The sequence below is a fragment of the Pseudomonas sp. FFUP_PS_473 genome, from assembly GCF_002858665.1.
GTDB lineage: Bacteria > Pseudomonadota > Gammaproteobacteria > Pseudomonadales > Pseudomonadaceae > Aquipseudomonas > Aquipseudomonas defluvii.
Window position 1 is genome coordinate 1 of record NZ_PJQQ01000020.1, and the last position, 111,559, is coordinate 111,559.

Here is a 111,559-nt window from a genome sequence, read left to right on the forward strand (position 1 = left end):
CCACTTGACTCGCTTCGATCTCTCGTTAGCGGGAGGCGAATTCTACAGCGTTTCAACTCGCTGTCAACCACCTTTTTCACCGCTGCCGATCTATTCGACCGAAGCACTTCCAGCACCCTCCTTAAACATCTAACTCGTTGATTACCAAGGAGTTTTCCGTTTCGACTGCGCCGGAAGAGGTGCGCATTATAGAGAGATGAAACGGGACGTCAAGGGTTAATTCCAACCTTTCTCAAAACAACCCAAAACGCCCCTCTATATAGAAGGGCGCAAACACTACAACACGCCAGCAGTGCGCAAGCGCTGGATCTCATCCGCTGTCAACGCCAATACCTCAGAGAGAATCTGATCAGTATGCTCACCCAGCAATGGCGGCGCATTGCGATACTCGACTGGCGTCTCCGACAGCCGAATAGGGCTCGCCACTTGCGGCACACGCCCAGCCAAGGGGTGGGCCAACTCAATGGCAAGGCCCCGAGCCTTCACCTGAGGGTCCTCGAACATCTTTGCCAGGTCATTGATTGGCCCACAAGGAACACTGGCCTGCTCCAGCAAGCTGATCCATTCAGCTGTGGTCTTGAATACCGTTACCTGACGAATCAAAGGAATCAACTCGGCGCGATTCGCCACTCTTTGCTTGTTAGTCGCAAATCGTGGGTCATCCGCCCACTGAGGCTGCCCAGCCACTTCAGCGAACTTGCGAAACTGACCATCATTACCAACCGTAAGGATGAAGTCGCCATCCGCCGTGGGGAAGTCCTGATAAGGCACGATATTCGGATGCGCATTACCCAGCCGACGGGGCGCCACCCCAGTAGTCAGGTAATTCATTGCCTGATTGGCCAGGCAGGCGACCTGTACATCAAGCAACGCCATATCAATGCGCTGCCCACCGCCACCGTGCTCACGGTGGGCGAGGGCGGCCAGTATCGCAACAGTCGAATAAAGCCCGGTGAGGATGTCGGTGAGGGCGACCCCAACCTTCATCGGACCAGCTCCTTCTTCACCTTCAGGACGGCCGGTCAGGCTCATGAGCCCACCCAACCCCTGAATCATGAAGTCGTAACCCGCACGCTTGGCGTAAGGGCCGGTTTGCCCGAAGCCAGTAATAGAACAATAGATAAGGCTAGGATTGATCGCCTTCAGGCTTTCATAGTCGAGGCCATAGGACGCCAGCCCGCCCACCTTGAAGTTCTCGATGAGAATGTCCGATTTAGCTGCCAGCTCACGCACCAAGCGCTGACCTTCAGGCTGAGTGAAGTCGATGGTCAGCGAGCGCTTGTTGCGGTTGGCAGACAGGTAATAGGCCGCCTCACTGGTATTCTCACCCCGCGCATCCTTGAGGAAGGGCGGCCCCCAGGCGCGGGTGTCATCACCCACACCGGGGCGCTCCACCTTGATCACCTCGGCCCCCAGGTCCGCAAGGATTTGCCCAGACCACGGCCCAGCCAATACTCGCGACAGATCCAGCACCCGCAGATGAGATAGCGCGCCCATGGTCTGGCTCCCTGATTAGTAGAACGCCTGAATGCCGGTTTGCGCACGCCCTAGGATCAAGGCATGCACGTCATGGGTCCCTTCATAGGTGTTGACCACTTCAAGGTTGACCAGATGCCGCGCAACACCGAACTCGTCGGAGATGCCATTGCCGCCCAGCATGTCGCGCGCCATACGGGCGATGTCCAAGGCCTTGCCGCAGGAGTTACGCTTCATGATCGAGGTAATCTCAACCGCGGCAGTACCTTCATCCTTCATCCGCCCCAGACGCAGGCAACCTTGCAAGGCGAGGGTGATCTCGGTCTGCATGTCGGCCAGTTTTTTCTGGATCAGCTGGTTTGCGGCCAACGGACGACCGAACTGCTGACGGTCGAGGGTATATTGCCGCGCGGTGTGCCAGCAGGCTTCAGCGGCGCCCAGTGCACCCCAAGAGATCCCATAACGCGCCGAGTTCAAGCAGGTGAAGGGGCCCTTCAGGCCACGCACGTCGGGGAAGATGTTCTCTTCGGGAACGAACACATTGTCCATCACGATTTCGCCAGTGATCGACGCGCGCAGACCCACCTTACCGTGAATGGCCGGCGCACTCAGGCCTTTCCAGCCTTTTTCCAGGACGAAGCCTCGGATATCACCGGCATCATCCTTGGCCCAAACCACAAACACATCAGCGATAGGGCTGTTGGTGATCCACATCTTGCTGCCAGTCAGGCTGTAGCCACCCTCGACCTTGCGGGCACGGGTGATCATCGAGCCTGGGTCAGAGCCATAGTTGGGCTCAGTCAGGCCAAAACAACCAATCCATTCACCACTGGCCAGCTTGGGCAGGTACTTCTGCTTCTGGGCTTCAGTACCAAACTCGTTGATCGGCACCATCACCAGTGACGACTGCACACTCATCATCGAACGATAGCCGGAGTCGATTCGCTCCACTTCACGGGCGATCAAGCCGTAGCACACGTAGTTGAGGCCACTACCACCGTACTGCTCAGGAATGGTCGCACCGAGCAGGCCGATTTCTCCCATCTCACGGAAGATCGCAGGATCCGTCTGTTCGTGACGAAAGGCTTCCAGTACACGCGGTGCCAACTTGTCCTGAGCAAACTGGAAAGCACTGTCACGCACCATGCGCTCTTCTTCAGTGAGCTGCTGATCGAGCAACAGGGGGTCGATCCAGTTGAAGCTTGCTTTGCCAGCCATGGGCGAATCCTCAAGAAATGGGTTCAGGTTTTTTGTCCTTTGATCCTAGGCCGGAAAGCCCAGAGGGACAAACGAGGATTGCGCATAAACTTGTGATAATTTTTCACTCCGTAATGGAAAAAAGCCCATTCCTGCGTTCTATTAGTGAGATCAACGTATATGAGGCGCAAGATACCCAGCACCACGGCCCTGGTTTGCTTTGAAGCAGCCGCGCGCCACGAGAGCTTTACAAAGGCGGCCCAAGAGCTGTCCCTGACGCAGGGTGCCGTCTGTCGACAGATAGCGGGGCTGGAAGACTTCCTCAATGTCGAACTGTTTCGCCGTTCACGCCGCGGGGTAAAACTGACCGAAGCAGGGCTTTCCTATAGCCGTCGGGTAGCGACACAGTTGGATGCCGTAGAGCGCGACACGTTGTCGGTCATGGGCCAACAGGGGGCCAATGTCATTGAACTGGCCGTGGTGCCAACCTTTGGCACCCAGTGGTTGCTGCCTCGCCTGAAGGAGTTTCAGCACCGCCATCCAGAAGTCACCGTCAACTTGACCAACCGCACGCGGCCCTTTCTGTTCGCCGATACGCATTTCGACGCGGCGATCTATTTCGGCGATGCCGACTGGCCAGGTACACAGTTCCACCGCCTGATGGGCGAGAACCCGGTCCCGGTATGCAGCCCGGCACTGCTCGGCGCCCAGCAACAGCTCACGGCGAAGACCATCGCCAGCCTGCCTCTGCTGCAGCAAACCACCCGACCATATGCTTGGCGACAGTGGTTTGACAGCCTGAACATGAATGTTGCTCGCGACATGACGGGGCCACGCTATGAGCTATTCTCGATGCTTGCCCAGGCTGCGATACATGAAATGGGCATAGCACTGATACCGCCATTTCTGATTCAGCGCGAGCTGGCAGAAGGGCGCCTGGTTATCGCCAACCCCCATGCACTGTCGAGCATCAAGGCCTATTACCTGATGATTCCCGAGCGCAAAGTGGAGTCTGCGTCATTGCGCGCCTTCCGCGACTGGCTGGTAGAACAAGCCCGCAACTACATCGCCAACCACAGCGAGAGTGTTCGAAATTAACTACGTAGTGCAATATTCTGAACACCTACAAATATACGTAAATGTCGCAATTAGTTAAAACCTACCAACACCCTCGTAAACACCCCTTAACCCTGCTGTTTACGTGGCTTTGACGCTATAAATAGGGTGCAATTTCTCTCCCACAGTGATTTCAACGGAAAATTTTCAAATTTTGCCGTAATCTCCCTGAAGCCCACGGCTGGCGGGCTGAAGGCCGATTGTTGCGACATACGGTCACAGGGTGACTTGTAGTTTGTTTATCGTCACCCTTCAAAATCTGTTGAAGCGATTCAGGATCGCCAGCAAAATGCCCAGCCCCGCCTGAATTCACGCGGGATCGTGCTGATCGGCCGCCCCAGACGCACCATCCGTAGTGCACTGGTTTACTAACAAAAGATCACGCAGGAGAAATTGACGTGCACATTGGTGTTCCTCTCGAAACGCAGACGGGCGAGACACGCGTCGCTGCAACCCCGGAAACCATCAAAAAACTGATTGGCCAGGGTCACCAGGTCACCGTTCAAAGCGGCGCTGGGGTTAACGCCAGCGTACCGGACAGTGCCTACGAAGCAGCAGGCGCCACTATTGGCAGCGCTTCCGATGCGTTTGGCGCACAACTGATTCTGAAAGTTGTGGCGCCCAACGATAGTGAACTGGGTCAGATCAAGAGCGGTTCCGTGCTGTTGGGTATGCTCAATCCCTTCAACAACGATGTCATCGCCAAGATGGCCGAGTGCGGCATTACAGCCTTTGCCCTGGAGGCGGCCCCGCGCACTTCCCGTGCGCAAAGCCTGGATGTGTTGTCGTCACAGGCCAACATCGCCGGTTACAAGGCTGTCCTGCTGGCAGCGCACTATTACCCACGCTTCATGCCGATGCTGATGACCGCTGCCGGTACGGTAAAAGCCGCACGCGTGCTGATTCTCGGCGCAGGTGTGGCCGGGCTGCAGGCAATCGCCACAGCCAAACGCCTGGGTGCGGTGATTGAGGCTTCGGATGTACGGCCTGCCGTTAAAGAGCAGATCGAATCGCTCGGCGCCAAGTTCATTGATGTGCCGTATGAAACCGACGAGGAGCGCGAATGCGCCGAAGGCGTTGGCGGCTATGCCCGACCAATGCCGGCGAGCTGGATGCAACGCCAGGCCCTGGCCGTGCATGAGCGCGCCAAACAGGCCGATATCGTCATCACCACCGCACTGATCCCCGGCCGTAAGGCACCCACGCTGCTCAGCGCCGAAACCGTTGCGCAGATGAAGCCGGGGTCGGTGGTCATCGACTTGGCGGCGGCTCAAGGCGGTAACTGCCCGCTCACGGTTGCCGATCAAGTGGTTGTTGAAAACGGTGTGACTATCGTCGGGCCAACCAACCTGCCAGCAATGGTCGGCGCCGATGCCTCGGCGCTCTATGCACGCAACCTGCTGGACTTCATGAAACTGCTGTTCGACAAGGATGGCCAGTTCACGATCAACCTCGAAGACGACATTGTCGCCGCGTGCCTGATGTGCCGCGACGGTCAGGTCATCCGCAAGAACGGATAAGGAGCACGACAATGGAAGACATGCTGATTTCCCATGGCGTCTACAACCTGATCATCTTCGTGCTGGCCATCTATGTCGGTTACCACGTGGTCTGGAACGTCACCCCGGCGCTGCATACCCCATTGATGGCGGTTACCAACGCCATTTCCGCCATCGTCATCGTTGGCGCAATGCTCGCCGCAGCCCTGACGGTAACCCCGCTGGGCAAGATCATGGGCACCCTCGCGGTCGCCCTGGCAGCGGTCAACGTGTTCGGCGGTTTCCTGGTCACCCGGCGCATGCTGGAGATGTTCAAGAAGAAAGCAGCGAAGGCAGAGGGGCAGAAGTAAACATGAGCATGAACCTGGTAACACTTCTCTACCTTGTCGCCTCGGTATGTTTCATCCAGGCCCTCAAAGGCCTGTCGCACCCGACCACGTCGCGCCGCGGTAATCTGTTCGGCATGCTCGGCATGGCGCTGGCCGTGGTCACCACCATTGGCCTCATCTACAAGTTGGGCGCGGAACTGGCGACTGCCGGTATTGGCTACGTGATCGTAGGCCTGCTGATTGGCGGTACTGCGGGTTCGATCATGGCCAAACGAGTAGAAATGACCAAGATGCCCGAGCTGGTCGCGTTCATGCACAGCATGATCGGCCTGGCTGCGGTATTCATTGCCATTGCGGCAGTGGTTGAACCGCAATCGCTGGGCATCGTCAGCAGCATCAGCGAGCCGATCCCTACCGGTAACCGCCTGGAGCTGTTCCTCGGTGCAGCCATCGGTGCAATTACGTTTTCCGGTTCGGTCATCGCCTTCGGCAAGCTCTCCGGCAAGTACAAGTTCCGCCTGTTCCAGGGCGCACCTGTGCAGTTCAGCGGTCAACACAAGCTGAACCTGATACTGGGCCTGACCACCATTGGCCTGGGCCTGGTCTTCACCTTCACCGGCAACTACAGCGCATTCGCCCTGATGTTGATCCTGGCGTTCGTAATGGGCGTGCTGATCATCATCCCGATCGGCGGTGCCGACATGCCGGTAGTGGTGTCGATGCTCAACAGCTACTCGGGCTGGGCGGCAGCGGGCATAGGCTTCTCGCTGAACAACTCGATGCTGATCATCGCAGGTTCGCTGGTAGGGTCTTCGGGTGCGATCCTCTCGTACATCATGTGCAAAGCGATGAACCGCTCGTTCTTCAACGTAATCCTCGGCGGCTTCGGCGGGGCAACGGACGCTGCTGGTCCGGCTGGAGCGAAGGAGGCCCGCCCAGTGAAGTCCGGTTCGGCAGACGACGCCACCTTCCTGCTGAGCAACGCCGACACGGTCATCATTGTGCCTGGCTACGGCCTGGCTGTTGCGCGTGCCCAGCATGCCCTCAAGGAACTGACCGAAAAGCTGACCCATAATGGCGTTACCGTTAAGTACGCGATCCACCCGGTAGCCGGTCGGATGCCTGGACACATGAACGTACTGCTGGCCGAAGCCGAAGTGCCTTACGACCAGGTCTTTGAGATGGAGGATATCAACTCCGAATTCGGCCAGGCCGACGTGGTGCTGGTGCTGGGTGCCAACGACGTGGTCAACCCGGCGGCGAAGAACGATCCAAAGTCACCCATTGCTGGCATGCCGATCCTCGAAGCCTTCAAGGCCAAGACCATCATCGTCAACAAGCGCTCCATGGCCAGTGGTTATGCAGGCCTGGACAATGAACTGTTCTACCTCGACAAGACCATGATGGTCTTCGGCGACGCCAAGAAAGTCATTGAAGACATGGTCAAAGCCGTCGACTGACCCCGAGGCAAAACCACAGAAGCCCCAGCGCGGTTCGGCTGGGGCTTTTTGCTGCCCGATATCACCGACAAAAGGCCCTGTTTATAGCCCGGGCATTCGACCTTGGTCGTGGGACGAACCCTTTCTAAATCACTAGACTGGAGGCCTAGCTTTAGTAGCCCGAGATCGAGATAACAATCCATGTACCGTGATCGAATTCGCTTATCCTCCCTGCACAGCAAAGTAATGAGTGCGGCTGATGCCGCTGGCCTGATTCAGGACGGCATGACCGTCGGCATGAGCGGTTTCACCCGTGCCGGTGAAGCCAAAGCCGTTCCTCAAGCGCTGGCCGAACGCGCCAAGAATTCGCCGCTGAAGATCAGCCTGATGACCGGCGCCAGCCTGGGCAATGATCTCGACAAGCAGCTCACCGAAGCTGGCGTACTCGCTCGACGCATGCCGTTCCAAGTTGATAACACATTGCGCAAGGCCATCAACGAAGGCCAGGTGATGTTCATCGACCAACACCTGTCGGAAACGGTTGAGCAACTGCGTAACCAGCAGCTCAAGCTGCCAGACATCGCGGTTATCGAGGCCGTGGCGATCACCGAGCAAGGCCATATCGTTCCGACCACGTCCGTGGGTAACTCGGCCAGCTTCGCGATTTTCGCCAAACATGTGATCGTCGAGATCAACCTGGCGCACAATCCGAACCTGGAAGGTCTGCACGACATCTATATCCCGACCTATCGTCCAACCCGTACACCGATCCCGCTGGTTAAGGTTGACGACCGTATCGGTAGCACCGCGATCCCGATCGACCCGGCAAAAATTGTCGCCATCGTTATCACTGACAAGCCAGACTCCCCGTCCACGGTACTGCCGCCGGACAGCGAAACTCAGGGCATCGCCAACCACCTGATCAACTTCCTCAAGCAGGAAGTTGATGCCGGGCGCATGACCAACAAGCTTGGCCCGCTGCAGGCCGGTATCGGCAGCATCGCCAACGCAGTAATGTGCGGTCTGATCGACTCGCCGTTCGAAGACCTGACCATGTACTCCGAAGTACTGCAGGACTCGACCTTCGACCTGATCGACGCAGGCAAGTTGAACTTCGCGTCGGGCAGCTCGATCACCCTGTCGAGCCGCCGCAATGCCGACGTGTTTGGCCACCTGGAGAAGTACAAGGACAAGCTGGTACTGCGTCCACAGGAAATCTCCAACCACCCTGAAGTGGTTCGCCGCCTGGGCATCATCGGTATCAACACTGCACTGGAGTTCGACCTGTACGGCAACGTCAACTCGACTCACGTCTGTGGCACCCGCATGATGAACGGTATCGGTGGCTCCGGCGACTTCGCACGTAACGCCCACCTGGCGATCTTCGTGACCAAGTCCATTGCCAAAGGCGGCGCGATTTCCAGCGTTGTTCCAATGGTCAGCCACGTCGACCACACCGAGCATGACGTCGACATTCTGGTCACTGAGCAGGGTCTGGCCGACCTGCGCGGCCTCGCGCCACGTGAGCGCGCCCGCGTGATCATCGACAACTGTGTGCATCCGGACTACCGCGAAGCGCTGAATGACTACTTCACACGCGCCTGCGAGCGCGGTGGTCATACCCCGCATATCCTGCGTGAAGCCCTGTCTTGGCACGAAAACCTGGAAGAAACCGGTCGCATGCTCGTCGGTTAATCCCTAGCGCAGCTGTTCAGTTGGTGTGGCGCAATGCACGCCAGCTGAACAGCTACAGCGCACTAATCAATAAAACTGTTCTACTGTACCGGTTATTTTCCGGGAATTTCCTCGCTTTTACCCCCCTCCCCAAGATCAATCGCACCATACCAGTGCAGACCGGTACAGTTGCGTCAATTTCGAGTGCAACAGTCCTCTAAAACAGTTAACTGGACCATCACAATCCATATGAACTGTATCTAGAGGAATCGACCGAAGAGGAGGATCATTGGCATCAGTTAAATCACTACCTAATGCCGCCATAAGCGGAAGGATGACATCATGGAACGTACCCTCAGTTCCGATCTGGTTTTTGAAAACAGCGCCGAAAAATCCAACGCTTCCTTGCCGCTGCGTTTGCTGTCGAACCTGTTGCTGTGGCAACGCCGTATCTCCAGCCGCCACCAGTTGGCTCGCCTGGATTCGCGCCTTCTGGCCGATGCTGGCATCAGCGAAGCACAACGCTACGAAGAGCTGAGCAAGCCTTTCTGGCGCTAATGCAGGGCTCGCCGGCCACGCCGGCACCTCGAATTTATCAAAACCCGTCGCAGGAGACTGCTGACGGGTTTTTTCGTTCTGAGGCCCGGGCTAGAGCGCCTGCAGCGCAGACATGCACAGTTATAAAAATATTAAAAACGACAGATACAGTTTCATCTAGGAGTTCGAGATACAGATACCGCGCAACGAAATGGCACGGTAACGGTCCTATTGCTAAGAACGCTGGTTCCCCACGTACGCCTCGCAGGTTGCGTCGTCGTGGTACGCTTAAACAGCTACCCAATACTGCTCTCTAAAGGAGATAGACCTCATGTTCCGTTCACGCATGCTTGGCACCGCGCTGATGCTGGCCCTGGCTTCGACAGCCAATGCAACCAGTTTCGTCGTCACCACCGATACCGTGGTTCGGGGCTTAGGGGCCTCCACCGACGCCACCTCCGATGTCACCTCATCCTTCCGTGACGATAAAATCGTTCGTGCTGCCCGTGACGACGCTGCCAGCTTCGTTGCCAGCCAAGGCGAAATCCGCGGTGTAAAACTGGAAAGCGCACTGGCGCATATCCGCCAACAAACACCGGCACTTCAAGCCAGCGACGCAGAGTTGGCACAAGCCATTCTGGCCATTTGACCGTGATTGGAGTCCGGCACAGTTATGTAACAACATGCAAAACAGCCGGACTCTTCAGGCTGGTTCAGACCGACGCATTGGGATAGCCTTTGCCGCCTGATTCACCAGCCCCTAGAGAACCATGCGTTATCCATTATTGCTGTTGCTTGCGTTGTGCTGGGCCGGCACCGTCCAAGCCCTTGACCTGACCACCCAGAGTCTCGTCGCCAGCGGCTATGCCACCAGCAAGGTCACCTCGGCACCCTTCGACCGTAAATTGATACTGGCAGCCAAGGACGATGCGGCAGCATTCGTCGCCAGCGCCGGCATGTTGCGCGGTGCTCACCTGCAGGCTGCGCTGGACCGACTGCGTGAAACTCACCCCAAACTTCATGCCAGCGACCTTGAACTGGCGCAGGCAATTCTCGTCCAATGACCACACCTGTATTACCGGAGATGTTCCATGCGTAACCCGCTGATTGCCGCCACCCTCGGCCTAATGCTGATGGCCGACCTGGCCCAGGCACACACCCTGGTGGCCACCAGCAACATTATCGTTCGTGCATTTGGCCGCTCGATCGACTTCACCTCCGACACGACAACGTCTATCCGCGACGCCAAAGTAGTCCGCGAAGCCCATGACGATGCCGCCAGCTACGTCGCCAGCAACGGTGAAATCCGCGGTGCACAGCTCGAAGCAGCGTTCGATACCCTACGCCAGCGTGTTCCTGAGGCACGTGACGCCAGCGACCAAGCCCTGGCCGAAGCTATCCTGGCCCTGTGAACCCCATGCGTGCCTGGCTGCTGGGCTGCGCACTGACGCTGCTCGCTCCCCCCGTGTTAGCGGATCTGCAACTGGTCCTCGAACACGATGGCCTTGATCCGCAACAACAAAGGGCCAGCCAGGCATTGTTGGATGAGGCGCTGCAAGCGCTTCCACCACAGTTCAAATCCCGGCTGGATCGACGTATCGACGTCAGCTGGAGCACAAAGATGCCAGACGAGGCTTATGGGCAGGCCTCGCTGGTGTCCAGCCTCGAACTCAATCGTCGCTTGCTGCCAAGCCTTGTGGACGGCACCGCTGCGACTACGAAGACGGATCGACCACACGGCACGGTACGTCAGGAGCTGCTGGCGACCGTACTGCATGAACTGACCCATCTGTATGATCGTGCCCGCCTATGGCCCACAGCCGAGCGCAAAGAGATCCAGGCCTGTACCCGGTATGCGTCCAGCAAAGGCGAGGTTGGCCTTCCAGACGGCTGCCGCGGACAAACCAAACGCCGCTTTACCCTCAGCGATGACCCTCGTCTGCTGGACCTTGCCGGCTGGCCGCAGTACGTCGGCCGACGCGGAGAGCGCGAACAACACAATCGGCAAATCGCCCGCAGCCCAGATAGCTACGAGCTGAGCAGCCCGAAAGAATTCATTGCGGTCAACATGGAGTACTTTCTCCTTGACCCAAGCTATGCCTGTAGACGGCCCGCACTGCACGCCTACCTGCAAGCGCACTTTGACTGGGCCCCGGCACATCCGACTTGCCAACAGACATTACCGTTCCTGAATGCAGGAAACGATTTTGCCCGCCAACCGCTGGGCCAGATCGACCCGGAGCGGGTCTATGCGGTCGATTACCTGCTGGCCGAGGCCAACCAGAACTGGGTCAGCCGCTGGGGGCACAGCATGCTGCGCCTGGTAATCTGCGCCCCTGGCAGGCCACGTGGCCCTGACTGCCGGCTGGACCTCGACCAGCATCTAGTGCTGTCTTACCGAGCCTTCGTCAATGATGTGCAACTCTCCAGTTGGGGCGGCCTGACGGGTGCCTATCCCTCCCGCTTGTTCATCCTGCCCTTGGGCCAGGTGATCGATGAGTACACCAAGACCGAACTGCGCAGCCTGGCTTCAGTACCGCTCAAGCTGGATCGATCCGAGCTGGAGAGCCTGGTGCGCCAGGCCGCGGAAATGCACTGGAGCTACGACGGCAACTACTATTTCCTTTCCAACAACTGTGCAGTCGAAACACTCAAACTGCTGCGCAGCGGCACGGGCAAGCAACAGCTGGCGGGACTGGACAGCATCATGCCCAATGGCTTGCTGGAAGTGCTCAACGGACGTGGCCTGGCGGATGTCAGCGTCCTCGACGATCCGCGTGAAGCCCTGCGCCTGGGCTACCGTTTCGACTCCTATCGAGACCGATATGAAGCCATGTTTCAGGTATTGAAGAAGCACCTGCCCGTTGCCCAGGACAGCGTTGAGACCTGGCTCGAACAACCCGCGCAACAGCGCCAGCAATGGTTCGACCGAGCGGACCTGCGCACCAGTGCCGCCCTGTTGCTGTTGGAGCAGGCGAGCCTGCGGCGCCAACTGCTGCTGGCTCAGGATGAGGTCAAGCAGCGCTATCTCAGCGGTCGCGCATTAAATGATGCAAGTGTGGCCAGAGCGAACGGCACGTTGCAGCAGATACTTGCCAACAGTGGCTTTCTCAGTCGCCCGGCCGAGTTGATCGACAGCAAGGGTTATGGCGTGCCACAGGCAGCCGAACGCCAACAACTGGAACAGACCAGCGGCCAGCGCCAGCAACAGCTGCAACACCTTACCGCAGCCCTCGATAAAGAGGTCAGGGCGTTGCTCGAGCCGTCACGCGCCGCCGAGATTGCAGCGGTTGAAGCCAACATCGATCAGATTGGCAAACACCTGCGCGAGCTACACAAGGCTGCCGGCGGCTTGCAGCTCCCCTGAGACCAGCGCAGAGCCCCAGCGTGGCAGGCACCTTCATGGCCCATGGGTCATTCAACCCACGCCGTTGGTCGTCTTTCAGCCTGCGAAAGCTGGCTGAAAGCTTTCGCTTTTAGCATCAGCCCACCGCCGGCATTAGACCGGTCAGCCGGTGTACCTGAGATTCAGCGTACATCAGGCCAATTTAACAACAACAATGGTGATTCTGATGTCCTTCTACGCCCGCCTTGCGACTCCACGCCCGCCGAAAGTCCGAACGCTGCTGACCGCACGCTGATTCGTCCGACTCGATTTTCCCACGACGCGCCACGCCTGGAGTACTCCCATGCTGACCTTCCTCGGCTTTGCCATGGTCATCACCTTCATGTACCTGATCATGACCAAACGCCTGTCGGCGTTGATTGCATTGATTCTGGTTCCAATCCTGTTCGCACTGTTTGGAGGCTTCTCCAGCAAAATCGGCCCGATGATGCTGGAAGGCATCAGCAAACTGGCGCCAACCGGCGTCATGCTGATGTTCGCCATTCTCTACTTCGCCCTGATGATCGACTCCGGCCTGTTCGACCCGGCCGTACGCAAGATCCTCAAGCTGGTCAAAGGCGACCCACTGAAAGTCTCCGTTGGCACCGCCGCGCTGGCCTTGGTTGTTTCGCTCGATGGTGACGGTGCCACCACTTACATGATCTGTGTTGCCGCAATGCTGCCGCTGTACAGCCGTCTGGGCATGAACCCGCGAATCATGGCTGGCTTGATCATCCTGGCGGGCGGGGTCATGAACATGACGCCATGGGGTAGCCCAACGGCCCGTGCTGCCAGTGCATTGCACGTAGACCCTTCGGATATTTTCGTGCCCATGATCCCGGCCATGCTGTTCGGCGTCTTGGCGATCCTCGCCATCGCCTACCTGTATGGCAAGCGCGAACGGGCTCGCCTCGGTGAACTGCACTTGCCGGGGGACGAGATCAATCACAGCGAGATCAGTGTTTCGCAATTCCCCGATGCACGTCGGCCCAAGCTGCTTTGGTTCAACGGGGCCCTGACCTTTGCCCTGATGGTCGCCCTGATCGCCGGCATACTGCCGTTGCCGGTGTTGTTCATGATCGCGTTCAGTATTGCCATGGTGGTCAATTACCCATGCCTGCAACAACAGAAAGAGCGTGTCGCCGCACATGCCGGCAGCGTGCTGGCCGTGGTCGGGCTGATTTTTGCGGCAGGTATTTTCACCGGTATTCTCTCTGGCACCGGTATGGTTGAAGCCATGTCAAAGAGCCTGCTGGCCGTGATCCCGGAGGCCATGGGCCCTTACCTGGCGGTGATCACAGCAGTCGTTAGCATGCCATTCACCTTTTTCATGTCCAACGACGCCTTCTACTATGGCGTACTGCCGGTACTGTCGGAGGCTGCCAGCCACTACGGTATCTCGCCGGTGGAGATGGCCCGCGCGTCGATCGTCGGGCAGCCCGTACACCTGCTAAGTCCACTGGTACCCTCAACGTACCTGCTAGTGGCACTGGCCGGCATTGAATTTGGCGACCACCAGCGATTCACCTTGAAATGGGCAGTACTGGTTTGCCTGTGCATAATGTTGGCTGCGTTGCTGATGGGAATTTTCCCACTGTTCAGCAACCTTTAAGACTACAGATCCAACCACTGCGATCACGCTCTTTGCCCGGGTGCATCGCATTCAACGATTGAAGGAATACACATGGAATGGCTGACCAACCCAGAGATCTGGGTTGCCTTTTTTACTCTGACGGCCCTTGAGATCGTTCTCGGCATCGACAACATCATCATGATCTCGATCCTGGTCAGCCGCATGCCCAAACACATGCAGCCACGTACCCGGATCTTCGGTCTGGCACTGGCCATGGTTACTCGGATCATGTTGCTGCTGTCGATCACCTGGGTCATGCGCCTGACCAATGACTTGTTCGAAGTATTCGGGCAAGGGATCTCTGGACGCGACCTGATTCTGTTCTTCGGTGGCCTGTTCCTGCTCTGGAAAAGCTCTCAGGAGATCTTCCACGGCCTGGAAGGCGAGGATGAAACACACGAAGAACCTGCTGGCAAAGGTGGCCAGTTCCTCTACACCATCATCCAGATCGCGATCATCGACATTGTCTTCTCTCTGGATTCGGTGATTACAGCCGTCGGCATGGTTTCCCATGTGCCGGTAATGATCGCGGCAATCATTGTCGCCGTGCTGGTGATGATGCTCTGCGCTGGCGCCATCAGCGAATTTATCGACAAGCACCCATCACTGAAGATGTTGGCGCTGTCGTTCCTGATCGTGGTGGGTACCGTGCTGATCGCCGAGTCGTTCGATGTGCATGTACCAAAAGGCTATGTCTACTTCGCCATGGCGTTCTCGCTGGCGGTAGAAGCCATCAACATCCGTATGCGTACGGCGATAGCAAAAAAGAAACAGCAACAGAACGATCCCGTGAAACTTCGCAAGGACATTCCGGGTCAGTAATCCTGGTGCGGTTATGAAAGGGCCCCACGCGGGCCCTTTTTCATGCTCCAGCCTGAGGGTTTAGTTTCAAGCCTGTGCAGGCTATGCGATGCTGGCGCCAGGGCTTCTAGCCGACTAACGCTTAAGTGAGTACTGGAAAAGAACCGCCTGCAACCAGGCCAGGCTCACGGCATCATCCACTTGCCTCCTTTGGGGCACATTCAACAGGGGGCCTTTTCACATGCTGACCCTGCTCAATTTGCTGTCGGCCGTGGCCTTGCTGATTTGGGGCACACACATCGTGCGTACCGGCATTCTGCGCGTGTACGGCTCCAACCTGCGCCGGGTGCTGAGCCAGAACATGGCCAGACGCCCGTTAGCTTTCATTGCCGGTATTCTGGTCACCGCCCTGGTGCAAAGCAGCAACGCCACGGCCATGCTGGTGACATCATTCGTTGGGCAAGGCCTGATGACACTGACCCCGGCACTGGCGATCATGCTGGGTGCCGACGTCGGCACAGCCCTGATGGCCCGCGTACTGACATTCGACCTGTCCTGGCTGTCACCCCTGCTGATCTTTCTTGGCGTGATTTTCTTCCTGTCGCGCAAACAGACCCGAGCCGGCCAGTTGGGACGCGTCGGCATTGGCCTTGGGCTGATCATCCTGGCCCTTCAACTGATTGTCGAAGCAGCGGCGCCGATCACTCATGCCCAAGGCGTAAAGGTGCTGTTTGCCTCGCTGACCGGCGATATCTTGCTCGACGCTCTGGTCGGGGCCCTGTTTGCCCTGGTGTCTTACTCCAGCCTGGCGGCCGTACTGTTGACGGCAACCCTGGCGGGTGCAGAACTGATCAGCCTGCCTGTCGCCATCGGCCTGGTGATTGGCGCCAACATCGGTAGTGGCCTGCTGGCCTTTCTCAGCACCAGTATGCAGAACGCTGCAGGTCGCCAGGTTGCTCTGGGCAGCCTGCTGTACAAGCTGATCGGGCTGCTTCTGATCATTCCAGCATTAGGCCCGCTGGTGAAATGGATGGACAGTCTGAATTTCAGTCCTCAGGAACTGGTGATCGGTTTCCACCTGCTCTACAACAGCGTGCGGTGCCTGTTGATGCTGCCGACTGTGAAGCCCATGGCAAGCGTGTGTAGCTGGCTGTTGCCACTTCGCGAGGAAACTAACGGCCATGCCCAGCCCCGTCACCTGGATCCCACCGCACTCGCCACCCCCAGCCTGGCACTGGCCAACGCGGTACGCGAAACCCTGCGCATGGGTGATCTGGTCGACAGCATGCTTGATGCCATGCTCGGCGTTCTGCGCGGTACCCAAACGGCAATGACCCAACAGATGCGCAGCCTGGGCGAAGATGTTGAGGGGCTCTACAACGCCATTAAACTGTACCTGGCGCAAATGCCCCGCGAAGACCTGGGCGAACAAGACAGTCGACGCTGGGCGGAAATCATCGAATTGGCAATCAACCTCAAGCTGGCCAGCGATCTGATCGAGCGCATGCTGCGCAAGGTGCAGCAACAAAAGACCGCGCAGCGCCGTGAATTTTCCGAGGTTGGCCTGGAAGAATTGACGGGGCTACACACTCAGTTGCTGGCCAACTTGCGCTTGGGCCTGTCGGTGTTTCTCAGCGCCGACCCGGAAAGTGCGCGCCAGTTGTTACGGGAAAAACGTCGATTCCGCGCCCAGGAGCGCCGCCTCGCACACGCCCATGTCAGCCGACTGCAACGTAAAGTGGTGCAAAGTATCGAAACCAGTTCGTTGCACCTGGAACTGATCGCCGACATGAAGCGCCTGAACTCGCTGTTCTGCAGTAGTGCCTATGTGGTATTGGGTGGCTCAGACACTGATGCCCTGTTGATCGATAGCGTACCTGACGACGCCCATTCGCCTTGAACGATCCAAGAACTCCCGCAAGGAAGCTCGCCATGCGTTGCCTGTTGTTTGTTTGCCTACTGTTGGGTTGCATGCCCAGTTTCGCCCTTGATCGCTCCCAGGTAGAAGGTTACCTGCTGCCCAATGGCCTGCAGGTCATACTCAAGCCGGGTTATGAACGCGACCATGTGTCGATCCGCCTGGTCGTGGGCGTCGGCTTCGACGATTTCCCATGCGACCGCCGGGAACTGCCGCACCTGCTGGAACACCTGTTGTTCAGCGGTATCGACGACAGCGGCGAGGGTGGTCTCGAGGAACGCATGCAAGCGCTTGGTGGCGAGTGGAATGCTTACACCAGCAGCGCCGACACGACCTTCGTAATCGAGGCGCCGGCCCGCAATCAACGCAAGGTCCTTGATCTGTTGCTGGCGATTCTCAGCCAGACTCAGCTCGACGAGAATGCACTTGAACTGTCGAAAAAAATCGTCGAACGCGAAGATGGCGGGCATTACTCGCACCTGCAACGCTGGCTCGACCGTCAGGACCTCGGCCACGGTCCCAGCGAACAATTGGCAGTTGAACTGGGGCTTACCTGCGCTGAGCGCTCCGCTATAGACGACCTGACACTGGAAGAGGTCGATGACGTGCGTGCGCACTGGTATGCGCCCAACAACATGACCCTGATCATGGTCGGTGGCCTCGACCGCCTGCTGCCGGCCTATCTGGAACGGACCTATGGCCAGCTCGACCCGGTCGACCCCAGCGAGCGACGGGGCCTGGAGACCGTTGTACACAAGGCCGAAGCAAAGCGCGTGCTGACCAGCGGGTGGCTCGGTAACAGCGCCAAACTGCACTGGATGTTCCTTGAGCCAGTACTTGAGGGTGACAGCGAGCAGACGTTCAACCTGCTACAACGCTACCTGGACTGGGCGCTGTACAGCGAACTACGCCTCAAACACAGCCTGTCCTATGGACCCTTCAGCCAGCGTGAAATGCTCGGCAATAGCAGTGTAATGAGCCTGAATGCCGACCTTGATCGCGAGAGCGTCGATGAAGCAGAGGTGCTGCTCCAAAAATTGATCGAGCGACTGCGTCAGAATGGGCTGGATCCTGCAACGTTTGAACGCATCAAACAGGCAGCCATCGACCGTGAAGCCTGGACCACTCAGGGTAATGCAGCCTTGGCCGACTACTACTGGAGTGCATTGAGCGCTTATGCCGATGGGCGCTTTGCAGACCCGGTAAGCAAGTTGCGCCAGGTCAGCCTGGAGGATACCAACCAGGCCATGCGCCAACTGTTTGCCGACCCTGGGTACCTGCGCATTGAAAAGCCGGCGTTGGGTTACGAAAGCATTTACCGCCTGTTGGCCGGGTTGCTCGGGCTGATCCTGCTGGCTGGGTTTGTCTGGCATAAACGCCGCCGCGGCCAATAGGCGCGACAAAGGCCCTCTCAAGGGGGATGACAACAAGCCATTACGGATAAACAGCGTTATCCTGTGCGGGTTTTTACCTGACTTCAGCGAATACCCGCATGCCTCACGTCATCCAGCGCCTGATCGAACTGTTCAAGCGCTACCCAGGGGTTATTGCCCTTGGCGGTTTCATTTCCGGTATTGCCAGTTTCATTCTGGTCGACCGCCAAGCAGGCCTGGCCAGCTGGATTGCCATTCTGATGCTGGTCAGCTGGGTCTGGCTGATGCTGGAGAACACCTTCACCCAGCTGTTCGCCAAGGTCTTCAAGCGCGAAATTCCGCAGCCACTGCTGCGCTATGCCACGCAGATGATCCACCAGGAAAGCCTGTTCTTCGTACTGCCGTTCTTTTTCATCACCACAACCTGGAACAGCGGCCAACTGGTATTCACCGGGCTACTGACCGCAGCCGGGCTGATTTCGATCATTGATCCGTTGTACTACAAGTGGCTGGCGCCACGGCGCTCACTGTTTCTTGCTCTGCACACCCTGACCTTGTTCGCGGCGCTGCTTACTGCGCTGCCCATCATCCTGCACCTCACCACAGCACAGAGCTTCAAGCTGGCACTGGGTGCGGCCATGCTGCTGTCGTTCCCCAGCCTGGCCAGCAGTTTTCCGATCAACCACTGGCGCCGCGCGGTCATGCTGGTAGCCGTGACCCTGGCCGTAGGTGGCAGCGGTTGGCTACTGCGCTCGTGGGTGCCGCCTGCCACGCTATGGCTGAACGATGTCGCGATAAGCACCGAGGTGCAAAACCGCACCCCCGGCGCCAGCCTCAAGCAAGTGAGTGCCAGTCAGATCCGCAGCAGCGGTCTGTATGCCTACACAGCGATCAATGCCCCACGAGGCTTGAATGAGCGGATCTACCATGTCTGGCAGTTCAACGGCAACGAGGTCGACCGCATCGCGCTGGACATTCATGGCGGGCGCAAGGAAGGCTACCGCGCCTGGACCCACAAGCAGAACTTCCCGAGCAACCCCATCGGGCGCTGGCAGGTGAGGGTGTTGACCGAAGATGGTCAGGTCATCGGCGTGCTGCGCTTCCGGGTAGTTGACGACGGTCAAGCGAGCACCGCTCAGTAGCGCTATGCTCTGAGGCTGCGCATTGGAGCGCCTCTCGGATCACATGGAGCTTATGACCAGTACTGCCAATGCCACCTTGGACACCACCAGCAGCCCAGCTTGTCTGCGGATCACGGGTGACTGGACGCTGGCCAACTACGCCAGCCTGAAGCAGCACACTGCAAGCCTGGCAGGGCAGTACGACAGCACAACGCGGATCGAGCTTGATCAACTCGGCAAGCTGGACACCGCAGGTGCCGCACTACTGGTCGAGTTGCTGGGCACCCAGCGCCTGGCCCAACTGACCGAAACCGCCACACACTTGCCAGCGGCCAACCGCGCCCTGCTGAAAACGGTCTACTGCTCGCTGCAAGACTACTGCATACCGGTGAAAACACCCGAGCGGAACGTGCTGATGCAACTGCTTGAACGCATCGGTCGTGCCGTCGATACCCTCAAACAAGATACCCTGCACCTGCTCGGGTTCGTTGGCCTTATTCTCGCCACCTTCGGACGCCTGCTGTTACAGCCAAAACGCTGGCGGCTCACCTCGGTGGTCGCACACATTGAGCAAACCGGCCTTAACGCCGCGCCGATCGTCGCACTGTTGACCTTTCTGGTTGGCGCCGTGGTGGCCTTTCTTGGGGCAACAGTGCTGGTCAAGTTCGGCGCCAGCATTTTTACCGTCGACCTGGTGGCGTTCTCTTTCCTGCGAGAGTTCGGTGTGTTGTTGACCGCCATCCTGATGGCGGGGCGTACCGCGAGTGCGTTCACTGCTCAGATTGGCTCGATGAAGGCCAACGAAGAAATCGATGCCATTCGCACGCTGGGGCTGGACCCCATCGAGATTCTGGTCATCCCACGGGTGCTGGCCTTGTTGATTGCACTGCCACTACTCACTTTTCTTGCAATGCTCTGCGGCATCGTCGGCGGCGGGCTGGTTTGCGCCTTGTCCCTGGACATCTCGCCGGCCATGTTCCTTTCGATGATGCAAAACGACATCGATGCAAGACACTTTCTGGTCGGGTTGGCCAAGGCCCCGTTTTTTGCCTTCCTGATCGCTGCAATTGGTTGCCTGGAAGGCCTCAAGGTCTCCGGCAGTGCCGAATCGGTAGGTGCGCACACAACCTCCAGCGTGGTTCAGTCGATCTTTGTAGTCATTGTGCTCGATGCCATTGCGGCCCTGTTTTACATGGAGATGGGCTGGTGAGTACGCCACCACGCGAAACCGTGATTGAAGCCCGAGGCCTGTGCAATCGCTTTGGCAGCCAGAGCGTGCATGAACACCTCGACCTCGATTTGTATCGTGGTGAAATCCTTGCGGTGGTCGGTGGCTCAGGCAGTGGCAAATCCGTCCTGCTGCGCAGCATCATCGGCCTGCGGCGTCCCGACGAAGGCGATGTAAGGGTGTTCGGGCAGCACCTGAACCAGTTGGACGAAGCGCAGCGCTCCCAGGTCGAACGACGGTTTGGCGTACTGTTCCAGAAAGGGGCCTTGTTCTCCTCGCTGACGGTCACTGAGAACGTCGCCTTGCCGCTGATCGAACATGCCGGCCTGTGCCGCGCAGATGCCGAACAGCTCGCGGGCGTCAAGCTGGCTCTGGCCGGGCTGCCCTTGTCGGCCGCAGACAAGTACCCGGCCTCTCTTTCTGGCGGCATGATCAAGCGCGCAGCACTGGCACGGGCACTGGCCCTGGATCCCGATATCCTTTTTCTCGACGAACCTACCGCAGGGCTCGACCCTATTGGTGCGGCGGCCTTCGACCAATTGATCCTGACCTTGCGTGACGCCTTGGGCTTGAGCGTGTTTCTGATCACTCACGACCTGGACACCCTCTACACCATCACCGATCGCGTCGCGGTGCTGGCACAGAAAAAAGTACTGGTTGCCGCGCCAATCGCTCAAGTTGCCGATACCGAGGACGCCTGGGTTCAAGACTACTTCCATGGCCCCCGTGGCCGTGCGGCCTACCAGGCCGCCACAGCGCTCAAGGAGGATTGAGATGGAAACCCGTGCACACCATGTATTGATCGGGCTGGTCACCGTGCTGGTCGTGGCTGGCGCCATGCTGTTCGGCCTGTGGCTGGCCAAATCCAGTGTCGATAACACCTTCAAGGACTATGAAGTGGTGTTCAACGAGACCGTTTCCGGCTTGTCCAAAGGCAGTTCGGTGCAATACAGCGGGATCAAGGTTGGCGATGTCATCAACCTGCGCCTCGACCCAAAGGATCCTCGCCGTGTACTGGCTCGCATCCGGCTGAGCGCCGACACACCGATCAAGGAAGACACCCAGGCCAAGCTGGCCCTGACCGGTATCACCGGTACCTCGATCATCCAGCTCAGTGGCGGTACGCCACAGAGCCCAGCATTGGAAGGGGTAGGGCACAAACTCCCGGTGATCATTGCCTCGCCATCACCGATTGCACGTCTTATGAGCAACAGCAATGACCTGATGAGCAGCATCAACCAACTGCTGCACAATGCTAACCAGCTGTTCTCCGAAGAGAACGCTGCACGGTTGAGCAATACCTTGGCGCATCTGGAGCAAACCACCGGCTCGGTTGCCGAGCAGCGCGACGACATTCGCCTCGCCATCCAGCAATTGGCACAGGTAAGCAAGCAGGCCAGCGCCACGCTGGAACAAACCAGCCAACTGATGCGCAACGCCAATGGCCTGCTCAGCAGCCAGGGCACACAAATCGTCGGTAATGCCCAACAAGCAATGCAGTCGCTGGCCAGCAGTACCACAACCCTCAACGCCATGCTCAACGACAATCGCGAAGCCATCAATGAGGGGGCGCAGGGCCTGCATGAACTGGCACCAGCCATTCGAGAACTGCGAGACACCCTGACCGCGTTGAAGGCAATCTCCCGGCGCCTGGAAGCCAACCCCAGTGGCTATCTGTTGGGCCGTGACAAAAACAAGGAGTTCGAGCCATGAAGCGTAACCGCCTGGTACTGGCATTAGCGCTAAGCCTGAGCAGTGCCTGCTCGATTCTGCCCCAGGCCGACCCATCAGATGTCTACCGCCTGCCGACCCACCAGGTCCAGCACGGCACCAGCGACGTTGCGCCACTAGACTGGTCGCTGCGTATGAACAAACCGCTCACCAGTGAAGTGCTGAACAGCCCGCGTATTGCCGTGGTGCCTCAAGGTGATCTGATCAGCAGCTACAAGGGCGCCCGCTGGAGTGACCCGGCGCCCACGTTGCTGCGCAACCGCATGCTCGATGCTTTCCAGCGCGATGGTCGGGTACAGCGGCTCAGCGCTGACGATAGCAACCTGCAAGCCGACTACGAGCTGGCCGGCGAGCTGCAATCGTTCCAGAGCGAGTATGGCGCGCAGGGCCTCAACGTAGTGATCCGTTTTGATGCGCGCCTGGTACAAGGGCGCACCCAGCGAATTTTGGCCAGCCAACGCTTCGAGGTGCGTCAACCGCTAAGCGATAAACAGATACCCGCTGTCGTCGAAGGCTTTGGCCAGGCCAGCGACCGGCTGATGGAGCAACTGGTTGATTGGACCGTGCGCCAAGCCGCACAAGCTCAGGCAAAGAACCAGTAGCAGACGCCAATGGCCGCCAGCACGCCGGCCAATTCGGCGAGCAGCGCACAGCCCACAGCATGTCGGGCCCGCTGGATACCCACTGCGCCAAAATACACGGCCAGTACATAGAATGTGGTTTCGGTGCTGCCCTGAACCGTGGCAGCCACCAACGCAGGGAAACTGTCTACCCCATGGCTTTGCATGGTCTCGATCAACATCGCGCGGGCAGCACTGCCAGAGAATGGCTTGACCAGCGCGGTCGGCAACGCATCGACAAAGCGGGTATCCCAGCCAAACCAGTCAACCGCATAGCGAATACCGTCCAGACCGAACTCAAGGGCTCCAGAGGCACGCAACACGCCAACGGCGCAGAGCATTGCCACCAGATAGGGCAACAGGCTTTTGGCGACGTCAAACCCTTCTTTGGCGCCCTCAACGAAGGTTTCATACACCTTGACCCGCTTGAACCCGCCAATCAGCAAAAAGAGCATGATCAGTCCGAACAGGGTCAAGTTGCCCATGATTGACGAGAGGGTCGCCAGGGCTGTAGCCGAAAGCCCAGCCAGCAGCGCCATGAACCCACCGAGCAGCAGCGCGCCAGGCACCAGGTAGGCCAGGACCACCGGGTCCCATAGCCGCAGGCGTTGCATGACCGCCACAGAAAGCAGGCCGACCAGCGTTGATGCACTGGTCGCCAGCAGGATCGGCAGGAACACCAGCGTCGGGTCCAGCGCCCCCTGCTGTGCGCGGTACATGAAGATGGTGACGGGCAACAACGTCAGCGAAGAGGCGTTGAGTACCAAAAAGAGAATCTGCGCATTACTGGCGGTAGTTGAGCTGGGATTGAGCTCCTGTAGCGCCCGCATGGCCTTGAGCCCGATCGGCGTGGCTGCGTTATCCAGGCCCAAGCCGTTGGCGGCAAAGTTCAGGGTGATCAAACCCAATGCCGGGTGGCCGGGGGGAACCTCCGGCATCAGGCGCTGGAACAATGGGCCTAGTACTTTGGCCAGCCATTCGACCACACCGGCTTTCTCGGCAATTTTCAGAAAGCCCAGCCAGAGGGTGAGGGTACCAAACAGCAACACCATGACCTCGACCGACAATTTGGCCATGGCAAAGATGCTCTCGACCATGGCGGCAAAGATCCCGGCGTTGCCGCCCACTAACCATTGCGCCAGCGCCGACACGGCAGCGACCACGAAAAATCCAAGCCAGAGGCCGTTGAGCATCAGTTATTCCCCCACACAGTGGGCCGAATGATAGCGGGCCAGGCTGGGGGCACGCCAGAAAAGCAAAAGCCCCGACACGTCGGGGCTTTTAATCAGATCATGCAGCGGCTTACTTGGTCGCCACTTTACCGGCAGGTACTGCTTCCTTGCTGCGCCAGTGCGGCAGCGAGTTCCAGTAGCGCTGGCCTTTGGCATCGTCGTACATGCCTTCCCAGCGAGCGATAACCAGTACTGCCAGAGCGTTGCCGATCACGTTCAGCGCGGTACGGGCCATGTCCATGATGCGGTCTACACCGGCGATGAAAGCCAAGCCTTCCAGCGGAATACCGACACTGCCCAAGGTGGCCAGCAGTACCACGAAAGACACGCCTGGAACGCCAGCAATACCTTTGGAGGTGACCATCAAGGTCAGTACCAGCAGCAGTTGCTGGCTGATAGAGAGGTCGATGCCGTAGAGCTGAGCGATGAAAATCGCAGCAATGCTCTGGTACAAGGTCGAACCGTCGAGGTTGAACGAGTAGCCAGTCGGGACAACGAAGCTGCAGATGGCCTTCGGTGCACCGTAGGCTTCCATCTTCTCGATTACGCGCGGCAATACCGTTTCAGAGCTGGCAGTGGAGTAAGCCAGAACCAGCTCATCCTTGAAAATGCGCATCAGCTTCAGGATCGAAAAGCCGAACAAACGAGCGATCAGGCCCAGCACCATGAAGCCGAAGAAGGCAATCGCGAAGTAAACCAGCAGTACCAGCTTGGCCAGCGGCAGCAGCGAAGCAAAGCCGAAGTTGGCAACAGTGACCGCGATCAGCGCGAACACACCGATTGGCGCGTAGTTCATGATCATGTGAGTGACCTTGAACATGGCTTCGGACACGCCCTGGAAGGTTTTCACCAACGGGTCACGGATATCCGCCTGCAAGCTCGAAAGGCCCAGACCGAAGAGCACGGAGAAGAAAATGATCGGCAGCATTTCACCGCGCATCAGCGCTGCGAAAATGTTCGACGGAATCAGGTTGAGGATCGTCTCGATGAACGCGTGCTCATGCTGCACTTCAGCAGCGGTTGCCTGGTACTTGGAGATATCCACCGTACCCAGCGTGCTCATGTCGATGCCGGCGCCTGGGTGGAACAGGTTGGCCAACAGCAGGCCGACCACGATCGCGATGGTGGTGACCACCTCGAAGTAGATGATGGTTTTCAGGCCAATACTGCCCAGTTTTTTCGCATCGCCAACCCCGGCGATACCCACGACCAGTGAAGAGATCACGATCGGGATAACAATCATCTTGATCAGGCGAATGAAGATGTCACCAGCTGGCTGCAGAACGTTACTGATCCACCATGCCTTTTCTGCACTGAAATGATTCAGTACTGCACCGATTGCAATCCCGAGAATCAAACCGATGAGGATCTGCCAAGCGAGGCTTAGTTTTGCCTTCTTCATGTCGTTACCCTTTCTTCAAGTGGTCACGGGCATTGCGCTGAAAACCCCGACCTAGAGCTATTTAAAGCCTTCAAGAGTCGATTGATCGCAGCAGGCAATAGCGCCGTAGAAGGTCACCGCAGGCGAGCGAAAGAACGCTCGGGTCAGCGAAAAAAGGCGCAACTATTCCGACGCGAGAGGGTAACGTCTAATGCCGTAAACGACTACCCTATGCCGAATCGGCATGATGATTAAGGCTAAAAACGAACGTCTGAAAGGGTTGAAATAGAGGCGTTCGGAATTCCGAAGATGGCCAAAGCGCCATATTTAGGCCAATTCAGCCATATCCGCTTGGGTGATAAATGCCGTTGTTCGACAATCCGAATGCGTGAAACGCCCCAAATTTGTCGGAGGGGTCAGCTAAAAAAATATCGATGTACGGTCAACAAGACACACACCTCGACATCCGCTGTAGGAAACAACCCAAAAAAGCCGAAGTGATGCCCATTACCTCTACAGGCATTTCGGATATCCGCTCAGTACCCGGGCCAACACTGAAACGTACAGAACCCTAAACAGAGCGCCTGACCGGCTTGTCATCCACGTCGACCGAAAAACAGGGACGCCGCGAACAGCACAAGGAAAATGATGAAGAGGATCTTGGCGATGCCGGTCGCTGCACCCGCGATACCACCGAAGCCCAGCACAGCAGCGACGATGGCGATAATCAGGAAAGTAATAGCCCAACTCAACATGATGATTCTCCGTCGTATATTGGAGTAGGTTCAGGCCTCATCATCGATCCGTCGCGGCCCCCTGCGCCGACCTCGGGTCACCAACTCGGCAAATTGCCTGGCGCTGAGGGGATGCGCAAACAACCAACCCTGTCCGTAGTTCACACCCTCGCTGTTCAGCAACAGCGCCTGATCCTCATACTCGATACCTTCGGCGATAACCCGCAACTGCAAGGCATGCGCCATGCGAATGATATGCGGCGCAACCCCGCTACTGGCGGCATCGTGGCCCAGAGCATCGATGAACGCCTTGTCGATCTTCAGGCAGTCGACTGGCAGCGTCTGCAGGTAAGCCAGGCTGCAGTAGCCCGTGCCAAAATCATCGATCAACACTTGGTGACCAACCGAGCGCAGTGCTTGCAGGTTATCCCGTGCGACTACCACATCAATCAGCCCGCGCTCAGTCACCTCGAAAGCGATCTGGCTGGCCGCGACGCGGTGCAGTGCCAGTAAACGAGCAGCCACACGACCAATGCGTGGCACCATCACATCGCACGCTGCCAGGTTAATCGAGATGTACAACTGAGGGTTGGCGCGCAACAACTGCCCCAACTGCTCCAGCACGCGCTGCAACACAAAGTCGGTGATCTGGCGAATTTGGCCGGTGTTTTCCGCCAACGGAATGAACAGGTCCGGACTGGTCAACGTGCCATCGGGATGGCGCCACCGTACCAGCGCCTCGGCCCCCACGCATCGTCGGCTGTTGAGTTCGAGAATTGGCTGATAGAGCACCTGCAACTCACCTCGCCGCAACGCCCCCTGCAGTTCCGAACTCATTGATTGGCGTTGACGTACCAGCTGCAGTACCAACCAGCCGATGCACCAGGCCAGCAGCAGGCTACCTGGGAACAACAACCAGATGACGCCATTCATTTTCAGCGGCAGGCTGGTTTTGGGGGTAATCAGCACCAGTTGATAGTCCGGAGACTTGGTCGGCATCCGATAGACCAGATGATCGGGCAACTCCAGCATGGCGTTTGCAACGTCGAGTGCCCCATCAGAGGAGGGTGGCCATGCCTGCGCCGGCCCCAACACGGGTACTGCGCGCATGCCGTTGTCGAGCACCACCAACAGGCTGCCGCCTGGTGGCAGATCAACAACATCGCTCAGGTGCCCACGAGAAGTCGAGATACGGAAATGCCCACGCCCCAGCATCAATGCCGCCAGGTTATCGTTCGGTTCGGCACTGGTGTTCAACCAATAGCTGTAGGTCGGCCCCTGAATGTCCGGGGGCCGTACAGGTTCTGTGCTGTGCTCGCCCAAGCGGTTGGAGCAGCGGGTGTCTCCATCTATATAGGCGGCTTCAAAGACAAAGCGATTGTTGAAGCCCACCTGCTGCAAGGCTGCCAACATCTGCGGAGTGCACCCTCGCAGCGGTTGAGCCTGAAGATGATCCACACCTTCACGCAGCTGACTGAAGATCTGCTCCAGCCGCTCCAGAAAGCGCTCCCCCTTGGCATTCATCTGCTCGCTTTCACTTTGCTGAATCTGGTGCATGGCCACACCAAGGCTGGCACTCAGCAACAGGATCGCACTGGCCGAGGCCGCAAGCGCGGCCAGTAGCCAGGGGCGAAGGAACAGGCTGCGCAGCGTGGCGAAGGCAGATGACATCAGGCGATATCCCATTGAATACCACAAGGTATAGCAACTGCCTGACGAATCAGCCTGCCCGTTGGGCGGCGCCTATCAGCGGGAGCGGTTGAGCACCTGCAAGATTGCCGCCGTCTGCGCATCGGGCACGCCATCAAAACGTTGCGGGCGGAAGCGCATCTGGAAGGCAGCCAACACGTGCCGGGTACTGACATCATTGACCCCGGTTTGCTCGATGGCATAGCCGAAACGTGCCAGTTGCTGCTGGTACCAGGCGATACTCGGCGGGCTCACATCGAAACGGGCACGCTGCTGTGCAACGGCAGCGGCATCAGGCCACACACCAACACCGGCATCGGCCAGGCGCTTCCAGGGAAACAGAGGGCCTGGGTCGAGTTTGCGTGATGGCGCTATATCGCTATGCCCAATGATATGCCGTGGGTCGATGTTATTGCGTTTGACGATGTCCTTGAGCAACAGGATCAGCGCCTGTATTTGCGCCTCGGAGTAGGGGTGCCAGACACGTCCAGACGGTGTATCGGTAAAACCTGGGTTTACGATCTCAATGCCAATAGAGCTCGAGTTGAGCCAGGTACGCCCCTGCCATTGGCTGTCACCGGCGTGCCAGGCACGGCGGTTCTCGTCTACCAGTTGGTAGATGGTCGCTGGTTTATCACCGATCAGGTAGTGGCTGCTGACTTCACCATGGGTCAACAACGCCAGTGAACGCTCCAGCGAAGCGTTGGTGTAGTGCAGGACAACAAACTGGATACGACTGTCCTGGTTGACGGATGGGTGGCTTCGGTCAATCTGGAGGGTGTTTGCACAACCGGCCAGCGACAGAAGCAGCAGGGCGCAGAAGAAGGCTTTCATGGCAAGAGGGCACATCTATGGGTATCAGTAATGCAATAGCATAACGTACCCTCTCTAGCGATGGCGCAAACGGTGATAACTATATAGTGCTCATCCTTGTTCGACGCGGTTACGGCCTTGGTGCTTGGCGCGATACAACGCCTCGTCGGCGCGCTTGAGGGCGATGTCGCTGCGCTCCCCATCACGTAGCGCAGTGACACCTATCGAGAGGGTGATCGTTACCCGCTCGCCCTTGAAGTGGAATGGGCAGGCCTCGACCGCCGCCCGCAGGATTTCGGCCTGCTGGCATCCACTGACCAGATTGCTCTGCGGCATCAACAGCACAAACTCCTCACCACCAAACCGGGCGATAAAGTCACGGCCGCGCAAGCGCTTGCGCAGTTCGTTGGCGACGATCTTTAGCACCTTGTCGCCCGCGAGGTGCCCGTAGTTGTCATTGATCCTTTTGAAATGGTCCAGATCAAGCATCGCGACCAACAGGTGGCCACCCTGTGCCTGCCAAGCCTGCATCTCGCGCTCCAGATGCTCGGACCAGGCCGCACGGTTTGGCAGGCCGGTCAGTGGGTCGATCAAGGCCTTCTGCCGCTGCTCTTCCAGGTGCTCACGATAACCTTGGGCTTCCTGCTCCATATGCGTAACCCGTTCAGCCAAGCCACGCAAACGCTCGGCCATTTCCTGCTCACGCTGATCGCGCTGCTGCTGGTGTATGTCAATCGTTCCCAGCAATCCTTCCAGGCGGTTATCCAGAATGTGTTTGAGGCTTTCCAGATCCGCAGCCCCCTGCACGCTGCTTTGCAGGCCATCAACCTGTTCACGCAACTGGCTATCCAGATCGCGGGCAGCTGTCCGGCTATCGGCATGCCCGTCACTGGCTTCCTGCAGATGACTCTGGAAAGACTCAAGACGCTCATTGACCTGCTGCAGATAGGCTTCAAACTCATGCTGGCCACTGCTGGTGATAGCCAGCATGAGCACGACCAGATCGTCCAGGACCGGCAACAGCTCATACCAGTTCAGGCCATGCTGCAGGCGCTCGCGCATGGATTGCGCCTGGGCCTTGTGCCGCTCAGGAAGCGTCAGATCATCCAGCAAGCCCAGCAGGGTCTCTTCAATATGACTGGCGACCGAACTGTAGCTAGGCTCGGTGTTTTCGGGCAGTGCGTACGCCTCTTCGGCGGGCGTGGCCTGATCCTCCGGGATATCGGCAGCGAGCGGTGGAGCATCGGCCTCGGTCTCCGGTGCTTCAGGACGCTCAGGTACAGATGCTGGCTCCGCTGCCAATGCCTCAAGCGGCGCAGCGACTGGAGGAGGGGGCACCTGCACAGGCTCGGCGGCCGCGGGTTCGACCTGCACGGACGTCACCGCCTCGCTGGCCGCCTCGACAGCGGGCTCAGGGGGCTCAGGCAGCGGATGCAGCTCATCTGCATCGACCTCGGCAGGCGATGCAATAGGCGCTGATTCAACAACAGCGGCCTCCACCTCAACGGCCGCAGAGGCTGTGCTGGCAACCGTTGTCGGTACTGCGGGCGCCTCTGATGCCGCTTCGCGGTTACCGAACAACCGCTGCAAAAAACCTGGGCGGCCGGCTTCTTCTGGCTTGTCCAGCGCAGCAATCGCCTGGCCTTGCAAGCTACTCAGCTCGCCCAGCAGCAAAGGCATCTCACGAGGCTGACTCGCGCGAGCATCCAGTTGTTTGGCAAATTTTTTCAGTGGCCGAGTGACCTCACTCGGCAACGGCAATGCTTGTAACTGGCTCACTAATGCCGCCAGCGCTGTGCCGATCTGTGCCGTTCGGGTTTCCCGACGCTGCTCGGAGTCCAATACGGCTTTTTCCAACCGCGGAATCAAGCCTGCCAGTGCAGCGTCCATATTGTCGGTGCGGATGACGTCGCGCATCTCTTTCATGCACTTATCAACAGCCAGATCGCTGCCTTCGGCCGCCAATGTGCTGCGTACCAAGCCTCGACGCAGAAGGTCAAGGCGAGCTTCCCAGCGGCGCTCGAGCTTTTCTTGTTGCTCAATACTCTTGAGGTATTTCTCTTTCCAGCGCTGGGCTTCTTCGGTCATGCCTGATTTCGCAAAGGAGTAGGGGCAGTTAGCTCACGGCCGGAAGCGTATCCATCGCAAGGGCATCAGGCAAACGAATCTCAACCGCGACCGGAAGATGATCGGAAATGGGCTGGGCAAGCACCTCGAAGCGCTCCAACGTGAGGCTGGGGCTGAGCAAGATATGATCAAGACAACGCTGCGGCCGCCAACTGGGGAACGTGGCTTGCACCTGCGGGGCAACCAAACCGAGATCACGCAATGGCGAGTGTTCCAGCAGGTCGCTGGCATGGGTATTCATGTCGCCCATCAATACCTGATGACGATAACCACCAATCAGTTCACGAATGTAGGCGAGTTGACGCGCACGGGTCCGTGCACCCAGTGCCAGGTGCATCATCACCACAACCAACGCATCGTCCCCTTCACCAAAACGCACCAGAATCGCACCACGACCCGAAGGACCGGGCAGCGGATGGTCTTCCAGCAACTGCGGCTTCAAGCGACTGAGTACGCCATTGCTGTGCTGAGCGAAACGGCCAAGGTTGCGATTGAGCTGTTGATACCAGTAAGGGAAGGCACCCAGTTGCGCCAGGTACTCGACCTGATTGACGAAACCTGAACGCAAGCTGCCACCATCGGCCTCCTGCAGGGCGACGAGATCAAAGTCGCTGAGCAGGTCACCAATTTTCTGCAAGTTACCGGCACGGCCGGTGGTAGGCAAAAGGTGCTGCCAACTACGCGTCAGGTAGTGGCGGTAGCGCTCGGTACTGATCCCCACCTGGATATTGAAACTGAGCAGGCGCAGACGACCGTCCTTCGGGAGGCTACTGGTCTGCAAATGGTGTTCGTTGACCTGCGGATCATGCAGGCCAACACACCGTTCAGTTTTCCAACGCCGCATGGCAATCGCCGCTTACTGGGCGGCGCGCTCCTTGGCAATCAACTGATCAGCCACGTTGATGGTTTCCTCTGGACCGCCGGCAGAGCCCAGGTCAAAACGGTACTTACCGTTGACAACCATGGTCGGAACACCGCTGATTTCATATTTTTTGGCCAGATCGCGAGCTTTCTGAACCTGGCCCTTGATCGCAAAGGAATTGAATGTCGCCAGGAACTTGTCCTTGTCGACGCCCTGAGTCGCGAGGAAGTCGGCCATTTCCTCAGGCTTGGTCAGACGCTTGTGTTCCACTTGGATCGCGTTGAATACAGCACTGTGCACCTTGCCCTCGACACCCATGGCTTCCAGGGTCAGGAACATCTGGCCATGGGCATCCCAGGCGCCGCCAAACATGGCAGGTACGCGCACAAAGTTGACGTCCTTTGGCAGCTTCTCGACCCATGGGTTGATGGTCGGCTCAAAGCTGTAGCAATGCGGGCAGCCGTACCAGAACAGCTCCACCACCTCGATCTTGCCAGGCACAGCAACCGGCACAGGATTGTTCAGCTCGACATACTTACCGTCTGCAGGCGGCTCGGCGGCCTGGACGGACATGCCAAAGACGCTGGCGGCGACCAACGCGGCGCTGAGAATCAGATTACGCATGCTTTACTCCTGAGCAGTGATGAGTCGCCACAACGCGACCTGCCTTCAGACAGATCGACACAGGCCTGAGTTCGATAGTGTAACGGTAGCAGGTACAAAAAAGGGCGGCCCTAGCCACCCTTTTCATGCTTTCGCAGCTGCATTAACGGCACGTTAACATTGCGAGAGATGTAGCCCCGCACAACGTTACGCCGCAAGGATCAGTGCAGCCCCTGAATGTAGCTCGATACTGCCTCGATGTCCTTGTTGCTCAGCTTGGCAGCGATGGAACGCATGGTCATCGCGTCGCCGTCGTTGGTACGGTTGCCTTCACGGAAGTCGGTCAATTGCTTGGCGACGTACTGCGCATGCTGGCCACCCAGGTGCGGGAAACCGGCAGCAGCCAGGCCAGCGCCATTAGGCGAGTGGCAACCGGTGCAGGCTGGCATGCCTTTTTCAAGGTTGCCACCGCGGAACAGGGCTTCACCGGCCGCGACCAGTTTTGGATCGGCGGCGCCGACACTGCCTTTCTGGCTAGCGAAGTAGGCCGCGATATCTGCCATGTCCTGATCACTCAGGTTGGTCAGCAGACCCGTCATTTCCAGCACGGTGCGCTTACCCGACTTGATATCATGCAGCTGTTTCTCCAGGTATTTCTCACCCTGGCCAGCCAGTTTCGGGAAGTTCGGCGCCATGCTGTTACCGTCTGGACCGTGACAAGCGCCACATACAGCAGTTTTGCCCTGACCGGCAGCGGCATCGCCAACAAGATTGCCAGCGGCATTTGCAGCGCCGGTGACGCCCAAGGTCAACAGCAGACTCACGAGTAGTTTGTTCATCAGCTAATCCAACTACGGCTAAGGGTGAAAGAGTTATGTATCGATACTATCGGATCATCCACTGAATGATCGCCCGGTAGTCTTCGGCACTGCAGTCCATGCACAATCCACGCGGCGGCATAGCCTTGAAACCCTGGGTGACATGCACCACCAACGTCTCCATACCCTGCGCCAGTCTCGGTTCCCAGGCTGCACGATCACCTGGTTTCGGTGCCTGTGGCAGCTGACCGGCATGACACGCCGCGCATGCGCGGTTGTACAACGCCTCGGGATCCTGTGTAGCCTGAGCGCTGAAAAACGGTACCAAGACAACGGTAACCAACAGCCATTTCGTCATGCGAACGACCTTTCAGGGCTGGGGGCCTGCACTGCGTTCTAACGCGCAAGCTTGAATCGGGTCCCCCCGTGAACCTCATCCTACGCTGGGATAAAGCGCACACAAAATCTGCGGCATTATATACTCCCGTTATCGAAACGGAAACGACACCCCTTGCCGAGCCTGCCTCGGACAAGCCCCCAAGCGGATACCCCATGCACGTAAAAAACCCCATTCTCGGCCTCTGCCAACAGGCCAAATTCGCACTCAGCGCCGCCAAAGTCGACCAGTGCCCAGACGACCAGGGCTATGAAGTGGCCTTTGCCGGGCGCTCCAACGCCGGCAAGTCCAGCGCTCTAAACACGCTGACCCACGCCAGCCTGGCACGCACCTCGAAAACACCCGGTCGCACCCAGTTACTCAATTTTTTCAGTCTGGACGAAGAACGGCGTTTGGTCGACCTGCCAGGCTATGGCTATGCAAAGGTCCCAATCCCGCTCAAACAGCACTGGCAGCGCCACCTGGAGGCCTACCTGGGCAGCCGCGAAAGCCTGCGGGGTGTGATTTTGATGATGGATGTGCGTCACCCCATGACCGACTTCGACCAGATGATGCTCGACTGGTCAGTGGCCAGTAACATGCCGATGCATATTCTTCTGACCAAAGCCGACAAACTCACCTATGGCGCGGCAAAAAACACCCTGCTCAAGGTGCAAGCGGAAATCCGCAAGGGCTGGGGCGAAGGGGTGACCATTCAGCTGTTCTCCGCCCCTAAGCGCCAAGGGCTGGAAGAAGCCTACGGCGTTCTGGCGAACTGGATGGAGTTGGCCGACAAGCCCGCAGAATAAGGGCCAGGCGCCAAACGCAAGGCAAAAAAAACCCCGGACTTCGTATGGGGAGGGGGAAGTTCGGGGTTCAAGTTCCGGACCGCTAGGGCGGGGTCCAGATATCTGCCAACACTTAACACAACATAGGAGCATCGAAGGGCTTCACCACCCATTCAGTTACTCTGAGTCGTGGTTCCCCCGATTAGTTCCGAGCGTTTAGAAACTATTTGCGATAGCACATAGAATTTTCACGACTAACGGCGTGTACCCAGCCAAAAAGCCGCGACGATATGCCGCAGCTTTTTCAGGGTTATTTAGTGCGCTTCATCCCAATTCGAGCCCACACCTACCTCCACCAGCAGCGGAACATCCAACTGCGCGGCGCTGCTCATGTACGGACGGATCTGTTCACGCACCTGTTCGACCAGGTCTTCACGTACTTCCAGCACCAATTCATCGTGAACCTGCAGGATCACCCGAGCATCCAGCCCGGAATCGTTCAGCCAGTTGTCTACCGCCACCATGGCCCGCTTGATGATGTCGGCTGCAGTACCCTGCATTGGTGCGTTGATCGCCGTGCGCTCCGCGCCTTTGCGCAGTGCCGGGTTCTTTGCATTGATGTCCGGCAGGTACAGGCGGCGACCGAACAGGGTTTCGACAAACCCTTGCTCAGCAGCCTGAGCACGCGTGCGCTCCATGTACGCCAGCACGCCTGGGTACTGCGAGAAATAGCGGTCGATATAGGCCTGGGACTGCTTGCGATCGACACCAATCTGCTTGGCCAGACCGAAAGCGCTCATACCGTAGATCAAGCCGAAGTTGATCGCCTTGGCACTGCGCCGCTGGTCGCTTGTAACGTCTTCCAAGGCAACGCCGAAGACCTCGGAGGCCGTGGCCCGGTGAACGTCCAGGTTGTGCCGGAACGCATGCAACAGCCCTTCGTCCTTGGCCAGATGAGCCATGATGCGCAACTCGATCTGCGAATAGTCCGCAGCCAACAGACGGTAACCGGGTGCAGCAACAAACGCCTGGCGAATACGCCGCCCCTCTGGGGTGCGAATCGGAATGTTCTGCAGGTTTGGATCACTTGAGGACAAACGACCGGTGGCCGCCACGGCCTGATGATACGAGGTATGGATACGCCCGGTGCGCGGGTTGATCTGCTCGGGCAGACGGTCGGTGTAGGTGCTTTTCAACTTGCTCAGCGAGCGGTACTGCATCAGCACCTTGGGCAGCGGGTAGTCCTGTTCGGCCAGTTCCGCCAGCACGGCCTCAGCCGTGGAAGCCTGGCCCTTGGCGGTCTTGCTGAGGATCGGCAGGCCGAGCTTTTCGTACAGAATCACCCCCAACTGCTTGGGCGAACCCAGGTTGAACTCTTCACCCGCGATCGCAAAGGCTTCACGCTCCAGCGCGACCAGTTTCTCGCCCAGCTCCAGGCTCTGAGCACCGAGCAACTTGGCATCGACCAGTGCCCCCTGCCGCTCGATCTTCGCCAGCACCGGCACCAGTGGCATCTCGATCTCGTTCAACACCGGTAGCACGCTCGGCGTCTTGGCCAGGCGTGCCTGCAGCGCCTGATGCAGACGCAACGTCACATCGGCATCTTCGGCCGCGTAGGGGCCGGCCGTTTCAAGCGAAATTTGGTCGAAGGTCAGTTGCTTGGCACCTTTCCCGGCAATGTCCTCAAAGGAAATAGTGGTGTAGTCCAGGTACTTGAGCGCCAGGCTGTCCATGTCATGACGGGTCGCGGTGGAATCCAGCACGTAGGACTCCAGCATGGTGTCGAAGGCCACACCACGCAGCGCGATACCGTTTGCCTGATCACCGCCAATCGCGCAATTGGCCAGAATATTCATGTCATATTTGGCGTTTTGGCCGACTTTCAGCGTGTTCGGGTCTTCCAGGATCGGCTTGAGCGCCAACAGCACGGCGTCTCGATCAAGTTGCTCGGGCACGCCCATGTAGGAGTGAGTCAACGGCACATAGGCCGCCTCAAAGGGCTCCACAGCAAACGACACACCGACAATTTGCGCCTGCTGAGCATCAAGACCCGTGGTCTCGGTGTCGAAAGCAATCAGCGTGGCCTTCTTCAGTTTTTCCAGCCAGACGTCAAAGCGCGCCTGGTCAAGGATGGTTTCATACTTCACTTCGACCGATGGCTGCTCTGCCACCTCGGCAACCGCCACGCCTTCACGCTTGGCCTCACGCTGAATCTCCTCGACCCAGCTCTTGAACTCCAGCTCGGTGTACAGCGCCAGCAAGGCTTCGCGGTCGGGTTCACCGCACACCAGTGCGTCAACCTCGATATCCAGCGGGACGTCGAGCTTGATCGTCGCCAGTTCATACGAGAGGAACGCGGCGTCGCGGTGCTCCTCAAGCTTGGCCGGCAGGGTCTTGGCCCCCCGGATAGCCAGGCTGGGTACCTTGTCGAGGTTGTCGTAGAGATCGCGCAGACCGCCACCAACACCAGTCAGCAGGCCCAACGCGGTTTTCTCGCCCACCCCTGGCACGCCAGGAATGTTATCGACCTTGTCACCCATAAGAGCCAGGAAGTCGATGATGTGTTCGGGACCGACGCCGAATTTCTCCTTCACGCCAGCCACGTCCAGCACACTACCGGTCATGGTGTTGACCAGCGTAATGTGGCCATCGACCAGTTGCGCCATGTCCTTGTCGCCTGTGGAGATGATCACCGGACGTCCGGCAGCCGCGCTGCTGCGGGCCAGGGTGCCAATCACGTCATCGGCTTCGACGCCCTCCACACAAAGCAGCGGATACCCCAGTGCACGCACGCTGGCATGCAGCGGTTCGATCTGCACCCGCAAGTCATCCGGCATACTGGGCCGATTGGCCTTGTACTCGGCGAACATTTCGTCGCGGAACGTGCCGCCTTTTGCATCGAAAACAACTGCAAACAGGCTGCCGGGATACTGCTTGCGCAGGCTCTTCAGCATGTTCAGCACGCCCTTGACCGCACCGGTTGGCAGGCCCTTGGAGGTGGTCAGTGGCGGCAGCGCATGGAAGGCGCGGTACAGGTAGGAAGAACCGTCCACCAGGACGAGGGGAGCTTGGCTCATGAGCAGAATCAACCTTTTCGGCGGGCCCGGCGCTAGAATGTCCGGATCATTGACGACAAAGGGACAAGGTTATCATGCGCACACTAAATCGCCTGTTGCTGCTAGGGCTCCTGGCTACTCCGTTCGCGGCGATGGCTGCGGATGATGCACCGTCGCCCGATCCGGACGTCACCATTCGCCAGGAAGGCGATAAAACCATTCAGGAGTACCGCCAGAATGGTTTTCTGTATGCCATCAAGATTACCCCCAAGCATGGCAAACCTTACTTTCTGGTTCGCGCCGACGGCACCGAAGCCAACTTTATCCGCTCAGATCAACCGGACATGCTGATTCCATCCTGGAAGATTTTCGAGTGGTAACGCGCGACCTCTAACATCAACCCGGCACTTCCTGGCCGAAGTGCCCGAACGAGCAGTTTTGACCATGTCTGTGTTCACCCCTTTGACCCGGCCTGAGCTGGAAACCTTTCTGGCCCCTTATGGCCTGGGCCGCCTTCGGGATTTCCAGGGCATTGCCGCCGGAACCGAAAACAGCAACTTCTTCGTCAGCCTCGAACAGGGTGAGTTTGTGCTGACGCTGGTCGAGCGCGGGCCAATCCAGGACCTGCCGTTCTTTATTGAACTGCTGGACGTCCTGCACGAAGCCAACCTGCCTGTGCCATACGCATTGCGGACCACGGACGGCGTGGCATTGCGCGAGTTGGCCGGCAAGCCGGCCTTGCTGCAACCGCGACTGCCAGGCAAGCACATCAAGGAGCCGAACAACCAGCATTGCCATCAGGTTGGCGAACTGCTCGGCCACCTGCATGTGGCGACCTGCGAGCATGTGCTGGAGCGTAAAACCGACCGAGGCCTGGACTGGATGCTGCAAACCGGTGCCGAGCTGATGCCGCGCCTGAACGCGGATCAACGCCAGCTGCTGCAAGCCTGCCTCGAGGAAATCAGAACGCATCACGCGCAGATCATGGCCTTGCCACGCGCCAACCTGCACGCAGACCTGTTCCGTGACAATGCGCTGTTCGAAGGCACGCACCTGACGGGCCTGATCGACTTCTACAACGCCTGCTCCGGGCCGATGCTCTACGACCTGGCCATTACGCTGAACGACTGGTGCTGTGACGATGCCGGGCAGCTCGACAGTGCGCGCTCCAGGGCGCTGCTGGGTGCCTATGCGGCACTGCGCCCCTTCACGGCGGCAGAAGCGCAACTCTGGCCGGTCATGCTGCGGATAGCCTGTGTACGCTTCTGGCTGTCCCGGCTTATTGCGGCAGAGTCCTTCGCGGGCATGGATGTATTGATTCACGACCCTGCCGATTTCGAAGTGCGCCTGGCAGCGCGTCAGCAAGTCAGCGTGGCGTTGCCGTTCGCGCTCTAAGCCGGTTATTGCACGGAGGCGGCTGCCTAGAGCGCCTCCAGGCAACCCGCCAGGTCATTGCCAAGCTTCTCCAGCACCTGCTCATAGCCTTGGGCGGTCACCGGGGTATTGCCCCCTAGTGCGTCCAGTTCGGCCAGACGTACCGGCAACCCGGCCGTCAAGGTCTCGGCCAGCCGTGGGCGCAGCGGCGGCTCACTGAAGACGCATGTCTTGCCGACCTCCTGCAAGCGCTTGCGCATGGCAGCCACGTGCTGGGCACCGGGCTGCACTTCGGCGGCAACGCTGAATACACCAGTATGCTGCAAGCCATACGCCGCCTCGAAGTAATCAAACGCTTCGTGGAAAACAAAGTACGGCCTGCCGGAAACACCCGCCAATCGAGCCTTCAAACGCAAGTCGAGGGCATCCAGGCGCTGCTCGAACGCGCTCAGGTTGCTCCGATAGCGGGCAGCATTGGCCGGATCAGCGGCCACAAGGTCAGCCGCCATTTTCGCGGCGATCACCCGGGCATTGGCCGGTGCCAACCACAGGTGCGCATCCAGGCTACCCGGACGATGATCGTGATCATGCTCGTCCGTCGACTCGTGGGAGTGGCTGTCTTCGCCAAAGTGGCGCAACTGCAACCCCGGCACAGCCTGCAAAGCCACGCTGGGCTTGTTGCGGCCGCTCAGCACGCGCGGTAGAAAACCTTCCATATCGGGGCCAATCCAGTAAAGCAGGTCGACCTCGGCAACCCGCCGCACGTCCGAGGGACGAAGGGCGTAATGGTGAGGCGAAGCGCCCGGTGGAAGCAGCACCTCGGGCGTACCAACACCGTCCTGGACCGCAGCCGCAATCAACTGCAGTGGCTTGATGCTGGTCAATACACGGACTTCGGCCTGCGCTGGCGCCAAGACGACAAGACTGGAGACAAAAGCGACAAAAAGGGCAAAAAATCGGGACACGATAGCCACTCAACGGTTCAGGAACAGGTAACATAATAACGTCTCTCACAAGAACCGTCGCTGCTCATGCCTACTACACCGCTGGCCAATCGCCCCCACGACCACTCCCACTGCGTCCACAGCGCCCTGGCCGAGGCCGACGCGCTGTGTGTCCGCCAGGGCCTGCGCCTGACCGCCTTGCGTCGACGCGTGCTGGAGTTGGTCTGGCAGAGCCATAAACCCTTGGGCGCCTACGACATCCTGGCCGTGCTGAGTGAGCAAGACGGTCGCCGCGCCGCGCCACCGACGGTGTACCGGGCACTGGATTTCCTCCTGGAAAACGGCCTGGTTCACCGAATTGCGTCGCTCAATGCCTTCATGGGCTGCAGCCATCCAGAGCATGTCCATCAAGGGCAGTTCCTGATTTGCCGCGAATGCCATGTCGCGCTCGAACTGGAACAGTCGTCGATCAGCGATGCCATCGTTGCCAGCGCCAAGGACGTCGGTTTCACAGTTGAAACGCAGACCGTCGAAGTGGTTGGGCTCTGCGCCAGTTGCCGGAGCGCGTGATGAGCAACGCCCTGATTCGCCTGGAGCAGGTGAGCGTCGGCTTCGCTAGCCAGTCGGTACTCGACAACATCGACCTCAGTGTCGAGCCTGGCCAGATCGTCACCCTGATCGGCCCCAACGGCGCAGGCAAAACGACCCTCGTACGCGCGGTGCTCGGGCTGCTCAAGCCCGATAGCGGCAAAGTCTGGCGCAAACCCAAACTGCGTATTGGCTACATGCCACAGAAGCTGCACGTCGATGCGACCTTGCCGCTTTCGGTTCTACGGTTTCTGCGCCTGGTGCCCGGCGTAGACCGCAATACAGCCTTGGCAGCCCTCAAGGAAGTGGGTGCCGAGCAGGTGATCGACAGCCCTGTCCAGGGCATTTCCGGCGGTGAAATGCAGCGCGTGCTGCTGGCCCGGGCGCTGCTGCGCGAGCCCGAGCTGCTGGTGCTCGATGAACCGGTACAGGGCGTCGACGTGGCGGGCCAGGCCGAGCTGTACAGCCTGATCACCCGGCTGCGCGACCGCCACGGTTGCGGTGTACTGATGGTCTCCCATGACCTGCACCTGGTAATGAGCACCACCGATCAGGTTGTCTGCCTGAACCGACATGTCTGCTGCTCCGGGCATCCCGAGCAAGTCAGCGGCGACCCGGCCTTTGTCGAGCTGTTCGGCAACAACGCGCCAAGCCTGGCGATCTACCACCATCACCACGACCACGCCCACGACCTGCACGGTTCCGTGGTTGCCCCGGCCAAAGCCGGTCATGTACACGGAGACCACTGCAAGCATGGCTGATTTTCTGCTCTACGCCCTGCTTGCAGGTTTGGCGCTGGCGCTGGTTGCAGGCCCCTTGGGATCGTTCGTGGTCTGGCGGCGCATGGCCTACTTTGGCGACACGCTGTCCCACGCAGCACTGCTGGGTGTGGCGCTGGGCTTCGTACTCGACATCAGCCCCGCCCTGGCGGTGACGGTGGGTTGTCTGCTGTTGGCGTTGCTGCTGGTCACCCTGCAACAGCGCCAGCCGCTAGCGTCCGACACCCTGTTGGGGATTCTCGCACCCAGCACCCTGTCCCTTGGCCTGGTCGTGCTCAGCTTCATGCACGATGTGCGAATCGACCTGATGGCCTACCTGTTCGGTGATCTGCTGGCGATCAGCCCGGGCGATCTTGCCTGGATACTCGGCGGCAGCAGCGTGGCCTTGCTGCTGATCGTGGCCCTGTGGCGGCCCTTGCTGGCCGTGACCGTCCACGAGGAGCTGGCCATGGTCGAAGGCTTGCCGGTGGCCGCGTTGCGCCTGGCCCTGATGCTGCTGATCGCGGTAGTCATTGCCGTGGCCATGAAGATCGTCGGCGTGCTGTTGATCACATCACTGCTGATCATCCCGGCAGCCGCTGCCCAGCGTCACGCCCGCTCACCCGAGCAGATGGCCCTGGGTGCCAGCCTGCTAGGCGTGGTGGCAGTATGCAGCGGGCTCGCCCTGTCCTGGTTCAAGGACACGCCGGCCGGGCCGTCAATCGTGGTCTGCGCTGCAGTGCTATTCTTGATTAGCCTGGCGCTTCCCCGGCGCTGAACGGCGGCGCAGTCGCGCAGGGTACAACCACAGAGGTTGCACCCTGCGACATTTTAATCGCGCATACACTCTGAAGAGTTATTTTCGAGTCAGCGAGCTGGGTGTAGACTTGCTCGTTTTTTGCGCAAATAGAGAGTCGCAGGAATGAAGCCGTTCGCCTCCCGTTATCTGCTCCTTGCCGCGTTTTCCCTGGCCTTGGCCGCATGCTCAAGCAACCCGGCGCAGAGCACCGCCGTGCCTGCGGCGCCAGATGCCTGGCAGCAGCTGGAACAAAGCATCGCCAGCAGCGAACTGGCCACCGCCGAAGATCAACTCGCAGCGCTACAAACTCAAGCACCGGGCGACAGTCGCCTGGAGCAATATCAGCGGCAACTGGCCGAAGCCTACCTGCAACGCAGCCAGATCGTCCTGCAGAAAGGTGATGTGAATGCTGCCGCCACAGCCCTTAGCCGCGCCCGTGCGCTGATGCCCAAGGCGCCAGCCCTGACCGGCGGCGTCAACGGTGCCATTACCCAGGCGCGAAGAGCTGAGCTCGACAAGGCCGAAGCCGCCCTCAAGGCCGCAGAAGCACGCCCTGCGGCCAAGCTCATCGACCCGTCTGCGGCCAGCACGGTCATCGCCCTGAAGATTGGCAAGATGAGCGAACTTCGCCGCCAACTCGATGATATTGCCAGCGATACCGTCAACTATGACTGCGACGTGCTGTTTCAGGTACCGCGCAAGCAGGACTATCCATGGCTTGCCACCCTGCTCAGCAAACGCGTGCACAAGCTTGCACCTGACTTCGCGCTGCAGCAGCGCCATGAGATACACCGCAATCAGCCGGCCCAGGTCGTACTGACACCGCGCCGCCCCTAAGACCAGCTGCCGGGCCGCCCCTCGGGTATCCCGGCCGGCTCCGGGCCCGCCCAGGCTCACGGACCGTCTTGGCAAGCATTTCGCTCAACTGACCACTGATCGCGTTATTCCCGTATCGTTGGTTGTTTACGAAATAAATGCTAAGAACCTCTATGTGAACAGGCTAAAATGCGCGCCCGGCCATCCGCTGACCCTAATTCATGCGCCCCACAAGGTTCGCTACGTGATCGAGTTTCAAAACGTCCATAAAACCTACCGCGTTGCCGGTAAGGATATCCCCGCCCTGCATTCGACCGACCTGCGAGTCGAGAACGGGCAGGTATTCGGCCTGATCGGCCATTCCGGTGCAGGCAAAAGTACCTTGCTGCGCCTGATCAACCGCCTGGAAGCCCCTAGCGGCGGGAAAATCATCGTCGACGGTGAAGATGTCACCGCGTTCAATGCCAACGAGCTGCGCCGCTTCCGGCAACAGGTCGGGATGATCTTCCAGCACTTCAACCTGCTGGCGTCCAAGACGGTTGCTGACAACGTTGCCCTGCCATTGACCTTGGCCGGTGAGCTGTCGCGCAGTGAAATCGACACCCGCGTCAGCGAGCTGCTGGCCCGTGTCGGCCTGAGCGAACACGCCAGGAAATACCCGGCGCAACTGTCTGGCGGGCAAAAGCAGCGCGTTGGCATTGCCCGCGCCCTGGCGACCAAGCCGAAGATCCTGCTGTGCGACGAAGCCACCAGTGCCCTTGACCCGCAGACCACCGCCTCGGTGCTGCAACTGCTGGCCGAGATCAACCGTGAGCTGAACCTGACCATCGTCCTGATTACCCATGAAATGGATGTAATCCGTCGCGTCTGCGATCAGGTGGCCGTGATGGACGCCGGGCAGATCGTCGAGCATGGCCCGGTGGCAGACGTGTTCCTGCACCCCAAGCACCCGACCACAAAGCGATTCGTTCAAGAAGACGAACAGATCGACGAAAACGAACAGCGCGACGACTTTGCCCATGTACCGGGCCGGATCGTGCGATTGACTTTCCAGGGCGATGCCACCTATGCGCCGCTGCTGGGTACCGTCGCCCGTGAAACCGGGGTGGACTACAGCATCCTGGCCGGACGCATCGACCGCATCAAGGACACTCCCTATGGGCAACTGACCCTGGCCATCACCGGTGGTGATATGGACGCGGCGTTTGCCCGCTTCCACGCGGCTGACGTTCATATGGAGGTACTGCGTTAATGGACGCCCTGAATTTCTTTGCCAACGTCGACTGGAGTGAAATCTGGTTGGCCACCGTCGACACCATGATCATGCTCGGCGGTTCGCTGTTCTTCACCGTGCTGCTCGGCCTGCCGCTGGGCGTGCTGCTGTTTCTCTGCGGCCCGCGCCAGCTGTTTGAAGAAAAGCGCGTGTATGCGCTGTTGTCGCTGATCGTCAACATCCTGCGTTCGCTGCCGTTCATCATTCTGCTGATCGTGATGATCCCGATCACCGTACTGATTACCGGCACCTCGCTGGGCGTCGCCGGGGCCATTCCACCGCTGGTGGTCGGAGCCACACCGTTCTTCGCGCGCCTGGTGGAAACCGCCTTGCGTGAAGTCGACCGGGGCATTATCGAAGCCACGCAAGCCATGGGTGCCACCACGCGACAGATCATCGTCAACGCGCTGCTGCCAGAAGCTCGGCCAGGTATTTTCGCGGCAATCACCGTCACCGCCATCACCCTGGTGTCGTACACCGCCATGGCCGGCGTCGTCGGCGCTGGTGGGCTGGGTGACCTGGCTATCCGCTTTGGCTATCAGCGGTTCCAGACTGATGTCATGGTGGTCACCGTGGTCCTGTTGCTGGTACTGGTTCAAGTACTGCAGAGCGTCGGCGACAAACTGGTTGTGCATTTTTCCCGTAAATAACCCCATGGGTCGGCCATGCCGACACCCGGGGGCCGTAACGGCCCTCACAAGGAGTGATGAATGAAAAAACTGCTTGCTGTTGTCGCCGCCGTTGCGGCCTTCTCCGCCCAGGCGGCCGAAACCCTGACCGTCGCTGCGACCGCCGTGCCGCACGCCGAGATCCTTGAGTTCGTCAAACCGAGCCTGGCCAAAGACGGCGTGGACCTGAAAGTGAAGGTCTTCACCGACTACATCCAGCCTAACGTACAGGTTGCCGAGAAGCGTCTGGACGCCAACTTCTTCCAGCATCAGCCGTACCTGGATGAATTCAACAAGGGCAAGGGCACCAACCTGGTCAGCGTTGCCGGCGTGCACCTAGAGCCACTGGGCGCCTACTCGAGCAAGTACAAGAAGCTGGACGAGATCCCGTCGGGCGCCAACGTGGTGATCCCTAACGACGCCACTAACGGCGGCCGTGCATTGCTGCTGCTGGAGAAAGCGGGCCTGATCAAGCTCAAGGATGCCAAGAACATCCTGTCCACGCCGAAAGACATCGCCGAGAACCCGAAAGGCCTGAAGATCCGCGAACTGGAAGCCGCGACCCTGCCGCGCGTCCTGACCCAGGTCGACCTGGCGCTGATCAACACCAACTACGCGCTGGAAGCCAAGCTGGACCCAGCCAAGGATGCGCTGATCATCGAAGGCAGCGACTCGCCTTACGTCAACATTCTGGTTGCCCGCCCGGACAACAAGGACTCCGACGCCATGAAGAAACTGGTTGGCGCACTGCATAGCCCAGCGGTGAAGCAGTTCATCCTTGATAAGTACAAAGGCGCTGTCGTTCCAGCGTTCTAAGTCCTACCTGCTGGAGCCGGTTTGACCGGCTCCAGCACATCCCCCCTCAATCACGCTTGACCAACCCCGGCAACTGGACAATCAGTTTCTGGTTGTTGAAGGGCGCGCGAATGAAACCACGTTGCTTCCCGTCCGGCCCCAGCAGGGCCAGGTTGCCGCTGTGGTCAACCGTGTAGTTCGGCTTGCTGGTGTCGGCCGGAATGAACGGAATGCTCAGCGCATTGGCCAGCTTCTGGGTCGTCTCCAATGAGCCTGTCACGCCACGAAACTCCGTATCGAAGTACCCCAGGTACTGCTTGAGCTGAGTTGGCGTGTCGCGGTTCGGATCAACACTGACCAGAACCACCTGCAAGCGCTCGGCCGCTTCTTTTGGCAATTCGCTCTTTACCTGACGCAGTTGCGCCAAGGTGGTCGGGCAAACGTCCGGGCAGAAGGTGTAGCCGAAGAACAGCAATGACCATTTGCCTTTCAACTGGTCCATCGTCACAGGCTGGCCATTCTGGTCGGTCATTTCCAGCGCAGGCACACTGCGACTTTGCGGCAACAGAATGATCCCGGCATCAATCAGCTCGGCGGGGTTGGCCTGGCCTTTGGTGGTGATCACTTTGTTGATGGTAAGCCCCAGTACGATGGCAACCAGGGCAACGAGGATAAAGACTGTTTTCTGGGTTCGGGTCATAGGTTCAACAGTAGGTAATGGTCTACAAGCAGCGCGATGAACAACAGGAACAAGTAGTAGATAGAGTACTTGAAGGTCTTGATCGCCGCGTGCGGCCGACTGCCACGGTACAACACCCACGCCCACTGCAGGAAGCGCGCGCCCAACAGCAGGGCACAACCGAGATAGAGCGGCCCACTCATATGGATGGCATAGGGCAGCAGGCTGACCGCCAGTAGCATCAAGGTGTAGAGCACGATGTGAACCTTGGTGTAGTGCTCGCCATGGGTCACGGGCAGCATGGGAATATCTGCCAAGGCGTACTCGTGCTTGCGGTGAATGGCCAAGGCCCAGAAATGCGGCGGGGTCCAGGCGAAGATGATCAGTACCAGCAGCAGGGGCTCAGCACTGAGGTGCCCACTGACGGCCACCCAGCCCAGCAACGGTGGCGCCGCACCGGCCAGGCCGCCGATAACAATGTTCTGCGGTGTTGCGCGCTTCAGAAAGCCGGTATAGATCACGGCATACCCCAACAATGAGGCCAGGGTGAGCCAAGCGGTGAGGGCATTGGTAAAGGTCAACAGCAGGACCATGCCCAGCACGCCGAGCAAGAGGGCAAATGCCAGTGCGGCGGTAGGCGCCACGCGTCCCGCAACCAGCGGACGTTTATGGGTGCGGGCCATCAATGCATCAATGCGCCGGTCCAGTACATGATTGACCGCTGCCGCTGCACCCGCACAAAACGCAATTCCGAGATTGCCAAAGATCAGCACCGTCCACGGTACGCCTGCCCGGGTGGCCAGGAACATGCCGACCAGCGAGGTGATCAGCATCAGCAGCACAACCTTGGGTTTGGTCAACTCAAGGTAGTCACGCCAACCTGCCTGGCTACGACCCTCAGTCAGAAGCGTTGCCATGGATTATCCCCCAGATAGTGCACAACGCCCCCGGCACTGAGAGGACGCAGTCGCCATTCGCGGCCCACACGACGCACTTTCGGTTGAGCCACACGGCGGGTGCAGTAGTTGACCAGAACCAGGGTCAGAAGCAGGGCTGCCCCCCCGGCGTTATGGGCCACGGCCACGGCCAATGGCAGGTGGAGCAGCACGTTACTGATACCCAGGCTGATCTGTACCGCCAGCACCGCCAGTACCAGAGCCGCCAACCGCGTGAGGCCAAACCGGCGCAATTGCCAGGCCAGTGCCAGCAGGGTACCGGTCACCAACAAGGCGCCGAGGCGGTGAGTGATATGGATGGCCGTACGCGCATCGCTGTCCAACTGCCCACCCAGGTAATTCGGACCGATATGCTGGGTCAGGTGGAAACCATTGGCGAAGTCGGCCGTCGGCCACCACTGGCCATGACAGGTAGGCACATCGATACAGGCCATGGCCGCATAGTTGGCACTGACCCAGCCACCCAGGGCAATCTGGCCTATCACCATCACTAACGACAAGGCCGCAAGACGGCGTAAACGCACGGGCAAAAGCGGTAGCGGGGCAAACGCGTGTGACAGGCGCAGGCTCAACAGAAACAACAGGCCAAGGGTGGTGAAACCGCCCAGCAGATGCGCCGTCACGACCTGCGGCCACAATTTGAGGGTGACGGTCCACATGCCAAACGCCGCCTGTGCCACCACCACCCCCAGCAGCACCAAGGGCAGTTTGAAAGGCTGGCCATCGCGCCCATGACGACGGATCGCCTGCACAGCAAGCATCGAAATCACCAGCGCCAGGGTCCCGGCAAAATAGCGGTGGATCATTTCGTTCCAGCCCTTATGGGCCTCCACCGGCACATCGGGATAATGCAGCTCGGCATGCGCCAACTGCGCTTCGGTCTTCGGCACGCTGAGGAAACCGTAACAGCCCGGCCAGTCAGGGCAGCCAAGCCCGGCATGGGTCAGGCGGGTATAGGCACCGAGCAAGATGACCACCAGTGCCAACAACGTAGCAAACACTGCAAGGCGATAACCGGGTCTGGCCATGACCATCTCCTAACCAATGTTAGAAAGCTTCAACAACTGGCGCAGGTCGTTGAGTACGTCCTTGCCGTTGGCCCTGGCGTCGTAACGCAGCACCAGGTTGCCGTGAGGATCGATAATCCACAGTTGAGCGTCCGGTTTGCCCTGGCTCATCCGGCCATACTGAGCAAGGTCCAGCGGGTAGCGCTGCAGTTGCGGGTATTCACGTGCAAGCGTGGCCTGATAGTCCGATGCCAACGCTTGTCCGACGGCCAAGGCATGGCTTGCGCGGCTGGCATCGCGCCCCAGGCCAATTTGAATCTGCCGGGCTAGATAGACCAGTTGCTGGCAGTCCATGGCGCAATCATTCGGCGCGCTGACCAATAGCTGCCAGCGTTGCTCGTCAGCCTGCACGCCAAGGTCGGCGCGGCTCTGACCATTGCCGATCAGCTCCCCGTGGTAGATACGGCTGTCGGGCACCCAGAACTGATACTTGTACATGCCGGTGGCGAGAATCATCGGCCCGATCGTCAGCAACAGGATCAACAGCAGTTGCAACCGACCACGACCACGCCCTTGCGGAGCCTTGAGGTCAGAGGTGCTGGATGGATTCATGACGGTCCCCATGGCGTTTCTCCTTGTTGTTATGCCAGCCGAAGTAGAGGTAGAGCGCGATCAAGGCCAGCGCCAGGGCAAACCACTGCACGGCGTAGCCCAGGTGTTTTTCCGGGCCCATGACAACCACCGGCCAGTCCAGCCTGAAGGCTGCAGGACCAGGCTCAAGGCGTAATTCGTGGGCAAAACCTTCGCGTTGCAGTTGTGACCAGAACTGCGTGGCGTCTACGGCGGTCACCAAATGCGGCCAGGCACCGCCCTGTGGATCGACCTGCAGTTGAAATGCCGCACCGGGCGACACATAGACCCAAGCCTCCAGACTCAAGGGTTGATCCGGCGTGCTGAAGGACACGGGCGTACGTCGATCAGGCCACGGCAACCAGCCACGGTTGACCAGCAGCCACAGCCCACTGGGCTGGTCATGGAACGGTTGCAGCACCTCGACGCCCGGGCGGCCATCACGCATCCGGTTATCCAGCAACAGGCTGTACTGCGCGTCGAAACGGCCATAGAGCCTGACCCGCCGATAGGCTGCATCCTCAATCAGCGGCAACTGCGCAGCGGCCACCGGATCGGCGCTGCGGCGCTCGGCATACGTGGCCAGCAACTGACGCTTCTGCTCGGCACGGCTCAATTGCCAACAGCCAAGCGCCACCAGACCGGGCAGTAGCAAAAGCACTACCAGGGTCGGCAGTAGACCGGGCCGGAACGGCTTCACCCGGCCACCCCACGGTCAGTCGCTATACTGAAAGTCATCGCATCCCCCCGGAGTTTCGCCATGCTAAAAGCCGCGATTGTCCTGATGCTGCTGGCGACCATCGCCAGCCTGTTCAGCGGCCTGGTCTTTCTGGTCAAGGACGAAGGACACTCGACCCGCCTGCTCAAAGCACTCACCATTCGGGTGAGCCTGGCCGCCGCCACCCTGCTACTCATCACATGGGGCCTCTACAGCGGCCAACTGGTTTCCCACGCCCCTTGGTAAGCCCGACTAAAGCACGTACACGAAGATAAACAGACCCACCCAGACCACATCGACGAAGTGCCAGTACCAGCTGGCGGCCTCGAACCCGAAGTGCTTGTCGGCATTGAAGTGCCCACGCAGGATGCGGATGAACATCACCAGCAGGATCACCGTGCCCAGTGTCACGTGGGCACCATGGAAACCGGTGAGCATAAAAAAGGTTGCGCCGTAGATCCCCGACCCCAGTGTCAAACCGAGCTCGGTGTAGGCCTCGTGATACTCGTAGGCCTGCAGTATCAGGAAAGAGATCCCCAACAGGATGGTCAGGCCAAGCCACAGTTTGAGCGGTCCACGATGGTCCTTCCTCAACGCGTGGTGAGCGATGGTGACAGTGACACTCGAGCTGACCAGCAAGATGGTGTTGATCAGCGGCAGATGCCAAGGGTCGATGACCTCCCTGGGCGGCGGAAACAATTTCGGATCAGGGGTCTGCAACAGCGGCCAGGCAAACTCGAAGTTTGGCCACAGCATGTGTGTCACGCCCTTGGCACCATCACCGCCCAACCATGGCCCGGCCAGCGTGCGCACGTAGAACAATGCGCCGAAGAAGGCGAGGAAAAACATCACTTCAGAGAAGATGAACCAGGACATTCCCCAGCGGAATGAGCGATCCAGTTGTGGGCTGTATAGCCCCGCTCGACTTTCCCTGACCACCGAACCGAACCAGCCAAACAACATGTAAGCCAGAAACAGCGCCCCGACGAAGAAGATCAGCGGCCCATGGGAATCGGGACGACCAGCCTTCATGTCGTTGAACCAGGTACCCAGGCCGAACACAGTGATCAACATCCCGATCGTGGCAATGATCGGCCACTTGCTCTGCGCCGGTACGTAGTAGTGCTGATGTGAAGCCATGGGGTGTTCTCCTTATCGAGCGCCCTGGTAAGCCTGGCCGGCCACCTGAGCCACCGGCGGCTGACGAGCGGTGATATCGAACAGCGTGTACGCCAGTGTCAGGTGCTTCACATCCTTGGGCAGGTCACGGTCAACAATGAACCGCACCGGCATTTCGATGCGCTCACCCGGTTGCAACACCTGCTGGCTGAAACAAAAGCATTCGGTCTTGTGGAAATACGCCGCCGCCTCAGCCGGCGAAATACTCGGAATCGCCTGGGCCGTCATCGGCCGGTTGCTGGGGTTGCGGGCCACGAAAATCATCTGGTTCACCGCGCCAGGATGCACATCCAGCTGATCGGCCTTGGAGTAGAAGTCCCAGACCATGTCGCTGGCATTGGTCGACATGAACTGCACCTTCACCGTACGGCTCGGATCACTGACCTGGCTGCCCTCGTACTGCCCGCCGGTCTTGCCGTTGATGCCGAAGGCCTTGCACATGACGTCGTAGATCGGCACCAGGGCAAAACCAAAGACGAACATCACCACCGCCAGCAGCATCAGCCGGACGATCAGTGTCCGCATGGCGAGTTGCCCGCTCATGGCTCGCTCCCTGAACCGCCCAAAGCGCTGTTCATTTGACCTCCGGCGGGGTCACGAACGTGTGGTAAGGCGCAGGCGAAGGGATCGTCCACTCCAGGCCGTCCGCTCCGTCCCAGGGTTTGGCCGGGGCCGGTTTGCCGCCCCGAATGCACTTGATGACGATGAACAGGAAGAAGAGCTGCGTGGCGCCGAAGGTGAACGCACCAATCGAGGAGATCATGTTGAAGTCGGCGAACTGCAGGTTGTAGTCCGGAATCCGCCGGGGCATGCCCGCCAGGCCAACAAAATGCATCGGGAAGAAGGCCATGTTCATGCCAATGAACGACAGCCAGAAGTGCAGCTTGCCCAGCGTCTCGTCATACATGTGCCCGGTCCACTTCGGCAGCCAGTAGTAGGCCGAGGCGAAGATCCCGAAGATCGCCCCCGGCACCAGCACGTAGTGGAAATGCGCGACCACAAAGTACGTGTCGTGGTATTGGAAGTCCGCCGGGGCGATGGCCAGCATCAGCCCGGAGAAACCACCGATGGTGAACAGAATCACGAAGGCCACGGCAAACAGCATGGGCGTCTCGAAGGTCAGCGAGCCCTGCCACATGGTGCTCACCCAGTTGAACACCTTCACCCCGGTAGGCACTGCTATCAACATGGTGGCGTACATGAAGAACAGCTCGCCGACCACCGGAATACCGACCACGAACATGTGGTGCGCCCAGACAATGAAGGACAGGAAGGCAATCGCACCGGTGGCGTAGACCATCGAGGTGTAACCAAACAGCGGCTTGCGCGAAAACGCCGGAATGATCGAACTGACCGCGCCGAAAGCCGGCAAGATCATGATGTACACCTCGGGATGGCCGAAGAACCAGAACACGTGCTGGAACAGCACCGGATCGCCACCGCCAGCGGCGCTGAAGAAGCTGGTGCCAAAATGGATGTCCATCAGCATCATGGTCACCACCCCGGCCAGCACTGGCATCACCGCGATCAGCAAGAACGCGGTAATCAGCCAGGTCCAGACGAACAACGGCATTTTCATCAGGGTCATGCCGGGTGCGCGCAAGTTGAGAATGGTCGCGATAACGTTGATCGCCCCCATGATCGAGCTGATACCCATCAGGTGGATGGCGAAGATGAAGAAGGTCACACTCTCCGGCGCATAGGTGGTCGACAGCGGCGCGTAGAAGGTCCAACCGAAGTTCGGTCCGCCACCCGGCATGAACAGGGTCGAGACCAGCAGCAGGAAGGCCGCGGGCAACAGCCAGAAGCTGAAGTTGTTCATCCGCGGCAGCGCCATGTCCGGCGCACCGATCATCAGCGGAATCATCCAGTTGGCCAACCCGACGAAGGCCGGCATCACGGCACCGAAGACCATCACCAGGCCGTGCATGGTGGTCATCTGGTTGAAGAACTCCGGCTGGACGATCTGCAGACCCGGCTGGAACAGTTCGGCGCGGATCACCATGGCAAACGAGCCGCCCAACAGGAATGCGCAGAAGCTGAACCACAGGTACATCGTGCCGATGTCTTTATGGTTGGTGGTCAGCACCCAGCGCATCAGGCCCTTGGCCGGGCCGTGGGCGTGGTCAGCGCCGGCATGACCGTGGTCGTCGATCACTGCACTCATGTCCTGTCTCCTGCAATCCGCTGTACGTGGCTGGCCACGCGGCCAACGCGAGTTCCGACGAAGGGCCGGTTCATTGGCTTTCTGCCTGCTTGAGCGCCAGTACATCCTTGGGTGTGACCATGTCGCCCTTGTTGTTGCCCCAGGCGTTGCGCTCGTAGGTCACCACCGCAGCAATATCCACTTCCGACAGCTGCTTGCCGAACGCAGCCATCGCCGTGCCGGGCTTGCCGTGGAACACGATATTCAAGTGCCCCTCCTTAGGCCCGGTGGCGATTTTCGAGCCCTTGAGCGCCGGGAACATCGGCGGCAGGCCTTGCCCCTCGGCCTGGTGACAGGCCACGCAGGTGGTGTGGTAAACCTTGTCGCCGCGCTCCACCAGTTCCTGCAGCGTCCATTCCTTACTGGTCAGCTCCTTAAGCTTGGCGCTCTCAGCCTTGCGTTCGGCCAGCCAGGCATCGAAGTCGGGCTTGGACTTAACCTCGACCACGATCGGCATGAAGCCATGGTCCTTGCCACACAGCTCCGTGCATTGGCCCCGGTAGATTCCGGGCTTCTTGACCCGGGTCCAGGCCTCGTTGACGAAGCCCGGAATCGCATCACGCTTCACGGCGAAGGCCGGCATCCACCAGGAGTGAATGACATCGGCTGCGGTCACCAGAAAGCGCACCTTGGCGTCGACCGGCAGCACCAGCGGCTGATCCACTTCGAGCAGGTAATGCTCGTCCTTGGGTGACTTGTTATGGATCTGATCGGCGGGTGTGGCCAGGTTGCTGAAGAACTCGACATCCTGGCCCAGGTACTTGTAATGCCATTTCCACTGGTAGCCGGTGACCTGAACATCCAGGTCTGACTCACTGGCATCGTAGATATCGATCAGCGTTTTCGTGGCCGGAATGGCCATGGCCACGAGAATCAGAAAGGGCACGACGGTCCAGAGGATCTCCACCCAGGTGTGCTCATGGAAATGAGCCGGCTCCTGCCCGGTGGAACGACGGTGGATGATCATCGACCAGAACATCGCGCCGAAGACCACCAGGCCGATGATCACGCAGATCCAGAAGATGGTCATGTGCAGGTCGAAGACTGCGTTGCTGACCTCAGTCGCACCCGGCGCCATATTCACAGTCCAGGCGGCGTGTGCCTGACCGAATACCGACCACAACAGGAGGCCCATCCAGACATGTGGATGTCGCATCATTGCGGGTTCCCCTTATCGTTCTTGTTATCCCGGAGGCATGGACCTACGGCTAAGGGTACGGCGGCCAAGACTGCACACTTTGGGGCCGAGCCCCTGCTGCAATGCAGTCGGGCCTCGTCAGCCAATCACTTTCAACCGGAGTATAGACAGCGACCCTGACCGCGCAATCGACAGGAAAAATTCAGCACAAGGGGCAAATGATCGGCGTGTCGTCCACAACCAACGACCAATACCAGCGTGTTGGCAGGTCAATATAACCTCAGACTATAAGTGTCCTCTGATTATGAAAAATGCGTCTTAATCGCTCGCAGAACCGAGCTACCTTATGTCTTCCGTTTGTAATCCTTTGTCCCTGGAGTTGTCATGAACATCGCCGCATTGCGCGAGCAGATCACCCGTGCCCATCAACATGAAGCCGAAACCGGCCAGCTGAAACAGCAACTCGCACAGCAATTGCCACACCTGCACCCGGCGATCCAACTGCCGGAACAGGATGCTCAGGGCGTACTGACACGTTTCGTCAGCGCCTACATCGATCAGGTGCCAGAGGTATTGGAAGCCGCCCACGACGTTGCTCGTGAAGCGGGCATCGAATCGCAGATCAAACCGGTGTTGATGATTGCCGAGGCGTATTTCGTCACGCCGCCAACGATCCTGGAGGGCCATGTCGGCCTCGACAGCCTGCTCGATGAAGCCTACCTGGCCCATCGCCTGGTCGAGGAAGTGAACGACGTGTACATCAAGCACTTCCAGCAGCCACTGATTCCGCTGGACACCACGGTCGCCAACCTGATCGCCCACCAACTGATCGGCGAAAGCTTCGCCAACCAATTGGACGAAGTGGTACACCACTCTGTGGATAACCTGCTCAATGAGGAAAGCTTCGCCCTGGAGTCGGTGGAAGCCTACCGAGAGAAACTCAGCAGCCCGGATACCGGTGCCGCCTGGAAGCGCTGGCCGTGCCTGTCTCGCCAATTGGGCGTGGGCCTGGACCTCGACCAATCAGCCTGAACACACGCCTGAGCTGCCGGACTTGCCGGCAGGGTCAGGCGCACGTAGCTAGAAACGCCCCTTGGGCGTCGCGCAGGGAATAGGTTGCCCGACGGTCAACGGCAGGAACGCGTCGTGCTCAGCATCGTAAGCACTGATCTCGCTGGTCTCGATGTTGTAAATCCAGCCATGGATGAACAACTGGCCGGCCGCCATGCGCGAGGCTACCGAAGGATGTGTGCGCAAATGCTGCAATTGCGCAATCACGTTTTCCTTGGTCAGCACCTGCATGCTTTCATGCTCAGTGCTGCAATGGCAGTTGTCCTCGACAACCGTCCTGGCGACCTCGGCATGGCGCAACCAGGCCTTTACGGTCGGCATTTTCTCCAGGCTCTGCGGGTTCAGTACCGCACGCATCGCACCACAATCGGAGTGGCCACAGACAATGATGTGGTGCACACCAAGCGCCATGACAGCGTATTCGATCGCGGTGGAAACACCGCCGTTCATTTGCCCGTAGGGCGGCACCACGTTACCGACATTACGGGTTACGAACAGGTCGCCCGGCGAGCTCTGAGTGATCAGTTCAGGGACAATCCGCGAGTCTGCACAGGTGATGAACATCGCTCGTGGTTTCTGCGCGGTGGCGAGCTTCTTGAACAGCTCTTCCTGTTGCGGAAAGACCTCATGATGAAAACGCAGAAAGCCGTCGACGATATGCTTGAGTGCCGCGTCGGCATCGTTGGCATCAACCACCGGGCCGGACGGAGAGGGTTCCTTGTCTTGCATGATTTATCCTCTGTGACGGTTTGAACGTTAATGCCATATTAACGGGATATTGATTCAGGCAAAGCGTGACGATTAGATGACGTCACTGACTCACCCATCACAACCGCAAGCCTCATTCACAGCAAAGACAATTGCCCCCCAGGGGGGCAAAACGCGCTGCAATCCAGCCCAGGCCCTTCGCGCCGGTTCAGCCCCAGACGACGGATCGCCGTGCTGAAGCGTTGCGCCAACAGTTCGGCAAACACCCCCTCACCACGCATCCGCGCACCGAATCGGCTGTCGTACAAGTCACCGCCTCGACTCTGACGAATCAGGCTGAGCACATGGGCAGCCCGTTGCGGGTAGTGGTCGTGCAGCCACTGCTCGAACAGCGGCGCGACCTCCAAGGGCAAGCGCAACAGCATGTACGCAGCGCTCAAGGCCCCCGCACCCTTGGCCGCTTCCAGCAGCCGTTCAAGCTCACTGTCATTGATCATCGGAATCATTGGCGAGCACAGCACGCCCACCGGAACACCTGCCTCGCGCATGACCCGAATGGCCCGCAAGCGGGCCTTCGGTGCCGCCGCCCGGGGTTCCAGAACACGCTTGAGCTCATCGTCGAGCGTGGTGAGGCTGATCATTACCCTCACCAATCGCTGCTGGGCCAGCTCGGCCAACAGGTCCAGGTCACGCAGGATCAGCGAACCCTTGGTCACTATCGTGACCGGATGGCGGTAGCGCAACAGCACCTCCAGCAGGCGACGGGTCAGCTTCTGCTCGCGCTCGATCGGCTGATAGGGGTCGGTATTGGAACCCAGGTTGATCGGCGCACAGACGTAACCCGGCTTGGAGAGTTGCTGTTCCAGCACAGCAGCCGCATTGGTCTTGGCGATCAGCTTGGTCTCGAAGTCCAGCCCTGGCGACAGGTCCCAATACGCATGACTGGGCCTTGCATAGCAGTAGATGCAACCATGTTCACAGCCCCGGTAAGGGTTGATAGAGCGGTCGAAGGGCAGGTCTGGCGAGCTGTTGCGAGTGATGATGGTCTTGGCTGTTTCGATACGGACTTCAGTACCCTGCGTGAGCGGGACTTCCTGATACCAGCCGTCATCCTCGACCACCGAGCGGTTCGGCGCGAAGCGGTTGTGCGGATTGCTCGCAGTACCGCGGCCACGCACGGGGAGTGGAGTGGACATAAAAACGCCCTCTATACTGTTTTTATATACAGTATAGAGGGCGATAACCAATTACCAGAGCCGTCTGGCGCCTGGCACTGCCGAGCCGATTACTCGGCTGGCTTCTTCAGCTTCGGGTTCGGAAAGAACTGAACCGTCTGCACCGCAGGCCTGGCCGGCTTGAGCTCGACATGATTGACCCGCGTGCCGAGCTCCTTCGGTACCGACAAGCCCTGTTCATTGAGGGTATCGGTGAAACCGCAGGCTACACACTCACGGTGTGGGACGCTGTCTTCGCTCCACATCATCAACTTGTCCGGCTCACTGCATGCCGGGCAAACAGCACCGGCGATAAAGCGTCGTTTCGTTACATTCACATTCACATGCGCTTCGCTCATGCCGCCACATCCTCACTCAGACCACTGTGACGTAAGAGTGCATCGATTGACGGCTCACGGCCACGGAAGTCGACGAACAGCAGCATCGGCTCCTGCGAACCACCGCGCGCCAGCACCGCCTCACGGAAAGCACGTCCGGTTTCAGCGTTCAGTACACCTTCCTCTTCAAAACGCGAAAACGCGTCCGCCGAGAGCACTTCGGCCCACTTGTAGCTGTAGTAACCGGCGGCATAGCCGCCAGCAAAGATATGCGCAAAGCTGTTGGGGAAGCGGTTATACGCTGGAGGACGCATGACCGAGACTTCGTCACGGATGCTTTCAAGTACGTCCATCACGCTGCGACCATCGCCATGGTGAGCATGCAGTTCAAAGTCGAACAGCGAGAACTCCAGTTGGCGCAGCATCATCAGACCGGACTGGAAGTTCTTCGCCGCCAGCATTTTCTCCAGCAGGTCCTTGGGCAGTGCTTCGCCGGTTTCGTAATGCCCGGAAATCAGCGCCAGGCTTTCAGGATCCCAGCACCAGTTTTCCATGAACTGGCTCGGCAACTCGACCGCGTCCCACGCCACACCATTGATACCGGAAACACCTGCATGCTCGATGCGCGTCAGCAGGTGGTGCAGGCCGTGGCCGAACTCGTGGAACAGCGTGGTAACTTCATCGTGGGTCAGCAGCGCTGGCTTGCCGGGCGCTGCCGGGGTGAAGTTGCACACCAGGTTGGCGACCGGGTTCTGCAGCTCACCCGTCGCGGTGCGCCGACGGTCGCGAGCGCCGTCCATCCAGGCACCACCGCGCTTGTTGGCGCGTGCATACAGGTCGAAGAAGAAGCGCCCGACGTGCTGGCCGTGCTCCTTGATTTCGAAAAGACGCACGTCCGGGTGCCAGCTGTCGAAACCTTTGAGTTCGGTAATTTCGATGCCGTACAAACGCTGAACGATGGCGAACAGGCCGGTCAGCACCTTATCGATCGGGAAGTAGGCACGCAGGGTTTCCTGGGAAACGCTGTAGCGCTGCTCACGCAGCTTCTCGCCAAAGTAACCGCTGTCCCAGCTCTGCAGATCGGCACACCCTTGCTCGGCCGCGTAGGCCTTGAGCTGAGCCAGATCCTGAGCCGCGAACGGCTTGCTGCGTTTGGCCAGATCACGCAGGAAACTCAACACCTGATCGCTGGACTCGGCCATCTTGGTCGCCAGGCTCAACTCGGCGAAGTTGGCGAAACCAAGCAGGCCGGCCAACTCCTGACGCAAATCGAGGATTTCGCTCATCACCGGGCCATTGTCGAACTGGCCAGCATTCGGGCCTTGGTCGGACGCACGGGTGCAGTACGCGGCGTAGACTTCTTCACGCAGGGAGCGATCCTGGGCGTAGGTCATCACCGCGTAATAGCTTGGGAACTCCAGGCTGATCAGCCAACCATCGAGGCCCTTGGCCTGGGCTGCTGCGGCCATTTGCGCCTTGGCCGAATCGGTCAGGCCAGCCAGAGCCGCTTCGTCAGTAACGTGCTTGGTCCAGGCCTGGGTCGCGTCCAACAGTTGGTTGGAGAACCGGCTGCCCAGTTCCGACAACTTGCTCTGGACCTCGGCATAACGCTGTTGCTTGTCTGCAGGCAGGTCGATACCCGACAGACGGAAGTCACGCAGGGCGTGTTCGATGATGGTTTTCTGCGCCACATCGAAGTGTGCTGCCGCCGGGCTGGCGGCCAGGGCCTGATAAGCCTGGAACAGCTCGCGGTTCTGCCCAAGCTCGGTGGCGTAGGCGCTAAGTGCGGGCAAGCAAGACTCGTAGGCCTCGCGCAGTTCGGCACTGTTGCACACTGCATTGAGGTGGCTGACCGGGCTCCAGGCCGCGCCCAGACGGTCGTTGAGTTCATCCATGGCCAAGACCAGGCCTTCCCAGGTGGGGTTCTCACCCTGGGATTTCAGAATGGCGGCGATGGCACTACGGTTGTCGGCCAGGATCTGTTCAATCGCCGGCAGCACATGCTCGGCACGGATCGCCGAGAAGGGCGGCAGGTCGTAGGACTGCAGAAGCGGGTTGTTCGCACTCACGGTTAAACACCTTGGCAGAAGAAACACAGGCCCATCTTAATTACAATCAGCGCTCCCCGCAGCTATCCAAAGTTATACATGCCATACAAGGAAACGATCATGGCCATCCGCAGTTTCCAGAACCACACGCCACGCCTGGGCGAACGGGCCTTTGTCGACCGCTCGGCGGTCGTGCTGGGTGATGTCGAGATCGGCGACGACAGCTCTGTCTGGCCACTGACCGTGATTCGTGGCGACATGCACCGTATCCGCATCGGTGCGCGCACCAGCGTGCAGGATGCCAGCGTGTTGCATATCACCCACGCCGGCCCCTTCAACCCGGACGGCTTCCCGCTGCTGATCGGCGACGACGTGACCATCGGCCACAAGGTCATGCTGCACGGCTGCACACTTGGCAACCGGATCCTGGTGGGCATGGGCAGCACGATCATGGACGGTGCGGTGGTCGAGGATGAGGTGATCATCGGGGCAGGCAGCCTGGTGCCCCCGGGCAAGCGCCTGGAAAGCGGCTTCCTCTATGTTGGCAGCCCGGTCAAGCAGGCACGCCCGCTGACCGACAAGGAGCGCGCCTTCTTCCCTTACAGCGCCGCCAACTACGTCAAGCTCAAGGACCAGCACCTGGCTGAAGGCTACGATCGCCCGGAATGACGTTATCCACAGCCCAACAGAGATTGCCATGCACTATCAGAACATTCTCTTCGACCTGGACGGCACCCTGACCGATCCGCGCGAAGGCATCACCCGCTCGATCCAGTATGCGTTGAGCAAACTGGGCATCGACGAACCCGACTTGAGCCGCCTGGAGCACTTCATCGGCCCGCCATTGCTGCAGGCCTTCATGCAGTTCTATGACTTTGACGAAGCGCGCGCCTGGGATGCGGTGAATTTCTACCGCGAGCGTTTTAAAGTCACCGGGCTTTACGAGAACCGCGTCTTCGAGGGTGTGGGCGAACTGTTGCAGGCGCTGGAAGGGCAGGGCAGGACGCTGTACATCGCGACCTCAAAGCCTTGGGTATACGCCCGCGAAATCGCCAGGCACTTCGAGTTCGATCGCCACTTCAAGGTGATCTACGGCAGTGAACTGGACGGCACCCGCACCGACAAGATCGAACTGATCGCCCACCTGCTTGAGCAAGAGCAACTGGAGCCGGCGCAAACCCTGATGATCGGTGACCGCAAACACGACCTGATCGGCGCCCGTCGCAACGGCCTGGACGCAGCAGCCGTGGGGTATGGCTTTGGCAGCTTCGAGGAGCTCAACGCCGAACAACCGGCCTACCACTTCGCCACGCTGAGCGAACTGCATCGAGCCTTTCTGTAACGCGCGCAGATGGCAAGGCCGTGTCCGTCAGTGCAGGGCATTCACCAGCGCCTGCTTGCGTTGCACTGGCGGCAACCGCCCCCACGCCTCCGCAGCGGCGTAAAAGGCCGTCCAATCGCCATTCACCTGCTTGAACAACGCGGCAAACGCCGGCACCCACTGGTCATACAGGCCGAAGGGCAACAGCTTGGCGTTGTTCAGCGGTGATTCAACCCAGGCATCAAACCGGCCAACACCGCCCCACGCAGTATCGCGCAATGCCCGGTACTCCCGACGCAAGCGCTCGAATTCGGCCGCTTTCGCCGCACGTTTGGCCGGTACTGCCAGTGGTGCGGCGTACAGTGCCTTCAAACGCTCACGACTGGCCAACACCAGGCCCGTGAACTGGTCGCGCTGTTGGCTGGCACTGTCCTGCAGCGGTGGCAGGTTGCGCGCCTTGCGCCATTGGCGCGTGCCTTCCTGCTCGACGAAGGTGGCAAAGGATTCGTTGAACTCGGTGTCATCCTTCACATACACGCGCTGGTGGGCCAGTTCATGAAAGATCAACGTGGCCAAACGCTCATCCCCCCAACCCATCATCGAACTGAGGATAGGGTCATCGAACCAGCCCAGTGTCGAATAGGCTTGTACGCCGCCAATGTAGACATCCTGCCCTTGCTGCCGGGCCAGTGCTGCTGCACCGCGCGCCGCGCTCTGGCTGTAGTAGCCGCGATAGGCCACACAACCGGCAACAGGAAAACAATGGGTGAGGGGTTCGAGGTCAAACTCGGGGGTTGCGAACACGTTCCACACCACAAACGGCCGACCGATATCGGCGTACACCCGATAACTGCGGTTGTCCGGCAGCTTCAGTTGCGTACTGGCGAAGGCCCGGGCCTGCTCTGCCTGCGCCAGATGCTTGCGCAAGGTCGCATCGCGCGCGGGGTCGGCGATGATCTCGGCCACAGGCTCGCGGGCTTGCAGCAGGTGCCACTGGCCGCTGGCCAACTGGCTGTAGTAGCCGAGGCTGGAACAACCGCTGAGCAGCAAAAGCGCTGACAGGGGAACCAACAGTCGGCTGCTGCGGTCGAGTACCCGGAGACCTGAGCGCAGCAAAAAAATCAGTCGAATCATGACGCCAGGCGTCCCGCTCAAGTCCTTGTCGCCCCAAGACTATCCTGCCAACCCGGAGTTTTGCCATGCGTACGATGTTTGTTGCCTGCAGCCTGCTGATTCTGTCCGGTTGCGCAGGCCTTCCCGCACCCGACCCCAACCAGGCCTGGATCGACCTGACACCCCATCCAGACGAGTCACTGCATGCGGTAGAAGTGGACGAGCGTAGCTGGACCGACAAACGCTACTTTGAAGTCTCCCCCGGCAGCCATGAGCTGACGGTGCGTTATCAGTTCCCGGTCGCGCCCGGTAACATCGGCCCGGTCAGCGAGCCGCTGTGGCGCGATTGCCAGCTGAATGTGAAATACAAGGACTTCAATGCCGGTCAGCGCTACCAGCTAAAGGCGGGGAGTACCGGCTTGAACCCCTGGGTGAAACTCTATGATGAGCAACGTCGGGTGGTTGGCAAGGGGCTACCGGCAGGCTGTCAACGCACCTGAAGTGCCTAATGGCGCTATGCTTGAACTTTGAAACCTGCCATTGGAGACCATCATGCGCCAGCCGCTGATGTTGCTCACCGTCAGTACCTTGGCCGCCTGCAGCAATCCCTTGCCCCCCATCGATACCAAGCAGGCCTGGGTCGACCTCTACACCATTACCCCTGGCCGACTGGTCATGGCTGATCGTCTGGACGGCACGCGCCTGAACGATGGTCGCTACTTCCAAGTAACGCCAGGGCCCCACGAGTTGATCGTGCGCTTCGACTACGAGGTTTATGCCGGCGGTTTCACCAGCGAACCGGTCGAAAGAACCTGCTACCTCACCGTTCGCTACGATAATTTTCAAGCAGGCCAACGTTACCGCCTGGAAGCCCGCGCACTGAGCATGACCCCCAATGCGTGGCTGTACGACGCCGACCGCAAGATACTCGCGGAGGAGCGAGACGTGCACTGCATTCCTTGAGACCTAGCGATCATTCTTCTGGTAAATGATCTTTCGGGTTCCGCCATCGCAGCTACCCACCACCATGTTCTGGTCGTGGACTTCGTTATTGGGGACGATTTCCAGGGTATAGGAGGTGACGCCACGCGCCTGGATCTTGGCCTCGATTTCGGCCTTGAGTTCCTCACAAGGCTTAGGCGCAGCCAGTACTGCCGATGCCATCAGCATGCCCAGTACGGTAAATGCAAAACGAATCATGGGACTACTCCTGGGTGGTGGCACGAAGGTTCGCGCCTTGTCTGCTTTCAGAGGCCGATACGGCAAGCAAGTTCAGCTCGATTTCATAGGCGGGCATTGAATCTCTGGAATATGCCCATACAGAGCCAGCAGGGTCGTCGCTCGACGCCGGCCAAACGACTGCCCAGGAGCCCCAACAGCCCATGAAGCGACTTGCCGATATCAAGATTTCCACACTCGACCTGGTGCCAGTACGTCAGGACGGTGGCCCGGCACAAGCCCTGAGAAACTCCCTCGATCTTGCGCGTAATGTCGAGAGATTCGGCTATAACCGCTTTTGGGTCGCCGAACACCACAATATGGACGGCATTGCCAGTTCGGCCACGGCGGTACTGCTCAGTTACCTGGCGGGAGGCACCTCGACGATCCGCGTCGGTGCCGGTGGCGTCATGCTGCCAAACCACGCGCCACTGGTGATTGCCGAACAGTTCGGCACCCTGGCCAGCCTCTATCCAGGCCGGATCGACCTGGGCCTGGGGCGTGCGCCAGGCTCCGATCAACTGACCGCCCGTGCCCTGCGCCGTGAGCGCTCCGGCAGTGCCGACGACTTCCCAGAGGATGTCGCCGAACTGGTGCGCTACCTGGGCCCACGTACGGCTGATCAAAAAGTGATCGCCGTGCCTGGCTATGGCACCGAGGTGCCGATCTGGCTGCTCGGATCAAGCCTGTTCAGCGCCCAGCTCGCCGGTCAGCGTGGCTTGCCCTACGCCTTCGCCTCGCATTTCGCCCCCCGCTACATGCACGAGGCGATTCGCGTGTATCGCAACCATTTCCAGCCCTCTGCGGTGCTCGACAAACCTTACGTGATGCTCGGCGTACCGCTGGTCGCCGCCGATACCGACGAGCAGGCCGACTACCTGGCCACCTCGGTGTACCAGCGCATCCTGGCGTTGATGCGCGGGCAAAGCCTGATGCAACGCCCACCGGTAGCGTCAATGGACGGCCTCTGGTTGCCCCACGAGCGCGAAGCGGTGGGCAGTTTCCTTGGGCTGGCAATGGTCGGTGGGCCGGAGAAAATCCGCGCCAAACTGGAGGTATTGCTGGAGCAGACCCAGGCCGATGAGCTGATCTTCACCTGCGACCTGTATGAGCATGCTGACCGGATACGGTCTTACGAGTTGTTGGCGCAGACGGTGCTGGGCGACCGATAACGGTATCCAGACATTCGCGTGGCAACGTCGGCTCCTGCGCAGGTATAAACCGCGGGAGCCGACGCTTACTGGCTTAACCGCGTTTGTAGACGATTTCCTTGGTACCGCCCTCGCAGGTACCTACGACGTTTCCACCCGCAGCGGCGCCTTTGGCAACGATCTCCAGCGAATAACCGGAAACACCTTTCGCCTTGAGCTTCGCGTCGATCTCGCTTTTCAACGCTTCGCACGGTTTGCCGGCTGCCAACGCCGTTCCGGCGAGCATCATCAAACCGAAAGCCATCACCACCTTCTTCATCGATCGCATTCCTTGTTCAGATCAAAAAGAAACGGGTACCGGACGCTGCCCGGCATCTTTACCTATGTACCCCAAGCTGCGCGTTCAAGCCAGCACTGTGGCATCAGGACGCATCAACTGTTGGCAATCCGAAAGCCCACCTTGAGGGTCACCTGAAAGTGCGCGGCCTTGTTGTCCTTGATATGTCCACGGGTGTCGACCACCTCGAACCACTCCAGGTGCTGAATACTCTTGCCAGCCTCGGCTAGCGCATTGTTGATGGCCTCTTCGATGCTGTTGGGGGATGAGCCGACAAGCTCTATTTTCTTGTAGGTGTGATGATCGGACATGGCGTTTCTCCTGACGAGCCTGACTCCAGAGCCTAGCAGCGCCACACGGATTTACCTGCCGAACAGGCCCGGCTATCACACGACCTGCTGTGCCAGTTCAGCACGCAGCCAACCGGCAAGCTGTTCGGCACGCCCATCGGCGGCGCGGCGTGGCACCCATAGCACCAACGCGGCCTGGGTCTGACAAAAGCCCCACGGCGCAGCCAGACGCCCGGCACGCAGGTCATCGGCTACCAGGGGTTGTGGCGCAATGGCAACGCCAAGGCCCGCGACAGCCGCCTCCAGCAAGTAATACAGGTGCTCGAAGTCCTGCCCATACCTCAACGCCTGCGGGTCGAGCCCCTGTTGCCGAGCCCAACTGGGCCACGCCTGTGGGCGCGAGGTGGTTTGCAGCAACGCTTCACCCAACAAGGCGCTGGCCGGCGCCTGCTGCAAACGCGCAAAGCCGCTGCAATGCGGGCTAAGCACCGGGCCGATACGCTCCTCGGCCAACACATGTACCTGCATGTCGGCTGGCCATGGCGGTTCCGCGAACACCAGAAGGGCATCCAGGCCCGGGCGACGCGGATCAAGGTCACCTTCGCCCGCAGACAGGTGCAGCCGCAATTCCGGCAGGTCGGCCTTCAAGCGGCCCAACCGCGGTATGAACCAACGCGCCAACAGGCTGCCCGAACAGCCCAGAACGAAGGGCGCCTCGGCACTGTCGCGGCTTAATTCGGCGCACACCACACGCAGGCGCTCGAACGCATCGCTACTGGCATCCCGTAGCCGCACCCCAGCATCTGTGAGTTTAATGCCACGCCCATCCTTGACGAACAGGCTCACCCCCAAGTGCTCCTCCAACACCTTGAGCTGACGGCTAACCGCGCCATGGGTAACGTGCAGCTGCTTGGCAGCCTGGCTGACGCTGTTCAGCCGGGCGGTCGCTTCGAACGCCCGCAAGGCGTTCAACGGAGGCAAGTCGTGGGCCATTTGATTTGTGAGTTTTCCTGACAGGTTATGGCGATCTTATCGGTTTTCAGATGCGTGTGTCGTGGTTAGAGTAGAGCCAATCCCAGTCTAGATAACGCCTTGGAGCGACTCATGACCCAGACCCACTACCGCAGCGGCCCTGATGCCAACGGCCTGTTTGGCGATTTCGGCGGCCGTTACGTCGCTGAAACCCTGATGCCACTGGTGCTTGACCTGGCCAAAGAATATGAAGCTGCCAAGGCCGACCCGGCGTTCATCGAAGAACTGGCCTACTTCCAACGCGATTACATCGGTCGCCCGAACCCGCTGTACTTCGCAGAACGCCTGACCGAGCACTGCGGCGGCGCGAAGATCTACTTCAAGCGCGAAGAGCTCAACCACACCGGCGCGCACAAGATCAACAACTGCATCGGCCAGGTACTGCTGGCCAAGCGCATGGGCAAAAAGCGCCTGATCGCTGAAACCGGCGCCGGCATGCACGGCGTGGCCACCGCCACCGTAGCGGCACGCTTTGGCCTGCCTTGCGTGATCTACATGGGCGCCACCGACATCGAGCGCCAGCAAGCCAACGTGTTCCGCATGAAGCTGCTGGGCGCCGAGATCGTCCCGGTCACTGCCGGTACCGGTACGCTCAAGGACGCGATGAACGAAGCCCTGCGTGACTGGGTGACCAACGTTGATGAGACCTTCTACCTGATTGGTACTGTTGCAGGTCCGCACCCGTATCCCGCCATGGTCCGTGACTTCCAGTCGATCATCGGCAAGGAAACCCGTGAACAGATGAACGCCAAGGAAGGTCGCCTGCCAGACAGCCTGATCGCCTGTGTTGGCGGTGGCTCGAACGCCATGGGCCTGTTCCACGACTTCCTCGATGACGCCAGCGTACAGATCATCGGCGTCGAAGCCGGTGGCCATGGCGTCGACACCGACAAACACGCGGCCAGCCTCAACGGTGGTGTACCGGGCGTATTGCACGGTAACCGTACCTACCTGCTGCAGGACGCGGACGGCCAGATCACCGACGCCCACTCGATTTCTGCGGGCCTCGACTACCCGGGCATCGGTCCGGAACACGCTTACCTGCACGAAGTGAAGCGTGTCGAGTACGTCAGCATCACCGATGACGAAGCCCTGGCGGCGTTCCACACCACCTGCCGCCTGGAAGGCATCATCCCGGCGCTGGAGACCGCCCACGCCCTGGCTGAAGCGATCAAACGCGCGCCGACCCTGCCCAAGGATCACCTGATGGTGGTGTGCCTGTCCGGGCGCGGCGACAAAGACATGCAAACCGTAATGAGCCATATGGCCGCGACCGCACAGCAGGAGAAGCAGGCATGAGCCGTCTTGAACAACGTTTTGCCACGCTCAAGGCCGAAGGCCGTGCGGCACTGGTCACATTCGTCACCGCAGGCGACCCGGGCTACGATGCCTCGCTGGCGATCCTCAAGGGCCTGCCCGCCGCTGGCGCCGACGTGATCGAACTGGGCATGCCCTTCACCGACCCGATGGCCGATGGTGTGGCGATCCAGCTGGCCACCCTGCGTGCCCTGGACGCCGGTCAGACCCTGGCGAAAACCCTGCAGATGGTGCGCGAGTTCCGTGTCGACGACAGCACCACGCCCATCGTCCTGATGGGCTACTACAACCCGATCCACCGTTTTGGTGTCGAAGCCTTCGTCGCAGACGCCAAGGAAGCCGGCGTCGATGGCCTGATCATCGTTGACCTGCCGCCAGAGCATGATGCCGAACTGGCGACCCCGGCCCAAACCGCCGGGATCGACTTCATTCGCCTGACCACTCCGACAACCGACGATGCGCGTTTGCCACGCGTGCTCGAGCGCAGCTCGGGCTTTGTCTACTACGTCTCGGTTGCCGGTGTGACCGGTGCCGGCTCTGCCACCACCGATCAGGTCAGCAGCGCCATCGAGCGCCTGCGTCGGCATACCGACCTGCCAATCAGCGTTGGCTTCGGTATCCGCACACCGGAGCAGGCGGCGGCCATTGCCCGTCTCGCAGACGGCGTAGTGGTAGGCTCGGCACTGGTAGACAAGATTGCCCACGCAACCAGCGCTGAACAAGCCGTAGGCGATGTGCTGGAGCTGTGCTCGGCACTGGCCGAAGGTGTGCGGGCAGCGCGCAAGGCCTAAGTCTCAATCGCAGGCAAGCCTGCTCCTGCACCTTGTGTGGGGAGCTTGCTTGCGACACCTTAGGCTTGGCTGAAGATCGACAGGTCGAGCGGTCGCACCGCGCCCATCCAGATCCCGTGATCACGATGATCGGCCAATTCGTCACCAGTCAGCGGGTGCAGGAACACCACCAGCCCGTTGCGGTACAACGCTAGCCAAGGCAGCACTACGCCAACCACTTCCGGACCAAACGCCAACTGGCAACTCCAGTCCGGGTGCGGCCCCACCGGTTGCTGATGCATCCGCCCCATCGTCACCGGAAACAGCTGCGAAGCTTCCTCGCACAGCGCCCGGGCCTGCGCCATGGTGCTGGCATCGTAATAGACATGGGCGTGATAGCCCTTGATTCTTTGCACACGAGCTCCTGACCCCAAAGAACGTTCACAACTATAACCCGCCCGCTCAGGGACGGCTTGCACCACCGCGCAGGAAATCGCACCCTGTGTACTGCTCAGCCGACCGAGAACCCCATGGCCTGGCCCGACCGCCACACACTCCTGCCTTTTCTTTCCTGGCTACCTCGGCAGACCCGTGCCAGCGTCGGTCGCGACCTGCACGTGGGCCTGAGCGGGGCAATCCTCGCCCTGCCGCAATCCATTGCGTATGCCCTGATCGCTGGACTGCCCGCCGAGTACGGCCTGTACGCAGCCATCGTACCCGTACTTATTGCGTGCCTGTGGGGTTCATCCTGGCACCTGATCTGTGGGCCCACCGCGGCGATATCGGTCGTGCTGTATGCCAGTGTCAACCCTTTGGCCAGTGCGGGCAGCAGCGATTACATCACGCTTATCCTGCTACTGACGTTCCTCGCCGGCGTGTTTCAGTGGTTGCTGGGCATGCTCAGGTTCGGTGCGCTGGTCAATTTTGTCTCCCTGCCTGTGGTACTCGGCTTTACCATCGGTGCCGCCGTGGTCATTGCCTTGGGGCAACTGCCAAGTCTTCTGGGGCTGGACCTGCCCAGCCAGACAACGGCCTTGAAAGCCCTGCAGGGCCTGCTTGAACATGCAAAAAACGCCGACCTGCGTTCACTCGCCCTAGGCCTGGGTACGCTGCTGCTGGGCATTGCCCTGAGGCAGCTGCGACCGCGCTGGCCGGGCCTGCTGATCAGCCTGACCAGCGCCAGCCTGCTGTGCGCGTTGTGGCCTTCCGTCTTCGCGCATGTGGCGCGGGTACAGGGTTTCGTCGGCCAACTACCGCCCATAAGCCCACTGCCGCTATGGGACCTGGAACTGCTGCTGCGGCTGCTGCCCGGTGCCGTGGCGGTGGGGATGCTCGGCCTGGTGACGAGCCTGTCGATTGCCCGTGCCTTGTCAGCACGCTCGGAGCAACTGATCGACGTCAATCAGGAAATCCGTGCTCAGGGCCTGTCGAACATGGGCGGGGCGTTCTTCTCCGGTTACCTGTCCTCAGGCTCTTTCACCCGCTCGGGATTGAGCCTGGAAGCAGGTGCCCGCTCGCCGTTGGCCGGGGTGTTTTCCGCGCTGTGGGTCGCGCTGTTCGCCGTGACCGGTGCCACGCTGATCGCCCACATTCCGCTACCGGCCATGGCCGGCAGTATTCTGCTGATTTGCTGGGGGTTGATTGACCACCGAGCGATTCGGGCGCTGTTCCGCGTCAGCCGGGCGGAATTCCTGGTGATGGCAGTGACCTGCGCCGCCACGCTGCTGCTGGAGTTGCAGACCGCTATCTATGCCGGCGTACTGGTATCGCTGTTCTTCTACCTCAAGCGCACATCGCAGCCTAGTGTCCAGCACAGCCGGGAAGGTGATGTGGATATCCTGCGGGTCGGCGGGTCGATTTTCTTCGGCGCCAGCCATTACCTGCAGGTGCGCCTGCAACGCTGCCAAGGCCCGAGGGTGGTGATCGATGCCCGACAGATCAACTTCATCGACTATTCCGGAGTGGAGATGCTGCACCGCGAAGCCCGCCGCCTGCGTCGGCAGGGCGGCAGCCTGACCCTGCGTCGCGCGCGACCGCAAGTGGTTGAAGAGTTGTACAAGCTGGAAGGGGCAGCGCACTGCCCCATTCGTTTCGAGGATTAGCCGCGCGCCAGCTGGCGGCGCAACTCATCGAGGACAGGCGCAGTATCAGGGTGCACACCACGCCAGATGAAAAACGCTTCGGCGGCCTGCTCAACGAGCATACCCAAGCCGTCCAGCACCTGCGCCGCGCCCTGTTCGCTGGCCCAGCGGCAGAACGGGGTCGGTTCCTTGCCGTACATCATGTCGTAGCACACGGTATGCCCCGGCTGGATCAGGCTGGCATCAATCGGCGGAACCTCACCGGCCAGGCTGGCCGAGGTGGCATTGATTATCAGGTCGACCGGCTCTTTCAGCCAAGTAAACCCACTGGCAGCCACCGGGCCCAGGTCAGCGAACTCACGCGCCAGTTGTTCGGCCTTTTCCACCGTACGGTTGGCAATCACCAGCGACGCCGGGTTGTGCGCCAACAACGGTTCCAGCACACCACGCACGGCGCCACCGGCGCCGAGCAGCAAAATGCGCTTGCCCGTCAGTTGTACACCGGCATTCACGGTCAGGTCACGGACCAGCCCGGCACCGTCGGTGTTGTCACCCTGCAGGCTGTCATCAGCCAGTTTGCTCAAGGTGTTCACCGCACCAGCCCGGCGTGCCCGCGGGGTCAGGCTATCGACCATTCGGAAGGCTTCTTCCTTGAACGGCACGGTGACATTGGCCCCACGCCCCTGCTTGAAGAAGCCCAGAGCACAGTTACTGAAGTCGTCCAGCGGCGCAAGCAAGGTGCTGTATTCCAAGTGCTCGCCGGTCTGGTCGGCAAACAGCCGGTGGATCAAAGGCGACTTGCTGTGGCCAATCGGGTTGCCGAAGACGACATACTGGTCCATTCACGCGATTCCTGAGTCAGGCCCGAGGCTCGGGCAAGTTATCCACTGCGAGTTATCCACAACGCGGCTCAATGACCAGCTTTGGCAGCCTCGCCAAGCCAGTCGCGATCCTGCAGGAAGTACTCGGTCAAGCGCGCTTCCTCGCTGCCAGGTTCAGGCTTCCAGTCGTAGCCCCAGCGAACCTGCGGCGGCAGTGACATCAGGATCGACTCGGTACGCCCACCCGACTGCAGGCCGAACAGGGTGCCACGGTCATAGACCAGGTTGAACTCCACATAACGGCCACGGCGGAACTCCTGGAATTCACGCTGCTGTGCCGTGTATGGCTGAGCCTTGCGGCGCTGCACGATGGGCAGATAAGCCTCGACGTAGGCATCGCCGATAGCCCGCATGAAGGCGAAGCAGGTGTCGAAGTCCCATGCATTCAGGTCGTCGAAGAACAGGCCGCCGATGCCGCGAGGCTCATTACGATGCTTGAGGTGGAAATAGCGATCACACCAGGCTTTGTAACGCGGGTAAACGTCAGCGCCAAACGGCGCGCAGGCTTGCTCGGCGACCCGGTGCCAATGCACGCAATCTTCTTCGTTGGCGTAGTACGGCGTCAGGTCAAAACCACCACCGAACCACCAGACCGCTTCCTCGCCTTCTTTCTCGGCGATGAAAAAGCGCACATTGGCGTGAGAAGTCGGTACATGCGGGTTGTGCGGGTGGATCACCAGCGACACACCCAGCGCTTCAAAGCCACGCCCCGCCAGCTCTGGCCGATGGGCACTGGCCGAAGGCGGCAAACCGCTGCCGAACACGTGGGAGAAGTTCACCCCACCTTTCTCGATCACCTTGCCATCGCTGATGACCCGGGTTCGCCCGCCACCGCCCGCTTCACGCGTCCAGCTGTCCTCGACGAACCGTGTACCGCCGTCTTCGTTCTCAAGGGCAGTGCAAATCCGGTCTTGCAGGTCAAGCAGGTAGGCTTTCACGGCCTCGGTGCGGCTAGTCATCAGGTCACCTGGAAACGGGCTAAGGCAAATTCGGCGCGTAGCATACCACCGGCCATGGGCCTGCCGCAGTTGACGGCGATCAAGCAACGGAGTCCGATAGCAGCTTTCCCCAGGATCAATACAGGAGAGAGCAGATGGCCAAGCGTATCCAGTTCAGCCAGCATGGAGGTCCAGAGGTCCTGCAGTGGGTCGATTACGAGCCACAGGCACCCGGGCCACAGCAGGTCAGCGTGCGCAACCAGGCCGTTGGCCTGAACTTCATCGATACCTACTTCCGCAGCGGCCTCTATGCACCGCCCTCACTGCCTTCGGGCCTGGGCACGGAAGGGGCGGGCGTGGTTGAAGCCGTTGGCGAGGGTGTCGAGCATTTCACGGTCGGCGACCGCGTGGCCTATGCTGTCGGCCCGCTGGGCGCCTACAGCGAGGTGCATGTGCTGCCAGCAGCCAACCTGGTGAAACTGCCAGACGCCATCAGCTTTGAGCAGGCTGCGGCCGTGATGCTCAAGGGCCTGACCGTGCAGTACCTGCTACGCCAGACCTATGCCGTGCAACCGGGCCAGACCATTCTGTTCCACGCCGCCGCCGGCGGTGTCGGCTCGCTCGCCTGCCAATGGGCCAAGGCCCTTGGGGTCAAGCTGATCGGTACCGTTAGCTCGGCGGAAAAAGCCGAACGGGCCAAGGCGCTGGGTGCCTGGGCGACCATCGACTACAGCCATGAAGACGTCGTGCAACGGGTTCTGGAGCTGACCGATGGCAAGAAATGCCCGGTGGTTTATGACGGCGTTGGTCAGGATACCTGGCTGACGTCTCTCGACTGCCTGGCCCCCCGTGGCCTGATGGTCAGCTTCGGTAATGCCTCCGGGGCGGTCAGCGGCGTGAACCTGGGCATTCTGGCGCAGAAAGGCTCGCTGTATGTCACCCGACCAACGCTGGCAGGCTACGCCAACACCCCAGCCAACACGCAAGCAATGGCCGATGAACTGTTCGGGATGATCGCCAGTGGCAAACTGACGGTAGATATCCAGCAACGCTACCCGTTGAGCGAAGCGGCCAAGGCCCAAACCGAGCTGTCGGCACGCCGGACAGTGGGGTCCACGGTGCTGTTGCCTTGACACCCACCCGGTAGGCACCCGCCTTGCCGGCGATAACCGCAGCGCCGTGCCTGTTCCTGCACGGCGCGCGAATCGCTGGCAAGGGCGGTTTAGCGCTCCTCAGCCCGGTCGGACAACATCGCCGGTCATCAGGTCGCGAATCACACTCGGGTTCTTGCGACCGCCCAAGGCACCACCAAGAACCAGATCCAACTGGCCATGGAAGTACTGCTCAACCCGCAGCCGCGTGCGGGCTGCAGGCCGCCCCTGAGGGTTGGCCGAAGTCGACACCAGCGGCCCGACCAGCGCACACAGGTCACGCACCACCGGGTGATCGCTGACACGCAGGGCGACAGTGTCGTGCATGCCGGTGATCCACTCCGGGAGCATTCCCTGATGCGGCACCAACCAGGTGTTCGGCCCCGGCCAGGTACTGCCCATGCGGTCGAGCCAGGTTTCCGGAAAATCCTCGAACAGAAAATCGAACTGGCGAATATTGTCGGCGATCAGGATCAACCCCTTGTCTACCGAACGCGACTTGATCGCCAGTAACCGATCAACCGCTTCCTCGTTCCAGGGATCACAGCCCAGACCCCAGACGGCTTCGGTGGGATAGGCAATCACCGCACCCGCCCGAATCTCGCGTGCAGCTTGTTGCACGCGCCAATTGCTCACCATTGCTGTCACTCCGCTAAAAGGCTGACGAGCAGTGTACTTAGCCCGGCCGAGCAAACCAACGGCCTGCTTCATTACAAACCTGCCCGGCCAGCTCAAGCTCGGTCAGTGCCGCCAAGACACGCGACAACGGCCAACCACTAGTGTGCGCCAGGCTTTCGCTGCTTTGCGGCGCGGCCAGGAGCAGCACCAGCAACGGGTTGGAGGGTACCTGCAACACTGGCTGGGTCACCGGCAGGTTCTGCCACCCACTCAGGGTTTCCAGTATGTGCTCAATCCGCTCGACCAGCAGCGCGCCATCGCGGATCAATTGATGGCAGCCCTTGGCGCCCGGATGATGGATAGACCCCGGGATGGCGTAGACCTCTCGCCCTTGCTCGGCCGCCAGGCGCGCTGTGATCAACGAACCACTGGCCAGGCTGGCCTCAACCACCAGCACACCCAGCGACAAGCCGCTGATGATGCGGTTGCGCCGGGGGAAATTTCCGGCGACGGGTCCGGCGTCCAGCGGAAACTCTGACACCACCGCGCTGCCGCGCTCCGCCATTGCCGCTGCCAGCGCCCGATGGCGCTGTGGATAACATTTTTGCAGCCCGGTTCCGACCACCCCGATTGTCTGTCCACCGACGTCCAGCGCGGCCTGGTGAGCCACACCATCAATGCCCGCCGCCAAACCACTGGTGACGACAAAACCGGCCTGTGCCAGGCAGCGGGAAAACGCCGCCGCTGTCGCCAGGGCGGGGGGCGATGCACGCCGACTGCCGACGATGGCCAACTGTGGTTTCTCCAGAATGGCCGGGTCACCGGCCACGAACAGCAGCGGCGGGGCATCGTCCAGTTCGGCCAGCAAGGCCGGGTAGGTGGCGGCGTCCCACATCAGCAAATGCTGGCCTGGGCGCTCTAGCCAGGCCATTGCGGCCGCCGCACCATCACGGATCTCTGGGCTGCGCCGCGCCTCCACTGCGGTGGCTGGCACGCCCAGCGGACGCCAGGCGGCAGCCGGTGCGCTGAGCGCTGCCGAAGCACTACCGAAGGCTTCGATCAGTTTACGGAAACGCCGAGGCCCGAGCTCCGGCAGCCGATGCAAGCGCAGCCGCGCCTCCAGTTCGGCGGGTGGGCAGGTCGAAAAATCATTGCACATCATCTGATCATCCTTGATTCAGAGGCCCGGCGAAGCCAACAACAAGCTGTGGATAACTCTGTTGATAATCGATTGACAACATGTGCGTCAGTCAACACCGCTCCGCTCACCGGGCCGATGCATGGGGGTGGCTGCTAAACGTTAGCTGACCTTTTCACAGGTGCCGAACGCGTCGAATCCCTTTATTATGTGCATTCATGTTTGTATTACTTCGCACAGTGCAGCTCATACGCTTATGGCCATTCTGAACATCCTCGAATTCCCTGACCCGCGTCTTCGCACCATCGCCAAACCGGTAGTGGAAGTTGACGACGCCGTACGCCAGCTGGTCGACGACATGTTTGAAACCATGTACGAAGCGCCGGGTATCGGCTTGGCCGCAACCCAGGTCAACGTGCACAAGCGCATCGTGGTCATGGACCTGAGCGAAGACCGCAGCGAACCACGGGTGTTCATCAACCCCGAGCTGGAAATGCTCACCGACGACATGGGCCAGTATCAGGAAGGCTGTTTGTCGGTGCCGGGCTTCTACGAGAACGTCGACCGCCCACTGCGCGTCCGGGTCAAGGCCCTGGACCGTGATGGCCAACCGTTTGAACTGATCGCCGAAGACCTCCTGGCCGTGTGCATTCAACATGAGTGCGATCACCTCAACGGCAAGCTGTTCGTCGATTACCTGTCGACCCTGAAACGCGACCGGATCAAGAAAAAACTGGAAAAACTTCACCGCCAGCAAGCTTGATCCCCTCATCCAGAAGGCTTGCTCCGGCAAGCCTTTTTCTTTTTTAAGCGAGAACTCCATGCGCATCGTCTTCGCGGGCACTCCTGAGTTTGCCGCCGAACACCTCAAAGCCCTGCTCGACAGCCCCTACGACATCGTCGCGGTCTACACCCAGCCGGACCGCCCCGCCGGGCGCGGACAAAAACTGATGCCCAGCCCGGTCAAACAATTGGCCGCGCAGCACGGTATCCCTGTGTTGCAACCGCCGACCCTGCGCGATGCCGACGCCCAGGCCGAACTGGCCGCGCTGCAACCGGACCTGATGGTGGTGGTGGCGTACGGTTTGATCCTGCCGCAGATCGTGCTGGATATTCCGCGCCTGGGTTGCATCAACAGCCACGCCTCCTTGCTGCCGCGCTGGCGCGGTGCGGCGCCGATCCAGCGGGCCGTGGAAGCAGGCGACCCAGAAAGCGGCGTGACCGTCATGCGCATGGAGGCAGGCCTGGACACCGGGCCGATGCTGCTCAAGGTCAGCACGCCGATCAGTGCCACCGATACCGGTGGCAGCCTGCACGACCGCCTCGCCGAAATGGGCCCGCCCGCCGTCCTGCAAGCCATTGCCGGCCTCGCCGACGGCACGCTACAGGGCGAAGTGCAGGACGATGCACTGGCCACCTATGCGCACAAGCTGAACAAGGACGAAGCGCGCCTGGACTGGAACCGGCCTGCGGTTGAGCTGGAGCGCCTGATCCGTGCCTTCAACCCCTGGCCCGTGTGCCACAGCACCCTGAGCGGCGAAGCCGTGAAAGTGCTCGCGGCAACCCTGGCTGAAGGCCATGGTCAACCCGGCGAGATCATCAGCGCGAGCAAGGACGGCCTGGTGGTCGCCTGTGCTGATCAGGCGCTGTGCCTGACCCGTCTGCAGTTGCCCGGGGGCAAAGCGCTGAACTTCAGCGACCTGTTCAACAGCCGTCGCGAGAAATTCGCCGTCGGCACGGTGCTGGGCCAATGAACCCGCGTCTGGCCGCTGCCCGCGCCCTGGCCGCCGTTCTCAGCGGCAAGGCTTCGTTGAACAGCTCGCTCCCGGCACAACTGGATAAAGTCGAGGCGCGTGATCGCGGCCTGACCCAGGACCTGGCCTTCGGTACTGCCCGCTGGCAGCCGCGCTTGTCGGCGCTGGCCGAACAGTTGCTGCAAAAGCCCTTCAAGAGTGCCGATGCCGATGTACAGGCATTGTTGCTGGTCGGTCTGTATCAACTGCTCTACACCCGTACCCCCGCGCATGCGGCCATCGGCGAGACCGTTGGCTGTGCCGACAAACTGAAAAAGCCCTGGGCCAAGGCCCTGCTCAACGCTGTACTGCGCCGGGCCCAGCGTGAAGGCAATGAGTTGCTGAGCGCATTGGAGCGCGACCCGGTGGTGCGTACCGCCCACCCGCGCTGGCTGCAGAAGTCGCTCAAGGCCTTCTGGCCAGAGCAATGGGAAGCGATCTGCGCCGCCAACAACGCGCACCCTCCGATGATCCTGCGGGTGAATCGTCGTCATCACAACCGCGACGCCTACCTGCAGTTGCTTGCCGAGGCCGGTATTCAGGCCGCGCCGTGCCAGTACAGCCGCGATGGCATCGTTCTGGCCGAGGCCAGCGACGTGCGCAACCTGCCTGGCTTCGACCAAGGCTGGATCAGCGTTCAGGACGAAGCCGCGCAACTGGCCGCCGACCTGATGGACCTGGCCCCAGGGCAACGGGTGCTGGACGCTTGCTGCGCCCCGGGCGGAAAAACCTGTCACCTGCTCGAAGCAGAGGCCGGGCTGCAACAAGTGGTCGCCATTGACCTGGAGGCCAAACGCCTGACGCGCGTACGGGAAAACCTCGACCGTCTGGGCCTTGACGCACAGTTGATCGCCTGCGACGCACGGGATACCGCCAGTTGGTGGGACGGCAAGGGCTTCCAACGCATCCTGCTCGACGCCCCCTGCTCGGCAACCGGGGTCATCCGCCGCCACCCTGACATCAAGCTGACCCGTCAGGCCGAGGACATTCCGGCCCTGGCCAGCCTGCAGGGCGAACTGCTCGATGCCCTGTGGCCAACCCTGGAGGTCGGCGGGATCCTGCTCTACGCCACCTGTTCGAGTTTGCCAACGGAAAACACGGAAGTGATCGACGCCTTCCTCGCCCGCACGCCAGGTGCCCGCGAGCTGGACCTGGCGACTGCCGCTGGGCTGCGTCAACCTCATGGTCGCCAGCTGCTGGCGCAAGAGGGTGGGCACGACGGTTTCTATTACGCCAAGCTGATCAAGATCGCCGCGGCTCGCGGATAACGACAATGGAAGGGGAGTAGTGGATGAAGATCATCATCCTGGGTGCGGGGCAGGTTGGCGGTACGCTGGCCGAACACCTGGCCAGCGAAGCCAACGACATCACCGTGGTCGATACCGATGGTGATCGCCTGCGCGACCTCGGCGACCGCCTGGATATCCGCACGGTCCAGGGCCGGGGTTCGTTCCCGACGGTCCTGCGTCAGGCCGGTGCCGACGATGCCGACATGCTGGTTGCGGTGACCAACAGTGACGAGACCAACATGGTCGCCTGTCAGGTCGCCTACACCCTGTTCCATACCCCGACCAAAATCGCCCGGGTACGCGAGTCGGCCTACCTGACCCGTGCCGGCCTGTTCAATAACGAGGCCATTCCGGTCGATGTGTTGATCAGCCCCGAACAAGTGGTGACCCACTACATCAAGCGCCTGATCGAACACCCGGGTGCCTTGCAGGTGATCGACTTCGCCGAGGGCAAAGCCCAACTGGTGGCGGTCAAGGCCTATTACGGTGGCCCGCTGGTGGGCCAGCAACTGCGCCAGATCCGTGCGCACATGCCGAATGTGGATACTCGCGTCGCGGCGATCTTCCGCCGTGACCGGCCAATCCTGCCCCAGGGCGACACCGTGATCGAGGCCGACGACGAAGTGTTCTTCATCGCCGCCAAGGCGCACATCCGCGCCGTGATGGGCGAGCTGCGGCGTATCGACGAAACCAACAAGCGGGTGGTCATCGCCGGTGGTGGGCAGATCGGTGAGCGCCTGGCGGAGGCCATAGAAAGCCGCTACCAGGTCAAGATCATCGAAATGAACCCGGCACGCTGCCGCTACCTGTCCGACACTCTGGACAGCACAGTGGTCCTGCAAGGCAGCGCCTCGGACCGCGACCTGATGGTCGAAGAGAATATCGCCGAAGCCGACATTTTCCTGGCCCTGACCAACGACGACGAAGCCAACATCATGTCTTCGCTGCTGGCCAAGCGCCTTGGTGCGCGCAAGGTGATGACCATCATCAACAACCCGGCCTATGTCGACCTGGTGCAAGGTGGAGAAATCGACATCGCCATCAGCCCGCAACTGGCGACGATCGGTACCTTGCTGGCCCACGTACGTCGAGGTGACATCGTCAGCGTCCACTCGCTGCGCCGAGGGGCGGCCGAGGCCATCGAGGCCATCGCTCATGGCGACTCGAAATCGAGCAAGGTCATCGGCAAGGCCATCGAAGACATCGCACTGCCACCGGGCACCACCATCGGCGCGATCATCCGCGACGAGGAAGTGCTGATCGCCCACGACGACACCGTGATCGAAGCCGGTGACCGGGTGATCCTCTTTGTTGTGGATAAAAAGTACATCCGTGACGTCGAGAAACTCTTCCACGTTGGCTTGAGCTTCTTCTAAGAGGAACGGCAGATGCGCGAATCACTGGAAAAAATGCTCGCCAAGGGTGTGGATAACGCCCTGTTGCGCTTCGGTCTGGGCAAATCCTGGCTGGATGAGGGCAACGCTGCCGAAGCCGCTGTACACCTGCAACGCTGTGTGGATTTCGATCCGAAGTATTCCGCGGCGTGGAAGCTGCTGGGCAAGGCACATCAGGCGCAGGGCGACCTGACAGCGGCACGCCAGGCCTGGCAGCAAGGCCTGGACGCAGCAAAGGCGCATGGCGACAAGCAGGCGGAAAAAGAGATGACGGTGTTTCTGAAAAAGCTCGACAAAGCGCAACACTGAGGCGTACTTGTCGCGTGCAAGGCCGGCGCCTGCAGGGGCCGACCTTGCCAGTGACGCAACCTCAATACCAGCGTGATTCGCCTGCCGGGCGCTTCTTGAAGCGCTTCATGCTCCACATGTACTGGCTCGGGTAGGCCCGCACATAACGCTCGATCACCTGGCTCATCGCCGCAGCCGAGGTTTCAGTGTCTTCGCTGTACATGGCCTCAGGCGCTGCCTCGAGGATGACCTTGAAACCGGAACCGTCCGGCAGGCGCAGCGCATGCAGGAACACCCCTACGGCTTTGCCACCGGCCAGCATGTTCGGCACGAACTTGCTGGTCAGCGCCTGGGTGGCGAAAAACGGTACGAAGATGCCTGCCGATTCAGCTGGCTCAGGGTCGGCGGGAATCCCCACCTGACCGCCCTTGCGCACTTCCTTGATGATGCTGAGGATGCCTTCCTTGGTCGACGCCGCGACACGGTTACCCAGCTGTACACGCTGTTCACGCAGCAGGTCATCGACCGCCTTGAGTTTGGGCGGACGGTAGAAAATGATCGGTTTGCACTGGCTGCAGTAGAAGTGGTTGAGCACTTCCCAGTTGCCCAGGTGGCTGGTGATACCGACGACCCCCTTGCCCGACGCCAGGGCTTTTTCCAGCACCTCAAGCCCTTCGACCTCACGCACCAGCGCAAGCGAGCGCTTGGCTGGCCAGATCCAGGCACAGGCGCTCTCGGTGAACGACTTGCCGATGTCCATCAGCGTGCGGCCTACCAGCCGCTCGCGCTCGGCGGCGTCCATCTCCGGAAAACACTTGGCCAGGTTGATGCGCACGACATTGCGCGAGCTGTTCGGCAGCTTCCACATGATCCAGCCGATTGCCGCGCCGACCCGTTGCACTGCGCCCCATGGCAGCTTGGCAAACAACCGCAGCACCCCGACCATCAAGGCGCCCTTGAATTTATCCACAGGCAGGTTCCTCCTTCTGCAAGCCGGGCATTGTACCCCTCAGCGCAGCAAGGCGGCGTAGCGATCACAATTGATGGTGTGATCCATGACCATGCCCGTGGCCTGCATGAAGGCGTAACAGATGGTGGGCCCGACAAAGGTGAACCCGGCTTTCTGCAGTGCCTTGCTCATGGCCTGGGCCTCGACAGTCACTGCGGGCACCTCACTGCGCTGGCTGAAATGATTGATCTTCGGCTCACCGCCGACGAACGACCAGAGCCAGTCGGCCGGGTTTTCAAGTTCAAGCCAGGCCCGGGCATTGCGCCGGGCGGCATTAAGCTTCAGACGGTTGCGAATGATGCCCGGATCAAGCAGGCGCTCCTCGATTTCGTCGTCACTCATCTGTGCCAGTCGCTGTGGATCGAAGCCAAACAGTACCTGCCGGTAACGCTCTCGCTTCTTCAATACGGTGATCCACGAAAGCCCTGCCTGAAAGCCTTCAAGCAGCAGCATTTCAAACAACCGGCCGGGATCTAGCAGCGGAACACCCCACTCCTGGTCGTGATAGGCCTGATAAAGTGGATCGTCGGTACACCAAAAGCAGCGTGGCATAAGGCTCCAGAGGTAGAGGCCCGCAAGAATCGGGTTATACTCCCGCTCTTTATATTCGCAGCCCTAGAAACAGGTGAATTTCGTGAGCCAGCCTACGCCAGCCGTGCGTACCTTCCAAGACTTGATTCTCGCCCTGCAGAACTACTGGGCCGAGCAAGGTTGTGTGGTACTTCAGCCCTACGATATGGAAGTAGGCGCCGGCACTTTCCATACCGCCACGTTCCTGCGCGCCGTCGGCCCGGAAACCTGGAACGCCGCCTATGTACAGCCAAGCCGTCGCCCGGCTGACGGCCGTTATGGCGAAAACCCTAACCGCCTGCAGCACTACTACCAATTCCAGGTGGTGCTCAAGCCGAACCCGGCGAACTTCCAGGAACTGTACCTGGGCTCGCTGAAAGCCATCGGTCTTGACCCACTGGTCCACGACATTCGTTTCGTTGAAGACAACTGGGAATCGCCGACCCTCGGCGCCTGGGGTCTGGGCTGGGAAATCTGGCTCAACGGCATGGAAGTCACCCAGTTCACCTACTTCCAGCAAGTGGGCGGTATCGAGTGCTTCCCGGTCACCGGTGAGATCACCTATGGCCTGGAGCGTCTGGCGATGTACCTGCAGGGTGTCGACTCGGTCTACGACCTGGTCTGGACCGACGGCCCGTTCGGCAAGGTGACCTACGGCGACGTGTTCCATCAGAACGAAGTGGAGCAGTCGACCTACAACTTCGAACACGCCAACGTCGAGAAGCTGTTCGAGCTGTTCGACTTCTACGAAAGCGAAGCCAACCGCCTGATCGAGCTGGAACTGCCGCTGCCAACCTATGAAATGGTTCTCAAGGCATCGCATACCTTCAACCTGCTCGACGCCCGCCGCGCCATCTCGGTAACCGAGCGTCAGCGTTACATCCTGCGTGTACGGACCCTGGCCCGGGCCGTGGCACAAAGCTACCTGCAAGCCCGCGCCAAGCTGGGCTTCCCGATGGCATCCCCTGAATTGCGTGATGAAGTGTTGGCTAAGCTGGAGGCTGCACAATGAGTGCTCAAGATTTCCTGGTTGAACTGGGCACCGAAGAACTGCCACCCAAGGCCCTGAGCGCCCTGGGCGACGCTTTCCTCGCCGGTATCGAAAAAGGCCTGCAAGCTGCCGGCCTGAACTACAGCGACAAGGTCGTGTTCGCCGCACCACGTCGCCTGGCGGTATTGATCCGTCAACTCGATACCCAGCAGCCTGACCGCAGCATCAATGTCGATGGCCCACCGCGCCAGGCCGCGTTCGATGCCGAAGGCAACCCGACCCAGGCGGCCCTGGGCTTCGCCAAGAAGTGCGGCGTAGAGCTGGCGCAAATCGACCAGAGCGGCGCCAAGCTGCGCTTCTCCCAGCACATTCCGGGCAAGGCCACCTCCAGCCTGCTGCCGACCATCGTTGAAGACTCGCTGAACGACCTGCCGATTCCCAAGCGCATGCGTTGGGGCGCGCGCAAGGAAGAGTTCGTCCGTCCAACCCAGTGGCTGGTCATGCTGCTGGGCGATGAAGTGGTCGATTGCACCATACTTGCCCAGAAAGCCGGTCGTGAATCCCGTGGCCACCGTTTCCACCACCCGGAAAACGTACGCATCAGCTCGCCGGCCAGCTACCAGGAAGACCTGCGCAAGGCCTACGTACTGGCCGACTTCGCCGAGCGCCGTGAGCTGATCAGCAAACGTACCGCCGAGCTGGCGATGCAGCAGGAAGGCACCGCGATCGTGCCACCGGCACTGCTCGACGAAGTGACCGCGCTGGTTGAATGGCCAGTGCCGCTGGTCTGCTCGTTCGAGGAACGCTTCCTCGAAGTGCCACAGGAAGCCCTGATCACCACCATGCAGGACAACCAGAAGTACTTCTGCCTGCTGGACATCGACGGCAAGCTGCTGCCGCGCTTCATCACCGTGGCCAACGTCGAGAGCCGTGATCCGAAGCAGATCATCCAGGGTAACGAGAAAGTCGTGCGCCCACGCCTGACCGACGCCGAGTTCTTCTTCAAGCAAGACAAGAAGCAGTCCCTGGAAAGCTTCAACCTGCGCCTGCAGAACGTCGTCTTCCAGGCCCAACTGGGCAGTGTCTTCGACAAAGCCGAGCGCGTAGCCAAGCTGGCCGCCTTCATTGCCCCGCATATCGGTGGCGATGCCAAGCGTGCCGCCCGTGCTGGTTTGCTGTCCAAGTGCGACCTGGCCACCGAGATGGTCGGCGAGTTCCCCGAGATGCAAGGCGTGGCCGGTTACTACTACGCACTGAACGACGGTGAGCCGGAAGATGTCGCCCTGGCCCTGAACGAACAGTACATGCCGCGCGGCGCAGGTGCCGAGTTGCCGTCGACCCTGACCGGCGCAGCCGTGGCCATCGCCGACAAGCTCGACACTTTGGTCGGTATCTTTGGCATCGGCATGCTGCCAACCGGCAGCAAGGACCCCTATGCCCTGCGCCGTGCCGCGCTGGGTGTGCTGCGTATCCTGATCGAGAAGCAGCTGGACCTGGACCTGAACGATGCCGTGGCCTTCGCCGTGGCCCAGTTCGGCCACACGGTCAAAGCCGCTGGCCTGGCCGATCAGGTGCTGGAGTTCATCTTCGACCGCCTGCGTGCACGTTACGAAGACGAAGGCATCGACGTCGCCACCTACCTGTCGGTTCGTGCATTGAAGCCCGGTTCCGCACTGGACTTCGACCAGCGCGTGCAAGCCGTTCAGGCCTTCCGCAAGCTGCCGGAAGCCGAAGCCCTGGCCGCCGTGAACAAGCGGGTTTCCAACCTGCTGAGCAAAGCCGAAGGCACGGTTGCCCACCACGTCGAGCCGAAGTACTTCGACAACGCCAACGAGTTCTCCCTGTACTCGGCGATTCAGCAAGCCGATCAAGCGGTGCAGCCAATGGCCGCAGCGCGTCAGTACAGCGAGTCGCTGGCACGTCTGGCAGCCCTGCGTGAACCGGTCGATGCCTTCTTCGAGGCAGTGATGGTCAACGCCGAAGACGCCAAAGTGCGGGCCAACCGTTATGCCTTGCTCAGCCGCCTGCGCGGTCTGTTCCTGGGCGTAGCTGACATCTCGCTGCTGGGGTAAGCCTTGAAACTGCTGATTATCGATCGGGACGGGGTGATCAACGAGGACTCCGACGCGTACATCAAGTCGGTGGAGGAGTGGATACCGATCCCCGGCTCGATCGAAGCGATCGCGCAGTTGAGCAAAGCCGGCTGGACGGTGGCAGTCGCCACCAACCAGTCCGGCATCGCACGCGGCTACTACCCCACGGCCACTCTCGACGCCATGCATGAACGCTTGCGCGGCCTGGTGGCCGAGCAGGGTGGCGAGGTCGGCCTGATAGTCCATTGTCCGCACGGCCCGGATGACGGTTGCGATTGTCGCAAGCCGAAGCCGGGTATGCTCAAGACCATTGCTGCGCACTATGCCGTGGAATTGGCCGGACTTTGGTTTGTCGGTGACAGCAAGGGTGACTTGGAGGCTGCGCTGGCCGTCGATGCACAACCCGTTCTGGTAAAAACCGGGAAGGGTGAACGGACCCTGAGCAAAGGGCTACCAGCAGGCACCTTGGTTTTCGAGGATCTGGCGGCCGTCGCCAGAGCACTTATCCACACGTAGAGCGCCGCCGAATATTCGTCGCCTCCAGGACCGCAGTAGTGGTTCTGCGACGAGCGTTCCCCCGGTGCACTCCAACAGGCGGGCGAGCCCGCAACGGTACATGCCGCTATGTCGATCCTGCAGGCGATCAGAATCTTTCTTTTTTACCTGCTGTTGGGTACCAGCTCCTTGCTCTGGTGCACCCTGAGCTTTTTTATTGCGCCGTTCCTGTCGTTCCGCGCCCGATACCGTTTCATCAACGTGTATTGGTGCCGCTTCGCACTGCTTCTGGTTCGGGTTTTTCTCGGTATACGGTTCAAGGTAACCGGGGCTGAGAACATTCCTGAACAGCCCTGTGTGATTCTTTCCAATCACCAGAGCACCTGGGAGACCTTTTTCCTCTCCGCCTATTTCCAGCCCTTGAGCCAGGTGCTCAAGCGCGAACTGCTTTATGTACCGTTCTTTGGCTGGGCGATGGCCATGCTCAAGCCCATTGCCATTGATCGCGACAACCCCAAGGCCGCGTTGAAACAGGTCGCCAGCGAAGGTGACAAGCTACTCAAGCAAAACATCTGGGTCCTGATTTTCCCGGAAGGCACCCGTGTGCCATTTGGCACCATCGGCAAGTTCTCCCGTGGCGGTACCGCCTTGGCGGTAAATGCCGGGCTGCCGGTGCTGCCGATCGCCCACAACGCTGGCAAGTACTGGCCCAAGGAAGGCTGGGGTAAATTGCCCGGCACCATCGAGGTCGTCATCGGTGCGCCAATGTGGGCCGAAGGCACCGGGCCACGGGCTATCGCCGAGCTCAATGACCGCGCAGCTGCCTGGAACGAGCAGACCCAACGCGACATGGGCTCCCTGCCGCCCGTGGCGCAAAATGAAGCCCAGAGCACACACTGACGATCTGTGGATAACTTGTGTACAGTATTTTGATAAATCACCACTACGATGAGCTAAGTGCTTAATTTAAATACTTATTTCTCTGTATGACTGTTTTCTGAAAATCGTGCATAAGTTTTTTCACGGCATAAAAAAACCGGCGTTTACGCCGGTTTTTTTTATGCCATCAGATCAGACCTTGTCGATGTCCACGTCGCGGGTTTCTTTCAAGCAGAACAGCCCCACCACCAGGCTAATGCCGGTAATCAACACCGGGTACCAGAGGCCGTAGAAGATATCGCCGGTGTACACCACCAAGGCGAATGACACCGTCGGCAGGAAGCCACCAAACCAACCGTTGCCAATGTGGTAAGGCAGCGACATCGAGGTGTAGCGAATGCGGGTCGGGAACAGCTCGACCATCACCGCCGCCAGCGGGCCATAGGTCATGGTCGCAATCAGGATCATCACCACGATCAGCAAAACCACCATCGGCTGGTTCACCGAAGCCGCATCTGCCTTGGCCGGGTAACCTGCCTTGTCGATGGCTGCACGCATCGCCGCTTCATCGAAACCACTGATTTGCTGATCGCCAATGGACACGACCACAGGGCTGCCAGCGGCTGCCGTCTCGGAACTGTATGGCAGGCCCTGCTTGACCAGGAACGTCTTGACCTTGTCGCATGGGCTGTCGAAACGCGCCTTGCCCACCGGATCGAACTGGAAGGTACAGCCTTGTGGATCGGCAATGACCACAATCGGCGCCTGGCGGCTGGCTGCGTCGATCTGCGGGTTGGCGTAATGGCTCAGGGCTTTGAACAACGGAAAGTAGAGCAGGGTGGCCAGCAGCAGGCCTGTCATCAGGATCGGCTTGCGCCCGACCCGGTCCGACAGCCAGCCGAAGAAGACGAAGAACGGCGCACCGATGACCACGCTGATGATCAACAAGGTGTTGGCCTGGCCAGGGTCCATCTTGAGCATCTGGGTCAGGAAAAACAGCACATAGAACTGCGCGGTGTAGAACGTCACGGCCTGCCCGGCATTGATACTGAACAGCGCGGTGAAGACCACCTTGAGGTTTTCCCAGGAACCGAAGGACTCGCGAATCGGCGCACGGCTGGTTTTGCCCTGAGCCTTCATTTTCACGAAGGCCGGCGATTCTTGCATGCTCATGCGAATCCAGGTGGAGATCGCCAGCAGCACAATCGACAGCAGGAACGGCAGGCGCCAGCCCCAGACTTCGAACTGATCACCACTGACGTAACGGCTGGCCAACACCACCAGCAGGGACAACAGTAACCCCAGGGTGGCTGTGGACTGGATGAAACCGGTATGGAAGCCACGCTTGCCGGGCGGGGCATGCTCGGCAACATAGGTCGCGGCGCCGCCATACTCACCACCAAGCGCCAACCCCTGAAGCATGCGCAACACCACCAGAATGATCGGTGCGGCAATGCCAATGCTCGCATAGGTCGGCAACAAGCCCACGGCAAAGGTCGACAGGCCCATCAGCACAATGGTCACCAGGAAGGTGTACTTGCGCCCGATCATGTCACCCAGGCGGCCGAACACCAGCGCCCCGAATGGGCGTACCAGGAAACCGGCAGCAAAGGCCATCAAGGCGAAGATAAAGGCTGTGGTGTCGTTGACCCCGGCAAAGAACTGCTTGCTGATGACGGCCGCCAGGGCGCCATAGAGGAAAAAGTCATACCACTCGAAAACCGTCCCGAGGGATGACGCAAAGATGATCTTGCGTTCTTCCCGGCGGCTATTCACCACCGTTGCCGCGCCACGCTCTTGGATGTAGTCCGACATCGTTGTTGTCCTCGGCCTTGAGGCCACAGTGATTATTGTTGTTGTTCCACTGTCGGTGCCGGGCGACTGCATCCGGCGCTCCGTTTACCACATCACCCTGTCAGATCAGGGTGTAACGACTGCCGCTGTAACGGTCCCCCTTGGGCTTACCGCATTGTTGAGTATCAGCTGTGCCGCCTTCTCGGCGATCATCAGGGTCGGCGAGCAGGTATTGCCCGAAACAATCTGCGGCATGATCGACGCATCGGCGATACGCAGGCCGGATACGCCGTGTACACGCAATTGAGCATCCACTACATCCAGCGGCCCGCTGCCCATACGGCACGTACCGACCGGATGAAAGATGGTGGTACCGATCTTGCCGGCCGCTTCGTACAGCTGTTCCTCGGTCTGCAGCGCCGAACCCGGCAGGTATTCCCGCGGCTGGAAAGGCGCCAGGGCAGGTGCCTGCACGATCTGCCGGGTGAGGCGGATGGCCTGGGCGGCAACCTTTAGGTCCTGCGGGTCACTGAGGTAATTGGGATCGATGGTTGGTGCGGCTGCTGGATCTGCCGAACCGATGTCGACCCGGCCACGGCTGGCCGGGCGCAGGTTACAGACCGATGCAGTGAAGGCCGGGAAGCGATGCAGCGGCTCCCCAAAACGCTCCAGTGACAACGGCTGCACGTGATATTGCAGGTTGGCGCTGGCCTGCTCCGGCCCGGAGCGCACGAAGGCCCCCAATTGGCTCGGCGCCATCGCCAATGGCCCGCTACGGTCGTACAGGTAGCGCAAGCCCATGCCGACCTTGCCCCACAGGCTGTTGGCGACCTGATTCAGGGTTCGGACATTGCTGACCTGGTAGATCAGGCGTAACTGCAGGTGATCCTGCAGGTTGCCGCCAACCCCTGGAAGTTCGTGCCGTACAGCGATGCCCAAGCGCTCAAGAAGAAGTCGTGGACCGATGCCGGAACGTTGAAGAATGCCTGGAGAGCCGACCGCGCCAGCACACAGAACGATCTCTCGGCGCGCCGTAAAGCGTTGCCAGTGGCCCTGCCAACGAGCATTGACTGCCGTGGCACGCCCGTCTTCCAGTACCAGGTTGTCGACCAGAACATCGGTCAGTACGGTCAGGTTGGCCCGCGCCTGAACCGGCCGCAGAAAGGCTTTTGATGCATTCCAACGCACACCGGAGCGCTGGTTGACCTGAAAATATCCACAACCCTGGTTATCACCGCCGTTGAAATCACTCACGCTGGCAATGCCGCTCTGGGCCGCCGCTTCGCGAAACGCGTCGAGAATCGCCCAAGAATAGCGCTGTTGTTCGACCCGCCACTCACCGTCGGCACCATGCACGTCGCTGGCACCGGCAAAATGCTTTTCACTGGTTTTGAACAGTGGCAGGACATCCTTCCAGGCCCAGCCGGGGTTGCCTGCCTCTGCCCAGCGGTCATAGTCCTGAGCCTGGCCACGCATGTAGATCATGCCGTTGATCGAGGAACAGCCGCCCAGCACCTTGCCCCGTGGATAGCCCAGGCTGCGGCCTTGCAAGCCGGGTTGAGCCTGGGTCTTGAAGCACCAGTCGGTGCGCGGGTTACCAATGCAATAGAGGTAACCGACAGGGATATGAATCCACGGATAGTTATCGCGTCCCCCTGCTTCCAGCAGCAGCACCCGGCAACCCGGATCGGCAGAAAGCCGATTGGCCAGGAGACAGCCGGCAGGGCCAGCGCCGACGATGACATAGTCGTAGGAATGATCGGCTGATGCCATGAGGGACCTCGCGCCTATTTATTATTCTTGTCCCGGACCATGTTATTGATTAATTTCGCGATGAAAACGTTAGATTTCGCTCAAGTGCTGTGCGTTTTAGAACAACGCACGTGAATACCTGATTCACAAGGAAAAGCATGTTCGACTGGAATGATCTGCGGTTTTTTCTCGAGTTGCAGCGCAGTGGCCGGCTACTGACCGCCGCCAAGCGCCTCAACACTACCCACAGCACTGTGGCCCGGCATATTGAAAGCATCGAACAAAGCCTGGGCACCCCCTTGTTCGTGCAACATGCCCAAGGCTACGAACTGACCCCGTCCGGCCAGGCCCTGCTCAAGCACGCCGAAGCCATGGAAAACGTTGCCCTGCTGGCCCAGGAAGAAATTACCCAGGCCATGACGCCGCTGGGCAAGATTCGCCTGGGCGTCACCGAAGGCATCGGCATCATGTTCTTCACCCCACGCATGGCGGGCCTGTTCGAGCGCTATCCGGGGCTGGAGGTGGAGTTGGTGGCCGTGCCACGCTTCGTCAGCATCCTCAACCGCGAAGCCGAAATCAGCATTCACCTGGAACGCCCCAATGCCGACCTGCTGATCACCCGCAAGCTCACTGATTACCGCCTGGCTCTGTATGCCAGCCCTGATTACCTGGCACAGGCGCCGCTTTTGAACTGCCGCGAAGACCTGGCTCGGCATAACTGGATTGGTTATGTAGACGACCTGCTGTTCAGCCAGGAGCTGCTGTTTCTCAACAGCTTCTGTCGAGCCCCGAATGTGGTTTTCCGCAGCACCAGTGTGATCGCTCAACATCAAGCTGCACGGGCGGGGTTGGGTATCGCTGTGCTGCCCAACTACATGGCCCGTCACGACCCGGGGCTGGTACGCGTGCTGCCCAGCGAAACCATCCAGCGCAGTTACTGGATCTGCACCCGTCGCGAGCTGCACAAGTCGGTACGCTTGAGAGTGGTTTGGGACTACCTGCTGGCACTCTGCGCCGAAGAGCAGAGCGCCTTGCTGGCCGAGTAGGGCGCCGTATCAGGCGCCTAGGGTCTTGACCATGAGCAGCAGGGCGGCGGCAATGCCGACCAGAGCAAACACCTGCTGAAGTCGAGGCCCGGCGACTTTGTGTGCAAACTGCCGGACGATGACCAAACCGACCACCGCGCCAATGGCAAAGGGCAGGCCAACGCTCCAATGCATCACACCGCCCAGGCTGGCACTCACCACACTGCCAACGGACACCAGGGCAATCACCGCCAGTGAAGTGGCGACAATGCTCCTCATCTCCAGGTTGGTGTAGCGGCTCAAGGCCGGGATGATTACAAAGCCACCGCCCACCCCCAGCAAACCCGACAGCAGCCCGGAGAGCAGGCCCGTGAAGGCCAGTGCTCGGGCACAGGGCAACGTCCACCGCAGGCGCCCCTGCAGAGGGTTCAGGACACAGGGCTGAACATCACGCGGCAGCGATCCACACCCCCCTTTCAGTTCATGCCGCGCCTTGAGCAACATCCGCACGCAGACATAGATCAGAACCACGGCAAAGGCCAACGCCAACGGCGCGTTGGGCAGCCGATGCGCCAGCAGCAAGCCCAGTGGCGCCGTGAGCAACCCAAGCGAGGCAACGAACAGCGCTGCACGGTAGCGCACCACGCCCTGACGCAAACCCAGCACTGCACCAACGCCTGCGGCCAGGCCCACCGCCAGCAAGCCAACGGGCGCAGCTTCGGCCATCGACAAGCCCAAACCGAACACCAGAAGCGGCACGGCAAGAATGCCACCGCCAGCACCGGTCAGCGCAAGAATGGCCCCAATGATCGCGCCCAGCCCGGCCCCCAGAAATTCATGCTCGATCACTGATGGGCCTCACGTGGTGCGGGTAACGGCTTGGCCATCCACTCACGGCCTTTGAGCATGCAACGCCAGTACAGCGGCGGCAGGATACGCTCCTTCAACAGCCAGGCCAGACGGGTCGGCTTACGCCCATCAAGCAGCCAACGAGGGAAGCTTGGGGCAACCTTGCCGCCATAGGTGAACTCGGCCAACACGATCTTGCCGCGCTCCACGGTCAACGGGCAGGAACCGTATCCGTCGTAGTGCACGACATCCGCCAGGCGCCCCAACGCGACCAGTACGTTATTGGCAACCACAGGGGCCTGCTTGCGCGCAGCGGCGGCGGTCTTGGCATTCGTGGTGTTGGTGGCATCGCCAAGGCCATGGATATTGGCAAAACGACGGTGGCGCAGGGTTGCCGGATCGACATCGATCCAACCCGCTGCGTCCGACAAGGGGCTGTTACGTATGAACGTCGGCGGCACTTGCGGGGGCACCACATGCAGCATATCGAATGGCTGCACCAGGGTTTCGCTGCTGCCGTCAGGCAGGGAACGCACAAAGGTTGCCTGCTTCGCCGGCCCATCCACCGCTACCAGACGATGGGCGTAGTTCAGATCGACCGCATACTTGTCGATGTACTCCATCAGCGCAGGCACGTAGTCGGCCACCCCGAACAACACCGCGCCGGCATTGAAGAACCGTGCCTGGATATTGTCCAGGCGGCCGCTGCGCAACCAATGATCGCACGACAGGTACAGGGCCTTCTGCGGTGCGCCAGCGCACTTGATCGGCATCGGTGGCTGCGTGAACAGGGCCTTGCCTTTCTCCAACTGCTGAACCAGCTGCCAGGTGTAAGGCGCCAGGTCATAACGGTAGTTGGAGGTCACACCATTGCGCCCCAAGGTTTCACTCAGGCCTTCAATCGCATCCCAGTCAAGCTTGAGGCCCGGACAGACAACCAGTTGTGCATAACTGATCAGCCGACCATCCTCCAACTGCACCGTCTGCGCCTGAGGGTCGAAGAACTGTGCGGCACCCTTGATCCAGGTCACGCCCTTGGGAATAGCCGAGGCCATACTACGCACCGTGCTCTTGGGCTGGAACACGCCAGCTCCGACCAGCGTCCAGCCAGGCTGGTAGTAATGAACCTCGGCCGGATCAATGATTGCCACATCGAGGGACGAATCGCGTGCCATCAGGCTGGAGGCAGTGGCAAGGCCTGCTGCGCCGGCACCGATGATCAGGACTTTGTGGTGCGCACAGGCGGGCGACGTTGAAGATGATTGAGCAAGCATGGCAGTGTTTCCTAAATAATAATTCTGTCGCGCCGGAATCAGATGGCGTTGAGCGGGATCTTCAAGTAGCGCACGCCGTTGTCTTCAGGCTCGGGCAACTGACCGCTGCGCATGTTGACCTGCACCGAGGGCAGGATCAGCACCGGCATCTCCAGGGTCGCGTCGCGGGCTTTGCGCATCGCCACGAACGCCTCTTCGCTGATACCTGCATGCACATGAATGTTGTTCTCCCGCTGCTCGGCGACCGTGGTCATGTAACGCAGCTCGCGACCGCCTGGCAGGTAGTCGTGGCACATGAACAGCCGGGTATGGTCAGGCAGGGCAAGGATGCGCTTGATCGAGCGGTACAACGTGCCTGCGTCTGCACCGGGGAAATCACACCGCGCAGTGCCGTAGTCAGGCATGAACAAGGTATCGCCGACGAACGCTGCAATTTCACCGCCCGCTTCAACGATGTACGTCATGCAGGCCGGGGTATGACCTGGGGTATGCATGGCCCGCGCACGCAAGCCGCCAATCAGGAATTCGCTACCGTCCTCAAAGAGCACGTCAAACTGACTGCCGTCACGGGCGAATCGACTATCGGCATTGAACAGTGCACCGAAGACTTTCTGCACTTGGGTGATATGGCTGCCAATGGCGACCTGCCCACCGAGCTTCTCTTTCAGGTACGCCGCCGCCGACAGGTGATCAGCATGCACATGGGTTTCCAGAATCCATTGCACCTTGGCACCCAACTCGGTCACCCGCGCAATCAGTTTGTCCGCCGAGCACGTATCGGTACGGCCAGACTTGGGATCGTAGTCCAGCACACTGTCGATCAGTGCACAGTGTCCGCTGTCGCGATCCATCACCAGATAACTGATGGTCCAGGTCGCGCTGTCGAACAGTGCTTCCACATACAGGTTGCCGCCAATGATCATGACCTTCTCCCGATAAATCCATTGATGCCAACGTAAGGCATAGCTGGCAGTCGCAGGGCTGTCATCAAGATATGTGCCATCGGTCGGGAAAGGCTTAGCCCCCGCGTTTACAGGGCCCGGCTGTACCTCAGCGAACAGACTGCCGCGCCATTTGGCAGTGATGTGGCAGTACCTGGCAGTTTTTGGCAGTCTTCGTCGCCTTCGGGTAAGCTCTTGGTGTGATTGCCCAGGTGTCGCCATGTCTCAGTTGATTACCGTTGCCCCGAAAATCCCCGCCGTTCAGGCGCTGGTGTCATACCTCGAACATGACCCTCAGCCCACCATCGTGCTGGATACTCACTACAACATCCTTGCTGCCAACAGTGCGTACCAACGTCAGTTCGGCGTAGAAGGCCAATCAACCCTTGGCGCGAAGTGCCACCAGGTCTCCCATCACTACGCCGTACCCTGCGATCAGGCCGGCGAGCATTGCCCGATGCGCAAGGCGAGAGAAAGCCGTGTGCCCGAGCGGATGCTGCATATTCACCACACGCCGCGTGGTCCGGAACATGTCGATGTGGAACTACGGCCGATCCTCGATGAGCAGGGTGAGGTGGTCGCGTTCGTCGAACGCCTGACCAGCATCACCGTGGCCTCGGCTCAACCCCAGCAACATGGCCTGGTTGGCCGGGCGCCAGCGTTCAAGCAGGCACTGGCCAGCCTGCAACGTGCGGCACCGTCACAGATTCCGGTACTGCTGCAAGGTGAGTCCGGCACGGGCAAAGAGCTGTTCGCCCGTGCGCTGCATCTGAGTGGCCCACGCGCCAACGGCCCGCTGGTGGTCGTTGACTGCACCGGCCTGACCGAATCACTGTTCGAAAGCGAGCTGTTCGGCTATGAAAAGGGCGCCTTTACCGGCGCTCTGCAACGCAAGATCGGTCTGGCGGAAGCCGCACATGGCGGTACCCTGTTTCTCGATGAGATCGGTGAAGTACCACTGGCAATGCAAGTGAAGCTGTTGCGTCTGATCGAGTCAGGCAGCTTCCGCCCGGTGGGCAGCCTGCGTACTGTTCACTCGGACTTCCGCCTGATCTCGGCCACCCACAAACCCCTCAAGGAAATGGTTGCCAACGGCACCTTCCGTGAAGACCTCTACTACCGGATCAGTGCCTTTCCGATCCGCCTGCCGTCATTGCGCGAGCGGGTCGAAGACCTGCCGCTGTTGATCGACAGCCTGTTGCAACGCATGGCCGGCGCCCAGGCACCGCGGGTAGATCCGCAGGCCATGCACTGGCTCAGCCTGCACACCTACCCGGGGAACATTCGCGAGCTGAGAAACATCCTCGAACGCGCTCGCTTGTTTGCCGACGATGGCCTCATCAGGGCAGAGCACTTACCCGACGATGTGAAACCTGACAATGCCACGGCAGGGCAATCGCAGCGACGGAAAAAGGATCACCTTGGCCAACTGGCACAAGCACTCCAAGCCTTTGAAGGTTCGCGCAGTGAATTGGCCCAACAGTTGGGAATGAGTGAGCGAACACTGTATCGGCGCTTGCGCGAGTTGGGGCTGTGAGCCGCGCCGGGCATGCCGGCCCTTAACCCTGTGCGAGAAAATCAATAACACCATTCCTTGATTTTCAGTTGCCGAGACAACAGTTTCTTCACGGTCCCTCGGGCAAGATCTTGGCTGAATCTGCCTAGCTCTTGATGGGGTCCCGCTTTATGTCGTTGTCTTTCACAGGGTCGAACCAGCGCGCAAGAAACGTGCTTATCACTGTACTTGCAGTCGCGCTCGTAATTGTCGGTTCGTACTTTCTATTCAGAACCCCCCGGCTGACCAATCTTGCCCAGAGCAACGCTGCACAACTGGCCCCGCTAAAATCGGCATGGGCCAGTGGTGACGCTATTGTCGTGATTCGCCATGCGGAACGCTGCGACCTGTCCAGTGCGCCGTGCCTGGATGCCCCAGATGGCATCACCAAACGCGGTAAAGACATCGCCGTAAAGTTGGGCAAGCATTATCAAACACTCGGCCTGGACCAGGCTGATATCTTTACCAGCCCCCTGACAAGAACCCGGCAAACCGCGAACTTCATGTTTAACCATGATGTCGAGCCGCAGCAGTGGCTCGCCGCCTGCAAAGGCATCATGCTTAAGACCGCGCTTGAAACTAAGCGCCCGGGACACAACCTGATTCTGGTTACACACAGCGATTGCATTCGGGAAATAGAAAAGCACTTGAATGTGCATGCCCCTGAAAAACCACCCTATACCTCGTCACTGTTCATCGTCCTGGGTCAGGGCGACAAAAAGCCACGGGCGCTGGGTTTCTTTTACTCGCGAGACTTTAATACCGAATGGATGAACCAGAAGTAATAGCCGTCATCGCTGCACACCTGAAGACGTGTTGGTTTTCCTGACGAAGTAAGAAACGCCCCTTGAACCGGGGCGTTTTTTGATCCTGCTTGCACGCAAACAACTCAGGGTTTGCGGGGGACTCGATTAGTTGTCAAAGCAACCGTTACCCATTGCAGCGTACTGCATGGTGTGTACCTGACCCTGGTGGTCTTCGTAGGTCATTTTCATCTGCACCACACCACACACATCAGGGATACGATCCTGGTGGATCACGTGGGCAATATCAGGGTGGCTACCGTACGTGTATTGCTCTACTGCAGGTGCTTCGGCAGCGAATGCCATTTGAGTGCCGATCATTACACAAGCAGTGGTAACCAGAGCGGTAAACAGTTTCATTTTTACAGTGTCCCAACGATGCAAACGATCTACGTCTTCAGTCGGAATCGGTAAGGCTGAAGGCTCTGCGAAACGTGGCAGGGTCGTTTGCTTACACCCTTTGTATTCTGCGTTTCGCGGCTTTGTTTGGAAGCTGTGTACAGTCTATTCCGCTGAACTTTTAGATAAATGCCAATGTTGGCAAAGCATTCTTTAGAGAAATGGAACAATCGCTTCGCGGCAACCGCCCTCGTATCTACAACCTGCCCCAAAACAGTTTGAACACAGGGTGTTTTGCAGAGGTCGCATTACGTCTGTGACGAAAGCGGCGGCAATGTGCAGCACGCCGCCATGTTGCTTGTCACGGCCAACATCATGGTCAGCAGGCCACCAATGCTTGGTCAGCCCAGAGGGCCAAGAGAACATGCCAGGCACTCGATAATGCTGTTTGCATGATCTTCACTCCAGATCGGAATTACGAAGGAAAGCGGCCAGCAACCTCATTGCTGGCCACTATCGACACCACCAGTTCAATCAGTGCTTGAACATCACATGGCGTACAGCGGTGTAGTCCTCCAGCCCATACATGGACATGTCCTTACCGTAGCCAGAGTGCTTGACCCCACCGTGAGGCATTTCACTGGTCAGCATGAAATGCGTATTCACCCAGGTGCAGCCATATTGCAGGCGCGCAGACAGGCGATGGGCACGACCGACATCCGACGTCCAAACCGACGAAGCCAGGCCGTAGTCCGAATCGTTGGCCCAGCCCAGCACCTGCTCTTCATCATCAAACACCGTGACCGAAACCACGGGGCCGAACACCTCGCGACGGACGATTTCATCGTCTTGGCGAGCGCCCGCAAGCACGGTGGGTTGAAAGAAGAAGCCAGGGCCTTCGACACGATGACCACCGGTGACCACCTGAATGTGCGACAAGGCGCTGGCGCGCTGGACAAAGCCTTCAACGCGCTCCAGGTGTTGCTCGGTAATCAGCGGGCCGAGTTCGGTGGCCGGGTCGTCCTGCAGGCCCGGCTGGATGCTGCCCACCGCTTCGCCAAGCTTGGCCACGAACTGCTCGTAGATACCTTTCTGTGCATAAATGCGGCAGGCGGCGGTGCAGTCCTGGCCGGCATTGTAGAAGCCGAATGTGCGGATGCCTTCTACGGCGGCGTCGATATCAGCATCATCGAAGATGATGACCGGCGCCTTGCCGCCCAGCTCCATGTGCATGCGTTTCACACTATCGGCAGTGCTACTGATGATCCGCGAGCCGGTGGCGACCGAGCCGGTCAGCGAGACCATACGCACCCTAGGGTGGGTGACCAGCGGCTCGCCAACACTCGGCCCACGGCCGAACACCATGTTCACCACGCCAGCGGGGAAAATGTCGGCGATGAACTCAGCGAGCTTCAGCGCGGTCAACGGCGTCTGTTCCGAAGGCTTGAGCACCACGGTGTTGCCGGCGGCCAGGGCGGGGCCCAGCTTCCAGGCAGCCATCATCAGCGGGTAGTTCCACGGCGCGATGGAGGCAACCACGCCCACCGGGTCGCGGCGAATCATGGAGGTGTGACCGGGCAGGTACTCGCCTGCTGCCGAACCGCTCATGCAGCGGCTGGCGCCGGCGAAGAAGCGAAACACGTCGGCGATGGCCGGCAGCTCGTCGTTCAAGGCGGCGGTGAAGGGTTTACCGCAGTTCTGCGACTCCAGGCGGGCAAGTTCCTCGGCATGGGCGTCAATGGCATCGGCGAGCTTGAGCAACAGGGTGGAACGGTCCTTCGGCGAAGTCTGAGACCACAGCGCAAAGGCATCATCGGCGGCGCGCACGGCAGCATCGACCTGGGCCGCGCTAGCCTCAGGGATTTCCACCAGAGCGGTCCCCAAGGACGGGTTGAGCACGGCGATGCTGGGGCCTTCGCCAACAACAAGTTGGCCGTTGATCAGGAGTTTGGTTTGCATGATTCAGTCCTTCGGTAGCCTTAGCCCCTTCTCCCTGAAAGGAGAAGGGGGGGCAGCATGAGTAGGGAGGTTTGATAAAGGCGTTGGCTTAACGCACTGGCACGCCAGCAACGTTGGCGGCCTTGGGCAGAGGCTTGGAGAACTTCCAGGCGTCGCCGGCCGGGGCCGTACCTTTGTCATAGGGCTTGGCCAGCAGCATGTAGAGGAAGCCTGCGCCCATCACCACCACCGTGGTCAGAATCATCGAGTAGTTGATGTACCAGGCCGCATCAGGACTGCGCGGCCAGACCATATTGATGATGGCGCCAACACCGTAGATCAGCGCGGCGATGTTCACCAACAGCCCCCAGCCACCGAGGCTGAACTGGCCGCTCGGGCGCCAGCCCTTGCCACGGGCGATCAGTGCAGCGATCACAATCAACTGGAACGCCACATAGATGCCAATGGCGGCGAAGCCGACGATGGTTGCCACGGCATCGGCCATGAACAGGCCAAGGCAGACAATACACGCCGGCATCACGCCGCTCACGACCAGCGCGAACGACGGTACATGGTTAGCGGACAAGCGCTTCAGCAGGTTGCTGCCAACGATCATCTCGTCACGTGCGTAGGAGAACAGCAAACGGCTGGCAGCAGCTTGCAGGCTCAGTACACAAGAGATGAAGGAGACCATCACTACCGCCATCACCAGTTTCGAACCTACCGGGCCGAAGGCATTGGCGAGGATGGTGGCAACCGGGTCAGTATCTTCGCCAGCGATCACTTTCTGCATGTCCGGGACTGCCAGAATCAGCGCCAGGCAGGCGAACATGGCCGCAGCACCACCAATGTAGATGGTCATGCGCATGGCCTTGGGGATGCGCTTGCCGGGGTTGGGGGTTTCTTCCGCCACGTCACCGCAGGCCTCGAAGCCGTAGTACTGGAACAGGCCCGCCAGGGAGGCAGCGAGGAAGGCTGGCAGGTAGGAGCCGTTGACGTTGAGCTCAAAGGTGTTGAACAGCACGCTGATCGGTTGATGACGCTCGAAGATCAACAGGTAGCCGCCCACCAGAATGGCGCCCACCAGTTCACAGAGGAAGCCGAACATGGCCACTCGGGCGAGCAGCTTGGTGCCCACCAGGTTGAGTGCGGTAGACATCAGAATCAGGCCGAGGGCGATATAAATGTTGGCGTTTGAGCTGGCGTCAAAACCAAGCATGACAGCCATGTAAGGGCCCGCACCGACGGCGACACCGGCGATGGTGGCGCACAGCGCCCAGGCATAGACCCAACCCACCATCCAGGCCCAGCGCTTGCCGACCAGGCGTCGCGCCCAAGGGTAGACGCCACCAGAGATGGGGAACTGCGACACCACCTCACCGAACACCAGACACACCAGCATCTGGCCGAGGCCAATCAGCAGGTAAGACCAGAACATCGGCGGACCACCTGCCGCGAGGCAGAGGCCGAACAGGGTGTAGACGCCGACCACCGGCGACAGATAGGTGAAGCCCAGGGAGAAGTTTTCCCACAGGCTCATACTACGGTTGAAGTTGGAGCTGTAGCCGAGCGCACGCAGTTGCTCGGCGTCCTGATCGAGAGAAGCGGTTGCACTTGCCGCAGAAGACCCACTCATATTGTTTTCCTCATTTGAATGGCAGTCGTTTGCATGGCGGCGGGTCGCTGCCCGCCGGTGCTCATCGAAGAGCCTTTATTGTTATGGGTGAAGCGAGATGCGCACTTATCCAGCCTTGGCCACCTCCTCATCTCGGCCGTCGTCAAACTGCGAGAGCCATTCAACGGCGGCATCGCGGTACCGGGTGAAGCCCTTGTAGTCCACCAGTTCCTGATTCAGGGTCTTGAGCACGCGGTGCATGCGTTTGGCCCAGGCTGGGTTGGTGGCGATGTCTTCCAGGTTCAGCAGGTAAGTGCGAATCGGGAAGACGATGGCGTTGCTGCGCGGCAGGCGGTGCAGGGGTTGCAGTTCAATGCGCAGATAAACCAGCTTGCCGGCGTTCTCGGCGGTGACCGTAGTGCGGTCGGGCGCCCAGTCCGGCAGGCTTTCGGCAGAGACATCGAGCCGCGGATTGACCGTCAGCGACCAGTTCAGGCGGCGTACCGGATGGCCGCAGCGCAGACGCAGAAGGAACTTCAGCGCACGGTCGAGCATGCCGGTTTCTTTCAGCAGCGGCACCGGGCCGTGAAATTCGTGCCAGGCCATGCCGAGGTTGAAACGCAGCGAGTAGTCGGCGCGCTGGGTAGCGATACCGGCGCCCCAGTAGAGGGTGCCGTCACGCTCTTCCTGCAGTACCCAATCGCCCTGAGCCTGGCGGGTGATGTACTCCATTGGCTCATAGGGCAAGGTGGACGGATCACCGAAGGTGAAGGTGTCATCGATGTTCAGCAGCGTGTTGGTCCAGTGCCAGCGAGTGCCGTCCTTCTCCAAAGTGAAGTACTCGGGGTAGTCGCTGGCGTAGGACTCCATGATCAGCTCGAGCAGGTCCCACTGCGCTTCCATCATGTGCGGCGCCGACACGTAGTGCATGCCCGGATCTTTCTCCAGCGTGATCGCACGGTCACGGCACTCGCTGATGTAGTGCTCATCGATGTCGAAGACGGCCTTCAGCGCACCGTCGCCCACCGACACGTGAGGCTCCAGGTTCATTGAGTACATGTACTCGTCGTCCGGGAAGGGGAAGGGCGCACGGGCGATGCACTCGGGGCTGTTCGCGTAGGTGTAGTCGTCGCGGTAGGTTTCGTCGGGTCGGAACTGGATGGTCATGGTGGTTCTCCGTTCAGCAGTCGATGACCAGCCGCGAGCACTTGGCACGCGACACGCAGGGCATGATTTTTGTGTTGGCGGCCTTGTCTTCGTCGGACAGCCAGTCGTCGGTGTGGACGATTTCGCCGTCGAGTTCGAGCACGCGGGTTTCGCACTCCCCGCAGGCGCCGCCACGGCACAGGTAAGGAATCGAGTGGCCGGCAGCTTCCGCGGCTTCCAGCAGGCTCTGGTCAGGCGACACTTCGATGGTCGCGCCGCTGCGCGCCAAGGTAACGCTGAAGGCCTCGCCGACACTGCCTTGTTCTAGAAAGCGCTCGTAGTGAATGTGGCTATCGGTCCAGCCTTGGGCATGGGCACTGTCGATGGCATCCTGGATCATGGATTCAGGGCCGCACACATACAGGTGGCTGCCCAGCGGGCGAGCGGCGACGACAACCGAGATATCCAGACGCTGGCCGATATCGTTGCGATACAGGCGTACGGCATCGCCATACTCGCGCACCAGCTCTTCGCCCAAGCGTGCGTGCTCGGCACCGCGTACGGCCAAATGCACCTCGAACGGCGTGCCACGCAGACGCAGTTCGGCCAGTTGCGAACAGACCGGGGTAATGCCGACACCACCGGCGATGAACAGGTGCAGACGAGCATGCTTGCTCAGCGGGAACAGGTTCACCGGGCGCAGGATTTCCAGCACATCACCTTCGTTCACGGCTTCGTGCATCCGCAGTGAACCGCCACGCCCTTCGTCAACACGGCGCACGGCGATCTGGTAGGCACTGGAGTCGTACGGCGAACTCATCAGCGAGTAGGCATTGCGGTAGGTGCCGTTTTCGTGAGGGATCAACACCACCACGTTGCTGCCGCCCGAGAAGGGCGGCAGGTGCGCGCCATCGGTGGCCACCAGGGTAAACCGCTTGATTTCCGGTGTGACGGCTTCGATGCGGGCAACCCGCACACTCAGGGTTCCGTTGCTCAAGCTCATGTGTCGAGCTCCTCTGCTTCTGGCAATTCGCCGGGGACTTCGGCGTCGGCCTTCACGGCCTGGAAGGCGGCGAGACGGCGGGAGTAATGGTCACGCACCACCAACATTGCGTTGCAGCCAGGGCACTGGAACACGCGCTGGGTGACGTTCTCGGTGTAGCTGTCGCAGTGCACGCACCAGATACGACGGACGAACGACCCGGCATGCTCGCGGAGCACCTCGTCACTGTTCATGTCGTAGTGGGTGGCCACCTGCATGGCGGTACCGATGAAGCTCTCCGAGCCCGAAAGGTAGAGCCGGGTGCCCATGCGGGCATTGCCCAGGATGCGCTCCAGATCCGCCACCAACTCATGATTGCTGGGGTACACACGCAGCTCGGCGACCTGCCGCTGCTGCAGTTCGGCGAGGTAGTCCAGGCCGGAGAAGGATTCCTGTGAATAGAGCAGAGTGGTCTGCATGCCTTGCTCGGACATCTCGTCCAGCAGACGCAGCATGGCGCGGCCACCGCTACCCTGGCCTGCGACGAGGTGGCGGATTCCACCCGGCAGGGGGCGCAGTTGGTCATAGACCGGCCGACTCTTGATACCTGTGATCAGCATTGTTGTTTTACCTCCAGGACCGCCAATGCCCGATAGGGCATTCAGCATCGATGCAATGACCCATCAGCTGGATGGGTTGCAGGCTGATATTGCACATGCTGTGCCAATTTTTAAGTCACTGAAATTTATGGATTTTTATTATTCGCAGGCATGAACGTAGGCAAAAATAGCGTGTGCCGTAGGCATTCTTGCAGCGGTATTGGAGGCAGCGGAGGGGGAAAATTGCAGCAGACGGCACATCCCTGTGCCGGGAAAATCAATCGCGTTGCAGCTTGCGAATCAGGGTACCGATATCAATGCCCAGTTGCTGGGCTGCCTTGCGTTTGCTGCCTTGGCTCTGGACTGCCTGGAGAATGAGCTGGCGCTCATAGCGCTGAACCTGCGCCTTCAGGCTTTCGCCCAGTTCGTCGTCGGCTGGCAGCTCTGTATCCATTTCCTGGCGTGGAGTCGTTGGCCTGATGGAAATCGGTGCGATCAGCCCCAGCAGTTCCGGTGGCAGATGCTGTTCACTGGCCTCGTCATCAGCCAGCACAGCCAAGCGCTCAAAAATATTCACCAGCTCGCGGATGTTGCCCGGATAGTCATAGCTCAGGAGCCGTTGACGGCAACCGCCGGACAACCGCAGCGTGGGCTGGCGGTCACGGTTGATGCGCATCAGCAGGATGTCCATGAGCACTGGCAGGTCTTCCAGGTGCTGGCGCAGTGGCGGGATCTCTACCGGCAGCACAGCAAGGCGGTAGTACAGGTCGGCACGGAACTCGCCGGACTCGACCAGCCGCCGCAAGTCCTTGTTGGTGGCGGCGATCACCTGGACTTGTACCGTCTTGCTCAATGGTGAGCCGACCGACTGAATGCTGCCGTCTTCAAGGAACTTGAGCAGCTTGGCCTGGACATGCAGAGGGATTTCGCCAATTTCATCAAGGAACAGGGTGCCCCCTGAGGCGCTTTCGATATAGCCACGCTTGCCACTCTGCAGGGCACCCGTGAAGGCGCCGCGCTCGTAGCCGAACATCTCCGACTCAAACAGGCTTTCCGGAATGCTGCCGCAGTTGACGTGAATGAAGGGCCGGTCGCCCCACCCCGCAGCGCGGTGGATATGCCGGGCAATGGCGGTCTTGCCAACACCAGGCTCCCCCAGCAGAAGCAAGCGAGCGCGGCGGCGAAATGCACGTACGCCAGTGTCGGCGATGCTGGAGAGCAGCGGCGAGAGGTGCAAGGCGTTGTCCTGTGGATCGCCAAGGCCATTATTTTCCGCAGGGGCGAACGCCTGCTGCGACGTGCGACGAGGGCTCTCACGGCCTTCAAAATCGCGCTGCACCAATAGCGTATAGGGCTTTTCGTAAGCGCCGGTGGGAACCGCCTGAGTGCTGGTGAGGAACATGCGACCATCGCGGGAGCGGGTCAAAGCGCTGTTACCACCACGTCCAACAGCTTGCTGGAAATCATCGAAGCTCACGGCCGAACGCTGGAAGAACTCGGCATTGGGCAAGCCGATTGCGTCTTCTCGAGACAGGCGATTCACCCGCTCCGCGGCAAGATTGAGAAAGCGCACACGGGACTCACCATCGCACAGGATGATTGCCTCACTGAAGCTGTCCAACAGGGCGTGCAGCGCAGGGGTTTCCAACAGCGCGGAAAGCACTTCGCTGCTGACATTGACCGAAGATCGCATGCCCATCTTCAGGGGCGGCAAGAGACTTTTCTCGATCATGGATGCAGCTCGCCGTTGTGCTGGATAGTGCGCTCCGCAGCGCGCAGCACTGCCACCTTCCAGGCCACGCCTTCTTGCATGAGGATGCGCGAGCAGTGGACATTGAACAGTTGCAGGTGACCACTGAGATTGATCAAGTGCAGACTGTGCCAGGTGCGTTCAGGCAGTGACCGGTCGAGCAGGGCGTGGGCGATGCTCGCACCTTGGGTGATACCGAAGGCCTGCTCAAAGGCGGCGTTACGCCACCGCGGTTGCAACTCTTCGTCGATCACCAGCACAGCGTCCGGTACCGCATCGAAGACCCGGCGCAAGGCATCGATACGCTGCTCAGCATCGTGCTGCATACGCAGCTCCTGGCTGACGTCACGGATGCTGCCCCACATACGCAACAGGCGACCGTCGTGGATGGCGGCACGGACATCGTTCTCCACATAGGCAGGGGAACCATCGTGGCGGCGGTCCACCGAAAGCGCGCCGTCGACACAAAAATCGGTTTCCACCAGGCGCCTTACGAACTCTTCGTTGGCCGGGCTGCGCGGCCAGTAAAGCCGCACCGGCTGCTGATTAAAGTCGACGTCCGCCGGCATCTCGTAAACATCCGCCATGGCACGGTTACACATGCGCCAGTAAGAGCGGTTTTCGAACACCTGACGGACGACTTCATCGGGTGTCTGGGTAATGTCCACCGCTTCAGCGAACTCGATGCACCAGTACGCCACCTTGGCGCTGTAGAGCATCTGGGTCATGACTTCGTTGGCGTTTTGCAGTTCACTCAAGCGGTGACTCAACGAGCCCAGCGGTATAAACACGAGGTGAATACTGGGAGCGTCGGCGTCACGCCATTCGAGGAAGCCGCTGGCTAGCACGGGAAACAGGCTTGTGCTGTGACGGATGAACGTAAGCGCCAGGCTGCTCAGCTTTTCATCTGCCGGCGGGCAGGAAAACAGTTTACGCAGAAGGTGCGTGGATTCAGCAGTGAAGATGCTTTCGATGCTGCAGTTCTGCATCTCTACCGGTGAGTAACCGAGTTGGTCACTCAACGACGAAGAGACGTTGGTCATGCGTCCACTTTTACAGACCGTGCAGCTAAGTAGGGCACCCCGATCAGCGAGGGTTTGAATAAGCGACATGTGTGCGTCCGAACAGTGGAAATGGGCTCGGGGCTAGATGCGCACAATGCATGCCAACCTCAAGCAGCAGAAAGACCAAGGCTCTCAGCGAGAAAACGCCCCCCGCTGCTGCATTTTCGCAGCACCTGACCTCAAAAATGCAAACCCTCCCTGGCAGGCGTGCTGAGGGAATTTGATTTCCGAACGCACACAAAAAAGGCCAATTCAGAGAATTGGCCTTTTACGTCACTATTCACGAGATTAGCAGATCATCTGCTTTGTACTCACGGGCAACCGGCAGACGTTGAGGAGGGGAGTTTCATCACCACAAGCGTTTGCAGCCATGAGAGTATTTGTTCTTCCCAAAAACGCCACACAGGAGAGTGTATGACGGATAACACTTACAGCTTCAGCTTGGGTGCTGACGCCGAGGCCATGGCGGTAGTGCGCCAAGGCCTGGAACACTTCAATGTGGGGCAGATTGGCCCCTATACCTATGCGGATTTCCAGCTCTATGCCCGCGATAGCAGCGGCCAGGTCGTTGGCGGCCTATTCGGCCACAGTGGAATGGGCTGGCTCTACATTGACTATTTTTGGTTGAACGACACCCTGCGCAGCCACGGCCTGGGCCGCAACTTGTTGAAGCGGGCAGAAGAAGAAGCACGACGCCGGGGCTGCCAGGGCGTTTTTCTTTATACCTACAGCTTCCAAGCACCCGACTTCTATCAGAAGCAGGGCTACCAGGTGATGGGCGTGTTGGAAGACTGCCCACCTGGACACCAGCGTTACTACCTGAAAAAGCCACTGAAGGACTGAGGAAACGCTGAAGAAGACGAGCCGGTGTAGTGGTCTGATCAAATCGGACACCCAGCCGGCTTCTACGCTCCGTGCAAAACTTGCCCTGCATCCTCTTCCACCTCCGAGTCGTCCGCAGCTAACGTCACTCAAATTTCTTCAGTCTCTACGCAGCAGTTCGTCAAGGATGCTCAGGTTGAAATGTCGTTGCAGCGTAACGGCAAAAAACTGCTCGGCAATCTCGGGAACCTCCGCGTAGAGCTGGAGCGAGCCGCTCTTCAGTTCATCCTGCACCACGACCGCCGGAAGCAAGGCGAGATCCCCCGAGTCGCGAGCCAGGAGGCGCAGCATGGCCATGTCGTCGACTTCTGCGCAAATGATCGGAGTAAAGGCGTGGCTATTGCAGTAGACCTCAAACTGGCTGCGGATATCGCTACTGCGGCCCGGAACGATTAGACGCGCACGGTTCAGGTCGCGGCTCAGGTCGAAGGGTTGTCCTGCACTGCGTGGTGGCCCGACCAAGCACACAGCCTGACGATCCAGGAGGCGGCATTGCCAGGTGCGCTGGGCGTCGGCGCTGACGGCCTTGTTGGTCAGCACGACATCCAGCTTGTGTAACGCCAAGCGCTCCAGCAACTCGTCCAGGCTCCCGGACTCGAGGGTTATGCGCAGATCTTTTCGGCCCAGGAATGGGCGCAGAAGATTCTCCTGGAAATTTCGCGACAGGGTTGCCACAGCGCCAATGTGCAGCGCCTGGCTGGCCTGCTGGCTACTCAGAAGAGTCGTTTGCAGCTCACTGCCGAGGGCGAAGATCGTATCCGCGTAGTCCAGCGCCATCCGGCCCGCCTCGGTCAGCAGCAAGCTTCGACCAGAACGGATGAACAGCGGGTGTCCGAGCTGGTCCTCCAGAGCACGGATCTGGGTCGACAGGGACGACTGCGAAACGTGCAGGAACTGCGCGGCGCGGGTGAGGTTGCCTTCCTTGGCCACGGCCCAGAAGTAGTGCAGGTGGTGGAAGTTCAATCGGCGCATGGTTTGTTCTTAAAAAGGGAACGATAGATTCTGATCTATCTATTTTTCATAGATCAAGTGCTACCGGAGACTATCGCCATCGACTCGCCATGGAGAAGCTCCCATGCCAACCATTCTTTACCACCTCGCTTCGCTTTTGCCTTGGGTCTATGCCCTGGCGCTGTTACCGACGACGTGCAGCCGTACCCCGACGCGCTTCTGGTTGCCCGCCCGCATAGCAGGTCACGTGGGGCTGATCCTGGTGCTGGGCGCTTGGCTGCAAGCCGCCATAGATGGACGCGACAACGACCGCCTGGGGCTGGCGATGGCCGGGCTGGTGAGTCTGCTAGCGCTGGTCATCATCGAATACTCCCGGCGCTACCTAGAGGGAGAACCGGGCCAGCGGCGCTATGTCCTGGCACTGCTGGGCACTCTGAGTTCGGTAGCCACGGTGGTGACCGCCGATGATCTGTTGCTACTGGTTGGCGCCTGGATCATCTCTAGCCTGTGCCTGCACCAGTTGCTCACGTTCTACCGCGACCGCCCAATGGCTCTGGTGGTGGCGCACAAGAAGTTCCTGGCCAGCCGCCTAGCCGATGCCTGCATGCTTCTGGCCACCCTGCTGTTGGTGCACGCTGCTGACGGCAGCAGCATGGAGGCGATTCTCGAACACGTCACGATGCGGCTGCAGGCTTCCGGTGCCCTTGGCTGGGACCTGCAACTAGCAGCCGTGCTGCTGGCCTTGGCAGTGATTCTCAAGTCCGCGCAACTGCCGGTGCATGGATGGCTGATCCAAGTGATGGAAGCGCCCACCCCAGTCTCGGCGCTGCTGCATGCAGGGCTGGTCAACCTTGGCGGCTTCCTGTTGCTGCGCTTTGCGCCGCTGATTTCCGCCGCAGTACCCGCTCAGACCTTGCTGGTAGCAATCGGCGGCTTCACGGCAGTGCTCGCCGTCCTCGTGATGATGACACGCATCAGCATCAAGGTCCGCCTGGCCTGGTCCACCTGCGCGCAGATGGGTTTCATGCTGCTGGAGTGCGGTCTGGGGCTCTATGAGCTCGCCCTGGTGCACCTGCTGGCACACTCGCTCTACAAGGCGCACGCTTTCCTGGCTGCGGGCGAGACGGTTACACAGGCGCGGTACCATGCACTACAGCCGCCATCCCACCCGATCAGCCTGGGCGGGCTCTTGCTGGCCCTGCTACTGGCGGCTCTAGGATTGCTGCTGGTACAGGGGGCCTGGCAGTGGTTGCTTCCTGGTCACTCATTGCCCCAGGTGGCCCTGGTGATCCTCGCCATCGGTCTGGCGCCATGGGCCCTACTACGCCAGGGCGCCAAGCTTTACGGGCTAGCCATTTTCAGCCTGCTACTGGGGGCATACCTGCTCTGGCACCAAGCCGCGGCCTGGATCCTCGGTACGAGCCCGGCGCATGCGGTTCATCCACCGTACCTGACCCTGCTGGCGCTGCTGCTTTTCGCTGCACTCTACATGCTGCAGGCCTGGATCCTTGCCCGCCCGCAGGGTGCACTGGCCCGACGGCTGTATCCCCTGGCTTTTGCCGGTTTCTACCTGGATGAGCACTTCACTCGCCTGACCTTCCGCCTGTGGCCGGTACGCAAGCCCCAGCCCACCCCATCCTTCGCCGGAGACTGCCCATGACCGCACTCGAACCCCTTGCCACCTTTCAGCGAGATGCCCTGATTGCGGTAGCCCGGCAAGCATGCGCGCGCATTGCGCCGACCTGGCCGCTGGACCGCATGATCGCGGTCAGCCCGCTCTGGGAACGCCGCGGGCAGCCCTGGCACGAAGTCGCCGAACAGCTCTGGAGGCGTGCTGGCAGCCGCCTGACGCTGGGACCTGACGACTATCGGCAGGCCTGGCGAGACGGGCGTATCGCCGATCGCCACCTGCGCCAGGCCCTCGCCGAGACCGTGCAGGACTTCACCCCGACGCAGCTAGTGCAGGCCCTGGACGGCCCGCCAGCGACTGCCCGGAGCCTGCCACTGCTGGAGGACATGGCCGAACCTGGCCTGCCGCTGCCGGGCTGGCCGGTGCTGATCACACAGCAGATCGGTCAGTGCTGTGCCGCTTGGTTCGATCGGGAGCAAGCCGACTGGCGGCCGGGCGAGGCGGGCGGGCTCTACCGGGCTTGGCGTGCGACCCTCCTGGAGGACCGGGGCCTGAGTGTACTCAGCGCCTGCCCACGTCTCAGCGAGCGCATCGCAGAGCTACCGGATGCGCCGCAGGTAGCGCTGGAGGCGGCCGTGCAGCACCTGGGCCTGCTTGCCGATGAATGGGAGGAATGGTTCGACTGCCTGCTGTTACGCAGCATCGGTTGGGCCTCCTGGTGCGCCTATCGGGGCTGGCAGGCGCGACTGCAGGGCAATGACGACGACACGCTGCTGGATCTGCTGGCCATTCGTGCAGCCTGGGAATGGTTGGTGGACGACCGTCAGCGAGAGCCGCAAAGCCGCTGGCACAGCTGGCGAGCGGCCTGGCAGGAGGGGCGTCTACAGTCGCCCGGAACAGCTTGGCAGGCATTGCAACTGTGGCAGCGGGCCGATGAGTTGGCCTGGCAGGAACAATTGCAGCGCCGCCTGTGCCGTCCCCTGGCGCCTGCACCGGTACAGGCACCGCTGGCCAAGCTGTTCTTCTGCATCGACGTGCGTTCCGAGCCGCTGCGCCGTGCGCTGGAAGCAGTCTGCCCAGAGCTGGAAACCGGAGGTTTCGCCGGATTCTTTGGCCTGCCCATCGCCTACACCCCACTGGGGACCGCTGCCACGCGACCGCAACTGCCCGGCCTGCTCGCACCACAACTGCAGGTCGGCGATAGCACCGGTGATGAGCGACAGGACGATCTGCTGGCGCAGCTGCGTAAGGCTCGCCTTGCACGAAGTGGGCGCTGGCGCCTGTTTGAACGCCTGCCAGCTTCGACCTTCACCCTGGTGGAAAGCGTCGGATTGGGCTATGCCGGCGCGCTGCTTGGCCGCACTTGGGGGCTGCTCCGGGACCGTGGCGAGGCGCACCGGGCTGCCTTGCGTGGAGCGGAGTGGCAACAACTCAGGCCGGTACTGCCGGCACTGACACCGACCCAGAAAGCAGAGCTGGCCGCTCGTATCCTTCGCGCCATGGGTCTTGGCGCAACGGTTCCGCCGATACTGGTACTACTCGGGCACGGCAGCCAGAGCGCCAACAACCCTCAGGCGGCGGGGCTCGACTGCGGCGCTTGTTGCGGCCAGAGCGGCGAGGTCAACGCCCGTCTACTCGCCGACCTGTTGAACGATGGAGAGGTGCGCATGGCGCTGCGCGAGCAGGGATTGGACTTGCCTTATCACTGCCATGTGCTCGCCGGACTGCACAACACCAGCACCGACGAAGTGCAGGTGTTCGCCACCGAGAGCCTATCGCCCGCGCTGCAGCCTGCCTGGCAGCGGGTGCGCCAGGCGCTGGACGAAGCAAGTTTCCGGGTGCGCAGCGAACGGGCCTCGCAACTGGGGCTGGCGGCCCTGGCGGATCGTCCGCAGAAGCTGCTTGCTACGCTTCGCCGCCGCGCCCGCGACTGGGCGCAAACCCGCCCGGAATGGGGGCTGGCGGGCAACGCGGCATTCATAGCCGCACCGCGCGCGCGCACCCGTGGCGTGGATCTGCAAGGGCGCGCCTTCTTGCACGACTACTACTGGCGCCAGGATGGCGAGGGCCAAGTGCTGGAACTGATCATGACCGCGCCGATGGTGGTGGCGCACTGGATCAACCTGCAGTACTTCACCTCGACCACCGACAACCTGCGCTTCGGCAGCGGCAACAAGGTGCTGCATAACGTGGTGGGCGGGCATATCGGCGTGTTCGAGGGCAACGGCGGCGATTTGCGCATCGGCCTGTCACGCCAGTCGCTGCATGACGGTGAGCACTGGGTGCACCGGCCGCTGCGCCTGAGCGTCGTGATCGAGGCGCCGCGGAGCATGATCGACAGCGTGATCGACAAGCATGAGGTGGTGCGCAACCTAGTCGATCACGGCTGGCTGAACCTGCTGCGCCTGGATAGCAGTCCGGCGCGACTGGAGCAGCGCGTAACCGGAGGCTGGCGGGAGCTGGAGCAGGCCTGAACGGCGCTGTGCAGCACCCAAGCGAGGAGCCCGGCTTGCGCACCCGCCATTCGCGCAGCCGGACCTCAACCTCAGGTAGGCGTGAGTTAGCGGTTAGGCTTCCCGCAACAGAAATGTGAGCTTCGCTAAAACGGAGCACGGGGAGGGGGAATTTTCCTCGCCACAGACTTCAGGCGTAAAAAGAAAAGCCCGCTTACGCGGGCCGTTCTCTTGGCCTACCAACCTTGAAGGGCTGGTTCTGGCCGGTCACTTATTTGTGAGCCTACAGCTATGTAGGTTCACAAAATAGGTGATAGGCCAGACCCCGTGAAATTGGAATCTTCGCCATTTTTTTTGTGAAATGAAGGGGTGCTTTTCACAGAAAAGCCGAGAAATCCCTACTCACCAATCACAAAAGTTGATTGGCCTGGAAAGGGCCGTTTACGACCGACGCGTGACTTTTCGGTAAGGGATGAGGAGTAGTCGCAGCGATCCTTTAGCTCCTAGTCTGGCGACCTTGGTGAATCGCCCCTGGTTTCGTAGACACCTCCAAGCCTCATAATGAGGCCCAAATAGGAGGTGCCATGAGTCGTCAGC

108 protein-coding genes are annotated in these 111,559 nt (G+C 60.1%); 55 read left to right on the forward strand and 53 right to left on the reverse strand.

The genetic code is table 11. The features are described 5' to 3' along the window. Nucleotides 1-276: 276 nt before the first annotated feature. Nucleotides 277-1,497: a CaiB/BaiF CoA-transferase family protein gene (locus tag CYD26_RS14920; RefSeq protein ID WP_102052968.1), complete on the reverse strand. Its 1,221-nt coding sequence runs from the start codon at nt 1,495-1,497 to the stop codon at nt 277-279. A 15-nt stretch (nt 1,498-1,512) separates the two neighbouring features. Next, nucleotides 1,513-2,694, reverse strand: a complete 1,182-nt coding sequence (locus CYD26_RS14925) for an acyl-CoA dehydrogenase (RefSeq protein ID WP_065761868.1) — start codon at nt 2,692-2,694, stop codon at nt 1,513-1,515. A gap of 159 nt (nt 2,695-2,853) precedes the next feature. Between CYD26_RS14925 and CYD26_RS14930 the strand changes: the two genes are divergently transcribed. The 19 genes from CYD26_RS14930 (at nt 2,854) to lptE (ending at nt 23,059) form a co-directional block, all read left to right on the forward strand. After that, complete coding sequence (locus CYD26_RS14930) at nt 2,854-3,771, forward strand: LysR family transcriptional regulator (protein WP_102052969.1); 918 nt, start codon at nt 2,854-2,856, stop codon at nt 3,769-3,771. Nucleotides 3,772-4,187: 416 nt separating this feature from the next. Continuing rightward, on the forward strand, nt 4,188-5,309 hold the full coding sequence (locus CYD26_RS14935) for a Re/Si-specific NAD(P)(+) transhydrogenase subunit alpha (RefSeq protein WP_102052970.1): 1,122 nt from the start codon (nt 4,188-4,190) through the stop codon (nt 5,307-5,309). An 11-nt stretch (nt 5,310-5,320) separates the two neighbouring features. Beyond that, a complete protein-coding gene (locus CYD26_RS14940) occupies nt 5,321-5,638 on the forward strand; it encodes an NAD(P) transhydrogenase subunit alpha (protein WP_042127705.1) in 318 nt (105 codons plus the stop codon). 2 nt (nt 5,639-5,640) lie between these two features. Next, a complete protein-coding gene (locus tag CYD26_RS14945) occupies nt 5,641-7,077 on the forward strand; it encodes an NAD(P)(+) transhydrogenase (Re/Si-specific) subunit beta (protein WP_099773252.1) in 1,437 nt (478 codons plus the stop codon). Nucleotides 7,078-7,257: 180 nt separating this feature from the next. After that, the gene (locus CYD26_RS14950; RefSeq protein ID WP_065761290.1) at nt 7,258-8,751 is read left to right on the forward strand and encodes an acetyl-CoA hydrolase/transferase family protein; all 1,494 of its coding nucleotides are present in this window, start codon (nt 7,258-7,260) and stop codon (nt 8,749-8,751) included. A gap of 321 nt (nt 8,752-9,072) precedes the next feature. After that, the gene (locus tag CYD26_RS14955) at nt 9,073-9,288 is read left to right on the forward strand and encodes a DUF1127 domain-containing protein (protein ID WP_065761291.1); all 216 of its coding nucleotides are present in this window, start codon (nt 9,073-9,075) and stop codon (nt 9,286-9,288) included. Nucleotides 9,289-9,598: 310 nt separating this feature from the next. After that, nucleotides 9,599-9,916: a DUF2388 domain-containing protein gene (locus CYD26_RS14960; RefSeq protein ID WP_099773251.1), complete on the forward strand. Its 318-nt coding sequence runs from the start codon at nt 9,599-9,601 to the stop codon at nt 9,914-9,916. 121 nt (nt 9,917-10,037) lie between these two features. Next, nucleotides 10,038-10,331: a DUF2388 domain-containing protein gene (locus tag CYD26_RS14965; protein WP_099773250.1), complete on the forward strand. Its 294-nt coding sequence runs from the start codon at nt 10,038-10,040 to the stop codon at nt 10,329-10,331. Nucleotides 10,332-10,358: 27 nt separating this feature from the next. Continuing rightward, nucleotides 10,359-10,679, forward strand: coding sequence for a DUF2388 domain-containing protein (locus tag CYD26_RS14970; protein ID WP_065761294.1), 321 nt, complete (start codon nt 10,359-10,361; stop codon nt 10,677-10,679). After that, nucleotides 10,676-12,634: a DUF4105 domain-containing protein gene (locus tag CYD26_RS14975; protein WP_102052971.1), complete on the forward strand. Its 1,959-nt coding sequence runs from the start codon at nt 10,676-10,678 to the stop codon at nt 12,632-12,634. Before CYD26_RS14970 ends, CYD26_RS14975 begins: the two co-directional genes overlap by 4 nt. 322 nt (nt 12,635-12,956) lie before the next feature. After that, nucleotides 12,957-14,264 carry a CitMHS family transporter gene (locus tag CYD26_RS14980; RefSeq protein WP_102052972.1) on the forward strand — a complete coding sequence of 436 codons (1,308 nt, stop codon included), beginning with the start codon at nt 12,957-12,959 and terminating at the stop codon, nt 14,262-14,264. Nucleotides 14,265-14,336: 72 nt separating this feature from the next. Continuing rightward, nucleotides 14,337-15,107, forward strand: a complete 771-nt coding sequence (locus tag CYD26_RS14985; protein WP_065761297.1) for a TerC family protein — start codon at nt 14,337-14,339, stop codon at nt 15,105-15,107. Nucleotides 15,108-15,327: 220 nt separating this feature from the next. Then, complete coding sequence (locus CYD26_RS14990) at nt 15,328-16,986, forward strand: Na/Pi cotransporter family protein (RefSeq protein WP_102052973.1); 1,659 nt, start codon at nt 15,328-15,330, stop codon at nt 16,984-16,986. Nucleotides 16,987-17,018: 32 nt separating this feature from the next. Next, entirely contained in the window at nt 17,019-18,398 is a 1,380-nt protein-coding gene (locus tag CYD26_RS14995; protein WP_102052974.1) for a pitrilysin family protein, read from the forward strand. A 98-nt stretch (nt 18,399-18,496) separates the two neighbouring features. After that, nucleotides 18,497-19,519 (forward strand): DUF5924 family protein, encoded by a 1,023-nt coding sequence (locus tag CYD26_RS15000; protein ID WP_102052975.1) that lies wholly within the window; start codon nt 18,497-18,499, stop codon nt 19,517-19,519. A gap of 43 nt (nt 19,520-19,562) precedes the next feature. Then, nucleotides 19,563-20,708 carry an ABC transporter permease gene (locus tag CYD26_RS15005; protein ID WP_102052976.1) on the forward strand — a complete coding sequence of 382 codons (1,146 nt, stop codon included), beginning with the start codon at nt 19,563-19,565 and terminating at the stop codon, nt 20,706-20,708. Then, entirely contained in the window at nt 20,705-21,499 is a 795-nt protein-coding gene (locus tag CYD26_RS15010) for an ABC transporter ATP-binding protein (protein WP_065761302.1), read from the forward strand. The genes CYD26_RS15005 and CYD26_RS15010 overlap by 4 nt, the downstream gene beginning before the upstream one ends. Nucleotide 21,500: 1 nt before the next feature. Continuing rightward, complete coding sequence (locus tag CYD26_RS15015) at nt 21,501-22,439, forward strand: MlaD family protein (protein ID WP_102052977.1); 939 nt, start codon at nt 21,501-21,503, stop codon at nt 22,437-22,439. Next, nucleotides 22,436-23,059: an LPS assembly lipoprotein LptE gene (gene lptE, locus CYD26_RS15020; protein ID WP_102052978.1), complete on the forward strand. Its 624-nt coding sequence runs from the start codon at nt 22,436-22,438 to the stop codon at nt 23,057-23,059. Before CYD26_RS15015 ends, lptE begins: the two co-directional genes overlap by 4 nt. Here lptE and CYD26_RS15025 read toward each other — a convergent pair. The 10 genes from CYD26_RS15025 to CYD26_RS15070 all read right to left on the reverse strand — a co-directional run bounded on the left by CYD26_RS15025 (nt 23,041) and on the right by CYD26_RS15070 (nt 33,694). Continuing rightward, entirely contained in the window at nt 23,041-24,270 is a 1,230-nt protein-coding gene (locus CYD26_RS15025) for a nucleoside recognition domain-containing protein (RefSeq protein ID WP_102052979.1), read from the reverse strand. The two genes, lptE and CYD26_RS15025, sit on opposite strands and share 19 nt — an antisense overlap. A 109-nt stretch (nt 24,271-24,379) precedes the next feature. Then, complete coding sequence (gltP, locus tag CYD26_RS15030) at nt 24,380-25,711, reverse strand: glutamate/aspartate:proton symporter GltP (protein WP_102052980.1); 1,332 nt, start codon at nt 25,709-25,711, stop codon at nt 24,380-24,382. A 575-nt stretch (nt 25,712-26,286) separates the two neighbouring features. Beyond that, a complete protein-coding gene (locus CYD26_RS15035) occupies nt 26,287-26,445 on the reverse strand; it encodes a DUF1328 domain-containing protein (RefSeq protein ID WP_102052981.1) in 159 nt (52 codons plus the stop codon). 30 nt (nt 26,446-26,475) lie between these two features. Then, nucleotides 26,476-28,095: an EAL domain-containing protein gene (locus tag CYD26_RS15040; protein WP_102052982.1), complete on the reverse strand. Its 1,620-nt coding sequence runs from the start codon at nt 28,093-28,095 to the stop codon at nt 26,476-26,478. Between the two features lie 75 nt (nt 28,096-28,170). Continuing rightward, on the reverse strand, nt 28,171-28,947 hold the full coding sequence (locus CYD26_RS15045; protein WP_065759054.1) for an N-acetylmuramoyl-L-alanine amidase: 777 nt from the start codon (nt 28,945-28,947) through the stop codon (nt 28,171-28,173). A 90-nt stretch (nt 28,948-29,037) separates the two neighbouring features. After that, nucleotides 29,038-31,014 (reverse strand): GGDEF domain-containing protein, encoded by a 1,977-nt coding sequence (locus CYD26_RS15050; protein WP_102052983.1) that lies wholly within the window; start codon nt 31,012-31,014, stop codon nt 29,038-29,040. A 28-nt stretch (nt 31,015-31,042) separates the two neighbouring features. Beyond that, entirely contained in the window at nt 31,043-31,897 is an 855-nt protein-coding gene (locus CYD26_RS15055) for an endonuclease/exonuclease/phosphatase family protein (protein WP_065759056.1), read from the reverse strand. A gap of 12 nt (nt 31,898-31,909) precedes the next feature. Next, complete coding sequence (dsbA, locus tag CYD26_RS15060) at nt 31,910-32,539, reverse strand: thiol:disulfide interchange protein DsbA (protein ID WP_065759057.1); 630 nt, start codon at nt 32,537-32,539, stop codon at nt 31,910-31,912. A 200-nt stretch (nt 32,540-32,739) separates the two neighbouring features. Further along, nucleotides 32,740-33,357, reverse strand: coding sequence for a cytochrome c (locus CYD26_RS15065; RefSeq protein WP_065759058.1), 618 nt, complete (start codon nt 33,355-33,357; stop codon nt 32,740-32,742). Between the two features lie 46 nt (nt 33,358-33,403). Beyond that, nucleotides 33,404-33,694: a cytochrome c5 family protein gene (locus tag CYD26_RS15070; RefSeq protein ID WP_065759059.1), complete on the reverse strand. Its 291-nt coding sequence runs from the start codon at nt 33,692-33,694 to the stop codon at nt 33,404-33,406. Nucleotides 33,695-33,888: 194 nt separating this feature from the next. Between CYD26_RS15070 and yihA the strand changes: the two genes are divergently transcribed. Further along, nucleotides 33,889-34,521 (forward strand): ribosome biogenesis GTP-binding protein YihA/YsxC, encoded by a 633-nt coding sequence (gene yihA / locus CYD26_RS15075; protein WP_065759060.1) that lies wholly within the window; start codon nt 33,889-33,891, stop codon nt 34,519-34,521. 293 nt (nt 34,522-34,814) lie between these two features. Here yihA and polA read toward each other — a convergent pair whose 3' ends face one another. Continuing rightward, nucleotides 34,815-37,577 carry a DNA polymerase I gene (polA, locus tag CYD26_RS15080; protein ID WP_102052984.1) on the reverse strand — a complete coding sequence of 921 codons (2,763 nt, stop codon included), beginning with the start codon at nt 37,575-37,577 and terminating at the stop codon, nt 34,815-34,817. 74 nt (nt 37,578-37,651) lie between these two features. On the opposite strand from polA, the gene CYD26_RS15085 reads away from it, so the two are divergent. Together CYD26_RS15085 and CYD26_RS15090 are read left to right on the forward strand one after the other, a co-directional pair. Next, nucleotides 37,652-37,936, forward strand: coding sequence for a DUF2782 domain-containing protein (locus CYD26_RS15085; protein ID WP_102052985.1), 285 nt, complete (start codon nt 37,652-37,654; stop codon nt 37,934-37,936). A 64-nt stretch (nt 37,937-38,000) separates the two neighbouring features. Continuing rightward, the gene (locus CYD26_RS15090; RefSeq protein ID WP_102052986.1) at nt 38,001-38,951 is read left to right on the forward strand and encodes a homoserine kinase; all 951 of its coding nucleotides are present in this window, start codon (nt 38,001-38,003) and stop codon (nt 38,949-38,951) included. A gap of 26 nt (nt 38,952-38,977) precedes the next feature. On the opposite strand, the gene CYD26_RS15095 is transcribed toward CYD26_RS15090, so the two are convergent. Next, complete coding sequence (locus CYD26_RS15095; protein ID WP_102052987.1) at nt 38,978-39,895, reverse strand: zinc ABC transporter substrate-binding protein ZnuA; 918 nt, start codon at nt 39,893-39,895, stop codon at nt 38,978-38,980. 66 nt (nt 39,896-39,961) lie between these two features. On the opposite strand from CYD26_RS15095, the gene zur reads away from it, so the two are divergent. From zur to CYD26_RS15130, 7 genes are all read left to right on the forward strand, one after another. Next, entirely contained in the window at nt 39,962-40,444 is a 483-nt protein-coding gene (gene zur / locus CYD26_RS15100) for a zinc uptake transcriptional repressor Zur (RefSeq protein ID WP_102052988.1), read from the forward strand. Next, the gene (gene znuC, locus CYD26_RS15105) at nt 40,444-41,223 is read left to right on the forward strand and encodes a zinc ABC transporter ATP-binding protein ZnuC (RefSeq protein WP_102052989.1); all 780 of its coding nucleotides are present in this window, start codon (nt 40,444-40,446) and stop codon (nt 41,221-41,223) included. The genes zur and znuC overlap by 1 nt, the downstream gene beginning before the upstream one ends. Beyond that, nucleotides 41,216-41,998, forward strand: coding sequence for a zinc ABC transporter permease subunit ZnuB (znuB, locus tag CYD26_RS15110; RefSeq protein ID WP_065759066.1), 783 nt, complete (start codon nt 41,216-41,218; stop codon nt 41,996-41,998). Before znuC ends, znuB begins: the two co-directional genes overlap by 8 nt. Before the next feature lie 144 nt (nt 41,999-42,142). Then, nucleotides 42,143-42,856 (forward strand): PA5502 family lipoprotein, encoded by a 714-nt coding sequence (locus CYD26_RS15115; protein WP_065759067.1) that lies wholly within the window; start codon nt 42,143-42,145, stop codon nt 42,854-42,856. Nucleotides 42,857-43,079: 223 nt separating this feature from the next. After that, complete coding sequence (locus CYD26_RS15120; protein ID WP_065759068.1) at nt 43,080-44,087, forward strand: methionine ABC transporter ATP-binding protein; 1,008 nt, start codon at nt 43,080-43,082, stop codon at nt 44,085-44,087. Continuing rightward, nucleotides 44,087-44,758 carry a methionine ABC transporter permease gene (locus CYD26_RS15125; protein WP_099773241.1) on the forward strand — a complete coding sequence of 224 codons (672 nt, stop codon included), beginning with the start codon at nt 44,087-44,089 and terminating at the stop codon, nt 44,756-44,758. Before CYD26_RS15120 ends, CYD26_RS15125 begins: the two co-directional genes overlap by 1 nt. A 60-nt stretch (nt 44,759-44,818) precedes the next feature. Beyond that, nucleotides 44,819-45,592: a MetQ/NlpA family ABC transporter substrate-binding protein gene (locus tag CYD26_RS15130; RefSeq protein ID WP_102052990.1), complete on the forward strand. Its 774-nt coding sequence runs from the start codon at nt 44,819-44,821 to the stop codon at nt 45,590-45,592. 46 nt (nt 45,593-45,638) lie between these two features. Here the strand turns inward: CYD26_RS15130 and CYD26_RS15135 are convergent, their stop codons facing one another. From CYD26_RS15135 to CYD26_RS15155, 5 genes are read right to left on the reverse strand one after another with little or no spacing between them, the layout of a single operon-like run. Further along, nucleotides 45,639-46,271 (reverse strand): SCO family protein, encoded by a 633-nt coding sequence (locus CYD26_RS15135; RefSeq protein ID WP_102052991.1) that lies wholly within the window; start codon nt 46,269-46,271, stop codon nt 45,639-45,641. Further along, the gene (cyoE, locus tag CYD26_RS15140) at nt 46,268-47,167 is read right to left on the reverse strand and encodes a heme o synthase (RefSeq protein ID WP_065759072.1); all 900 of its coding nucleotides are present in this window, start codon (nt 47,165-47,167) and stop codon (nt 46,268-46,270) included. The genes CYD26_RS15135 and cyoE overlap by 4 nt, the downstream gene beginning before the upstream one ends. Continuing rightward, nucleotides 47,152-48,234 (reverse strand): heme A synthase, encoded by a 1,083-nt coding sequence (locus tag CYD26_RS15145; protein ID WP_102052992.1) that lies wholly within the window; start codon nt 48,232-48,234, stop codon nt 47,152-47,154. The genes cyoE and CYD26_RS15145 overlap by 16 nt, the downstream gene beginning before the upstream one ends. Nucleotides 48,235-48,243: 9 nt before the next feature. Continuing rightward, on the reverse strand, nt 48,244-48,837 hold the full coding sequence (locus CYD26_RS15150; protein WP_102052993.1) for a hypothetical protein: 594 nt from the start codon (nt 48,835-48,837) through the stop codon (nt 48,244-48,246). Beyond that, a complete protein-coding gene (locus tag CYD26_RS15155) occupies nt 48,803-49,543 on the reverse strand; it encodes an SURF1 family protein (protein ID WP_102052994.1) in 741 nt (246 codons plus the stop codon). Before CYD26_RS15155 ends, CYD26_RS15150 begins: the two co-directional genes overlap by 35 nt. 60 nt (nt 49,544-49,603) lie before the next feature. Between CYD26_RS15155 and CYD26_RS15160 the strand changes: the two genes are divergently transcribed. Further along, nucleotides 49,604-49,807: a twin transmembrane helix small protein gene (locus tag CYD26_RS15160; RefSeq protein ID WP_065759076.1), complete on the forward strand. Its 204-nt coding sequence runs from the start codon at nt 49,604-49,606 to the stop codon at nt 49,805-49,807. Nucleotides 49,808-49,813: 6 nt separating this feature from the next. Here the strand turns inward: CYD26_RS15160 and CYD26_RS15165 are convergent, their stop codons facing one another. From CYD26_RS15165 to coxB, 4 genes are all read right to left on the reverse strand, one after another. Beyond that, complete coding sequence (locus CYD26_RS15165) at nt 49,814-50,701, reverse strand: cytochrome c oxidase subunit 3 (RefSeq protein WP_065759077.1); 888 nt, start codon at nt 50,699-50,701, stop codon at nt 49,814-49,816. 12 nt (nt 50,702-50,713) lie between these two features. Beyond that, nucleotides 50,714-51,283, reverse strand: coding sequence for a cytochrome c oxidase assembly protein (locus CYD26_RS15170; protein WP_065759078.1), 570 nt, complete (start codon nt 51,281-51,283; stop codon nt 50,714-50,716). Nucleotides 51,284-51,314: 31 nt separating this feature from the next. After that, nucleotides 51,315-52,907, reverse strand: a complete 1,593-nt coding sequence (gene ctaD / locus CYD26_RS15175; protein ID WP_065759079.1) for a cytochrome c oxidase subunit I — start codon at nt 52,905-52,907, stop codon at nt 51,315-51,317. 70 nt (nt 52,908-52,977) lie between these two features. Beyond that, nucleotides 52,978-54,105: a cytochrome c oxidase subunit II gene (gene coxB / locus CYD26_RS15180; RefSeq protein WP_065759080.1), complete on the reverse strand. Its 1,128-nt coding sequence runs from the start codon at nt 54,103-54,105 to the stop codon at nt 52,978-52,980. 363 nt (nt 54,106-54,468) lie between these two features. Between coxB and CYD26_RS15185 the strand changes: the two genes are divergently transcribed. Beyond that, a complete protein-coding gene (locus tag CYD26_RS15185; RefSeq protein WP_065759081.1) occupies nt 54,469-55,116 on the forward strand; it encodes a hypothetical protein in 648 nt (215 codons plus the stop codon). Nucleotides 55,117-55,164: 48 nt separating this feature from the next. Here CYD26_RS15185 and CYD26_RS15190 read toward each other — a convergent pair whose 3' ends face one another. From CYD26_RS15190 to prlC, 4 genes are all read right to left on the reverse strand, one after another. Continuing rightward, complete coding sequence (locus CYD26_RS15190) at nt 55,165-55,884, reverse strand: carbonic anhydrase (RefSeq protein ID WP_065759082.1); 720 nt, start codon at nt 55,882-55,884, stop codon at nt 55,165-55,167. Between the two features lie 116 nt (nt 55,885-56,000). After that, nucleotides 56,001-57,059 (reverse strand): PA0069 family radical SAM protein, encoded by a 1,059-nt coding sequence (locus CYD26_RS15195; RefSeq protein WP_102052995.1) that lies wholly within the window; start codon nt 57,057-57,059, stop codon nt 56,001-56,003. Nucleotides 57,060-57,148: 89 nt separating this feature from the next. Then, the gene (locus CYD26_RS15200; protein WP_065759084.1) at nt 57,149-57,436 is read right to left on the reverse strand and encodes a YheV family putative zinc ribbon protein; all 288 of its coding nucleotides are present in this window, start codon (nt 57,434-57,436) and stop codon (nt 57,149-57,151) included. Continuing rightward, entirely contained in the window at nt 57,433-59,484 is a 2,052-nt protein-coding gene (gene prlC / locus CYD26_RS15205) for an oligopeptidase A (protein WP_102052996.1), read from the reverse strand. The genes CYD26_RS15200 and prlC overlap by 4 nt, the downstream gene beginning before the upstream one ends. A gap of 99 nt (nt 59,485-59,583) precedes the next feature. Here prlC and CYD26_RS15210 point away from each other — a divergent pair, with 99 nt between their 5' ends. After that, nucleotides 59,584-60,132 carry a gamma carbonic anhydrase family protein gene (locus tag CYD26_RS15210; RefSeq protein ID WP_065759086.1) on the forward strand — a complete coding sequence of 183 codons (549 nt, stop codon included), beginning with the start codon at nt 59,584-59,586 and terminating at the stop codon, nt 60,130-60,132. Nucleotides 60,133-60,160: 28 nt separating this feature from the next. Continuing rightward, entirely contained in the window at nt 60,161-60,805 is a 645-nt protein-coding gene (locus tag CYD26_RS15215; RefSeq protein ID WP_065759087.1) for an HAD family hydrolase, read from the forward strand. A gap of 27 nt (nt 60,806-60,832) precedes the next feature. On the opposite strand, the gene CYD26_RS15220 is transcribed toward CYD26_RS15215, so the two are convergent. Next, entirely contained in the window at nt 60,833-61,918 is a 1,086-nt protein-coding gene (locus tag CYD26_RS15220) for an aminopeptidase (RefSeq protein ID WP_178081713.1), read from the reverse strand. A gap of 65 nt (nt 61,919-61,983) precedes the next feature. Between CYD26_RS15220 and CYD26_RS15225 the strand changes: the two genes are divergently transcribed. Next, on the forward strand, nt 61,984-62,397 hold the full coding sequence (locus CYD26_RS15225) for a hypothetical protein (RefSeq protein WP_102052997.1): 414 nt from the start codon (nt 61,984-61,986) through the stop codon (nt 62,395-62,397). Between the two features lie 52 nt (nt 62,398-62,449). After that, nucleotides 62,450-62,860: a hypothetical protein gene (locus CYD26_RS15230; protein ID WP_102052998.1), complete on the forward strand. Its 411-nt coding sequence runs from the start codon at nt 62,450-62,452 to the stop codon at nt 62,858-62,860. Nucleotides 62,861-62,863: 3 nt separating this feature from the next. Here CYD26_RS15230 and CYD26_RS15235 read toward each other — a convergent pair whose 3' ends face one another. Next, complete coding sequence (locus tag CYD26_RS15235) at nt 62,864-63,097, reverse strand: DUF1161 domain-containing protein (protein WP_065759090.1); 234 nt, start codon at nt 63,095-63,097, stop codon at nt 62,864-62,866. Nucleotides 63,098-63,279: 182 nt separating this feature from the next. On the opposite strand from CYD26_RS15235, the gene CYD26_RS15240 reads away from it, so the two are divergent. Further along, nucleotides 63,280-64,287, forward strand: coding sequence for an LLM class flavin-dependent oxidoreductase (locus CYD26_RS15240; protein WP_102052999.1), 1,008 nt, complete (start codon nt 63,280-63,282; stop codon nt 64,285-64,287). Nucleotides 64,288-64,360: 73 nt separating this feature from the next. On the opposite strand, the gene CYD26_RS15245 is transcribed toward CYD26_RS15240, so the two are convergent. The 3 genes from CYD26_RS15245 to CYD26_RS15255 all read right to left on the reverse strand — a co-directional run bounded on the left by CYD26_RS15245 (nt 64,361) and on the right by CYD26_RS15255 (nt 65,886). Beyond that, complete coding sequence (locus tag CYD26_RS15245) at nt 64,361-64,585, reverse strand: DUF1161 domain-containing protein (protein WP_102053000.1); 225 nt, start codon at nt 64,583-64,585, stop codon at nt 64,361-64,363. A 113-nt stretch (nt 64,586-64,698) separates the two neighbouring features. Continuing rightward, the gene (locus CYD26_RS15250; RefSeq protein ID WP_065759093.1) at nt 64,699-64,914 is read right to left on the reverse strand and encodes a dodecin; all 216 of its coding nucleotides are present in this window, start codon (nt 64,912-64,914) and stop codon (nt 64,699-64,701) included. A gap of 75 nt (nt 64,915-64,989) precedes the next feature. Further along, a complete protein-coding gene (locus tag CYD26_RS15255; protein ID WP_102053001.1) occupies nt 64,990-65,886 on the reverse strand; it encodes a LysR family transcriptional regulator in 897 nt (298 codons plus the stop codon). 111 nt (nt 65,887-65,997) lie between these two features. Here CYD26_RS15255 and trpB point away from each other — a divergent pair, with 111 nt between their 5' ends. Both trpB and trpA read left to right on the forward strand, forming a co-directional pair. After that, nucleotides 65,998-67,224, forward strand: coding sequence for a tryptophan synthase subunit beta (gene trpB / locus CYD26_RS15260; RefSeq protein WP_065759095.1), 1,227 nt, complete (start codon nt 65,998-66,000; stop codon nt 67,222-67,224). Further along, nucleotides 67,221-68,033 (forward strand): tryptophan synthase subunit alpha, encoded by an 813-nt coding sequence (gene trpA / locus CYD26_RS15265; RefSeq protein WP_099773228.1) that lies wholly within the window; start codon nt 67,221-67,223, stop codon nt 68,031-68,033. The genes trpB and trpA overlap by 4 nt, the downstream gene beginning before the upstream one ends. A 59-nt stretch (nt 68,034-68,092) precedes the next feature. Here trpA and CYD26_RS15270 read toward each other — a convergent pair whose 3' ends face one another. Further along, nucleotides 68,093-68,428 carry a DOPA 4,5-dioxygenase family protein gene (locus CYD26_RS15270; protein WP_065759097.1) on the reverse strand — a complete coding sequence of 112 codons (336 nt, stop codon included), beginning with the start codon at nt 68,426-68,428 and terminating at the stop codon, nt 68,093-68,095. Between the two features lie 114 nt (nt 68,429-68,542). Here CYD26_RS15270 and CYD26_RS15275 point away from each other — a divergent pair, with 114 nt between their 5' ends. Further along, nucleotides 68,543-70,114 carry a SulP family inorganic anion transporter gene (locus tag CYD26_RS15275; protein WP_102053002.1) on the forward strand — a complete coding sequence of 524 codons (1,572 nt, stop codon included), beginning with the start codon at nt 68,543-68,545 and terminating at the stop codon, nt 70,112-70,114. On the opposite strand, the gene aroE is transcribed toward CYD26_RS15275, so the two are convergent. Both aroE and hemF read right to left on the reverse strand, forming a co-directional pair. Beyond that, nucleotides 70,111-70,935, reverse strand: coding sequence for a shikimate dehydrogenase (aroE, locus tag CYD26_RS15280; RefSeq protein ID WP_065759099.1), 825 nt, complete (start codon nt 70,933-70,935; stop codon nt 70,111-70,113). The genes CYD26_RS15275 and aroE overlap by 4 nt on opposite strands. Before the next feature lie 68 nt (nt 70,936-71,003). Further along, on the reverse strand, nt 71,004-71,933 hold the full coding sequence (gene hemF / locus CYD26_RS15285) for an oxygen-dependent coproporphyrinogen oxidase (RefSeq protein ID WP_065759100.1): 930 nt from the start codon (nt 71,931-71,933) through the stop codon (nt 71,004-71,006). Nucleotides 71,934-72,067: 134 nt separating this feature from the next. Here hemF and CYD26_RS15290 point away from each other — a divergent pair, with 134 nt between their 5' ends. Continuing rightward, on the forward strand, nt 72,068-73,045 hold the full coding sequence (locus tag CYD26_RS15290; RefSeq protein WP_102053003.1) for an NADPH:quinone reductase: 978 nt from the start codon (nt 72,068-72,070) through the stop codon (nt 73,043-73,045). A gap of 99 nt (nt 73,046-73,144) precedes the next feature. Here CYD26_RS15290 and CYD26_RS15295 read toward each other — a convergent pair whose 3' ends face one another. After that, nucleotides 73,145-73,702, reverse strand: a complete 558-nt coding sequence (locus CYD26_RS15295; protein WP_065759102.1) for an L-threonylcarbamoyladenylate synthase — start codon at nt 73,700-73,702, stop codon at nt 73,145-73,147. A 37-nt stretch (nt 73,703-73,739) separates the two neighbouring features. Further along, the gene (gene dprA / locus CYD26_RS15300) at nt 73,740-74,843 is read right to left on the reverse strand and encodes a DNA-processing protein DprA (RefSeq protein ID WP_102053004.1); all 1,104 of its coding nucleotides are present in this window, start codon (nt 74,841-74,843) and stop codon (nt 73,740-73,742) included. A gap of 232 nt (nt 74,844-75,075) precedes the next feature. Between dprA and def the strand changes: the two genes are divergently transcribed. The 5 genes from def to CYD26_RS15325 are packed head-to-tail and all read left to right on the forward strand — an operon-like array spanning nt 75,076 to nt 79,604. Beyond that, nucleotides 75,076-75,582 carry a peptide deformylase gene (gene def, locus CYD26_RS15305; RefSeq protein WP_102053005.1) on the forward strand — a complete coding sequence of 169 codons (507 nt, stop codon included), beginning with the start codon at nt 75,076-75,078 and terminating at the stop codon, nt 75,580-75,582. A 58-nt stretch (nt 75,583-75,640) separates the two neighbouring features. Further along, nucleotides 75,641-76,573 (forward strand): methionyl-tRNA formyltransferase, encoded by a 933-nt coding sequence (gene fmt / locus CYD26_RS15310; protein ID WP_102053006.1) that lies wholly within the window; start codon nt 75,641-75,643, stop codon nt 76,571-76,573. Continuing rightward, complete coding sequence (rsmB, locus tag CYD26_RS15315; RefSeq protein WP_102053007.1) at nt 76,570-77,880, forward strand: 16S rRNA (cytosine(967)-C(5))-methyltransferase RsmB; 1,311 nt, start codon at nt 76,570-76,572, stop codon at nt 77,878-77,880. The genes fmt and rsmB overlap by 4 nt, the downstream gene beginning before the upstream one ends. 23 nt (nt 77,881-77,903) lie before the next feature. Beyond that, a complete protein-coding gene (gene trkA, locus CYD26_RS15320; protein WP_065759107.1) occupies nt 77,904-79,277 on the forward strand; it encodes a Trk system potassium transporter TrkA in 1,374 nt (457 codons plus the stop codon). Between the two features lie 12 nt (nt 79,278-79,289). Beyond that, on the forward strand, nt 79,290-79,604 hold the full coding sequence (locus tag CYD26_RS15325) for a tetratricopeptide repeat protein (protein WP_102053008.1): 315 nt from the start codon (nt 79,290-79,292) through the stop codon (nt 79,602-79,604). A gap of 61 nt (nt 79,605-79,665) precedes the next feature. On the opposite strand, the gene CYD26_RS15330 is transcribed toward CYD26_RS15325, so the two are convergent. Both CYD26_RS15330 and CYD26_RS15335 read right to left on the reverse strand, forming a co-directional pair. After that, the gene (locus CYD26_RS15330) at nt 79,666-80,553 is read right to left on the reverse strand and encodes a lysophospholipid acyltransferase (RefSeq protein ID WP_065759109.1); all 888 of its coding nucleotides are present in this window, start codon (nt 80,551-80,553) and stop codon (nt 79,666-79,668) included. A gap of 39 nt (nt 80,554-80,592) precedes the next feature. Beyond that, on the reverse strand, nt 80,593-81,144 hold the full coding sequence (locus tag CYD26_RS15335; protein ID WP_102053009.1) for a DNA-3-methyladenine glycosylase I: 552 nt from the start codon (nt 81,142-81,144) through the stop codon (nt 80,593-80,595). A gap of 82 nt (nt 81,145-81,226) precedes the next feature. On the opposite strand from CYD26_RS15335, the gene glyQ reads away from it, so the two are divergent. The 4 genes from glyQ (at nt 81,227) to CYD26_RS15355 (ending at nt 85,641) form a co-directional block, all read left to right on the forward strand. Continuing rightward, nucleotides 81,227-82,174, forward strand: a complete 948-nt coding sequence (gene glyQ / locus CYD26_RS15340) for a glycine--tRNA ligase subunit alpha (RefSeq protein ID WP_099773224.1) — start codon at nt 81,227-81,229, stop codon at nt 82,172-82,174. Beyond that, a complete protein-coding gene (gene glyS / locus CYD26_RS15345) occupies nt 82,171-84,225 on the forward strand; it encodes a glycine--tRNA ligase subunit beta (RefSeq protein ID WP_102053010.1) in 2,055 nt (684 codons plus the stop codon). Before glyQ ends, glyS begins: the two co-directional genes overlap by 4 nt. Before the next feature lie 3 nt (nt 84,226-84,228). Beyond that, a complete protein-coding gene (gene gmhB, locus CYD26_RS15350) occupies nt 84,229-84,762 on the forward strand; it encodes a D-glycero-beta-D-manno-heptose 1,7-bisphosphate 7-phosphatase (RefSeq protein WP_065760484.1) in 534 nt (177 codons plus the stop codon). Nucleotides 84,763-84,870: 108 nt separating this feature from the next. Further along, nucleotides 84,871-85,641, forward strand: a complete 771-nt coding sequence (locus CYD26_RS15355; protein WP_065760485.1) for a 1-acyl-sn-glycerol-3-phosphate acyltransferase — start codon at nt 84,871-84,873, stop codon at nt 85,639-85,641. Nucleotides 85,642-85,812: 171 nt separating this feature from the next. Here the strand turns inward: CYD26_RS15355 and CYD26_RS15360 are convergent, their stop codons facing one another. Next, nucleotides 85,813-87,435, reverse strand: a complete 1,623-nt coding sequence (locus CYD26_RS15360) for an MFS transporter (RefSeq protein WP_102053011.1) — start codon at nt 87,433-87,435, stop codon at nt 85,813-85,815. Nucleotides 87,436-87,540: 105 nt separating this feature from the next. After that, nucleotides 87,541-89,187, reverse strand: coding sequence for a GMC family oxidoreductase (locus CYD26_RS15365; protein ID WP_102053012.1), 1,647 nt, complete (start codon nt 89,185-89,187; stop codon nt 87,541-87,543). A gap of 137 nt (nt 89,188-89,324) precedes the next feature. Between CYD26_RS15365 and CYD26_RS15370 the strand changes: the two genes are divergently transcribed. Further along, nucleotides 89,325-90,212 carry a LysR family transcriptional regulator gene (locus CYD26_RS15370; protein WP_065760488.1) on the forward strand — a complete coding sequence of 296 codons (888 nt, stop codon included), beginning with the start codon at nt 89,325-89,327 and terminating at the stop codon, nt 90,210-90,212. Between the two features lie 9 nt (nt 90,213-90,221). On the opposite strand, the gene CYD26_RS15375 is transcribed toward CYD26_RS15370, so the two are convergent. Genes CYD26_RS15375 through CYD26_RS15385 form a run of 3 tightly spaced genes read right to left on the reverse strand, consistent with a single transcriptional unit; the run spans nt 90,222 to nt 93,237 of the window. Further along, entirely contained in the window at nt 90,222-91,040 is an 819-nt protein-coding gene (locus tag CYD26_RS15375) for a sulfite exporter TauE/SafE family protein (RefSeq protein WP_102053013.1), read from the reverse strand. Beyond that, the gene (locus CYD26_RS15380; protein WP_065760490.1) at nt 91,037-92,314 is read right to left on the reverse strand and encodes an FAD/NAD(P)-binding oxidoreductase; all 1,278 of its coding nucleotides are present in this window, start codon (nt 92,312-92,314) and stop codon (nt 91,037-91,039) included. The genes CYD26_RS15375 and CYD26_RS15380 overlap by 4 nt, the downstream gene beginning before the upstream one ends. A gap of 38 nt (nt 92,315-92,352) precedes the next feature. Then, nucleotides 92,353-93,237 (reverse strand): MBL fold metallo-hydrolase, encoded by an 885-nt coding sequence (locus CYD26_RS15385; protein WP_065760491.1) that lies wholly within the window; start codon nt 93,235-93,237, stop codon nt 92,353-92,355. A 238-nt stretch (nt 93,238-93,475) separates the two neighbouring features. On the opposite strand from CYD26_RS15385, the gene CYD26_RS15390 reads away from it, so the two are divergent. Both CYD26_RS15390 and CYD26_RS15395 read left to right on the forward strand, forming a co-directional pair. Then, a complete protein-coding gene (locus CYD26_RS15390; protein ID WP_099773219.1) occupies nt 93,476-94,792 on the forward strand; it encodes a sigma-54-dependent Fis family transcriptional regulator in 1,317 nt (438 codons plus the stop codon). 149 nt (nt 94,793-94,941) lie between these two features. Beyond that, entirely contained in the window at nt 94,942-95,595 is a 654-nt protein-coding gene (locus CYD26_RS15395) for a histidine phosphatase family protein (RefSeq protein WP_158240132.1), read from the forward strand. 126 nt (nt 95,596-95,721) lie between these two features. Here CYD26_RS15395 and CYD26_RS15400 read toward each other — a convergent pair whose 3' ends face one another. From CYD26_RS15400 to CYD26_RS15435, 8 genes are all read right to left on the reverse strand, one after another. Beyond that, nucleotides 95,722-95,973 (reverse strand): DUF2790 domain-containing protein, encoded by a 252-nt coding sequence (locus CYD26_RS15400; RefSeq protein ID WP_065760494.1) that lies wholly within the window; start codon nt 95,971-95,973, stop codon nt 95,722-95,724. Between the two features lie 513 nt (nt 95,974-96,486). Further along, entirely contained in the window at nt 96,487-97,911 is a 1,425-nt protein-coding gene (locus tag CYD26_RS15405) for a gamma-aminobutyraldehyde dehydrogenase (RefSeq protein WP_102053015.1), read from the reverse strand. A gap of 88 nt (nt 97,912-97,999) precedes the next feature. Further along, complete coding sequence (locus tag CYD26_RS15410; protein WP_102053016.1) at nt 98,000-99,526, reverse strand: APC family permease; 1,527 nt, start codon at nt 99,524-99,526, stop codon at nt 98,000-98,002. A 105-nt stretch (nt 99,527-99,631) separates the two neighbouring features. After that, entirely contained in the window at nt 99,632-100,672 is a 1,041-nt protein-coding gene (locus tag CYD26_RS15415; protein WP_102053017.1) for a DUF3445 domain-containing protein, read from the reverse strand. 13 nt (nt 100,673-100,685) lie between these two features. Continuing rightward, nucleotides 100,686-101,654, reverse strand: coding sequence for a PDR/VanB family oxidoreductase (locus CYD26_RS15420; RefSeq protein WP_099773216.1), 969 nt, complete (start codon nt 101,652-101,654; stop codon nt 100,686-100,688). Then, nucleotides 101,651-102,253: a dimethylamine monooxygenase subunit DmmA family protein gene (locus tag CYD26_RS15425; protein ID WP_099773215.1), complete on the reverse strand. Its 603-nt coding sequence runs from the start codon at nt 102,251-102,253 to the stop codon at nt 101,651-101,653. The genes CYD26_RS15420 and CYD26_RS15425 overlap by 4 nt, the downstream gene beginning before the upstream one ends. A gap of 256 nt (nt 102,254-102,509) precedes the next feature. Beyond that, a complete protein-coding gene (locus CYD26_RS15430; protein ID WP_065760507.1) occupies nt 102,510-103,964 on the reverse strand; it encodes a sigma-54-dependent Fis family transcriptional regulator in 1,455 nt (484 codons plus the stop codon). Beyond that, on the reverse strand, nt 103,961-105,025 hold the full coding sequence (locus tag CYD26_RS15435) for a PAS domain-containing protein (protein ID WP_256587546.1): 1,065 nt from the start codon (nt 105,023-105,025) through the stop codon (nt 103,961-103,963). The genes CYD26_RS15430 and CYD26_RS15435 overlap by 4 nt, the downstream gene beginning before the upstream one ends. 435 nt (nt 105,026-105,460) lie before the next feature. Here CYD26_RS15435 and CYD26_RS15440 point away from each other — a divergent pair, with 435 nt between their 5' ends. Further along, on the forward strand, nt 105,461-105,889 hold the full coding sequence (locus CYD26_RS15440) for a GNAT family N-acetyltransferase (RefSeq protein ID WP_102053018.1): 429 nt from the start codon (nt 105,461-105,463) through the stop codon (nt 105,887-105,889). A 138-nt stretch (nt 105,890-106,027) separates the two neighbouring features. Here CYD26_RS15440 and CYD26_RS15445 read toward each other — a convergent pair whose 3' ends face one another. Next, nucleotides 106,028-106,900 (reverse strand): LysR family transcriptional regulator, encoded by an 873-nt coding sequence (locus CYD26_RS15445; protein WP_102053019.1) that lies wholly within the window; start codon nt 106,898-106,900, stop codon nt 106,028-106,030. Nucleotides 106,901-107,003: 103 nt separating this feature from the next. Between CYD26_RS15445 and CYD26_RS15450 the strand changes: the two genes are divergently transcribed. Together CYD26_RS15450 and CYD26_RS15455 are read left to right on the forward strand one after the other, a co-directional pair. Beyond that, complete coding sequence (locus CYD26_RS15450; protein ID WP_102053020.1) at nt 107,004-108,539, forward strand: NADH-quinone oxidoreductase subunit L; 1,536 nt, start codon at nt 107,004-107,006, stop codon at nt 108,537-108,539. Continuing rightward, the gene (locus CYD26_RS15455) at nt 108,536-110,983 is read left to right on the forward strand and encodes a YbcC family protein (protein ID WP_102053021.1); all 2,448 of its coding nucleotides are present in this window, start codon (nt 108,536-108,538) and stop codon (nt 110,981-110,983) included. Before CYD26_RS15450 ends, CYD26_RS15455 begins: the two co-directional genes overlap by 4 nt. The last annotated feature ends 576 nt before the right edge of the window (nt 110,984-111,559 follow it).

Coding starts and splice junctions, on each gene's coding strand:
- CYD26_RS14960 (WP_099773251.1), top strand. CDS start 9,599: ATGTTCCGTTCACGCATGCTTGGCACCGCGCTGATGCTGGCCCTGGCT.
- CYD26_RS15150 (WP_102052993.1), bottom strand. CDS start 48,837: ATGGGGACCGTCATGAATCCATCCAGCACCTCTGACCTCAAGGCTCCG.
- CYD26_RS15445 (WP_102053019.1), bottom strand. CDS start 106,900: ATGCGCCGATTGAACTTCCACCACCTGCACTACTTCTGGGCCGTGGCC.
- CYD26_RS15025 (WP_102052979.1), bottom strand. CDS start 24,270: ATGCTCAACGGCCTCTGGCTTGGATTTTTCGTGGTCGCTGCCGTGTCG.
- CYD26_RS15455 (WP_102053021.1), top strand. CDS start 108,536: ATGACCGCACTCGAACCCCTTGCCACCTTTCAGCGAGATGCCCTGATT.
- CYD26_RS15185 (WP_065759081.1), top strand. CDS start 54,469: ATGAACATCGCCGCATTGCGCGAGCAGATCACCCGTGCCCATCAACAT.
- znuC (WP_102052989.1), top strand. CDS start 40,444: ATGAGCAACGCCCTGATTCGCCTGGAGCAGGTGAGCGTCGGCTTCGCT.
- CYD26_RS14990 (WP_102052973.1), top strand. CDS start 15,328: ATGCTGACCCTGCTCAATTTGCTGTCGGCCGTGGCCTTGCTGATTTGG.
- CYD26_RS15440 (WP_102053018.1), top strand. CDS start 105,461: ATGACGGATAACACTTACAGCTTCAGCTTGGGTGCTGACGCCGAGGCC.
- CYD26_RS15290 (WP_102053003.1), top strand. CDS start 72,068: ATGGCCAAGCGTATCCAGTTCAGCCAGCATGGAGGTCCAGAGGTCCTG.
- CYD26_RS15050 (WP_102052983.1), bottom strand. CDS start 31,014: ATGACCGAAGAAGCCCAGCGCTGGAAAGAGAAATACCTCAAGAGTATT.
- CYD26_RS15230 (WP_102052998.1), top strand. CDS start 62,450: ATGCGCCAGCCGCTGATGTTGCTCACCGTCAGTACCTTGGCCGCCTGC.
- CYD26_RS15125 (WP_099773241.1), top strand. CDS start 44,087: ATGGACGCCCTGAATTTCTTTGCCAACGTCGACTGGAGTGAAATCTGG.
- CYD26_RS15065 (WP_065759058.1), bottom strand. CDS start 33,357: ATGAACAAACTACTCGTGAGTCTGCTGTTGACCTTGGGCGTCACCGGC.
- CYD26_RS15135 (WP_102052991.1), bottom strand. CDS start 46,271: ATGACCCGAACCCAGAAAACAGTCTTTATCCTCGTTGCCCTGGTTGCC.
- znuB (WP_065759066.1), top strand. CDS start 41,216: ATGGCTGATTTTCTGCTCTACGCCCTGCTTGCAGGTTTGGCGCTGGCG.
- polA (WP_102052984.1), bottom strand. CDS start 37,577: ATGAGCCAAGCTCCCCTCGTCCTGGTGGACGGTTCTTCCTACCTGTAC.
- CYD26_RS15385 (WP_065760491.1), bottom strand. CDS start 93,237: ATGATCATTGGCGGCAACCTGTATGTGGAAGCACTGTTCGACAGCGCG.
- CYD26_RS15225 (WP_102052997.1), top strand. CDS start 61,984: ATGCGTACGATGTTTGTTGCCTGCAGCCTGCTGATTCTGTCCGGTTGC.
- CYD26_RS15085 (WP_102052985.1), top strand. CDS start 37,652: ATGCGCACACTAAATCGCCTGTTGCTGCTAGGGCTCCTGGCTACTCCG.
- CYD26_RS15410 (WP_102053016.1), bottom strand. CDS start 99,526: ATGAGTGGGTCTTCTGCGGCAAGTGCAACCGCTTCTCTCGATCAGGAC.
- CYD26_RS14955 (WP_065761291.1), top strand. CDS start 9,073: ATGGAACGTACCCTCAGTTCCGATCTGGTTTTTGAAAACAGCGCCGAA.
- CYD26_RS15370 (WP_065760488.1), top strand. CDS start 89,325: ATGTTCGACTGGAATGATCTGCGGTTTTTTCTCGAGTTGCAGCGCAGT.
- CYD26_RS14995 (WP_102052974.1), top strand. CDS start 17,019: ATGCGTTGCCTGTTGTTTGTTTGCCTACTGTTGGGTTGCATGCCCAGT.
- rsmB (WP_102053007.1), top strand. CDS start 76,570: ATGAACCCGCGTCTGGCCGCTGCCCGCGCCCTGGCCGCCGTTCTCAGC.
- CYD26_RS15335 (WP_102053009.1), bottom strand. CDS start 81,144: ATGCCACGCTGCTTTTGGTGTACCGACGATCCACTTTATCAGGCCTAT.
- cyoE (WP_065759072.1), bottom strand. CDS start 47,167: ATGGCAACGCTTCTGACTGAGGGTCGTAGCCAGGCAGGTTGGCGTGAC.
- CYD26_RS15040 (WP_102052982.1), bottom strand. CDS start 28,095: ATGTCATCTGCCTTCGCCACGCTGCGCAGCCTGTTCCTTCGCCCCTGG.
- CYD26_RS15070 (WP_065759059.1), bottom strand. CDS start 33,694: ATGACGAAATGGCTGTTGGTTACCGTTGTCTTGGTACCGTTTTTCAGC.
- CYD26_RS14965 (WP_099773250.1), top strand. CDS start 10,038: ATGCGTTATCCATTATTGCTGTTGCTTGCGTTGTGCTGGGCCGGCACC.
- CYD26_RS15415 (WP_102053017.1), bottom strand. CDS start 100,672: ATGACCATCCAGTTCCGACCCGACGAAACCTACCGCGACGACTACACC.
- CYD26_RS15160 (WP_065759076.1), top strand. CDS start 49,604: ATGCTAAAAGCCGCGATTGTCCTGATGCTGCTGGCGACCATCGCCAGC.
- dprA (WP_102053004.1), bottom strand. CDS start 74,843: ATGATGTGCAATGATTTTTCGACCTGCCCACCCGCCGAACTGGAGGCG.
- coxB (WP_065759080.1), bottom strand. CDS start 54,105: ATGATGCGACATCCACATGTCTGGATGGGCCTCCTGTTGTGGTCGGTA.
- CYD26_RS15430 (WP_065760507.1), bottom strand. CDS start 103,964: ATGATCGAGAAAAGTCTCTTGCCGCCCCTGAAGATGGGCATGCGATCT.
- CYD26_RS15435 (WP_256587546.1), bottom strand. CDS start 105,025: ATGACCAACGTCTCTTCGTCGTTGAGTGACCAACTCGGTTACTCACCG.
- trkA (WP_065759107.1), top strand. CDS start 77,904: ATGAAGATCATCATCCTGGGTGCGGGGCAGGTTGGCGGTACGCTGGCC.
- CYD26_RS15390 (WP_099773219.1), top strand. CDS start 93,476: ATGTCTCAGTTGATTACCGTTGCCCCGAAAATCCCCGCCGTTCAGGCG.
- CYD26_RS15005 (WP_102052976.1), top strand. CDS start 19,563: ATGGAGCTTATGACCAGTACTGCCAATGCCACCTTGGACACCACCAGC.
- CYD26_RS14985 (WP_065761297.1), top strand. CDS start 14,337: ATGGAATGGCTGACCAACCCAGAGATCTGGGTTGCCTTTTTTACTCTG.
- CYD26_RS15405 (WP_102053015.1), bottom strand. CDS start 97,911: ATGCAAACCAAACTCCTGATCAACGGCCAACTTGTTGTTGGCGAAGGC.
- CYD26_RS15145 (WP_102052992.1), bottom strand. CDS start 48,234: ATGGCCAGACCCGGTTATCGCCTTGCAGTGTTTGCTACGTTGTTGGCA.
- CYD26_RS15190 (WP_065759082.1), bottom strand. CDS start 55,884: ATGCAAGACAAGGAACCCTCTCCGTCCGGCCCGGTGGTTGATGCCAAC.
- ctaD (WP_065759079.1), bottom strand. CDS start 52,907: ATGAGTGCAGTGATCGACGACCACGGTCATGCCGGCGCTGACCACGCC.
- CYD26_RS14950 (WP_065761290.1), top strand. CDS start 7,258: ATGTACCGTGATCGAATTCGCTTATCCTCCCTGCACAGCAAAGTAATG.
- CYD26_RS15170 (WP_065759078.1), bottom strand. CDS start 51,283: ATGAGCGGGCAACTCGCCATGCGGACACTGATCGTCCGGCTGATGCTG.
- hemF (WP_065759100.1), bottom strand. CDS start 71,933: ATGACTAGCCGCACCGAGGCCGTGAAAGCCTACCTGCTTGACCTGCAA.
- CYD26_RS15395 (WP_158240132.1), top strand. CDS start 94,942: ATGTCGTTGTCTTTCACAGGGTCGAACCAGCGCGCAAGAAACGTGCTT.
- CYD26_RS15235 (WP_065759090.1), bottom strand. CDS start 63,097: ATGATTCGTTTTGCATTTACCGTACTGGGCATGCTGATGGCATCGGCA.
- CYD26_RS15420 (WP_099773216.1), bottom strand. CDS start 101,654: ATGAGCTTGAGCAACGGAACCCTGAGTGTGCGGGTTGCCCGCATCGAA.
- fmt (WP_102053006.1), top strand. CDS start 75,641: ATGCGCATCGTCTTCGCGGGCACTCCTGAGTTTGCCGCCGAACACCTC.
- CYD26_RS15255 (WP_102053001.1), bottom strand. CDS start 65,886: ATGGCCCACGACTTGCCTCCGTTGAACGCCTTGCGGGCGTTCGAAGCG.
- yihA (WP_065759060.1), top strand. CDS start 33,889: ATGCACGTAAAAAACCCCATTCTCGGCCTCTGCCAACAGGCCAAATTC.
- CYD26_RS15380 (WP_065760490.1), bottom strand. CDS start 92,314: ATGCTTGCTCAATCATCTTCAACGTCGCCCGCCTGTGCGCACCACAAA.
- glyS (WP_102053010.1), top strand. CDS start 82,171: ATGAGTGCTCAAGATTTCCTGGTTGAACTGGGCACCGAAGAACTGCCA.
- CYD26_RS15325 (WP_102053008.1), top strand. CDS start 79,290: ATGCGCGAATCACTGGAAAAAATGCTCGCCAAGGGTGTGGATAACGCC.
- CYD26_RS15165 (WP_065759077.1), bottom strand. CDS start 50,701: ATGGCTTCACATCAGCACTACTACGTACCGGCGCAGAGCAAGTGGCCG.
- aroE (WP_065759099.1), bottom strand. CDS start 70,935: ATGGACCAGTATGTCGTCTTCGGCAACCCGATTGGCCACAGCAAGTCG.
- CYD26_RS14930 (WP_102052969.1), top strand. CDS start 2,854: ATGAGGCGCAAGATACCCAGCACCACGGCCCTGGTTTGCTTTGAAGCA.
- CYD26_RS14970 (WP_065761294.1), top strand. CDS start 10,359: ATGCGTAACCCGCTGATTGCCGCCACCCTCGGCCTAATGCTGATGGCC.
- CYD26_RS15055 (WP_065759056.1), bottom strand. CDS start 31,897: ATGCGGCGTTGGAAAACTGAACGGTGTGTTGGCCTGCATGATCCGCAG.
- CYD26_RS15035 (WP_102052981.1), bottom strand. CDS start 26,445: ATGTTGAGTTGGGCTATTACTTTCCTGATTATCGCCATCGTCGCTGCT.
- CYD26_RS15355 (WP_065760485.1), top strand. CDS start 84,871: ATGTCGATCCTGCAGGCGATCAGAATCTTTCTTTTTTACCTGCTGTTG.
- CYD26_RS14980 (WP_102052972.1), top strand. CDS start 12,957: ATGCTGACCTTCCTCGGCTTTGCCATGGTCATCACCTTCATGTACCTG.
- CYD26_RS14925 (WP_065761868.1), bottom strand. CDS start 2,694: ATGGCTGGCAAAGCAAGCTTCAACTGGATCGACCCCCTGTTGCTCGAT.
- CYD26_RS15090 (WP_102052986.1), top strand. CDS start 38,001: ATGTCTGTGTTCACCCCTTTGACCCGGCCTGAGCTGGAAACCTTTCTG.
- trpA (WP_099773228.1), top strand. CDS start 67,221: ATGAGCCGTCTTGAACAACGTTTTGCCACGCTCAAGGCCGAAGGCCGT.
- CYD26_RS14920 (WP_102052968.1), bottom strand. CDS start 1,497: ATGGGCGCGCTATCTCATCTGCGGGTGCTGGATCTGTCGCGAGTATTG.
- CYD26_RS15045 (WP_065759054.1), bottom strand. CDS start 28,947: ATGAAAGCCTTCTTCTGCGCCCTGCTGCTTCTGTCGCTGGCCGGTTGT.
- CYD26_RS15015 (WP_102052977.1), top strand. CDS start 21,501: ATGGAAACCCGTGCACACCATGTATTGATCGGGCTGGTCACCGTGCTG.
- CYD26_RS15195 (WP_102052995.1), bottom strand. CDS start 57,059: ATGTCCACTCCACTCCCCGTGCGTGGCCGCGGTACTGCGAGCAATCCG.
- CYD26_RS14940 (WP_042127705.1), top strand. CDS start 5,321: ATGGAAGACATGCTGATTTCCCATGGCGTCTACAACCTGATCATCTTC.
- CYD26_RS15425 (WP_099773215.1), bottom strand. CDS start 102,253: ATGCTGATCACAGGTATCAAGAGTCGGCCGGTCTATGACCAACTGCGC.
- CYD26_RS15200 (WP_065759084.1), bottom strand. CDS start 57,436: ATGAGCGAAGCGCATGTGAATGTGAATGTAACGAAACGACGCTTTATC.
- CYD26_RS15210 (WP_065759086.1), top strand. CDS start 59,584: ATGGCCATCCGCAGTTTCCAGAACCACACGCCACGCCTGGGCGAACGG.
- CYD26_RS15275 (WP_102053002.1), top strand. CDS start 68,543: ATGGCCTGGCCCGACCGCCACACACTCCTGCCTTTTCTTTCCTGGCTA.
- lptE (WP_102052978.1), top strand. CDS start 22,436: ATGAAGCGTAACCGCCTGGTACTGGCATTAGCGCTAAGCCTGAGCAGT.
- trpB (WP_065759095.1), top strand. CDS start 65,998: ATGACCCAGACCCACTACCGCAGCGGCCCTGATGCCAACGGCCTGTTT.
- CYD26_RS15450 (WP_102053020.1), top strand. CDS start 107,004: ATGCCAACCATTCTTTACCACCTCGCTTCGCTTTTGCCTTGGGTCTAT.
- CYD26_RS15220 (WP_178081713.1), bottom strand. CDS start 61,918: ATGATTCGACTGATTTTTTTGCTGCGCTCAGGTCTCCGGGTACTCGAC.
- CYD26_RS15130 (WP_102052990.1), top strand. CDS start 44,819: ATGAAAAAACTGCTTGCTGTTGTCGCCGCCGTTGCGGCCTTCTCCGCC.
- zur (WP_102052988.1), top strand. CDS start 39,962: ATGCCTACTACACCGCTGGCCAATCGCCCCCACGACCACTCCCACTGC.
- CYD26_RS15115 (WP_065759067.1), top strand. CDS start 42,143: ATGAAGCCGTTCGCCTCCCGTTATCTGCTCCTTGCCGCGTTTTCCCTG.
- CYD26_RS15400 (WP_065760494.1), bottom strand. CDS start 95,973: ATGAAACTGTTTACCGCTCTGGTTACCACTGCTTGTGTAATGATCGGC.
- CYD26_RS15295 (WP_065759102.1), bottom strand. CDS start 73,702: ATGGTGAGCAATTGGCGCGTGCAACAAGCTGCACGCGAGATTCGGGCG.
- CYD26_RS15250 (WP_065759093.1), bottom strand. CDS start 64,914: ATGTCCGATCATCACACCTACAAGAAAATAGAGCTTGTCGGCTCATCC.
- CYD26_RS15240 (WP_102052999.1), top strand. CDS start 63,280: ATGAAGCGACTTGCCGATATCAAGATTTCCACACTCGACCTGGTGCCA.
- CYD26_RS14945 (WP_099773252.1), top strand. CDS start 5,641: ATGAGCATGAACCTGGTAACACTTCTCTACCTTGTCGCCTCGGTATGT.
- CYD26_RS15000 (WP_102052975.1), top strand. CDS start 18,497: ATGCCTCACGTCATCCAGCGCCTGATCGAACTGTTCAAGCGCTACCCA.
- CYD26_RS15245 (WP_102053000.1), bottom strand. CDS start 64,585: ATGAAGAAGGTGGTGATGGCTTTCGGTTTGATGATGCTCGCCGGAACG.
- dsbA (WP_065759057.1), bottom strand. CDS start 32,539: ATGCGTAATCTGATTCTCAGCGCCGCGTTGGTCGCCGCCAGCGTCTTT.
- CYD26_RS15360 (WP_102053011.1), bottom strand. CDS start 87,435: ATGTCGGACTACATCCAAGAGCGTGGCGCGGCAACGGTGGTGAATAGC.
- gltP (WP_102052980.1), bottom strand. CDS start 25,711: ATGAAGAAGGCAAAACTAAGCCTCGCTTGGCAGATCCTCATCGGTTTG.
- CYD26_RS15215 (WP_065759087.1), top strand. CDS start 60,161: ATGCACTATCAGAACATTCTCTTCGACCTGGACGGCACCCTGACCGAT.
- def (WP_102053005.1), top strand. CDS start 75,076: ATGGCCATTCTGAACATCCTCGAATTCCCTGACCCGCGTCTTCGCACC.
- CYD26_RS15365 (WP_102053012.1), bottom strand. CDS start 89,187: ATGGCATCAGCCGATCATTCCTACGACTATGTCATCGTCGGCGCTGGC.